Source organism: Duganella sp. Dugasp56 (assembly GCF_047304105.1).
In the GTDB taxonomy this organism is placed as follows: Bacteria; Pseudomonadota; Gammaproteobacteria; order Burkholderiales; family Burkholderiaceae_D; genus Rugamonas; species Rugamonas hordei.
Genome location: NZ_JBGLYQ010000001.1, coordinates 112744 through 228086 on the forward strand (window position 1 = coordinate 112744; position 115343 = coordinate 228086).

At 65.3% G+C, this 115343-nt stretch carries 97 protein-coding genes and 3 pseudogenes (1 of these 100 running past the window's edge); 60 read left to right on the forward strand and 40 right to left on the reverse strand.

Annotated elements, in window-relative coordinates; translation table 11 throughout:
- Window positions 1-42 precede the first annotated feature (42 nt).
- The 3 genes from ACCD07_RS00520 to ACCD07_RS00530 are packed head-to-tail and all read left to right on the forward strand — an operon-like array spanning window position 43 to window position 2965.
- Window positions 43-936 carry a TorF family putative porin gene (locus ACCD07_RS00520; protein ID WP_413446177.1) on the forward strand — a complete coding sequence of 298 codons (894 nt, stop codon included), beginning with the start codon at window positions 43-45 and terminating at the stop codon, window positions 934-936.
- Between the two features lie 37 nt (window positions 937-973).
- The gene (gene atzF, locus ACCD07_RS00525) at window positions 974-2791 is read left to right on the forward strand and encodes an allophanate hydrolase (RefSeq protein ID WP_413446178.1); all 1818 of its coding nucleotides are present in this window, start codon (window positions 974-976) and stop codon (window positions 2789-2791) included.
- 27 nt (window positions 2792-2818) lie between these two features.
- Window positions 2819-2965, forward strand: coding sequence for a hypothetical protein (locus ACCD07_RS00530; RefSeq protein ID WP_413446179.1), 147 nt, complete (start codon window positions 2819-2821; stop codon window positions 2963-2965).
- Here ACCD07_RS00530 and ACCD07_RS00535 read toward each other — a convergent pair.
- The 5 genes and pseudogenes from ACCD07_RS00535 to ACCD07_RS00555 all read right to left on the reverse strand — a co-directional run bounded on the left by ACCD07_RS00535 (window position 2962) and on the right by ACCD07_RS00555 (window position 6946).
- Window positions 2962-3615 carry an AAA family ATPase gene (locus ACCD07_RS00535; protein ID WP_413446180.1) on the reverse strand — a complete coding sequence of 218 codons (654 nt, stop codon included), beginning with the start codon at window positions 3613-3615 and terminating at the stop codon, window positions 2962-2964. The two genes, ACCD07_RS00530 and ACCD07_RS00535, sit on opposite strands and share 4 nt — an antisense overlap.
- A gap of 113 nt (window positions 3616-3728) precedes the next feature.
- Window positions 3729-4574: pseudogene (locus tag ACCD07_RS00540) on the reverse strand (phosphotransferase); the annotation flags it as partial.
- Window positions 4564-5565: a zinc-dependent alcohol dehydrogenase family protein gene (locus tag ACCD07_RS00545; protein WP_413446246.1), complete on the reverse strand. Its 1002-nt coding sequence runs from the start codon at window positions 5563-5565 to the stop codon at window positions 4564-4566. The pseudogene ACCD07_RS00540 and the gene ACCD07_RS00545, both read right to left, overlap by 11 nt.
- Before the next feature lie 50 nt (window positions 5566-5615).
- Window positions 5616-6053 (reverse strand): universal stress protein, encoded by a 438-nt coding sequence (locus tag ACCD07_RS00550; RefSeq protein ID WP_176651011.1) that lies wholly within the window; start codon window positions 6051-6053, stop codon window positions 5616-5618.
- 149 nt (window positions 6054-6202) lie between these two features.
- A complete protein-coding gene (locus ACCD07_RS00555) occupies window positions 6203-6946 on the reverse strand; it encodes a lipid-binding SYLF domain-containing protein (protein WP_413446181.1) in 744 nt (247 codons plus the stop codon).
- Between the two features lie 199 nt (window positions 6947-7145).
- On the opposite strand from ACCD07_RS00555, the gene ACCD07_RS00560 reads away from it, so the two are divergent.
- The 8 genes from ACCD07_RS00560 to ACCD07_RS00595 all read left to right on the forward strand — a co-directional run bounded on the left by ACCD07_RS00560 (window position 7146) and on the right by ACCD07_RS00595 (window position 16310).
- The gene (locus ACCD07_RS00560) at window positions 7146-7484 is read left to right on the forward strand and encodes a DUF5335 domain-containing protein (protein WP_413446182.1); all 339 of its coding nucleotides are present in this window, start codon (window positions 7146-7148) and stop codon (window positions 7482-7484) included.
- A 107-nt stretch (window positions 7485-7591) separates the two neighbouring features.
- Window positions 7592-8293 (forward strand): phosphoribosyltransferase, encoded by a 702-nt coding sequence (locus ACCD07_RS00565; RefSeq protein WP_176651015.1) that lies wholly within the window; start codon window positions 7592-7594, stop codon window positions 8291-8293.
- 47 nt (window positions 8294-8340) lie between these two features.
- On the forward strand, window positions 8341-10239 hold the full coding sequence (gene dnaK, locus ACCD07_RS00570; RefSeq protein WP_413446183.1) for a molecular chaperone DnaK: 1899 nt from the start codon (window positions 8341-8343) through the stop codon (window positions 10237-10239).
- On the forward strand, window positions 10211-10660 hold the full coding sequence (locus ACCD07_RS00575) for a bis(5'-nucleosyl)-tetraphosphatase (RefSeq protein ID WP_413446184.1): 450 nt from the start codon (window positions 10211-10213) through the stop codon (window positions 10658-10660). The genes dnaK and ACCD07_RS00575 overlap by 29 nt, the downstream gene beginning before the upstream one ends.
- 80 nt (window positions 10661-10740) lie before the next feature.
- Complete coding sequence (locus ACCD07_RS00580) at window positions 10741-11730, forward strand: PaaX family transcriptional regulator C-terminal domain-containing protein (RefSeq protein WP_413446185.1); 990 nt, start codon at window positions 10741-10743, stop codon at window positions 11728-11730.
- A gap of 104 nt (window positions 11731-11834) precedes the next feature.
- Window positions 11835-12134: a DUF1540 domain-containing protein gene (locus ACCD07_RS00585; RefSeq protein WP_176651018.1), complete on the forward strand. Its 300-nt coding sequence runs from the start codon at window positions 11835-11837 to the stop codon at window positions 12132-12134.
- 75 nt (window positions 12135-12209) lie between these two features.
- Window positions 12210-14222 (forward strand): hypothetical protein, encoded by a 2013-nt coding sequence (locus tag ACCD07_RS00590; protein ID WP_413446186.1) that lies wholly within the window; start codon window positions 12210-12212, stop codon window positions 14220-14222.
- 153 nt (window positions 14223-14375) lie between these two features.
- The gene (locus tag ACCD07_RS00595; protein ID WP_413446187.1) at window positions 14376-16310 is read left to right on the forward strand and encodes a hypothetical protein; all 1935 of its coding nucleotides are present in this window, start codon (window positions 14376-14378) and stop codon (window positions 16308-16310) included.
- 4 nt (window positions 16311-16314) lie between these two features.
- Here ACCD07_RS00595 and ACCD07_RS00600 read toward each other — a convergent pair whose 3' ends face one another.
- From ACCD07_RS00600 to copC, 3 genes are all read right to left on the reverse strand, one after another.
- A complete protein-coding gene (locus ACCD07_RS00600) occupies window positions 16315-17163 on the reverse strand; it encodes a MipA/OmpV family protein (RefSeq protein WP_353403536.1) in 849 nt (282 codons plus the stop codon).
- A 72-nt stretch (window positions 17164-17235) separates the two neighbouring features.
- Entirely contained in the window at window positions 17236-18111 is an 876-nt protein-coding gene (locus ACCD07_RS00605) for a CopD family protein (protein WP_413446188.1), read from the reverse strand.
- Window positions 18112-18480, reverse strand: coding sequence for a copper homeostasis periplasmic binding protein CopC (gene copC, locus ACCD07_RS00610; RefSeq protein ID WP_176651023.1), 369 nt, complete (start codon window positions 18478-18480; stop codon window positions 18112-18114).
- Between the two features lie 264 nt (window positions 18481-18744).
- Between copC and ACCD07_RS00615 the strand changes: the two genes are divergently transcribed.
- The 8 genes from ACCD07_RS00615 to ACCD07_RS00650 all read left to right on the forward strand — a co-directional run bounded on the left by ACCD07_RS00615 (window position 18745) and on the right by ACCD07_RS00650 (window position 26770).
- Window positions 18745-19605, forward strand: coding sequence for a GNAT family N-acetyltransferase (locus ACCD07_RS00615; RefSeq protein WP_413446189.1), 861 nt, complete (start codon window positions 18745-18747; stop codon window positions 19603-19605).
- A gap of 2 nt (window positions 19606-19607) precedes the next feature.
- Window positions 19608-20555, forward strand: coding sequence for a 2-hydroxyacid dehydrogenase (locus tag ACCD07_RS00620; protein ID WP_413446190.1), 948 nt, complete (start codon window positions 19608-19610; stop codon window positions 20553-20555).
- A gap of 127 nt (window positions 20556-20682) precedes the next feature.
- Window positions 20683-22062, forward strand: coding sequence for an aspartate aminotransferase family protein (locus tag ACCD07_RS00625; RefSeq protein ID WP_413446191.1), 1380 nt, complete (start codon window positions 20683-20685; stop codon window positions 22060-22062).
- Between the two features lie 102 nt (window positions 22063-22164).
- On the forward strand, window positions 22165-22662 hold the full coding sequence (locus tag ACCD07_RS00630) for an Lrp/AsnC family transcriptional regulator (protein WP_176651026.1): 498 nt from the start codon (window positions 22165-22167) through the stop codon (window positions 22660-22662).
- Between the two features lie 170 nt (window positions 22663-22832).
- The gene (locus ACCD07_RS00635; protein WP_413446192.1) at window positions 22833-23939 is read left to right on the forward strand and encodes a tartrate dehydrogenase; all 1107 of its coding nucleotides are present in this window, start codon (window positions 22833-22835) and stop codon (window positions 23937-23939) included.
- Window positions 23930-25414 (forward strand): NAD-dependent succinate-semialdehyde dehydrogenase, encoded by a 1485-nt coding sequence (locus ACCD07_RS00640; RefSeq protein ID WP_413446193.1) that lies wholly within the window; start codon window positions 23930-23932, stop codon window positions 25412-25414. The genes ACCD07_RS00635 and ACCD07_RS00640 overlap by 10 nt, the downstream gene beginning before the upstream one ends.
- On the forward strand, window positions 25411-26370 hold the full coding sequence (locus ACCD07_RS00645; RefSeq protein WP_176651029.1) for a M14 family metallopeptidase: 960 nt from the start codon (window positions 25411-25413) through the stop codon (window positions 26368-26370). Before ACCD07_RS00640 ends, ACCD07_RS00645 begins: the two co-directional genes overlap by 4 nt.
- Window positions 26371-26395: 25 nt before the next feature.
- Entirely contained in the window at window positions 26396-26770 is a 375-nt protein-coding gene (locus tag ACCD07_RS00650) for a cupin domain-containing protein (protein ID WP_176651030.1), read from the forward strand.
- Here the strand turns inward: ACCD07_RS00650 and ACCD07_RS00655 are convergent.
- Together ACCD07_RS00655 and ACCD07_RS00660 are read right to left on the reverse strand one after the other, a co-directional pair.
- The gene (locus tag ACCD07_RS00655) at window positions 26767-27486 is read right to left on the reverse strand and encodes a hypothetical protein (protein WP_413446194.1); all 720 of its coding nucleotides are present in this window, start codon (window positions 27484-27486) and stop codon (window positions 26767-26769) included. The genes ACCD07_RS00650 and ACCD07_RS00655 overlap by 4 nt on opposite strands.
- Window positions 27468-28685, reverse strand: a complete 1218-nt coding sequence (locus ACCD07_RS00660) for a DUF1624 domain-containing protein (RefSeq protein WP_413446247.1) — start codon at window positions 28683-28685, stop codon at window positions 27468-27470. The genes ACCD07_RS00655 and ACCD07_RS00660 overlap by 19 nt, the downstream gene beginning before the upstream one ends.
- A 308-nt stretch (window positions 28686-28993) precedes the next feature.
- On the opposite strand from ACCD07_RS00660, the gene ACCD07_RS00665 reads away from it, so the two are divergent.
- From ACCD07_RS00665 to ACCD07_RS00680, 4 genes are read left to right on the forward strand one after another with little or no spacing between them, the layout of a single operon-like run.
- On the forward strand, window positions 28994-30556 hold the full coding sequence (locus tag ACCD07_RS00665; RefSeq protein ID WP_413446195.1) for an ABC transporter substrate-binding protein: 1563 nt from the start codon (window positions 28994-28996) through the stop codon (window positions 30554-30556).
- A gap of 19 nt (window positions 30557-30575) precedes the next feature.
- Entirely contained in the window at window positions 30576-31292 is a 717-nt protein-coding gene (locus ACCD07_RS00670) for a HupE/UreJ family protein (RefSeq protein ID WP_218087718.1), read from the forward strand.
- A 14-nt stretch (window positions 31293-31306) separates the two neighbouring features.
- Window positions 31307-31906 (forward strand): transmembrane anchor protein, encoded by a 600-nt coding sequence (locus tag ACCD07_RS00675; RefSeq protein WP_413446196.1) that lies wholly within the window; start codon window positions 31307-31309, stop codon window positions 31904-31906.
- Window positions 31907-31910: 4 nt separating this feature from the next.
- On the forward strand, window positions 31911-33890 hold the full coding sequence (locus ACCD07_RS00680; protein WP_413446197.1) for a PepSY domain-containing protein: 1980 nt from the start codon (window positions 31911-31913) through the stop codon (window positions 33888-33890).
- 68 nt (window positions 33891-33958) lie between these two features.
- Here the strand turns inward: ACCD07_RS00680 and ACCD07_RS00685 are convergent, their stop codons facing one another.
- From ACCD07_RS00685 to ACCD07_RS00700, 4 genes are all read right to left on the reverse strand, one after another.
- Window positions 33959-34336, reverse strand: coding sequence for a hypothetical protein (locus ACCD07_RS00685; RefSeq protein ID WP_353403523.1), 378 nt, complete (start codon window positions 34334-34336; stop codon window positions 33959-33961).
- A gap of 57 nt (window positions 34337-34393) precedes the next feature.
- Window positions 34394-35131 (reverse strand): DUF4198 domain-containing protein, encoded by a 738-nt coding sequence (locus tag ACCD07_RS00690; protein ID WP_413446198.1) that lies wholly within the window; start codon window positions 35129-35131, stop codon window positions 34394-34396.
- Window positions 35132-35142: 11 nt separating this feature from the next.
- Window positions 35143-37323 (reverse strand): TonB-dependent siderophore receptor, encoded by a 2181-nt coding sequence (locus ACCD07_RS00695; RefSeq protein WP_413446199.1) that lies wholly within the window; start codon window positions 37321-37323, stop codon window positions 35143-35145.
- Window positions 37324-37533: 210 nt separating this feature from the next.
- Window positions 37534-39021 (reverse strand): aldehyde dehydrogenase family protein, encoded by a 1488-nt coding sequence (locus tag ACCD07_RS00700; RefSeq protein WP_413446200.1) that lies wholly within the window; start codon window positions 39019-39021, stop codon window positions 37534-37536.
- A 426-nt stretch (window positions 39022-39447) separates the two neighbouring features.
- On the opposite strand from ACCD07_RS00700, the gene ACCD07_RS00705 reads away from it, so the two are divergent.
- From ACCD07_RS00705 to ACCD07_RS00740, 8 genes are read left to right on the forward strand one after another with little or no spacing between them, the layout of a single operon-like run.
- The gene (locus ACCD07_RS00705) at window positions 39448-40116 is read left to right on the forward strand and encodes a haloacid dehalogenase type II (RefSeq protein WP_353403520.1); all 669 of its coding nucleotides are present in this window, start codon (window positions 39448-39450) and stop codon (window positions 40114-40116) included.
- 23 nt (window positions 40117-40139) lie between these two features.
- On the forward strand, window positions 40140-41414 hold the full coding sequence (locus ACCD07_RS00710) for an NAD(P)/FAD-dependent oxidoreductase (protein ID WP_413446201.1): 1275 nt from the start codon (window positions 40140-40142) through the stop codon (window positions 41412-41414).
- A gap of 7 nt (window positions 41415-41421) precedes the next feature.
- Window positions 41422-42378, forward strand: a complete 957-nt coding sequence (locus tag ACCD07_RS00715) for an ABC transporter permease (protein WP_413446202.1) — start codon at window positions 41422-41424, stop codon at window positions 42376-42378.
- The gene (locus ACCD07_RS00720) at window positions 42375-43253 is read left to right on the forward strand and encodes an ABC transporter permease (RefSeq protein ID WP_413446203.1); all 879 of its coding nucleotides are present in this window, start codon (window positions 42375-42377) and stop codon (window positions 43251-43253) included. The genes ACCD07_RS00715 and ACCD07_RS00720 overlap by 4 nt, the downstream gene beginning before the upstream one ends.
- Window positions 43250-45106, forward strand: a complete 1857-nt coding sequence (locus ACCD07_RS00725) for an ABC transporter ATP-binding protein (protein WP_413446204.1) — start codon at window positions 43250-43252, stop codon at window positions 45104-45106. The genes ACCD07_RS00720 and ACCD07_RS00725 overlap by 4 nt, the downstream gene beginning before the upstream one ends.
- Complete coding sequence (locus ACCD07_RS00730) at window positions 45103-45411, forward strand: (2Fe-2S)-binding protein (protein WP_176651043.1); 309 nt, start codon at window positions 45103-45105, stop codon at window positions 45409-45411. The genes ACCD07_RS00725 and ACCD07_RS00730 overlap by 4 nt, the downstream gene beginning before the upstream one ends.
- Window positions 45393-46775: an FAD-dependent oxidoreductase gene (locus tag ACCD07_RS00735; protein ID WP_413446205.1), complete on the forward strand. Its 1383-nt coding sequence runs from the start codon at window positions 45393-45395 to the stop codon at window positions 46773-46775. Before ACCD07_RS00730 ends, ACCD07_RS00735 begins: the two co-directional genes overlap by 19 nt.
- Window positions 46772-47911, forward strand: coding sequence for an NAD(P)/FAD-dependent oxidoreductase (locus ACCD07_RS00740; RefSeq protein ID WP_176651045.1), 1140 nt, complete (start codon window positions 46772-46774; stop codon window positions 47909-47911). The genes ACCD07_RS00735 and ACCD07_RS00740 overlap by 4 nt, the downstream gene beginning before the upstream one ends.
- A 10-nt stretch (window positions 47912-47921) precedes the next feature.
- Here the strand turns inward: ACCD07_RS00740 and ACCD07_RS00745 are convergent, their stop codons facing one another.
- From ACCD07_RS00745 to ACCD07_RS00755, 3 genes are all read right to left on the reverse strand, one after another.
- Window positions 47922-49871: a TonB-dependent receptor plug domain-containing protein gene (locus ACCD07_RS00745; protein WP_413446206.1), complete on the reverse strand. Its 1950-nt coding sequence runs from the start codon at window positions 49869-49871 to the stop codon at window positions 47922-47924.
- A 235-nt stretch (window positions 49872-50106) separates the two neighbouring features.
- Complete coding sequence (locus ACCD07_RS00750) at window positions 50107-52305, reverse strand: LamG-like jellyroll fold domain-containing protein (RefSeq protein ID WP_413446207.1); 2199 nt, start codon at window positions 52303-52305, stop codon at window positions 50107-50109.
- A 26-nt stretch (window positions 52306-52331) separates the two neighbouring features.
- Window positions 52332-53399: a hypothetical protein gene (locus tag ACCD07_RS00755; protein WP_218087719.1), complete on the reverse strand. Its 1068-nt coding sequence runs from the start codon at window positions 53397-53399 to the stop codon at window positions 52332-52334.
- Between the two features lie 458 nt (window positions 53400-53857).
- Between ACCD07_RS00755 and ACCD07_RS00760 the strand changes: the two genes are divergently transcribed.
- Together ACCD07_RS00760 and ACCD07_RS00765 are read left to right on the forward strand one after the other, a co-directional pair.
- The gene (locus tag ACCD07_RS00760; protein ID WP_413446208.1) at window positions 53858-59839 is read left to right on the forward strand and encodes a beta strand repeat-containing protein; all 5982 of its coding nucleotides are present in this window, start codon (window positions 53858-53860) and stop codon (window positions 59837-59839) included.
- A gap of 21 nt (window positions 59840-59860) precedes the next feature.
- Window positions 59861-60424 carry a hypothetical protein gene (locus ACCD07_RS00765; protein WP_413446209.1) on the forward strand — a complete coding sequence of 188 codons (564 nt, stop codon included), beginning with the start codon at window positions 59861-59863 and terminating at the stop codon, window positions 60422-60424.
- 11 nt (window positions 60425-60435) lie between these two features.
- Here ACCD07_RS00765 and ACCD07_RS00770 read toward each other — a convergent pair whose 3' ends face one another.
- The 3 genes from ACCD07_RS00770 to arr all read right to left on the reverse strand — a co-directional run bounded on the left by ACCD07_RS00770 (window position 60436) and on the right by arr (window position 61791).
- Window positions 60436-60783 carry a hypothetical protein gene (locus ACCD07_RS00770; protein WP_413446210.1) on the reverse strand — a complete coding sequence of 116 codons (348 nt, stop codon included), beginning with the start codon at window positions 60781-60783 and terminating at the stop codon, window positions 60436-60438.
- Window positions 60776-61306 carry a GNAT family N-acetyltransferase gene (locus tag ACCD07_RS00775; protein WP_353403506.1) on the reverse strand — a complete coding sequence of 177 codons (531 nt, stop codon included), beginning with the start codon at window positions 61304-61306 and terminating at the stop codon, window positions 60776-60778. Before ACCD07_RS00775 ends, ACCD07_RS00770 begins: the two co-directional genes overlap by 8 nt.
- An 89-nt stretch (window positions 61307-61395) precedes the next feature.
- On the reverse strand, window positions 61396-61791 hold the full coding sequence (gene arr / locus ACCD07_RS00780; RefSeq protein ID WP_176651052.1) for an NAD(+)--rifampin ADP-ribosyltransferase: 396 nt from the start codon (window positions 61789-61791) through the stop codon (window positions 61396-61398).
- Between the two features lie 240 nt (window positions 61792-62031).
- Here arr and ACCD07_RS00785 point away from each other — a divergent pair, with 240 nt between their 5' ends.
- From ACCD07_RS00785 to ACCD07_RS00795, 3 genes are all read left to right on the forward strand, one after another.
- Window positions 62032-64002: a sialate O-acetylesterase gene (locus ACCD07_RS00785; protein WP_413446211.1), complete on the forward strand. Its 1971-nt coding sequence runs from the start codon at window positions 62032-62034 to the stop codon at window positions 64000-64002.
- A gap of 163 nt (window positions 64003-64165) precedes the next feature.
- On the forward strand, window positions 64166-65947 hold the full coding sequence (locus ACCD07_RS00790; protein ID WP_413446212.1) for an NPCBM/NEW2 domain-containing protein: 1782 nt from the start codon (window positions 64166-64168) through the stop codon (window positions 65945-65947).
- Between the two features lie 64 nt (window positions 65948-66011).
- Window positions 66012-66875, forward strand: a complete 864-nt coding sequence (locus ACCD07_RS00795; protein WP_413446213.1) for a helix-turn-helix domain-containing protein — start codon at window positions 66012-66014, stop codon at window positions 66873-66875.
- Here the strand turns inward: ACCD07_RS00795 and ACCD07_RS00800 are convergent.
- A complete protein-coding gene (locus ACCD07_RS00800) occupies window positions 66860-67360 on the reverse strand; it encodes a RidA family protein (RefSeq protein ID WP_413446214.1) in 501 nt (166 codons plus the stop codon). The two genes, ACCD07_RS00795 and ACCD07_RS00800, sit on opposite strands and share 16 nt — an antisense overlap.
- Before the next feature lie 85 nt (window positions 67361-67445).
- Here ACCD07_RS00800 and ACCD07_RS00805 point away from each other — a divergent pair, with 85 nt between their 5' ends.
- On the forward strand, window positions 67446-67874 hold the full coding sequence (locus ACCD07_RS00805; RefSeq protein WP_413446215.1) for a RidA family protein: 429 nt from the start codon (window positions 67446-67448) through the stop codon (window positions 67872-67874).
- Window positions 67875-67925: 51 nt separating this feature from the next.
- Here ACCD07_RS00805 and ACCD07_RS00810 read toward each other — a convergent pair whose 3' ends face one another.
- The 3 genes from ACCD07_RS00810 to ACCD07_RS00820 are packed head-to-tail and all read right to left on the reverse strand — an operon-like array spanning window position 67926 to window position 72244.
- The gene (locus ACCD07_RS00810) at window positions 67926-68717 is read right to left on the reverse strand and encodes an SDR family NAD(P)-dependent oxidoreductase (protein WP_413446216.1); all 792 of its coding nucleotides are present in this window, start codon (window positions 68715-68717) and stop codon (window positions 67926-67928) included.
- A 35-nt stretch (window positions 68718-68752) separates the two neighbouring features.
- Window positions 68753-69388: a response regulator transcription factor gene (locus ACCD07_RS00815; protein ID WP_353403498.1), complete on the reverse strand. Its 636-nt coding sequence runs from the start codon at window positions 69386-69388 to the stop codon at window positions 68753-68755.
- A gap of 60 nt (window positions 69389-69448) precedes the next feature.
- On the reverse strand, window positions 69449-72244 hold the full coding sequence (locus ACCD07_RS00820) for a triple tyrosine motif-containing protein (RefSeq protein WP_413446217.1): 2796 nt from the start codon (window positions 72242-72244) through the stop codon (window positions 69449-69451).
- Here ACCD07_RS00820 and ACCD07_RS00825 point away from each other — a divergent pair.
- Entirely contained in the window at window positions 72243-72422 is a 180-nt protein-coding gene (locus ACCD07_RS00825; RefSeq protein ID WP_413446218.1) for a hypothetical protein, read from the forward strand. The genes ACCD07_RS00820 and ACCD07_RS00825 overlap by 2 nt on opposite strands.
- A gap of 116 nt (window positions 72423-72538) precedes the next feature.
- Window positions 72539-73450: an alpha/beta fold hydrolase gene (locus ACCD07_RS00830; protein WP_413446219.1), complete on the forward strand. Its 912-nt coding sequence runs from the start codon at window positions 72539-72541 to the stop codon at window positions 73448-73450.
- On the opposite strand, the gene ACCD07_RS00835 is transcribed toward ACCD07_RS00830, so the two are convergent.
- Both ACCD07_RS00835 and ACCD07_RS00840 read right to left on the reverse strand, forming a co-directional pair.
- Window positions 73368-73913: a group II truncated hemoglobin gene (locus ACCD07_RS00835; protein ID WP_413446220.1), complete on the reverse strand. Its 546-nt coding sequence runs from the start codon at window positions 73911-73913 to the stop codon at window positions 73368-73370. The genes ACCD07_RS00830 and ACCD07_RS00835 overlap by 83 nt on opposite strands.
- A gap of 43 nt (window positions 73914-73956) precedes the next feature.
- A complete protein-coding gene (locus tag ACCD07_RS00840) occupies window positions 73957-74169 on the reverse strand; it encodes a hypothetical protein (RefSeq protein ID WP_413446221.1) in 213 nt (70 codons plus the stop codon).
- A 244-nt stretch (window positions 74170-74413) separates the two neighbouring features.
- Here ACCD07_RS00840 and ACCD07_RS00845 point away from each other — a divergent pair, with 244 nt between their 5' ends.
- Both ACCD07_RS00845 and ACCD07_RS00850 read left to right on the forward strand, forming a co-directional pair.
- On the forward strand, window positions 74414-75691 hold the full coding sequence (locus tag ACCD07_RS00845) for an efflux RND transporter periplasmic adaptor subunit (RefSeq protein WP_413446222.1): 1278 nt from the start codon (window positions 74414-74416) through the stop codon (window positions 75689-75691).
- Between the two features lie 10 nt (window positions 75692-75701).
- On the forward strand, window positions 75702-77090 hold the full coding sequence (locus ACCD07_RS00850; RefSeq protein ID WP_413446223.1) for an efflux transporter outer membrane subunit: 1389 nt from the start codon (window positions 75702-75704) through the stop codon (window positions 77088-77090).
- A gap of 176 nt (window positions 77091-77266) precedes the next feature.
- Here the strand turns inward: ACCD07_RS00850 and ACCD07_RS00855 are convergent, their stop codons facing one another.
- Window positions 77267-79630 carry a S53 family peptidase gene (locus ACCD07_RS00855; RefSeq protein ID WP_413446224.1) on the reverse strand — a complete coding sequence of 788 codons (2364 nt, stop codon included), beginning with the start codon at window positions 79628-79630 and terminating at the stop codon, window positions 77267-77269.
- A 62-nt stretch (window positions 79631-79692) separates the two neighbouring features.
- On the opposite strand from ACCD07_RS00855, the pseudogene ACCD07_RS00860 reads away from it, so the two are divergent.
- Window positions 79693-80068: pseudogene (locus tag ACCD07_RS00860) on the forward strand (ketopantoate reductase C-terminal domain-containing protein); the annotation flags it as partial.
- 4 nt (window positions 80069-80072) lie between these two features.
- On the opposite strand, the gene ACCD07_RS00865 reads toward ACCD07_RS00860, so the two are convergent.
- Both ACCD07_RS00865 and ACCD07_RS00870 read right to left on the reverse strand, forming a co-directional pair.
- A complete protein-coding gene (locus ACCD07_RS00865; RefSeq protein ID WP_413446225.1) occupies window positions 80073-81764 on the reverse strand; it encodes a methyl-accepting chemotaxis protein in 1692 nt (563 codons plus the stop codon).
- Window positions 81765-82034: 270 nt separating this feature from the next.
- Window positions 82035-82235, reverse strand: a complete 201-nt coding sequence (locus ACCD07_RS00870) for a hypothetical protein (RefSeq protein ID WP_176650959.1) — start codon at window positions 82233-82235, stop codon at window positions 82035-82037.
- A gap of 312 nt (window positions 82236-82547) precedes the next feature.
- Here ACCD07_RS00870 and ACCD07_RS00875 point away from each other — a divergent pair, with 312 nt between their 5' ends.
- Window positions 82548-84098 carry an SDR family oxidoreductase gene (locus ACCD07_RS00875; RefSeq protein WP_413446226.1) on the forward strand — a complete coding sequence of 517 codons (1551 nt, stop codon included), beginning with the start codon at window positions 82548-82550 and terminating at the stop codon, window positions 84096-84098.
- A 46-nt stretch (window positions 84099-84144) separates the two neighbouring features.
- Window positions 84145-85521, forward strand: a complete 1377-nt coding sequence (locus tag ACCD07_RS00880; protein WP_413446227.1) for a wax ester/triacylglycerol synthase family O-acyltransferase — start codon at window positions 84145-84147, stop codon at window positions 85519-85521.
- Here the strand turns inward: ACCD07_RS00880 and ACCD07_RS00885 are convergent.
- The 8 genes from ACCD07_RS00885 to ACCD07_RS00920 all read right to left on the reverse strand — a co-directional run bounded on the left by ACCD07_RS00885 (window position 85518) and on the right by ACCD07_RS00920 (window position 92654).
- The gene (locus ACCD07_RS00885; protein WP_413446248.1) at window positions 85518-85760 is read right to left on the reverse strand and encodes an SRPBCC domain-containing protein; all 243 of its coding nucleotides are present in this window, start codon (window positions 85758-85760) and stop codon (window positions 85518-85520) included. The genes ACCD07_RS00880 and ACCD07_RS00885 overlap by 4 nt on opposite strands.
- A gap of 68 nt (window positions 85761-85828) precedes the next feature.
- On the reverse strand, window positions 85829-86266 hold the full coding sequence (locus ACCD07_RS00890; protein WP_413446249.1) for a GNAT family N-acetyltransferase: 438 nt from the start codon (window positions 86264-86266) through the stop codon (window positions 85829-85831).
- A 276-nt stretch (window positions 86267-86542) separates the two neighbouring features.
- Entirely contained in the window at window positions 86543-87448 is a 906-nt protein-coding gene (locus ACCD07_RS00895; protein WP_413446228.1) for an SDR family oxidoreductase, read from the reverse strand.
- Between the two features lie 2 nt (window positions 87449-87450).
- Entirely contained in the window at window positions 87451-88449 is a 999-nt protein-coding gene (locus tag ACCD07_RS00900; RefSeq protein WP_413446250.1) for an NADP-dependent oxidoreductase, read from the reverse strand.
- Window positions 88450-88460: 11 nt separating this feature from the next.
- Window positions 88461-89243, reverse strand: coding sequence for an SDR family oxidoreductase (locus ACCD07_RS00905; protein WP_413446229.1), 783 nt, complete (start codon window positions 89241-89243; stop codon window positions 88461-88463).
- 12 nt (window positions 89244-89255) lie between these two features.
- A complete protein-coding gene (locus ACCD07_RS00910) occupies window positions 89256-89558 on the reverse strand; it encodes a Dabb family protein (RefSeq protein ID WP_176650644.1) in 303 nt (100 codons plus the stop codon).
- A gap of 13 nt (window positions 89559-89571) precedes the next feature.
- Window positions 89572-91470, reverse strand: a complete 1899-nt coding sequence (locus tag ACCD07_RS00915) for an acyl-CoA dehydrogenase (protein ID WP_413446251.1) — start codon at window positions 91468-91470, stop codon at window positions 89572-89574.
- A 5-nt stretch (window positions 91471-91475) separates the two neighbouring features.
- Complete coding sequence (locus ACCD07_RS00920) at window positions 91476-92654, reverse strand: acetyl-CoA C-acyltransferase (protein ID WP_176650642.1); 1179 nt, start codon at window positions 92652-92654, stop codon at window positions 91476-91478.
- A 208-nt stretch (window positions 92655-92862) separates the two neighbouring features.
- Here ACCD07_RS00920 and ACCD07_RS00925 point away from each other — a divergent pair, with 208 nt between their 5' ends.
- Window positions 92863-94560, forward strand: a complete 1698-nt coding sequence (locus ACCD07_RS00925) for an MFS transporter (RefSeq protein ID WP_176650641.1) — start codon at window positions 92863-92865, stop codon at window positions 94558-94560.
- Between the two features lie 115 nt (window positions 94561-94675).
- Here ACCD07_RS00925 and ACCD07_RS00930 read toward each other — a convergent pair whose 3' ends face one another.
- Window positions 94676-96763, reverse strand: coding sequence for a 3-hydroxyacyl-CoA dehydrogenase NAD-binding domain-containing protein (locus tag ACCD07_RS00930; RefSeq protein WP_413446230.1), 2088 nt, complete (start codon window positions 96761-96763; stop codon window positions 94676-94678).
- 353 nt (window positions 96764-97116) lie between these two features.
- Between ACCD07_RS00930 and ACCD07_RS00935 the strand changes: the two genes are divergently transcribed.
- The 8 genes and pseudogenes from ACCD07_RS00935 to ACCD07_RS00970 all read left to right on the forward strand — a co-directional run bounded on the left by ACCD07_RS00935 (window position 97117) and on the right by ACCD07_RS00970 (window position 104442).
- Window positions 97117-98814 carry a methyl-accepting chemotaxis protein gene (locus ACCD07_RS00935; RefSeq protein WP_413446231.1) on the forward strand — a complete coding sequence of 566 codons (1698 nt, stop codon included), beginning with the start codon at window positions 97117-97119 and terminating at the stop codon, window positions 98812-98814.
- A 2-nt stretch (window positions 98815-98816) separates the two neighbouring features.
- Entirely contained in the window at window positions 98817-99650 is an 834-nt protein-coding gene (locus ACCD07_RS00940) for a CheR family methyltransferase (RefSeq protein ID WP_413446232.1), read from the forward strand.
- Complete coding sequence (locus tag ACCD07_RS00945; RefSeq protein WP_353398497.1) at window positions 99647-100198, forward strand: chemotaxis protein CheD; 552 nt, start codon at window positions 99647-99649, stop codon at window positions 100196-100198. Before ACCD07_RS00940 ends, ACCD07_RS00945 begins: the two co-directional genes overlap by 4 nt.
- Window positions 100185-101099: pseudogene (locus ACCD07_RS00950) on the forward strand (chemotaxis protein CheW); the annotation flags it as partial. The gene ACCD07_RS00945 and the pseudogene ACCD07_RS00950, both read left to right, overlap by 14 nt.
- A 138-nt stretch (window positions 101100-101237) precedes the next feature.
- Window positions 101238-101690: a chemotaxis protein CheW gene (locus ACCD07_RS00955; protein ID WP_413446252.1), complete on the forward strand. Its 453-nt coding sequence runs from the start codon at window positions 101238-101240 to the stop codon at window positions 101688-101690.
- Between the two features lie 66 nt (window positions 101691-101756).
- The gene (locus tag ACCD07_RS00960; RefSeq protein WP_353398492.1) at window positions 101757-102449 is read left to right on the forward strand and encodes a DUF4197 domain-containing protein; all 693 of its coding nucleotides are present in this window, start codon (window positions 101757-101759) and stop codon (window positions 102447-102449) included.
- A gap of 116 nt (window positions 102450-102565) precedes the next feature.
- A complete protein-coding gene (locus tag ACCD07_RS00965; RefSeq protein ID WP_176650635.1) occupies window positions 102566-103009 on the forward strand; it encodes a MarR family transcriptional regulator in 444 nt (147 codons plus the stop codon).
- Window positions 103006-104442: an MDR family MFS transporter gene (locus ACCD07_RS00970; protein WP_413446233.1), complete on the forward strand. Its 1437-nt coding sequence runs from the start codon at window positions 103006-103008 to the stop codon at window positions 104440-104442. Before ACCD07_RS00965 ends, ACCD07_RS00970 begins: the two co-directional genes overlap by 4 nt.
- Window positions 104443-104448: 6 nt before the next feature.
- Here the strand turns inward: ACCD07_RS00970 and ACCD07_RS00975 are convergent, their stop codons facing one another.
- A complete protein-coding gene (locus ACCD07_RS00975) occupies window positions 104449-106095 on the reverse strand; it encodes a 3-(methylthio)propionyl-CoA ligase (protein ID WP_413446234.1) in 1647 nt (548 codons plus the stop codon).
- 228 nt (window positions 106096-106323) lie between these two features.
- Between ACCD07_RS00975 and ACCD07_RS00980 the strand changes: the two genes are divergently transcribed.
- From ACCD07_RS00980 to ACCD07_RS01010, 7 genes are all read left to right on the forward strand, one after another.
- Window positions 106324-107721, forward strand: coding sequence for a protein adenylyltransferase SelO (locus ACCD07_RS00980; protein WP_413446235.1), 1398 nt, complete (start codon window positions 106324-106326; stop codon window positions 107719-107721).
- Between the two features lie 14 nt (window positions 107722-107735).
- The gene (gene msrB, locus ACCD07_RS00985; protein WP_176650632.1) at window positions 107736-108134 is read left to right on the forward strand and encodes a peptide-methionine (R)-S-oxide reductase MsrB; all 399 of its coding nucleotides are present in this window, start codon (window positions 107736-107738) and stop codon (window positions 108132-108134) included.
- A gap of 9 nt (window positions 108135-108143) precedes the next feature.
- Window positions 108144-108773: a septation protein A gene (locus ACCD07_RS00990; protein ID WP_176650631.1), complete on the forward strand. Its 630-nt coding sequence runs from the start codon at window positions 108144-108146 to the stop codon at window positions 108771-108773.
- Window positions 108770-109054: a BolA family protein gene (locus ACCD07_RS00995; RefSeq protein WP_176650630.1), complete on the forward strand. Its 285-nt coding sequence runs from the start codon at window positions 108770-108772 to the stop codon at window positions 109052-109054. The genes ACCD07_RS00990 and ACCD07_RS00995 overlap by 4 nt, the downstream gene beginning before the upstream one ends.
- Window positions 109055-109176: 122 nt before the next feature.
- Window positions 109177-109956, forward strand: coding sequence for a peptidyl-prolyl cis-trans isomerase (locus tag ACCD07_RS01000; protein ID WP_176650629.1), 780 nt, complete (start codon window positions 109177-109179; stop codon window positions 109954-109956).
- Between the two features lie 100 nt (window positions 109957-110056).
- A complete protein-coding gene (locus tag ACCD07_RS01005) occupies window positions 110057-110833 on the forward strand; it encodes a peptidylprolyl isomerase (RefSeq protein WP_176650628.1) in 777 nt (258 codons plus the stop codon).
- 136 nt (window positions 110834-110969) lie between these two features.
- Window positions 110970-111635, forward strand: a complete 666-nt coding sequence (locus ACCD07_RS01010; protein ID WP_413446236.1) for a DNA alkylation repair protein — start codon at window positions 110970-110972, stop codon at window positions 111633-111635.
- 43 nt (window positions 111636-111678) lie between these two features.
- On the opposite strand, the gene purL is transcribed toward ACCD07_RS01010, so the two are convergent.
- Window positions 111679-115343 carry the 3' portion of a phosphoribosylformylglycinamidine synthase gene (purL, locus tag ACCD07_RS01015; protein ID WP_413446237.1) on the reverse strand. It continues 409 nt past the right edge of the window, so 3665 of the gene's 4074 nt are visible here — the last part of the coding sequence; its start codon lies off the right edge, out of view — the gene reads right to left on this strand; it ends in the stop codon at window positions 111679-111681.

Sequence of the window (115343 nt, forward strand, 5' to 3'; positions counted from 1 at the left end):
TAAAAAACCTGTTCAATGTTTTCCCACTCAAGGAGCCCAACCATGTCATTTTGCCGCCGCAGCACCCTCGCCCTCGCAGTCAGCATTGCCCTGTCCAGCACCGCCGCCATGGCCGAAGAAGCTCCCGCGCCGGTGGCGCCCAGCCTGACCGCTCACGTCGACCTGGTCAGCCGCTACGTCCTGCGCGGCATCACCTCCACCTACGGCCCGGCCGCGCCGCTGGGCAACGCCGGCGCCGATGCGCCGGAATCGGACCGCCCGGCCTTGCAATGGGGCGCCGACTGGTCGCATCCGGACGGCTGGTACCTGGGCTATTTCGGATCGACCATCAATTACTCGTACCAGCAACTGGGCGACTCGTATGCGAACCGCGCCATCAGCGACTTCCAGAAGAAGAAGTCGATCGAGAACGACCTCTATGGCGGCTACAGCGGCAAGGCCGGCGACATCGGCTACACGGCCGGCCTGACGGCCTACGTGTACCTGAACGGCAGCCACGCGAACGCGCTGGAAACCAAGCTGGGCGCCACCATCGGCGACTTCACGCTGACCGCGCAAACGCTGCTGCAGGACGTCGTCTGGGGCAACAAGGGCGATACCTATTGGGCGCTCAACTATGCCCACCCGCTGCCGTATGAGCTGACCCTGACCACCTCGCTCGGCTACTACACCTACAGCAAGCAGGGTCGCTACCTCGGCAGCACCGACACCGCCGCCGGCACCCGCTGCGCCGCCGGCGAGAGTTTCTTCACCAACGGCTGCCTGGCCGGCGGCCAGCCCAGTTCCGGCGGCTTCCGCCACCTGATCGTCGGCGTCACGCAGCCGATCGGCCAGACCGGCCTGACCTGGGGCCTGCAAGGCATCCTCGGCGGCGACAACCGCTTTGGCGTCAAGCAGAAGAACCAGCTGATCGCCACGCTCAGCTACGCCATGTAAGCGGCGCCCGGCGACATCACACACAGAAAGGACAGCCATGCCCCATTTTGATCATTCCCTGGACCTGCGTCTGGACACACTGCGCGCGCAGTACGGCGGCGGCACGCTGTGCCCGACCGAATGCATCCGGCGCGTGCTGGCCGCCATCGCCGCCGAGCGGCCGGAAATCTGGATCACGCGCGTGCCGGACGATCGCCTGCTGACCCAGGCGGCGGCGCTGGACCGGCTGCTGTCGCAGCGCGGCGCGGCGGTCTTCGACAGCATGCCGCTGTTCGGCGTGCCGTTCGCGGTCAAGGACAATATCGACGTGGCCGGCATGGCGACCACCGCCGCCTGCCCGGAGTTCGCCTATGTGCCGGCGGTCTCGGCGACCGTGGTGGGCAAATTGCTGGAGGCCGGCGCCATCCTGGTCGGCAAGACCAACCTGGATCAGTTTGCGACAGGACTGGTCGGTACCCGCTCGCCGTACGGCGTGGTGCGCAACGCGCTGCATCCGGATTACGTCTCCGGCGGTTCCAGCGCCGGCTCGGCGGTCGCGGTGGCGCTCAGCCTGGTGAGCTTCGCGCTGGGCACCGATACGGCCGGTTCGGGCCGGGTGCCGGCTGGATTGAACAACATCGTCGGCTTGAAACCGAGCCGTGGCCTGCTCAGCACGCGCGGCGTGGTGCCGGCCTGCCGTACGCTCGATTGCGTCTCGATCTTCGCCGCCACCGTCGGCGACGCCTGGACGGCAACGCAGGCGGCGGCCGGCTACGACGAAGGCGAGCCGTATTCGCGCACGCTGCCGATGGCCGGCGTCAAGCGGCGCGGCTATCGGATCGCCGTGCCGGCACAGCCGGAGTTCTATGGCAACCAGGCCGCGCAGCACGCCTACGAAGCCAGCCTGGAACGACTGCAGCAGCTGCCGGACTGCCACCTCGCCAGCATCGATTTCACTCCCTTCCGCGAGGCGGCCCAGCTGTTGTACCAGGGGCCATGGGTGGCGGAGCGCATGGCCGCCGTCGGCGACTTCTTTACCGACCACCGGCAGGCGATGAATCCCGTCGTTGCCGGCATCATCAGCCAGGCCGACCGGTACAGCGCGGTCGATGCCTTCAACGGCCAGTACCGCCTGGCGGCGCTGCGGCGCCAGGCCGAGCGGCAATTGCAGGGCTATGACTTCATGCTGGTGCCGACCGCGCCGACCATGCCGACCATCGCCGAGGTCGAAGCGGAGCCGGTATTGCGCAATTCGGAGCTGGGCTACTACACCAACTTCGTCAATTTCTTCGATATGGCCGCGCTGGCTATCCCAGCCGTCGGACGGGCCGACGGCCTGCCGTTCGGTGTCACCCTGATCGGCGCGGCGGGATCGGACCACATGCTGGCCGCAGCCGCCGAAGGCTTCGTACCGCTGTGGCAGCCAGCCAATGCGCCGGCCGTTCCCGTTGTGGGCCGGCCCCTGCCGTTTGCCGAGGCCAGCATCCAGCTGGCGGTGGTCGGCGCCCATCTGGAAGGACAGCCGCTCAACTGGCAACTGCTGGAACGGGGCGCGCGCAAGATAGAAAGCCCCCGCACCAGCGCACGCTACCGGCTGCACGCGCTGGCCGGCACCATCCCGCCCAAGCCGGGTCTGGAGCGCGTAGTCGAAGGCGGCGCGGCGATTGAGGTGGAGTTGTGGGAGCTGCCGTTGCGAAATTTCGGCGCGGTGGTGGCCGAGGTGCCGGCGCCGCTGGGCATAGGCTCGTTGGAGCTGGCTGACGGCCGCTGGGTCAAGGGATTTGTCTGCGAGCCGTATGCGCTGGCCTCCGCACGCGACATCACGCACTTCGGCGGCTGGCGCGCTTATCTGGAACATGGCATGGAAAATGCTTAGGTATTTCGGGTCATTTGGAGAGCAACCATGAAAAAATATTTCAGCAAAACGACGCTGCGCGGCATGGTCGGCGGAACCTTCCGGCTCTGCCGCGCGGTCTTGAAAATGCTGGCCAGCCGGCCTGCGGTCGTCTATCCGTCGATCGCGGCGGCCATGCAGCGCAAATCGATTTAGGGCGCCGGCGCGCCGGACTGATTATCCAGGTCTTGCAGCCTCGCGCGTATCGCCACCGTCAATGCGGCGGCCCGCACGGCGTCCCAGCCGCCGCCGGTATCGACCACCAGCGCATGCGCCTGCTCCTGCGCCTGCAGCGGCTCGCGCGTCTGCTGCTGATAGGCCAGCAGCTCGACGCCGGCGTCGGAGGCCTGCTCCGACTCGCCGCCACGCGCGGACAGGCGTGTCGCCAGCGTCGCCGCAGGAGTGACGATATCGAGCAATAGCCAGCGAGCGCGGAGCCGGCGCGCCAGCCGGACCAGGCGCCGGCGCTGCCATCGCTGCAGAAAGGCCGCATCCAGCAGTACCGGCTGGCCGGCCGCCGCCGCGCGACAGGCCAGACGCAGCAGCCAGCCGTAGGTTAGACGGCTGGCTTGCCCGGTATAGATGCCGACTCCTGGCGCGGCGGCGGCGCGCTGGCTGGCGGCCATCCCGTGCAGACGCTTGCGCTCGACGTCCGAACGCACGCGCACGGCGGCAAGCGGCTCGACCAGACTGTCGCACAAGGTCGACTTGCCGCTGCCGGACAGCCCATGCGTCGCCAGCAGCAACGGTGGAGCCGGCAAGCTGGCTTGCAGCGCCCAGTCCAGATAGCGTTCCGCCTCGGCCATGGCTTGCCCCCTGGCCGCGCCATCGCCGCCGCGCAGCAGCGCCACCTTGGCCCTCGCACCAGCGCACGCTGGCAGCGGTAATACGGCAGCAGCACCGCGCCGTCATAGTCCCCGCCGCGCTGCAGATAGGCATCCAGCAGCCGCGCGGCCAGGTCGGCGCGGCCGCGGCACTGCAAATCCATGCAGACAAAGGCCAGGTCCTGCTGCACGTCGGTCCAGCGCAGGCTGGCGTTGAATTCGATGCCGTCGAACACCAACACCTGGTCCGCCAAGGTCAGGATATTGCCGCAGTGCAGATCACCGTGGCATTCGCGCACCCAGCCGCCGGCCCGGCGCCGCGCGTAGCGGCTGGCCAGCCGGCGCTGCTGCGCGTCCAGCCAGTCCGCCAGCCGCGCCAGCGTCGCGCGCGCCGGTAAGGCCGGTGGCAGCAGCGCGTCCACTTCGGCCAGATCGGCGCCGGTCCGCTCGCAGATGGCCGTCGGCGTGCCCCACGGCGCGTCGGCCGATGCGCGCGCGGCGCCGGCATGAAAGTCGGCCAGCAGCCGGCCTAGGTCCCGCGCCTCGCCGGCATCAAGACTGCCGTGCGCCAGTCGTGCCGTCCACAACGCCTGCTGGTCGAAGCGCAGCATCCGTACGGCGTAGTCCAGCACCGGGCCGGTGCCGCCGAACCGTGGCTGGCGCGCGCTGCCGGTGACCGCTTCCACGCCAAGGTACAGGCTGGGCGCCAGCCGCCGGTTCAGCCGCAGTTCCTCCTCGCAGCAGCGGCGCCGCGCCTCGACGTCGCTGTAGTCGAGCCAGTCGAGCCGGAGCGCCTTCTTGAATTTGTAGGCGTGCTCGCCGGCCAGCAGCACCCATGAGATATGGGTTTCGATCAGCTGGCCGTCGAGCCGCCGCGCCAGCGCATGGATCAGCTGCCGCTGGCGTGCGGCGGCCTGCGCCAGCGGCGCGTCAGCGCCCATGGTCCGGCACCAGCACGGCCGCGCCGTCAAATGCGCCGGCCCTCAGGTCGGCCAGCGCTTCGTTCGCCTGCAGCAGCGGATACGTCACCGGCGCGGTGCGCAGGTCGATCTGCGCGGCCAGCCGCATGAACGCGGCGCCGTCGGACCGCGTCAGATTGGCCACCGAGCGCAGGCTGCGTTCGCCCCACAGCAGCGCATACGGCATGGCCGGCAAGTCGCTCATGTGGATGCCGGCGCAGACCACCGTCGCACCCTTGGCGCAGGCGGCCAGCGCCAGGGGCACCAGCCGGCCGTCGGCGGCGAACAGGATGGCCGCGTCCAGCGGCACCGGCGCCGGGCCGCTCGATGGGCCGGCCCACACCGCCCCCAGCGACCGGGCGAACTGCTGCGAGCGCGTGTCGCAGTCACGTGTGAACGCGTACACTTCGCGCCCGTGCGCCACCGCCAGCTGGGCCACGATGTGGGCGGCGGCGCCGAAGCCGTACAAGCCCAGCCGCCTGGCGGCGCCGGTCATCGCATAGGCGCGATAGCCGATCAGGCCGGCGCACAGCAGCGGCGCCGCATGCACATCGTCGTAGCGGTCCGGCAGCGGCAGGCAATAGCGGCTGTCGGCCAGCGCGTAGCCGGCATAGCCGCCGTGCCGGTCGCAACCGGTGAAGCGGGCGCGGTCGCACAGGTTTTCCCGGCCGGCACGGCAAAACGCGCACACGCCGCAACTGTGGGCCAGCCACGGAACCCCGACCCGCTGCCCCACCTGCCACTGTCGTACGCGCCCACCGACGGCGCTCACCACGCCGACGATCTCATGCCCGGGCACCAGCGGCAGCCGGCGCGGCGCCAGCTCGCCGTCCAGCAGATGCAGGTCGGTACGGCAGACGCCGCAGGCCGACACCCGCAGTAGCACGTCGTGGCCGCGCGGACGCGGCACGCCGCACTCGCGCTCACGCAACCGCGCACCGGCGCCGCTGTGTTCCAGCACCATGGCCCGCATGACGGCGCCCGCCGCCGGCCCGACCCTTCCCGTCGCAGGCAGATCGGCACTCAACGAAACACCAGCACCGGCAAATGGCAGTGGGTCAGCACTTTCTGGGTTTCGCTGCCCAGCAGCAGCGCCTGCACGCCCCTGCGGCCGTGCGACGCCATCGCCACCAGGTCGCAATGATGCTGGAGCGCGGCGTCGATGATGGCTGCATACGGATGCTCATGCTCCATCGTCAGCGTGTCGCACGCCACGCCTCTCGAGCGGGCGGCGGTTGCCACCCGCTCCACGCAAGCGCGGGCCCGCTCCTGGCTATGGACCGCGTAGCCTTCCGGGGTATCGGCCAGCACCTCGGCGCGCGTGCTCAGCACGTGGAATGGCTCGGTCACGTGCAGTACCGTCAGCCGGGCGCCCGTCTCTTTGGCGAAGCTCAGGCACGGCGTCATGGCGGCGATGGACGGCGCCTCGCCGTCGGTGGGAAACAGGATGTGTTTGAACATGGAAGGCCCCCGGCGCCGTCAGCGCGTCAGCGTGGCATCGATGGTGATCAGGTTGTTGACGTGGGTCACGCCGGGGGCCAGGCCAGCTCGTGCTCGACGTTCTTCTTGATGTCGCTATCGGTCATCATGACTTCCTCCTTGCGTCGCCGCTACTTGGTGATGGTCGACGCCTCGCCCAGCGCCTGTTGCAGCGGCTGCGCCTGCGGATTGCTGACGGTGCCGGCGGCGATGTCCTTCGGCGACAATGTGCGGCCGTAGTAGGCGTTGGTCAGGTTTTGATTGAAGCGGATGTCGTTCAGTCCGATCGCCACGGCGTCGCCGAACAAGCCCTTGGTGCCGCTCCAGGCGACCACATCACCGGTGCCCGCCGTGCCCTGGGCCAGCTTGGACCAGTTGACCACGGTCAGGCCGGCCTCGGCGCTGAGGGCGAAGTTGTTTTTCTTCATGAACTCGGCGACCGCCTTGTCGTTGTTGAGGACCATGGCGATCGCCCCGCCCTCGGCGCCGACCTGCAGGCCCACCGTCAGCCCGCCGAGGTCGTAGAACGCCGGTCCGCTCCAGCTGCCGTCGGTGCGCTTGAGCAGCAGCAGGCCGGCGCCGCCGTGGGCACCGACGCCGAGCGCCGCGCGCCCGTACGACGGCACGATCAGCACGCCCTTGGCCTGCTGCAGCAATTGCTTCACGCGCGGCTCGGCCTCGAGCTGGCGTACCACGGCCAGCGCGTCGCTGACGCGCCGCGTCGCGCTTTGCGCCGGCTTGGAACTGGTGTCGGCCTGGCTGGACTGGTTCGATTGATCAGCCTGGCCCGCCGCCTGCGCCACCGTTGCGCCGCAGATGGCCAATGCCACCAGACTAGCCAGTACGCTTTTCCGCTTGGTATGTTCAATAGGCATAGCGTTCCCTCCTGGGTTGATGTTCTTGCACACCCCTCGTGTACCGGATCATGCTAGTCCCGCCACACGCGTGACATCCTTGATCTCGGTCAAATGCGCACTGGATTGGCCCATTGGCGCTGGAGGGAATCCTCGGCCGCCGCGATGGTCAAAAACTGGAAGGCGGAGCTACCCGCCGCCATACCTTGGGAGACCAGCCATGACCACCACCAGCAAGCTCGAGAAAGCAGCATGGAAGCCGTACTTCGATCACGTCTCCACTCTTCTGGAGGGAATGAACGTCGGCATCGAAGTCGCATCGCTGCAGATCGGCAGTCAGTTTGCGGCCGAATGGCTGCCGCTGACCGGCGTCGTCTACGATCCGAAAGACGACCTCATCGCGATCATGGCGGAGGGACTCGACCACATGATACGGCGCCCGCGCGAAGTGTTTATCGAGACCAAGGGCGTCAACCTGCTGAGCATGGAGGTGGTCGACGCCGACGGCGTCAGCCAGGTCATCCGGTTCAGGGAACCGCTGAAGCTGCCGGCACCGTAGGCGCCGGCCGGGCCGGGAACCAAACCGGTGGCCGCGCGTCCAATGCAAACGATGTCCCTCAAGCGTACGGAGGAAGAACGACGGCGCTGAATTTTCGAGGACGGCTCATGCGCAGACTGTTCAACAATCGACTGCACGCGGGCAAGCTGCTGGCCGGCAGGCTGCACAGCTACGCCGGGCGCGACGACGTCATCGTGCTGGGTCTGCCGCGTGGCGGCGTGCCCACCGCCTTCGCCGTGGCCGAGGATCTGGCGGCGCCGCTGGACGTGCTCCTGGTGCGCAAGCTGGGCCTGCCTGGCTATCCGGAATATGCGATCGGCGCAGTCGCAGGCGAAGGGCCGTGCCTGCTCAACCTCGAGGAGCTCAGGCTGCTCGGCATGCCGGCGGCCGCACTGAACGAAGAGGTCGACCGCGAACGCGAGGAAATCGCCCGCCGGGAAGTACGCTATCGCGGTGGCCGTCCGCCACCGCAATTGCGCGACCGGATCGTGCTTCTGGTCGACGACGGCATGGCCACCGGCGCCACCATGCGCATGGCGATCCTGGTGGCGCGCCAGGCGCGGCCGGCGAAAATCATCGTTGCCGTGCCCGTCGCCCCGCAGGAAGTCTACCGGGCGCTGGCCGGCGAGGTCGATGCGCTGGTCTGCCTGCACACGCCCCATCCGTTCCATTCGGTCGGCGAGTGGTATCGGGACTTCGAGCAAGTCGGCGACGAGGAAGTGGCCAGCCTGCTCGCGCGGGCGTGGCGCGGGGTCCCCGGCGCCACTATTTCCACGCGTATCTGTCGCAACAATTCGACGGCCGGTTGAACTCCGGCAGTCGGCGGCAGGTCCAACCACAAAAGGCGGAGGCTATCATGGGCAAGATGATCGGTATCGATCTCGGCACGACCAATTCCTGCGTGGCGATCATGGAGGGCGGCCAGGCCAAGGTCATCGAGAACGCGGAAGGCGCGCGCACCACGCCGTCGATCGTGGCGTATCAGGACGGCGGCGAAATCCTGGTGGGGGCGCCGGCCAAGCGGCAGGCGGTGACCAATCCGCTGAACACGCTGTTCGCGGTCAAGCGCCTGATCGGCCGCAAGTACGACGAGCAGGAGGTGCAAAAAGACATACACCTGATGCCGTTCAAGATCACCAAGGCCGACAACGGCGACGCCTGGATCGACGTGCGCGGCAAGAAGCTGGCGCCGCAGCAGGTGTCGGCCGAGGTGCTGCGCAAGATGAAGAAGACCGCCGAGGACTACCTGGGCGGCCCGGTGACGGAGGCGGTCATCACCGTGCCCGCCTACTTCAACGACGCGCAGCGCCAGGCCACCAAGGACGCGGGGCGCATCGCCGGCCTGGACGTCAAGCGCATCATCAACGAGCCGACGGCGGCGGCGCTGGCCTTCGGCCTGGACAAGACCGGCAAGGCCGACCGCAAGATCGCCGTCTACGACCTGGGCGGCGGCACCTTCGATATCTCGATCATCGAAATCGCCCAGGTCGAGGGCGAGAAGCAGTTCGAAGTGCTGTCGACCAACGGCGACACCTTCCTCGGCGGCGAGGACTTCGACCAGCGCATCATCGACTACATCATCGACGAGTTCAAGAAGATCAACGGTCTGGACCTGAAGAAGGACCCGATCGCCCTGCAGCGCATCAAGGCCTCGGCCGAGCGCGCGAAGATCGAGCTGTCGTCGTCGCAGCAGACCGAGATCAACGAGCCGTACATCGCCATGGCGAACGGCGCGCCGGTCCACCTGACGCTGAAGATGACCCGCGCCAAGCTGGAATCGCTGGTGGAACAGCTGATCGACGCCACCATCGCGCCCTGCCGCATCGCGCTCAAGGACGCGGGGCTGGAGATCGACAAGATCGACGACGTGATCCTGGTCGGCGGCATGACGCGCATGCCCAAGGTGCAGGAGGCGGTCAAGGCGCTGTTCGGCAAGGAGGCGCGCAAGGACGTCAATCCCGACGAGGCGGTTGCTGTCGGCGCCGCGATCCAGGGCTCGGTGCTGTCGGGCGAACGCAGCGACGTGCTGCTGATGGACGTGACGCCGCTGTCGCTCGGCATCGAAACGCTGGGCGGTGTGATGTCCAAGATGATCGGCAAGAACACCACGATCCCGGCCCGGTTCAGCGAAGTGTTCTCAACCGCCGACGACAACCAGCCCGCCGTGACCATCAAGGTCTACCAGGGCGAACGGGAGATGGTCAGCGGCAACAAGCTGCTGGGGGAATTCAACCTGGTCGGCATCGCGCCGGCGCCGCGCGGCATGCCGCAGATCGAGGTCGCCTTCGACATCGACGCCAACGGCATCCTGCATGTGAGCGCCAAGGACAAGGCCACCGGCAAGGAAAGCAAGATCACCATCAAGGCCAACTCCGGCCTGACCGAGGCGGAGATACAGAAAATGGTGCGCGACGCCGCCGCCCATGCCGAGGACGACCGGCGCCTGAAGACGCTGGCTGAGCGCCGCAACGCGGGCGAGGCGCTGGCGCACGCGACACGCAAGTCGCTGGCCGAATACGGCGCGCGGCTCGACGCCGCCGAGCGCGCGGCGATCGAGCAGGCCATCGGCGCGCTCGACACCGCGCTCAAGGGCAACGACCAGGCCGACATCGACGCCCGCATCGAGGCGCTGTCCGCCACCGCGCAAAAGCTGGGCGCCAAGATGTACGCCGGCACGCCGGAGGCCGAGACCGGCAATGTTCCGCCACAACAGGACGACGTCGTCGATGCCGACTTCAGGGAAGCCAAACACTGACGGCTTGAAACCACGTATTCTTTCCGCCGGTGTCGTGGTTCAACATCGCGGAGCGCAGGGTTGCCGCTATCTGCTGCTGCGCAGCTACCAGTACTGGGATTTCCCCAAGGGCATAGTCGAAGCCGGGGAAAGCCCGCTGTCGGCCGCCTGCCGGGAGGTGCGTGAGGAAACCTCGCTGGACGCGCTGGCGTTTCCATGGGGGTATGCGTTCCGCGAAACGCCGCCTTACGGCCAGGGCAAGGTGGCGCGCTATTACCTGGCCCAGAGCCACAGCGACGACGTGTGCCTGCCGGTCAATCCGCAACTGGGGCGCCCCGAGCACCATGCCTTCCGCTGGCTGCCCTACGCCGCCGCGCGCGACCTGCTGCCGCTCCGGCTGATCCCGGTGCTGGACTGGGCGCATGCGTTGACCGGAAGTTAACACGGCCGGGACTGCCGGTCTATTACGCGGTGTCAAGGCCGCAGTTTTTGATATGCATCAAAGAAATGCGGTTTGGGCGAATGGGACAATCCATCCAGCCCATCACCGAGGACGACTATGATGCAGTACGACCTGGCCGCGGCGGCGCGATCATGAACGCCGCCGTCGAACACTATCTCAACCTGTACCTGGGTCAAGCCCGGCCCCGGCTGCGCACCATGCTGCGGCTGATGTTCAGCAGCGCCCAGGAATACGGGCACAAGAGCCTGTGGCTTGGCAGCGCCATCGAATTGATGCGGCCGCTGGGATTCCAGCAGCCCGCCGTGCGCGCCGCGCTGTTCCGGCTCGGCGTGCATCAGCAACTGCGCGTCGAGCGGCACGGCCGCCACAGCCTGTGCACGCTGACGCCGGCCGCCAACGCCGCGATCCTGACGGCGCGCCAGCGCCTCAACACGCCGCCGGAGCGCAGCTTCGCCGAGGACTGGACCATGCTGATCAACAGCGGCGGCATCAGCTCCGCGCGTTATGCCCGCGTCCGCCGGCAGTTGCTGGGGCTGGACTACTGCCTGCTGGCGCCGAATGTGCTGGCCCGTCCCGCCGGCTACGCCAACGCCATGCCGTCGGCCGAAGACCATGGCCTGGCGCTGTTCCATGTCTGCGGCAGCCAGTTGGCGGCCGCGGTACGCCAGCCGCTGTTCGGACTGCCGGAATGGGACTTCGACGGCGCGGCGGCGCTGTATCAGCAGTTTGAAGAGCGCTTCGCGCCGCTGCTGCCGATGATGGGCCGGCACGATGCCATCGACGACGAGCAGGCCTACCTGATCCAGCTGCTGGTCAGCCACGGCTACCAGCACTGCCGCCAGGCCGATCCGCTGCTGCCGCAGGAGTTGCTGCCGGACGCCTGGCCGGCGACGACGGCCTACCGGACCTACGCGGCGCTCTACAACGGCTGCGCCGAGCAGGCGCGACGCCACCTGTTGAGCGTGACGGCGGCGCCGGACCGGCCGGCGGCCGCAGGCGCAGCCAGCCGCGCCTGCGACGAGCGGCTTGAAATGAGCCGGACTGCTTGATATAACGCAAACCCGCGATACGCGTGGGGACGCGCCTCCTCCCTCTCTCCGTATACTCCTTCAATGGGCGCGCTTCAATGCGCGCTCATTAGCCGGAGGTCATCATGAAACAAGTTTCCATCGAAATGCCGCTAGTCGCACAGTGCTCGGTTGTCGAGTGCGCCTACAACACAGACAGCTGCTGCCACGCCCGCGCCATCACGGTGGGCAGCGGGGTCCACCCCGGGTGCGACACCTTCCTCGACTCCGCACCGCACTCCAAGGCGGAACAACGCACCGCCGGCGTCGGCGCCTGCAAGGTCTCGGCTTGCCGGCATAACGACGATTACGAGTGCATGACCGATCACATCACCATCGGCCGCGACAGCAACTCCGTTCGCTGCCTGACCTATCAGCAGCGCTGAACCGCCATCGTCGCGACCATCATCGGCGCCACGCAAGCGCCTGCTTGCGCCAACTTTCTTGCAAGGGGAACCATCATGCAGCAACCATGGAGCAGCAATGCTGGATTACGCACGCACCTCATCGCCGGCGCTGTCGCCGGCGCCTTGGCCGCACTTGCCGCGCCCGTTGCGGTCTGGGCCGGCGAGCAGGCCGCGCCCGCCGCTGCCGACGCCTTGGTCAGCAGCCCCGGCGACACCGAAGCCAGCCGGGCGCGCACCTGCATCTACAGCGTCATCAACCTGGGACCGGAGGCTGGCGCCGCGGCCCTGCTCAACGAACGCGGCCAGGCCGCGTTCGGCTCCTTCATTGGCGGGGGCATCACCAACGGCTTCTTCGACGGCGACCGCGTGCACGATATCGGCTCGCTGGGCGGCAGCTATACCCTGATACACGGGCTGAACAAGCAAGGCGTGGTGGTGGGCGAATCGGAAGACGCCGAACAATTCAGCAACATCCTGGCGTTTGCGTGGACCGTGGGCGGCGGCATGCACGCGCTGCCCGGCACGACGGTCTCGAGCGCACGCGCCATCAACGACCGCAACCAGATTGTCGGACAACGGCCAGCGCCCGGCATCACCGCGCGCGCCGTGCGCTGGAATCCGGGCGGCGCCGTCACGCCGTTGGGACCGCTCCCGCTGTCGCTGTCGGAGGCCGATGCCATCAACCAGCAAGGCTTTTCGGCCGGCTATGCCGATGTCGCCGGCGGCGCGATCCACGCCATGCTGTGGGACCGCGCGGGCAACCAGACCGACCTCGGCACCTTGGGCGGCACCCTCGCGTTCGGCGAGCACATCAACGAGCGCAACGAGGTGGCCGGCGAGTCCGACAACGCCGCCAACGACAAGGTACTGGGCTTTTTCTGGAGCCGCGACAGCGGCATGGTGCAGATCAACGTCGAAGGCGGCGGCTCGCGCCTGGTCGCCGGCCTGAACAACCGCGGCGAGGTGGTCGGCGACACCGTCATCGGCGAGCGCAGCGTGGCCTACCAGTGGGCCATGGGGCGCGGCGTGGTGCAGCTGCCGTCCGGCTCGGCCGTGAGCAGCGACGTGTTCGATATCAACAACCGCAGCGAGATGGTGGGCATGATCGAGCGGCCCGCCGGCGACGGCGGCGGCCGGCGCGCGGTGCGCTGGCCGGCGCTGACCGAGCCGATCGACCTGAACGCGCATCTGTACCGTCCGCCTGCCGGGCTGGTGCTGGAGGCCGGCGCGGCCATCAACGACGACGGCGTGATCCTGGCCCATTCAAATGCCGGCCTGGTCATGCTGCGCCCCGGCACCCGCGGCACCGACGCGCCGGTGCTCGGCCCCCTGCTCGGCCTGCCGGACGTGATCGAGGTCGGACAGGACCTGGCGCTGACGGTCGGCTTTGTCGACAACGCCGCGGCGCAGACCCACACGGCCAGCGTCGCCTGGACCGACCAGTGCGCTTCGCCGGCGCCGACGGTAAGCGAAGCGCGCGGAGTCGGCCAGGTCCGCTTGCGGCACCAGTTCTGCGCCGCCGGCTATTACACGGTCAAGGCGCAGGTCACCGATTCGGGCGGCCGGTCCACAGCGGTCCAGCGGGACATCGTGGTTGATGCGTCCGGGCTTGCCTCGCTCAGCGGCAAGGGCACGCTGGCCGGCGGCGGCGCAGCGGCCGCGCGCGGCTACCGGGACCTGCCGCTGCACTTTGCGCTGTGGGCGCCGCTGGCCAGCGGCACGCAGAGCAAGTCTGCCGCCGGCAGTCCTGTCGTCATGTTGTCCGGCCCCTTCCATTTCCGCAGCGATCAGGTCAGCACCGCCGCATCGTCCGGCCAGCAGGCGCGCATCGAAGGCACCGGACTGCTCAATGGCCGCGCCGGCTACCGCTTTGTGCTGGAAGCCTGGGATGGCGGCGGCAAGCAAGGCGCCAGCCCGGACCGCTTGCACGTGCGGGTGACGCATGCGGACGCGGCCACCGGCGTCGAAGCGGTCGACTACGACAATGCCGCGCCGGCCAAGGCCAGGACGGCGCTCGCGCTGGACCGTACCGCCGTGGCGGAGGGCGGGCTCAGGCTGCGGAATTAGCGATATGAATGGCCCTGCCGGCCAAAAAACGTCCGCCGATTGGTGAATTTCGCAATTGCACACTCGGCATGTTCATTGCACAATACGGGGATGAGACACTCGACACTTGTTCGCCATGCGGTTTTGCTGACTTGCGCGCTAGCCGCCGCAGGGATGGCCGACGCCGCAGACGGGACTGTGCCGCAGTCCTACACCCCGGATTACTTCACCCAGTTTCAGGCCGGGACAGCGATGGACATGGTGACCCGCCTGCCCGGCTTCGTCTTCGACGGCGGCAATGCGGCGCGCGGTTCGGCCGGCAACGTGCTCATCAACGGAAAGCGCCCCGCTTCCAAGACGGATCCGCTCGGCGACGCGCTGGCGCGCATCCCGGCGGCGGGCGTTCAGCGCATCGACGTCATCAACGGCGGCGCGGGCGGCATCGATATGCAGGGCTACGCCACCGTGGCCAACATCGTGCTCAAACAGATGGACCTGGTTTCCGCCGCCACCAGCGTATCGGGCTACCTGATGCCTGACGGCAGCCTGCAGCCCTCGATGGATGGCAATTACAGCCTGAAGCGCGGGGACCGCAGCATCAACGTCACGCTGGGCTGGACCCGGACGCCGGATACCACGCAAGGACACAAGACCACGACGTATGCCGGCGCCGCCGGTGCCGCCGAGGCGACGATGGAGAACGCGGGCATTGCCGACAACAAGGCGATCAAGCTCAATTACGGGCAAGACCTGCTGGACGGCCAACTGAGCTTGAACGGCGCGCTCAGTCCGTGGACCTACCAGTCGCAGGGCCGCTACGACGCCGGGACACCGTCCCTGAACAGCAACGACAACGCCGGGCGCACGCGGGAACAGGGCCTGGCTTATACGCGGGACCTGGCGCACGGCGCCAGCATGGACCTGAAGGCACTGCATCGGACAGCCGACATTGCCGCCGAATCGACATCCACCACCAGCGGCAACAGCTCGTATTCGCTGTCGAACAGCACGGCCAGCGAACAGATTCTCGCGGGACAACTGAGTTGGCAGGCGCTGGATGGCGTCGTGATACGCGGCGGCTTTGAACGGGCCGTCAACACCAATGACAGCAGCAACAGCTATCAGGCCAACCCCAACGCCGCGGCGGCGCCCACCGCCAGCGCCTGGGTGCAGGAATCGCGCTTCGAGGGCCAGCTGTCCTCGGCATGGCAGGTCGACAGCTCGATCAGCGCCGAAGCGGGCCTGAAGGTGGAGCAATCCAGCCTGAGCATCGGCGCCGACCAGCCGGAGGCCAAGGCTCACGTCTATCCCAAGCCGCGGCTGCGCCTGTCGTTGTCGCCCTCGCCGTCGCTGCAGCTGCGCTTGCGCATGGAGCGCGAGACCAGCCAGCTGAACTTTGGCGATGCCGCGGCGTATTTCGCCATCGCCGACAAGACGCTGCGGGCCGGCTACCCCGATCTGGTGCCGGCCAAGACCTGGCTGTGCGAAGGCGCGCTCGAATACCGCTTCTGGGAACGGGGCGCTGCCATGCTGAGCTACACGCAGTCGCACATCAGCGACGTCATCGACCGCATGCCGATCCGCACCCCGTCCGCCACCATCGACACCGCCGGCAATATCGGCGACGCCAGCGCCGACAGCGTGACCGGCATGCTGAACCTGCCCACCGACAGCTGGTCGCTGCCGCAGGGGCTGATCAAGTTGTCGACGACCTGGAAGTCCTCGTCGGTCACCGATCCCGTCACGCTGGCGACGCGCCGGCTGTCCGGCGAACAGCCGCTGTCGTGGCGGGTCGAGTTCTCGCAGGACTTGCCGCGCCAGAGAACGGCCTGGGGCTTTTCGGTCGACAACGGCTGGACCAACGACAACTGGCAGCTTGCCGAACGCGATACCAGCAGCGGCACGGGCTGGGCCAGGGCCTTCGTCAACTACCGCCCCGTGTCGAACATGATGGTCACGCTGGAACTGAACAATCTCGCCGGGCGCGCCGTCACCTATGACCGGACGCACTATGCCGGCGACAGGCTGGCCGGCGGCGTCGACTTTGTCGAGCACAACATCACCCGCACCCAGCCGTTCGCCATGCTGCGCGTCCGCAGGGACTGGTAGGCGCTCATTCCCAGGCCCGCGCCAGCGAGCGGTAGGCCGTCCAGGTAAAGCCGACGCCGAGCGACAGTCCGCTGTTCTGGCGAAACAGCGGACTGTCGCGGTTGGCGGCGTGCGTGTAATTGTCGTAGCGGGCGAAACCGAATACGCGCCAATCGGGCGACACCCGGCGCGACAGGCTCAGGCCGAGCCGCGTCATCATCCAACCGCCCGTCGCGTGGTAGGCCGGGCGCGCGGCGTTGGCGTATTGCGGTGCGACTTCATAAAAATACCGGTTCAGGCGGGCGTTGCCAAACACCGCGCCCAGGTTGGCGTCGGCCTGCCATCCGCCGGCCTTGTCGCCGGCCTCGAACACCACGCGCGGCTCAAACACCAGGCCCTGGCGCTGAAAACCATTTCCAAGCTCGAGCGGCACCCGCAGCGGCAGCTCCAGCCGCACGCGGCTGGCGGCCGTGGGCTCGGCCAGCAATACTTTCAGGCGCGGGCCGAACTCCAGCAGCGACTTCAAGTCCGGCATGCCGGCGCGGGCCGCCACGTCGCCGGAGCGGGCCGGCAGCGACAACGCGAACCCAAGATCGAGCTCGACCCGCTCGGTGTTGAGCAGGCGCGCGGCCACGCCGGAACGGTCGGCGCGCAGCACCTTGCCGCGATAGATCAGCAGCGGCAGCAACAGCGCGCGCGTGGAGCGGTCCTCGGCGCCCGGGTAGGCCGGCGTGGTGGCGGCGCCGCCGAACAGGCCCACTTCCCACAGCGGCAGATCCGCTGCCGGCGTTGGCTCCGCCTGCTGAGCGGCGGCTGGCGCCATCAGCGCCAGCGTTGCCAGCGGTGCCATCCCAGCCCACATGCGCTGCTTCATGGTTGCGTCCTCGCCGATCTTGCAAAGACAGACATCTTATCAGCTTGCCATCCCCGCCCACAACACGCTTGATCAACCGAAAGCCGGCGGCGCCTGGCTGGTCAGCACAGCAGCCGCCAGCACCGCTCCCGCCAGCAGCACCGACTCGATCCGAAGCACCAGCACCACCACGGGCCGGGCGCCGGCTTGGCCCGCAACGATGGCGGGAAAGCCTCGCAGTTTGTTGTAGCCACCCAGTGCCACGGCCAGCGCAACCAGCACCAGCTTGACAGTCAATGCCACGCCGTATGGGGTGGCGGCCAGGTTGTCCAACTTGCCCAGCCCGCGCCATGCGTTGAAGATGCCGGTGGCGACAATGCCGGCCAGAGCCAGCGTCGCCGCGTCCGACAGCTTGCGCAGATAGGCGTCCGGTGCCGCGCCGCCCCCGGCGGCGCTGGCGGGCAGCACCACCCAGGCGGCAACTGCAACGCCACCCACCCACAGCGCGATCAGCAGCAAGTGCAACCATTCAACCAGGAGCGGCAAGGTGAGCAAGCCCTGCTCAGCCGCGTGGCTGTTGGCGACGCGACTGAAGGCAAATGCAACCAGCACCGCCAGCGAGCGGCCCGGGCTCAGCGGCCAGAACGCCAGCGCCGCCAGGCAGGCGGCAGCGGCCCATGCGGCTTTGCCATAGTCGCTCTGCGCCAGCAGCATCCACAATGCCGCGCCGGCTTCGGACAGCGGCACATCGGCCATCGCCGCCGCCACCGCCCACAGCACCAGCAAATACGCCGCCAGGCAGACCAGCGCCGCCGCGCGACAGGACTGCTGCAACCACAACCGGCAGCGCAGTGTCCAGCCAGTGCCTTCGTTGCGCAGCCAGAATGCCGCCGTACACGCGCCCACCATCCAGGCCAAAGCCAGGTTCGACGCCCACACGGCGCCAACCTGCAGCAACATCGTCGTCATTTACTTGACCGAGAAGCCATACTGGCCGGTGCGGCGATGACCATCCGGTCCCACCGCCACCCAGCGCACGATGTAACGGCCGGATTTCAATGCCGGCAGCGCCAGCGTCATTTGTGCCGGATGGGCGGCATCGGTCTGCGCCTTGTCGGTGGGGACGACTTTGCCGGTCTCGTCCTGCAGCGCGATGGAACTGAAAGCGGGTTCGACTTTTTCGTTAAAGGTCAGCTGGACCTGCTGCGGCGCCTGCGGCAGCACGGCGTCCGCCGCCGGCAAGGAGGCCTGCAAGGTGGCGTGAGCCGATGCCGGCAAACTGGCCAGCGTGGAGACGGCCAGCAAGGCGCCCAGCGCCAGGGAGTGCAATCGTTGCATGTTGATTCCAATTCAAAAGTCGAGGGAGAGAGTGCGCTCCACTGTAAACGTTGCCCCCCTGGTAAGGTCAAGCGCTTTTTCGCGTCGCGATGCTACTCGACAGGGATGCGAAAAAAGCGATGCCCCGACAGCACTTTGTGCCGAAACGGCTGGCGCGCTTGCGACTTCCTTGCGTTCTTACTTCGGTGCTGGCGCGCCCCGCCGCGGCTGGGTTAGCATGGCTGCACGCTGCAACCACCAACACTGCTGAAGCACGGAGGAAATGTGAGTGATCCACAAACCGGAACCGCGGTGCGCTACCGCCGCATGACCGAGCAAGACCTCGACGCGGCGCACCGCCTGTCGCTGTCGGTGCGCTGGCCGCACCGGCTGGAGGACTGGGCCTTCATTCAACGCCTGGGGGCCGGCTATGTGGCTGAAAACGACGAAGGTCTGATCGGCACGGCCCTGTGCTGGAGCCACGGCACCGAATTCGCCTCGATCGGCATGGTCATCGTTGCCGGCGCGTGGCAAGGAAAAGGCATAGGCCGCAAGCTGATGGCAATGGTGATGGCGGAACTGGGCAGCCGCAACGTGCTGCTGCACGCCACCGCCGCCGGCAGGGACCTGTATGCCCGCATTGGCTTCCAGCAGATCGGCGAGATTCATCAGCACCAGGGCACCGTGTTCAAGTCGCCGCTGATGCCGTTGCAGCCTGGGGAGCGCATCCGTCCACTCGGCTCGCGCGATGCCGCCAAGCTGGCGGCGCTGGGCGCCCGCGCCACGGGCATGCCGCGCGCCACGGTCATGGCCGCGCTGCAGGACGTGGCCGAGGGCGTGGTGATCGACCGCTATGACGAAGTGATCGGCTGCGCCATGCTGCGCCGCTTCGGCCACGGCTACGCCATCGGCCCGGTGATCGCGCCCGACATCGAACGGGCCAAGGCGCTGATCAGCCACTGGACCGGCACCTACGGCGGCGCCTTCCTGCGCATCGACGTCAGCGGCAGCAGCGGCCTCGGCCCGTGGTTGACCGAACTGGGGCTGGTGCAGGTCGACAGCGTGGTGGCCATGGTGCGCGGCGACGCGCCGCTGCCCGATCACGGCTTGCGCCAGTTCGCCATCATCAACCAGGCGCTGGGTTGAGCATGCGCTGGTCCGAACTGCCGGCGGGCACCTTCCTGTACAAGGCCGATCCGCAGCGCGGCGCCGAGTGGGCGCGCCTGTTCGCCCGCCACGCGCCGCAGCTGGACTTCCGTATCTGGCCCGACGTCGGCGATCCGGCCAAGGTACGCTACCTGGCGGCCTGGCTGCCGCCCGACGACCTTGGCGCCTTTCCCCGGCTGGAGCTGATCTTTTCGGTCGGCGCAGGCATCGACCAGTTCGACCTGGCCGCGCTGCCGCCGGAGCTGCCGCTGGTGCGCATGGTCGAACCTGGCATCGCCGCCGGCATGGCCGAGTATGTGACGCTGGCGGTGCTGGCCATCCATCGCCAATGGGCCACGTATGCGGCGCAGCAGCGCAAGCACGCGTGGCGCGCGTTGCGGGTGCGTCCCGCGTCGGCCTGCCGCGTGGGCGTGCTGGGACTGGGCGTGCTGGCGCAGGCCGCGCTGGCGCAGCTGGTGCGGCTGGGCTTTGACTGCGCCGGCTGGAGCCGCTCGGCGCGCGCGCTCGACGGCGTGGCCTGCCACGCCGGCGCCGCCGCGCTGCGGGACTTCCTGGCCCGCTGCGACATCCTGGTCTGCCTGCTGCCGCTGACGGCCGACACCCGCAACATCCTGAACCGGGCCCTGTTCGATGCGCTGCCGCGCGGCGCCGCGCTGGTGCACGTGGGCCGCGGCGGCCACCTGGTGCAGCAGGATCTGCTGGACGCGCTGAACGACGGCCAACTGGCGCAGGCGGTGCTGGACGTGTGCGAGCCGGAGCCGCCGCCTGCCGACCATCCCTTCTGGGAGCATCCCGCCATCGTGCTGACGCCGCACATCGCCAGCATGACGCAGCCGGAAACGGCGGTGACGGTGGTGCTGGACAATCTGCTGCGCCATCATCGCGGTCAAGCGCTGGAAGGCCTGGTCGAGCGCTCGCGCGGCTACTGAGGCGCAGCACAATCTGCCGCCGTCGCCGGAAATTCGCAATTTCGATGCGCTGCGCCGACGACAATCGCCAGCACTGGCTGCGGCAACGGTCCTAAGATGGTGACAGACCATTACACGGATCGTCATCATGCCCAACACCTCCCTCGTCGACCTCGATCGACAATTCCTGATTCACCCCGTCAGCAACTTCCGTCAACATGAACAGCGCGGCGCCGCCGTGCTGGCGGCCGCCCATGGCGTCTACCTGCGCGACGACGCCGGCCGGGAACTGCTGGACGCCTTCTCCGGCTTGTGGTGCGTCAACACCGGATACGGCCACGAAAGCATCGTCCAGGCAGCCAATGAACAGATGCGGCGCCTGCCCTACGCCACCGGCTACTTCGGCTACAGCTCCGAGCCGGCCATCCGCCTGGCCGCCCGGCTGGTCGAACTGGCGCCGGCCTCGCTGCGCCACGTCTACTTCACGCTGGGCGGATCGGACGCCGTCGACAGCGCGCTGCGCTACATCAGCTATTACTACAACGCGCTGGGCCAGGAGCGGCGCACCCAGTTCATCTCGCTGCAGCGCGGCTATCACGGCTCGTCCTCGGTGGGCGCCGGACTGACCGCGCTGCCGGTGTTTCATCGCCATTTCAACCTGCCGCAGGCGAACCAGCACTACCTGCCCTCGCCCTATGCCTACCGTAGTCCGCTGGGCGACGACCCGCAGGCCTTGATCGCGGCCTCCGTCGCGGCGCTGCGCGCCAAGGTGGCGGAACTGGGCGCCGAGCGCGTCGCCGCCTTCTTCTGCGAGCCGATCCAGGGTTCCGGCGGCGTCATCGTGCCGCCGCGCGGCTGGCTCAAGGCCATGGCCGATACCTGCCGCGAACTGGGCATCCTGTTCGTGGTCGACGAAGTGATCACCGGCTTTGGCCGCACCGGACCGCTGTTCGCCTGCGAAGCCGAGGGCGTGCAGCCCGACATGATGACGCTGGCCAAAGGCCTGACCGCCGGCTATGCGCCGATGGGCGCGTTGATGATGTCGGACCGGATCTACCAGGCCATCGCCGACGGCGCCGGACCGGAGCTGGCGGTCGGCCATGGCCAGACCTATTCAGGCCATCCGGTCAGCGCCGCCATCGGGCTGGAGGTGCTGCGCCTGTACCACGAAGGCGGCCTGCTGGCCAACGGCGTGGCGCGCGCGCCGCAATTCGAACAGGGCCTGCGCGACCTGCTGGCGCATCCGCTGGTGGGCGACGCCCGCAGCCGCGGCCTGCTGGGCGCGCTGGAACTGGTGGCCGACAAGCACAGCAAGCGCCAGTTCGCGGCGGAGCTGAAGCTGCACGAGCGGGTGGCGCGCGCGGCCTACGATCAGCAGCTGGTGTTCCGCGCCTTCGGCGACAACATCCTCGGCTTTGCCCCCGCGCTGTGCTACACCGCCGATGAATTCACGCTGCTGTTCGCACGCTTGCGCGCCACGCTGGACCAGGTGCTGGCCCAGCCCGAGGTGCGCCAGGCGTTGTCGTAAGCGCGCCACCGCGGCGCCGCGCAGGGGCCTTGTAAGGCATTACCACCATGCTACAATCACCCCGGGCGCCGCATCATTGTGGCGCATCGGGCAAGGGAGCTTATGTTAGAAGGTGCTTTCAAACTGGACAGGATCGATATCCGCATCCTGTCTCACCTGCAGCAAAGCGGCAGGATCGCGAACGTCGACCTGGCCGATGCGGTCGGCTTGTCGCCCAGTCCCTGCCTGATCCGCGTCAAGCGGCTGGAAAAAGCCGGCTACGTGACCGGCTATGGCGCCCACATCGAACTGGAAAAGATCGGCAACGTGCAGCTGGTGTTCACCCAGGTCACGCTGTCGGACCACCGCCGCGAAGACTTCGTCAAGTTCGAGGCCGCGGTGCGCAAGATCGATGAGGTGGTCGAATGCCATCTGGTCAGCGGCGGCTTCGACTACCTGCTGAAGTTCGTCACCACCGGCGTGGTGCACTACCAGACCATCATCGAGGGCTTGCTGGACCAGCACATCGGCATCGAAAAATACTTCAGCTACATCGTCATCAAGTCGCCCTTCACCAAGGGTTATTACCCGGTCGAAAAGCTGTTCACCCAGAACAGCTGACCAGCATCCCGGCGGCGCGGCACAATCTGCCGCCGCCGCGCGAAATTCGCAATTTCCCACCCGTCGTCCCGCCCCAATTCCGCGTCACCCGCCAGCCTTCCTCCACTACCATGGTCTCAGCAGTTCCCGGCCGGCGTCCGCCGCCCGGCAATCACTGACCGACCACACACATGAGCCAAACTTTTCATATCGCCGTCATCGCGGGTGACGGCATCGGCAAGGAAGTCATGCCCGAGGGCCTGCGCGCGCTGAACGCGGCGGCCGCCCGTTTCGGCATCGCCCTGCGCTACACCCATATCGAATGGGCCAGCTGCGACTACTACGCCCGCACCGGCCAGATGATGCCGGACGACTGGAAGCAGCAACTGTCCGCCATGGACGCGATCTACTTCGGCGCGGCCGGCTGGCCGGACGCGGTGCCCGACCACATATCGCTGTGGGGATCGCTGCTGAAGTTCCGGCGCGAATTCGACCAGTACATCAACCTGCGCCCGGCGCGCCTGTTCGAGGGCGTGCCCTGCCCGCTGGCCGGACGCCGGGCCGGCGACATCGACTTCGTCATCGTGCGCGAAAACACCGAAGGCGAATACTCGTCGGTCGGCGGCATCAGTTTCGAAGGCACGCCGCGCGAAGTGGTGATGCAGCAGGCGGTGTTCTCGCGCCACGGCACCGACCGGGTGCTGCGCTTCGCCTTCGACCTGGCCCAACGACGCAAGCGCAAGCACGTCACCGTCGCCACCAAGAGCAACGGCATCTCGATCAGCATGCCGTGGTGGGATGGGCGCGCCGCCGACATGGCCGGACACTATCCGGACGTGGCCTGGGACAAGCAGCACATCGACATCCTGTGCGCCCGTTTCGTGCTGCAGCCGCAGCGCTTCGACGTGGTGGTGGCCTCCAACCTGTTCGGCGACATCCTGTCCGACCTCGGTCCGGCCTGCACCGGCACCATCGGCCTGGCGCCGTCGGCCAACCTGAATCCCGAACGCAGCTTTCCCTCGCTGTTCGAGCCGGTACACGGCTCGGCGCCCGACATCTACGGCAAGAACATCGCCAACCCGATCGCCATGATCTGGTCCGGCGCGCTGATGCTGGACTTCCTCGGCCAGGGCGACGCCGCCTGCCGCGCCGCGCACGACGCCATCGTCGCCGCGATCGAAACCGTGCTGCTGAACGGCCCGCACACGCCCGACCTGGGCGGCCAGGCCTCGACCACGGAGCTGGGCCAGGCCGTGGCCGCCGTGATCGCATCGATGCCGGAGGCGCCATGCCACTGACCCTGACCCGCGCCGCCCTGCTTTGCGGCGCCAACTACATTGCCGGCGTCTGGTGCGCCGGCAGCGACGCCCTCGCCTATGAGGTCTGCGACCCGGCCGACGGCATCGCCTTTACCACAGTGCCGGACAGCGGCGAGGCCGATGCCGCCGCCGCCGTCGATGCCGCCGTGGCGGCCTTCGAGGGCTGGCGCGCCCGCAGCGCGCGCGATCGCGCCCAGCTGCTCAAGCGCTGGCACGCGCTGATCATCGCCAATGCCGACGACCTGGCGCGCCTCATCTCGCGCGAACAGGGCAAGCCGCTGGCCGAGGCACGCGGCGAAGTGCTGTACGGCGCTTCCTACGTCGAATGGTTTGCCGAAGAGGCGGTGCGCTGCTACGGCGACGTGATCCCGGAACCGGTGCGCGGCAAGAAGCTGATCGTGGTCAAGGAAGCGGTCGGCGTGGTGGCCGCCATCACGCCCTGGAACTTCCCGCTGGCGATGATCGCCCGCAAGATCGCGCCGGCCCTCGCGGCCGGCTGCACGGTGGTCGCCAAGCCGGCGGAGGACACGCCGTTGACCGCGCTGGCACTGGTCAGCCTGGCCCACGAGGCGGGCATTCCGCCGGGAGTGCTGAACATCGTGACGGCCTCGCGCGCGCGCACCCCGGCCGTGGTCGGGGTCTGGCTGGCCGACGCGCGCGTGCGCAAGATCACCTTCACCGGCTCCACCGCGGTCGGCAAAAGCCTGGCGCGCGATTCGGCCGCCACGCTGAAAAAACTGTCGCTGGAACTGGGCGGCAACGCGCCCTTCATCGTGTTCGACGACGCCGACCTGGATGCCGCCGTCGACGGCCTGATGGCGGCCAAGTTCCGCAACGGCGGCCAGACCTGCGTCAGCCCGAACCGGGTCTACGTGCAGGACGCCGTCTACCAGCGCTTTGCCGAGCGGCTCACCGCCCGCGTGGCGGCGCTGAAGGTCGGCCCCGCCGCCGATCCCTCGTCGCAGATCGGCCCCATGATCAACCGCCGCGCGCTGGACAAGATCCAGGCCCACGTCGCCGACGCCCTGTCGCACGGCGCGGTGCTGATGTGCGGCGGCGAACAGTTGCATCCGCCCGGCGCGGACGGCCCCACCTACTACGCGCCCACCGTGCTGGGCGAGGCCAGCCCGCGCATGCAGCTGGCGCAGGAAGAGACCTTCGGCCCGGTGGTGCCGCTGTTCCGCTTCCACACCGAGGCCGACGTGGTGGCGCAGGCCAACCACACGCCTTTCGGGCTGGCGGCCTATTTCTACGCACGCGACATCGCCCGCGTGTGGCGCGTGGCCGACCGGCTGGAAACCGGCATCGTCGGCATCAACGAGGGCGCGCTGGCGGCGGAGGCGGCGCCGTTCGGCGGCGTCAAGGAATCCGGCTATGGCCGGGAAGGCTCGCGCTACGGCCTGGAAGACTATATGCACACCAAATATCTCTGCATGGGCGGACTGCAAGCATGACACTGGAAACCTATCCGATCGAAGTCGAATTCCCCGATTTGTCGGCCTACGCCAAAGGCAACACCGGCATCCCCTACGTCTACACCTTCGACAGCGGCAAGCCCGGTTGCCATACCATGATCAACGCCCTCACCCACGGCAACGAGGTGTGCGGCGCGATCGCGGTCAAGGCCCTGCTGGACGGCGGGCTGCGCCCGCGCCGTGGCCGCATCACGCTGTCTTTCGCCAACGTGGACGCCTACCGGCGCTGGGACCCCGAGCGGCCCGACGCCTCGCGCTTCGTCGACCAGGATCTCAACCGCGTCTGGCAGCCCGCCATCCTGGACAACCTGGAACTGGACAGCGTTGAACTGCGCCGCGCGCGCGCGATGCGGCCGCTGGTCGACACGGTGGACTTCCTGCTGGACCTGCACTCGATGCACGAACGCTGCGCGCCGCTGAACGTGTGCGGGCCGCTGGACAAAGGCATCGCCATGGCCCAGCGCCTGGGCGTGCCGTCCTACATCATCAGCGACGCCGGCCACCAGGAAGGCTGCCGCCTGCGCGACTATGGCGCCTTCGGCCAAGCGGGAAGCCCGCGCAATGCGCTGCTGATCGAATGCGGCCAGCATTGGGAAGCGCAGGCCGTCACCGTGGCCAAAAACAGCTGCGCGCGCTTCCTGCTCTTGTGCGGCAATATCGACCTCGGCGATGTCCCGCACGGCTGGCTCAAGCCGCATCCCGAGCAGCGCCACGTGGTGCGCGTTACGGACGCGGTGGTGGCCAGCGGCTCCGACTTCCGCTTCGCCGCCCACTACACCGGCCTGGAGACCTTCCCCGAGGCCGGCACCGTCATCGGCTGGAACCAGGGCGAGACGGTGCGAACGCCCTATCCCAATTGCGTGCTGGTGATGCCGTCGCTACGCCAGCTGCGCGCCGGCGTGACCGTGGTGCGCCTCGGCCGCCTGCTGACCTGACTCTCCATCAACCAAAGGAAAACCCATGACCCATCCCACCATCGTGCACTTCCACGACATCGCGCCCGAGACCACGGTCCAGTATCCGGACCCCGAACGCCGCATCAAAGGCAATCCGAAACGCACCGCGCGGGAATATTTCGCCAACCAGCTGCACGGCGTGCGTGCCGGCACCTGGCAGGCCGAGACCGGCTCCTACCGTATCGCACTGGCGGCCGACAAGCATGAATTCTTCCACATCATCAGCGGCCACGTGATCGTCTCGGCGCCGGACGGCAGCCAGTCCCGCCATTTCGGGCCCGGCGACAGCGGCGTCATCACGCCGGGATTCGAGGGAATTTTCGAGATCGTGGAAGCGGCCAGCAAGTTCTGGGTCGTGACCGAGCACGCACCCGCTTAACGCTGCAGCTGCACTCCCAGATACAACACCAGCCGGCGCCGCGCTTCGCGCTCGCCGGCGATATCGCGTCCGGCGCTGGCCTGCAACAGCAGGTCCGCACCCAGGCTCCACTTGCCGCCGGCGCTCAGCAGGGTCTGACCGCGCGTGCCGGCGGCCCGCGAGTGATCGAGTTCGATGCGGCACTCCAGTTGCGGCAGGCACTGCCGCATCACCTTGACGCCCGCGCGCCATTCGTCCGGACCGCGCTGCACCAGGTTGCGGCCCACTTCGGCGAACAGGCCGGCGTCGCCGCTGCGAAAACCCGCCAGCAGCGGAAGCAGCAGGCTGTGTCCCTGTGGCGCCACGCCGCGCGCGGCCGACGTGCCGGATGGCGTCCAGGTGAAGCGCGGATACCAGCCCAGGGCGTAGCCCGCCTCGGGCGCATCCAGCCAGCGCCATTTCACGCCGGCGGTGGCGGCGCCCAGGCCCGATTTTGCGCTCTCCCCGCCCTGGCTGGCATTGATGAAGGGCTGGGCCAGCAGCAGCTGCAGATGGTCGGACAGGCCATGGCTGACATCGATCGCCGGCAGCGCGCGTTCGCGGCTGCCGGCGTGCAGTTCCTGCGCCGCGCCGAGATTGATCTCCCAGCGTCCGGCGCCGACCATGTCGGTGTCCTCCGTCGCGGCCGCCGGCAGCACGGCGCCCAGCAGCAGCACCCTTAGAAATAACGTACCCATGCCTGATTCGAAGTCCGCTTGAAATTGGCGAAGGCGCGGCAAGGCACATACAACACCGGCATCAAGGCCAGCGCCACCACCCACACCGGCCATAGCTGGTCGACACCGAAGCGCGCGCCATGGTTGGCGCCGAACAGCGCCACCAGCACATGCTGCAGCGCCAGCAGCAGGTACAGGTGCAGCAGGTAGTAGAACATCGGCGCGCCGCCGAAGGTCGCGCAGGCGCGCGTGAACCAGTTTTCCAGCGGTTCCATCACGGCCAGGGCCAGCATGCCGGTGCCGATCGTCATCAGCAGGAAGTCCAGCGACGGCGGGTATTTGGTGAAGTTAAAGAAGGACATGACCGTCTGTACGGCGGTCGCGCCATGCACCCAGGGCAGTTCCTCGCCATAGATGTTAAAGCCGCGCAGCACCGCCAGCAACAGCAGCGACGCCGCGCCCAGCATCAGCAACAACTGCCGGCGGCGCTGCGGATCCATCGCCTTCGCGTACAGCGGGCCGGCGGCGTAGCCGAGCAGGATCACGCCCACCCACGGCAGCAGCGGATACGTCACCTTCAGCTTGACCGCGCCGTCGGCCACCAGGAAGCCGCGATGCAGCAGGATGGTCCAGGCATCGTAGGCGATGCTGCCCGGTTCAAAACTGATCCAGGTCAGCGCATTGTGGCCGAACACGATCAGCAGGCCGGCCGCCCCCAGCAACTGGAGCGGCAACCGGTGCAGCAGCGCCAAAACGATCATCGCCAGCCCGATCACCCAGATCACCTGCAAATACAGCACCGGCGGCGGGAACTGGCCGGCCCAGGCGAAGTTGACCACCACCAGTTCCAAGCCCACCAGCAGCAGGCCGCGCTTGACCAGGAAGCCGGTCGCATTGCGCGGACCGGCCGCCGGATGGGCGTACAACCAGGCCGACAGGCCGGTGACGAAGACGAACATCGGCGCGCAGAAGTGCGCCGCCATGCGGGTGAAGAACAAGGCCGGCTCGGTGGCGGCGACCGTCATCGGGTCGGTGACCTGCATGTGCAGGTACAGCGTCTCGCGCACATGATCGAACAACATGATCAACATGACCAGGCCGCGCAGCACATCGATGACCGCGATGCGCGAGCGGATCGCCTGGCCGGCCGGATTGGCGGCCGCCGGTGCGGCCTGCTTGTGCGCCCACAGGGCGGGATTGTGAATACTGGTGTGGTCCATCATGCGTGTCCTGCCCATTTATCTGGTTATAGAATACTCCCCGAGGGCCGCCCGTCGCCTTGCGGGAGCGGGTTGGCCACCAGGTCATTGTAAGGACGGAGACTGGTTTTTTCTGCTTAGTTGGGCCCCGCAGGCGATGTTTGGGCAGTAAAGTTCGCCGTAGCTCAGCATATTCTACGGTCGGCAAACTATGCTGAAGCGGGCCGGAAAAACCGCCATTTGTGCGCTGCATGGCGCCGCAAACGCCACAACCGCCATGGCTGTTTATGATGTAATGAAGTTATTGAAACAGGCTGGAGGCATATCTGATGAAATCCGAGTATCCCGCGCCAGCGGCCGCTTGCCCGTCCCCGCAGCGCCGTACGTTGTTGCGCGGCGCCGCCGGTGCTCTGCTGTTGCCGGCCAGCGGCGTGCTGCAGGCGGGCCAGCAGCCGCGCCGGGGCGGCATGCTGACCATCGCCACCCAGTCCAGCTCCAATGCCGACACACTGGACCCGGCCAAGGGCGCGCTGTCGACCGACTACCTGCGCGCCCACATGTTCTACAACGGCCTGACATCGCTCGATAGCCAGCTGGCGGCGCAGATGGTGCTGGCCGAGGAGATCGTCACCGACGACGCCATCACCTGGACCGTCCGCCTGCGCAAGGGCATCCATTTCCACGACGGCAGAGAGTTGACCTCGGCCGACGTGGTGTATTCGCTGAACCGCCACAGCGATCCGGCGGTCGCGTCCAAAGTGCGCGGCGTGGCACAGCAATTCGACAGCGTGCGCGCGACAGGGCCGTTGACGGTGGAGATCACGCTCAAGGGCGCCAATGCCGACCTGCCGGTGATGCTGGCGACCTCCCACTTCGTCATCATCCCGGACGGCACCACCAACTTCGCCACGGCCAACGGCACCGGCGCCTTCAAGTGCAAGGAGTTCACGCCGGGCGTACGCACCATCGGCATCCGCAACGAACATTACTGGAAGCCCGGCCTGCCCTACCTGGACCAGGTATCGCTGTTCGGCATCCCGGACGAATCGGCGCGCATCAACGCGTTGCTGTCGGGTGACGTGCACTGGGTGAACGAAGTCAATCCACGCTCGACCAAACGTATCAAGGGCGAGCCCGGATACGCGGTGCTGGACAGCCAGGGCGGCCTGTACACGGACCTGATCATCCGCCAGACCGCAGGCCTGGGCCGCAGTCCCGATTTCACGCTGGGCATGAAGTACCTGATCGACCGCGAACAGATGAAGCGCGCCGCCTTCCGCGGCTACGCCGTGATCGGCAACGACCAGCCGATCGCGCCGTCCCACCGCTTTTACTTCGCCGGCCTGCCGCAACGCCCCTACGATCCGGAACGGGCCAAATTCCACCTGCGGCGCGCCGGTGCGCTGGGCTTGACCTTGCCGGTGGTGGCCTCGGTGGCCGCCTCCGGCTCGGTGGACATGGCCATGCTGCTGCAGCAGTCGGCGCAAAAGGCCGGTTTGAACCTGGCCGTCAAACGGGTGTCCGCCGACGGCTACTGGTCCAATCACTGGATGAAATCGCCCATCGGCTTCGGCAACACCAATGCCCGCCCCAGCGCCGACATGTTGTTTACGCAGTTCTTCAAGTCGGACGCGCTATGGAACGAGTCGGGCTGGAAGAACGAGCAGTTCGACCAGCTGCTGATCCTGGCGCGGGCCGAAACCGACGACACCAAACGCCGTCAGTTCTACGCCGACATGCAGGTGCTGGTGCATGAAAAATGCGGCGTCGGCATCCCGCTGTTCATCAACAACCTGGAAGGGATCAGCACCGCCGTGCGCGGCGCCACCTCCCATCCACTGGGCGCCTTCATGGGCTATACCTGCGCCGAGCAGGTCTGGCTGGACGCCTGACACCTCTTCAAGGACCATCATGCGACATCACCTTTCCGCGGCGCTGATGCGCTGCCGCCCGGCCCTGCTGCCGGCCCTGACCATCCTGATGGCGCTGGCGGCCGGCGACGGCATGGCGCATGGCGTGGCCGAGGACGACAAGGCTTACCTGGAGCAGACCAGCGGGATGCAGATCCTGCCCTTCATCTACCTGGGCGCCAAGCACATGGTGACCGGCTACGACCACCTGCTGTTCCTGGTCGGCGTGATCTTCTTCCTGTATCGGCTCAAGGATGTCGGCGCCTACGTCACGCTGTTCGCGCTGGGCCACAGCATCACGCTGCTGTCGGGCGTATTGAGCGGCACCCACATCAACCCCTATCTGGTGGACGCCATCATCGGCTTTTCGGTGGTGTACAAGGCGCTCGACAACATGGGGGCGCTGGAACGGCTGCTGGGATTCCAGCCCAACACCAAGGCCGCGGTGCTGATCTTCGGCCTGTTCCACGGCTTTGGCCTGGCCACCAAATTGCAGGAGCTGACGCTGTCGCAGGAGGGGCTGGTGCCCAACATCCTGTCGTTCAATATCGGCGTCGAGATCGGGCAGATGCTGGCGCTGAGCAGCATCCTGATCGCGATGGGATATTGGCGCCGCAGCGCGTCCTTCCGGCGCCAGGCCTTCAACGCCAACGTGGTGCTGATGATCGCCGGCTTCGTCCTGATGGGCTATCAACTGACCGGTTACGCGACCGTATGAACAAGGAGACCAGCATGATCACCACCTATGAAACCGCATCCCTGCCCACGCTGCAGCAACTGGGCAAGGCAACCGGCGTCGCGCTCGCCGTCGCCGCCCTGATCCTGACCGTGGCGGTACTGCCGGCCGAATACGGCATCGATCCATTGGGCGCCGGCGGCGCGCTGGGACTGACCAAGCTGTATGGCGGCGCCCGCAAGACGGCCGAGGTGCTGCCGGTTCCCGCGTCCGGCGCCACGCAGGCTGCGGCCACGCAGGCAGGCCCGGTAAGCGGCAGCGCCATGCCGCTGCGTTCCGACGAGATGCGCGTGACGCTGCAGCCGGGCCAGGGGGCCGAAGTCAAGGCGCTGATGCGCAAGGGCGAGCACTTCGTGTTCAGCTGGTCCAGCGACGGCGGCCCGGTCAAATCCGACATGCACGGCGAACCGGAACATGCGAAGCCGGGGGAGTTCACCACCTACTGGAAGGTGGCGCAGCAGAGTGCCGCGCAAGGCGCATTCACCGCCGGCTTCGACGGCATCCACGGCTGGTTCTGGCGCAACAAGGGAGCGCAGCCGGTGACCATCACCGTCAAGGTCACCGGCTTCCACGAAAAGCTGTTCCGGCCGTCGTGATGCCATGAAGCGCGGACTGCTGCCACTGCACCGCTGGAGCGGGTTGACCTTCGGTGCGCTGTTCGTGATGGTGGGCGTGACCGGAGCCGGCATGGTATTCCGGCCGCAACTCGAACCGCTGGTCAGTGCCGATCTGCTGCGGGTCGCACCCTGCGCCGCGTCGTTGCCGCTGGATGCGCTGTTGGCGGCCGCGCGGCAGGCCAACCCGCATGGCGGCGCGCCCGGAACGATCCGCATCGCCGGCGACGGACGCACCAGCGTCAAAGTGCGGCTCGGCGACGACCGCTGGATCTATGTCGATCCATGCAACGCCCGGGTGCTGGGCAGCCAGCAAATGTATGGCGGCCTGTTTGGCACTTTGGCGCGCCTGCATATCTTCGGATACCTGCCTGGCGGCGAGCTGGCGGCAGGCGGCATGGCGCTGCTGCTGGGCGGTGCGATGGCGTTGGGCGGTCTGTGGCTGTGGCGGCCCGCCAGCCTGCGGCAGCTGAAGCGCGGCTGGCGCATGGACTCCGGCTTGCGGGGACGCGCCTGGCAGTTGCAGCTGCATCGCACCGCCGGCATGTACGCCGCGCCAGTGCTGCTGGTCTGCGCGCTGACCGGCGTGCCGCAAGCCTTTGGCTGGGCGGCTCGCGCGATCGATATCTCCAGCGTATCGCCGCCCCGTGCCGCGGCCCCCACCGCAAGCGCGCCCTCGATCGACGCCATGTGGCGGAACGCGCTGCGGCTGTCGCCGCCATTGCAAAAGGCCCAGCTGCGGTTGCCGCAGGCGCCGGGCCAGCCGGTGGTGATGGAGCTGGTGGCGCGCGACGCCCCCCATCCCAACGCCAACAGCTATCTGTATTTCGACCCCGCCAGCGGCGCGCTAATCAAGCAGATCCCCTACAACGCCAACCCGGCCGGCCACACGATTTATCTGTGGGCGCTGGCCATACACTACGGCTGGGTGGGTGGCCTGGCCGGCCAGCTGCTGCTGTTCCTGGGCGCCATGTCCATCCCGCTGCTGGCCTGGGCCGGCACGCTAAGCTATCTGCACAGCCGCCGCACGCCGTCCCGATTGCAGCTGCGGGTGGATCGGAAGGCGGCGGAAGCGGCAGGCATACGCAGTTTTCAACTCAGCGCCCCGGATGGCGGGCGACTGCCGGAATTCACTCCCGGCGCCCACATCGACGTCTTTCTTCCCGGCGGCTTGGTGCGTCAATACTCGCTGTGCGGCGATCCGTCCGACCGCTATCGCTACCGGATCGCCGTACTGCGCTGCGCGGACTCCCTCGGCGGCTCGCTGGCCATGCACGCGCTGGACCAAGGCGACATGCTGACCGTCGGCCCGCCACGCAATCACTTTCCCCTGGCCGCCGACGCCGCCCATTCGATCCTGATCGCCGGCGGCATCGGCATCACGCCCATCCTGTGCATGGCGCGCCACCTCGCGGCGCAAGGCGCCAGCTTCGAGCTGCACTATTGCTGCCGCGCCGAGGACCATGCGGCATTCCGCACGGAGTTGCGCGGTTCCGGCTTCCGCCAGCGCGTGCACTGGCATTTCCCTCCCGGCCGCCTGGACCTGGATGCGCTGCTGGCCAGCAGCACTCCCGGCAGCCACGTCTACGTCTGCGGACCGGAGCGGCTGATGGACGCGGTCTGCGCGACCGCGGTCGTTCATGGCTGGCCAGCCGCGCAGGTACACCGAGAATATTTCAAGACCGGAGCCGCCGACACCTCCGCCGACAGACCGTTCGACCTGAAGATCGCCAGTTCCGGACGCGTGGTCAGGGTCGATGCGGGAGTCACCGCGCTGGCGGCGCTGGCCGATGCCGGCATCGTCATTCCGTCGTCTTGCGGCCAGGGCGTCTGCGGCACCTGCGTCACGGGCGTGCTGGAAGGCGAGCCTGAACAACGCGACCGCTGTCTGCCGCCGTTCTGCATCGACCGCTTCACGCCGTGCTGTTCACGCGCGCGCGGCGCGCTGCTGGTGCTGGACCTGTGATCCGGCGCTTCAATACAGCATTAAGACAAAAAAAATGCGCCATCGCTGGCGCACAAACCATCCTATTCCTATTTGATCTCGAAGGTGGTGCTGACCTTGGTCTTCTTGTCATCCAGCGTCAGCACGGCCAGTACCTTGCTGCCCTTGACCGCACCCGGCGCCTTGGCCTCCAGCAGATTGCCGCCGGCCGGCTTCAGCGTGAACTCCGATCTGGCGGCGCCCTTCACCAAGGTCAGTTTGCCGCTGATGCCGGCGGTCGGCATATCGTCGCCATCGTCCTGCAGATACAGCTGCAGGGTATCGCCCTTCACCACAAGCTCCAGCCAGGTCTCGCCCGAGGTCTGGACGATGCCCCCGTGGTTGGCCGTCGCCGAACCGTGCGCGCCGGCCAGGCCGCCGGCCAGCGCGGCGGCACTCAATACCAGCCAGCCCAGAATTTTCTGCATGATGCTGCTCCTTAAGGAATGCGGCGCTCTTGATCAGGCGGCGCCGCCTGGCCCCTTTTACTCCGGTGCGTGCGGCAGCACGAACGACAGCGAGGCCAGATGCTCGATGCGGTTGTACTTGGCCGGCTGATCGGACGACGACTCAAAGATCGCAACGATCACGTTCAAACCCTGGTTGCGCACATTCAGCGTGACGGTGCCGTCGGCGCCACTCAGCACCGGCGCGCCATCGGGGTCGTTCAGCCAGTCCTGCAGTACCTTGGCGCCGGCCACCGGTTTGCCTTGATACAGCACGCGCAGCTTGATCGGCTGACCCAGCAAGGCCGGCAATCTGGACTCGACCGGAACGATCTCCAGTGTCTGGTGCGGCAGCGCTCCGATCGGCGCGTTGACGGCGGTGCGCAGGTGCACCGCGTATTTGATGGTGCGCTCGGCAACGACGGCGTTCGGTACTTCGTCCTTGCCCTTCTTGTGCCACTTGCCGTCCGGGGTCTTGCTCCAGGTGCCGTTGTCGAGCACCGCCGCCACCACCGCCGGCTGGTTTTCCAGGTTGACCAGCACCAGCCGGCCATCCGGTTCGAGCTTGGTGGCGACCGGCTTGCCGTCGGCGTCGTAACCGTCGACCGAGGTCACCTGCGGCAGGCGCTTGAGCGAATCCAGGTCGTCGGCGCCGACGCCGTACAGGAAAGCCAGCTGGGTGGCGCGCTGCGCGAACCAGATGCCGTGCGCCTGCACGCCGCCGGCGACGCCCGCGGCCAGCGCGCAGGCAACCATCAATTTTCCGATTTTTTTCATGTCAGCTCCGCTTAGAATTTGTACTGCAGATTCAAGGTGATGGTGCGCTCGATGCCGGGCGAAACCCAGACCTGGCTGTACGAGCTGGCGTAGTACTTCTTGTTGAACAGGTTGTCGACGTTCAGCGAGACGCGTACTTTCTTGTTGGGCGACCAGGAGGAAATCAGCTTGGCCGTGGTATAGGCGGGCAGCATGAAGTTGCTGGAGACCGCGACATCGCCCAGCCGCTCGCCGACATAATTCAAGCCGCCGCCCAGCGACGCCGTGCCGCCGGCCAGCGCGAAGGAACGGGTCAGCACCACGGTGGCGCTTTGCTTCGGCACATTGGGGAAGCGGCTGCCGGTGACGATGGTGTTGTCGCCCTTGGTGACGGTGGCATCGGTGTAGGCATAGGCGGCCGACAGGCGCGTGGCAGTGGCGATCTCGCCCGACAGGTCCAGCTCCACGCCCTTGCTGCCTACCTCGCCGGCGGACACCGAGAAATCGGTGTTGAGCGGATTGGTGGTCAGCACATTGGACTTCTTGATGTGGTACAGCGCCAGCGTGCCGGTGATCTTGCCGTCGGCCGTTTCCAGCTTGGAGCCGACCTCGTACGAGCGGCTGTCCTCCGCCGGGAAGGCCTTGTTGTCGATGCTGATGCCGCTGTTCGGGCGGAAGCCCTTGGCCGCCGTGGCATACAGCGATATCGTCGATATCGGTTGATACACCAGGCCGGCGCGCGGACTGGTGGCGGTCAGCGACTGGCTGTTCGACACGTTCAGGCGGTAGTTGGTCACCGTCTGGTCATAGGTGTCGGAGCGTACCCCCAGCAAGGCTTTCCACTGGTCGCTCAGGTCGATCTGGTCCTGCGCATAGAAGGCGTGGGCGCGCTGCTCTTCCTTGGTGTTGATCGACTGGGTCAAAGGATCGGCCACGCCGCCGTAGACCGGGTTGTAGATGTCGATCGCATAGGCGTTGGTGGCGCTCGGGTTGCGCCGCAGCTGGATGCGGCGGTCGTTGAAGCGGTAGGCGTCGGCGCCGACCAGGATGTTGTTGACCAGCGACCCGGTGCTGAATTTCCCCACCAATTCCACCCGGCCGGAAACGTCGATCGCCGAGAAGTCGCGGTAGCGGCGCTGGCGGCGCAAAGTGCGGCCGTCGGCCAACAGGTTGTTGGCCTCGGTCGAGTAACCGTCGAGCGAACTGTCGCGGTACGACAGGCCCGATTGCAGTTTCCAGTCCCCGTTGAACTCATGCTGCAGGAAGACCTGGTGGCCCAGCGACTTCACCGTGATCGGGCCGTCGGCCGGTTCGCCCAGGAAGCGCGAGTTGGGCACCAGTCCCAGTACGCCTTTGACCGCCGCCACGCCGCGGTCGAACGGCACCCGCTGCTCGCTGGCCTCCACCTCGTACGACAGGGTGGTGCTGTCGCCGATCAGCCAGATGAAGGACGGCGACAGGAACGACCGCTCGGTTTTTACCGTGTCGCGGAAGCTGTCGCCCTTTTCGTAGGCGCCGTTCAGGCGGTAAGCCACGGTCTCGCTGATGGGGCCGGTCAGGTCGACCGCCGTGCGCCAGGTATTGAAACTGCCGAGCGACAATTCCAGCATATAGGCCGGCTCGAAGCGCGGCTTCTTGGTGGTGATGTTGACGGTACCGCCGGGCTCGCCACGGCCGTACAGCGCCGAGGCCGGCCCTTTCAGCACTTCGACGCTGTTGGTGCTGGCCGAATCGCGCAGGCCGTTGTAGCCGCGGCTGGAGCTGAAGCCGTTGACCAGGTAGTCGGAGCCGAAGTTGGGGTCGCCGGTAAAGCCGCGCATCGCATAGCTGTCCCACAGGCCGCCCAGGTTGCTCTGGCGGGAAATGCCGCTGGTCAGATCGAGGGCGCTGGCCAGGTTGGTCACGCCGACGTCCTTGAGCAGGTCGGCGGTGAGCACGCGCACGCTTTGCGGCAGGTCCTTGAGCAGCGTGTCGGTCTTGGTGGCGCCGGTGGCCGACAGCGCGCGATAGTTCTGGCGCGCGCCTCTGACCTCGACCACGTCCGGTTTTCTGGGCTCGGTCTGCGTTTCCGCGGAGGCCGCCGCGCCGGCGTCACCGGCTGCGGCGGCTGCGACAGCCAGCGGTGCGGCGGGATCGGCCTCGCCGGCAAGCGCCGCCAGCGGGTAGGTGGCAGCCAAGAACAGGGCCAAGGTGCGGTGACGGGTGGGATACATGACAAACTCCTGGTTAGGTGTGAATGTACTAGATGAAACGTCTACTGAGACTGATTACAACATGGGCAGATCTCTCGTTTATCCTGTAATCGCCCTGTCACAAAACAGAAATAATTGTTTTCCGAATCAGAATCAGCACGCCTTGCTGCATGCCAGCCGCCCGCACCAGCCCAGTGCCGAATCGGGCCCGCCGCCCCAGGCAAGAGCGCCCTACGCCCCGCTTTCGGGCGCGAAATCGATCAGCACCGTCTTGTGCCGCAGGTTCGCCTCGTAAGCCTGGCGGCCCAGGTCCTTGCCCATGCCGGAGCGCTTGAAGCCGCCGGTGGGCAGCACGAAATCGTCGCTGCGGCCGTAGCGGTTGACCCACACCGTGCCGGCCTCCAGCTGCCGCACGCAGCGCAGCACGCGGCCGATATCGGCGGTGTGGACGCCGGCCGCCAGCCCGTACGCTGGATGGTCGGCCAACGCCAGCGCCTCGTCGTCGTCGTCGAAGGTCTGCACCGTCAGCACCGGGCCGAAGATCTCGTCGCGCACCGCTTCCATGTCGGCGCCGACGCCGGTGAGGATGGTCGGCTGGTAAAACGCGCCCTCGCCGCCGAACGGCGCCAGCGCGCCGCCGGCGGCGATGCGCGCCCCCGCCTGCACGCTGCGCTGGACCATGCCGTCGATGCGCTGGGCGTCGGCCGGACTGATGATGGGCGAGAGCGTGCTGTCCTGGTCCCAGGTGTGGCCAGGACGCAACGCCTGGAAGGCCTGGGCGATGCCTGCGACCACGAGATCGGCCACGCTGCGCTGCACGATCAGGCGCGAGCCGGCCACGCAGACCTGCCCGGCGTTGCCGGCGATGGCGCCGGCCACCATGCGCGCCACCTTGTCCAGGTCCGGCGCGTCGGCAAATACCAGCTGCGGGCTTTTGCCGCCCAGTTCCAGGGTCACCGGCTTGGTGCCGCTGTGCGCGCAGGCGGCCATGATGGCGCTGCCGGTGCGGGTCGAGCCGGTGAAGGTCACCTTGGCGATGCGCGGATGGCGCACCAGGGCGTCGCCGGTGACGCGGCCGTCGCCCTGGATCACATTGAAGATCCCCGGCGGCATGCCGGCCGCAATGGCCAGCTCCGCCAGCCGCAGCACGGAAAACGGCGTCAGTTCCGACGGCTTCAGCACCACGGCGTTGCCCGCGGCCAGGGCCGGCGCGATCTTCCAGGAGGCCATCACCAGCGGGAAATTCCACGGCGCGATGGCGCCGATCACGCCATACGGCTCGGCCACCGTCATGCCGAACTGGTCGCTGCGGGTGGCCGCCACGTCGCCGCCCTCCTTATCGGCGAATTCGGCGAAGAAGCGGATGCCTTCGGCCGTAAACGGAATATCCCATGCGGCGGCGTTGGCGATCGGACGGGTCGACCCCACCGCCTCCAGCGGCGCCAGTTGCGCCGCGTCGGCCTCGATCAGGTCGGCCCAGCGGCGCAGCACGCGCGCCCGGTCGCGCGGCGCCTGGCGCGCCCAATTGCTGGTCTTGAAAGCCTGCCACGCGTTCTCCACCGCGCGGTCGACCAGTTCCGCGTCGGCTACCGGCAGGGAGGCGTAGGCGCGGTTGTCGGATGGCCGGCGCACTTCCAGCGCGGCGCTGGCGGCGACATACTGGCCACCGATGAAGTGGGCGCTATGGACCTGGACCTGGTCGGGATGAAAGCTGGGCATCGCGGAATTCCTTAGTAGACTGATTGGTGAGCCGGGAGACGGCTGGAATGAAAGCTGCATGGCTTATGCTAAGCGCGAACGCGCAGCATTTAATGCGGTCGTCATGGCCGCGGGAGGCGCAAGCTTGTGTAGTTCGGGCCTCAGCCGTAGATCGTGCTTAGCCGGCCAAAACCGCCGCCGGGTGCCGTTTTCCCTCTGGCGGACGGCTGTTACCGCATGACCGCGACAACCGGCGTCGCGCCGGCCGCGCCGCGCAGGGGCCGCAGCAAGGTATGCTGTCGGAGTCGGGAAAAACCGTTGTTTCTGTTTCAAGGAGGCGGCAATACGGAATAAAGCGCAGCAGGGGCTATGGTGTAATGAATGTCAGCGGAACACAACGCCAACGCAAGCTGTGCAACCTGCTTCACTAACCTTCAAGGACCAACGATGAGCATCTTACGCCCCAAATACATCACCTTCGACTGCTACGGCACCCTGACCCGCTTCCGCATGGCCGACATGACGCGAGAAATCTTCGCCGACCGCGTCCCGGCCGAGCGCATGGACGAATTCGTGATGCTGTTCGCCGACTACCGCCTGGATGAAGTGCTCGACGCATGGAAGCCATATGAGCAGGTGGTCAAGAACGCGCTGTTCCGCGCCTGCAAGCGCTGGAACGTGCCGGTCACCGAGGCAGAGGCGCAAAGCTACTACAACGCGGTGCCGACCTGGGGTCCGCATGCCGACGTACCGGAGCCGCTGGCCAAGCTGGCCAAGGAATTCCCGCTGGTGATCTATTCGAACGCCGCCAACGCGCAAATCATGCAGAACGTCGAGAAGCTGGGCGCCCCGTTCCATCAGGTGTTCACCGCCGAAAACGCCAAGGCCTACAAGCCGCGCCTGGCCGCCTTCGAATATATGATCGACAACCTGAATTGCAGCCCCGACGACATCCTGCACGTGTCGTCCAGCCTGCGCTACGACCTGATGCCCGCGCGCAGCCTGGGCATCAAGAACAAGGTCTTCGTCAACCGTGGCCACGAACCGTCGACGCCCCACTACGGCTACAACGAGATCAAGGACCTGTCCGGCCTGCCGGCCCTGCTCGGACTGTAATCGCCCGCCCACTGGGAGCAAACATGAAGCTTGAATCGTACTGGCTCGATACCGCCCCGCCCTTTACCGGCGCCGCGCAGGGACAGGTGCCCGTGCGCGCCGACGTGGTGGTAGTCGGCGGCGGCTTTACCGGCTTGTCGGCGGCGCTGGCGCTGGCACGGCGCGGCGCCTCGGTAGTGCTGCTGGAGGCGGGCCGGATTGCCGGCGAAGCCTCCGGCCGCAACGGCGGCCAGTGCAACACCGGGCTGGCGCACGATTACGCCGACCTGTGCGCCCGCATCGGCGAACCGCAGGCGCGCAGCTTCTACCAGGCCTACGACGCGGCGGTCGACACGGTCGAGCGATTGATCAGGGAGGAAAACATCGATTGCGACTTCCAGCGCTGCGGCAAGCTGAAACTGGCCGCCAAGCCGGAGCACTACGCCAAGCTGCAACGGGTGTATGAGCAGTTGCGCGCCAGCGTAGATCCCGGCATCGAGCTGGTGCCGCCGGAGCAACTGGCCAGCGAGGTAGGATCGTCCGGCTTTTACGGCGGCCTGCTGCAGCGCCAGGGCGCTCAGATGCACATGGGGAAATTCGCGGTCGGCCTGGGCGAGGCGGCGGTGCGCGCCGGCGCGCAGCTGTACCAGGATGCGCCGGTCGACGACATCGTACGCATCGCCGGCGGCTTCCGCGTCCGCAGCGCGCGCGGCCCGGTGGACGCGGCCCAGGTGTTTCTGGCCACCGGCAACTCCAGCCTCGGTCCGTTCGCCTACTTCCGCCGCAGGCTGGTTTCAGTGGGCAGCTTCATCATCGCCACCGCGCCGCTGGACAAGGAGCAGCTGGACCGCATCGCGCCCGGCCGCCGCAACTACGTCACCACCAAGAACATCGGCAACTACTTCCGCATCACCCCGGACCAGCGCCTGCTGTTCGGCGGGCGCGCCCGCTTCGCGCTGTCCAATCCCAAATCGGACGCCAAGAGCGGCGCCATCCTGGCAGACACCATGACCCGGCTGTTCCCGCAACTGCAAGGCACACCCATCGACTACTGCTGGGGGGGCCTGGTGGACATGACGGCCGACCGCCTTCCGCGCGCCGGCCAGCATGAGGGCATGTTCTATTCGCTGGGCTACAGCGGCCACGGCGTGCAGATGTCGGTCCACATGGGCCAGCAGATGGCCGAGGTGATGGCCGGCCGCGGCGATTGCAATCCGTGGCGCGGCCTGGAATGGCCGGCGATTCCGGGCTACTTCGGCAAGGCCTGGTTCCTGCCGCTGGTCGGCGCCTACTACAAACTGCAAGACCGTCTGCACTGAGGCCCGGATGAACCGCACCATAGCCAAACTGCTGATCAACCGCCTGGCGCTGGCGGCGCTGACGCTCTTGATCGTGTCGGTGGTGGTCTTCACCATCACCAACCTGCTGCCGGGCGACGCCGCCGAGGAATCGCTGGGCCAGGCCGCCACGCCGGAAACGGTGGCCGCACTGCGCCTGCAATTCGGCCTCGACGACCCGGCCCCGCTGCGCTACGGCCGCTGGCTGCTGCACCTGCTGCGGGGCGACGCCGGCAACTCGCTGGTCAACGGCCAGCCGGTCGGCACGCTGATCGCGACCCGCCTGCCGTCTTCCCTGGTGCTGGCCGGCGCCACCGCCACCGTCTCGGTGCCGCTGGCGCTGCTGCTTGGCATCGTCTCGGCGATGTACCGCGGCTCGCTGTTCGACCGCGGCATGAACATGCTGGCGGTGTCGCTGGTGTCGGTGCCGGAATTCCTGATCGCCACGCTGGCCGTGCTGCTGTTCGCGGTCAAGCTGCGCTGGCTGTCGGCGCTGTCGCACACCGCCGACATCGCGACGCTGGGCCAGTTCCTCGCGGCCTATGCGATGCCGGTGTTCACGCTGTGCTGCGTGATCGTGGCGCAGATGGCGCGCATGACACGCGCAGCCGTCATCGATCAGCTGCGCGCGCCTTACGTCGAGATGGCGCGATTGAAAGGCGCGCGGCCGGTGCGCATCGTGCTGGCGCACGCGCTGCCGAACGCGATCGGCCCGATCGCCAACGCGGTCGCCCTCAGCCTGTCGTATCTGCTGGGCGGGGTGCTGATCGTCGAGAGCATCTTCAACTATCCCGGCATCGCCAACCTGATGATCGACGCCGTCACCACCCGCGACATCCCGCTGGTGCAGGCCTGCGCCATGATCTTCTGCGGCGCTTACCTGCTGCTGGTGATGCTGGCCGATATCTGTGCAATCGTCTCCAACCCGAGGTTACGCAATCTATGAAGCGCCCTGTTCCCCCATCCCCGGCCCGCCTTGCGCGCGTGTTCCGTCCGCGCCTGCCCGCATTGGCTTCGCTGCCGCCGCTGGCCTGGACCGGCCTGGCCATCGTGCTGTTCTGGCTGGCGGTGACGCTGTGCGGTCCATCCATTTCGCCGCACGACGCGGCGGAGATCGTCGACCCCGACGTCTTCGGCGGCATCAGCTGGCAGTATCCGCTGGGGACCGACTACCTGGGCCGCGACATGCTGAGCCGCGTCCTGTACGGCGCCCGCTACACGGTGGCGCTGGCGCTGGCCGCCTCGGTGCTGGCCAGCGCCACCGGCACCCTGCTGGGCCTGTACGCGGCGGTCGCCGGCGGCTGGGCCGACGCCACGCTGAGCCGCGCGCTCGACGCGCTCATTTCCATCCCCAGCAAGATGTTCGCGCTGATGATGGTGGCCTCGTTCGGCTCCTCGGTGCCGCTGCTGATCGTTACCGCGGCGGTGGGCTTCATGCCGGGCGCCTACCGCATCGCGCGGGCGCTGGCCGTCAACGTGCAGGCGATGGAGTTCGTCCAGGCCGCCCGCGCCCGCGGCGAGGGAAGGTCTTACATCGCCTGCGTCGAAGTGCTGCCCAATATGATACGGCCGGTGCTGGCCGACTTCGGCCTGCGCTTCGTGTTCACGGTGCTGCTGCTGAGCGGCCTGTCCTTCCTCAGCCTGGGCGTGCAACCGCCCGACGCCGACTGGGGTTCGCTGGTGCGCGAGAACATCGGCGGCCTGAGCGAAGGCGCGCCGGCGGTGCTGATGCCGGCGCTGGCGATCGCCACGCTGACCATCGGCGTCAACCTGCTGATCGATAACCTGCGCAACACGCGCCACGCCAAGGAATCCCGATGACACCATTGGTACAAGTGAGCGGCCTGCGCGTGGTCGCGCGCAACGACGCCGGCCTCGACGTCCCCATCGTCAAGGACGTGGACTTCGCGCTGAATCCGGGCGAGGTGCTGGCCCTGATCGGAGAGTCCGGCTCCGGCAAGACCACGATCGCGCTGTCGCTGATGGGCTATGCCCGCAGCGGCTGCCGCATCGCCGGCGGTTCGATACGGGTCGGCGAGCAGCAGGTGCTGGAACTGGACGCGCGCCAGCTGGCCGGTCTGCGCGGCCGCACCGTCGCCTACATCGCGCAAAGCGCCTCGTCGGCCTTCAATCCCGCGCGCACGCTGATGGACCAGGTGGTGGAAAGCGCCTGCATCCACGGCACGCTGGCACGCGCCCAGGCCGAGGCCAAGGCGGTCGACCTGTTCCGCGCGCTGGCGCTGCCGGATCCGGACACCATCGGCAAACGCTATCCGCACCAGGTTTCGGGCGGCCAGCTGCAGCGCGTGATGGCCGCCATGGCGTTCATTACCGACCCGGCGCTGGTGATCCTGGACGAACCGACCACCGCGCTGGACGTCACCACCCAGATCGAAGTGCTGCGCGCCTTCAAGGACGTGGTGCGCCAGCTCGGCACCACGGCGGTCTACGTCTCGCACGACCTGGCCGTGGTGGCGCAGATGGCCGACCGCATCGTCGTGCTGCGCGACGGCGAGGTGCGCGAGAACGGCGCCACGCCGCAGGTGCTGAAAGCGCCGGCCCATCCCTACACCCAAAGCCTGCTGGCCGCCGCCGCGCCGGCCGAACGCGATATCGGCGTCGCGGCGCCCGCGCTGACCCGGCTGGCGCCGCCGCTGCTGGAAATCCGCAACCTGGTGGCCGGCTACGGCGCGCCGGACGCCAGCGGCCTGCCGTCCAGGCGCATCATCAACGACGTCAGCCTGACCATCGCGCGCGGCGCCACGCTGGGCGTGATCGGCGAATCGGGCTGCGGCAAGACCACGCTGGCGCGGGTGGTGGCCGGCATGGTGCCGGGCGCGCGCGGCGAAGTGCTGCTCGACGGCGGCGCGCTGCCCGCCTGCGGGCACGGACGCACCCGCGAGCAGCACCAGCGGGTGCAGTTCGTATTCCAGAATGCCGACACGGCGCTCAATCCGGCCCACACCATCGGCGGCATCCTGGCGCGGCCGCTGACCTTCTATCACAACCTGCGCGGTGAGCAGCGCCGCCGCCGCGTGCTGCAGTTGCTCGATCTGGTCAAGCTGCCGGCGGCGATCGCCGACCGCCTGCCGGGCGAGCTGTCCGGCGGCCAGAAGCAGCGCATCAACCTGGCGCGCGCGCTGGCGGCCGAGCCGGACCTGATCCTGTGCGACGAGATCACGTCGGCGCTGGACACGGTGGTGGCAGCCGCCATCCTCGACCTGATGGCCGAGCTGCGGCGCGAATTGAAAGTATCGTATATGTTCATCAGTCATGACATCAACACCGTGCGCGCCATCTGCGACGACATCGTGGTGCTGTACGCCGGCCAGAAGGTCGAGTCGCGGCCGCGCGCGGCGCCCGCCGACGCACCCTTCCATCCGTATTCGCAGCTGCTGATTTCATCGGTGCCGCAACTGCGCCAGGGCTGGCTGGACCAGGTCTGCGCGCGCGGCGCCGACCCGCTGCCGCCGCTGGCGCCGGACACCGCTGCCGACAGCGGCGCCCTGTGCGCCTTCCGGCCGCGTTGCGCGGTGCGCGTCGACGGTCTCTGCAACCGCCTGCCGCCGCCACAGCAGCACCTGGAGCACGGCGGCACCATCCTGTGCCATCACAGCGGCGCCGACCTGGCGCTGTTTGAGCATGCAGCGCCCTGCGCCGAGGCGGTGGCATGAGCGCGCGCTTCGTGCGGCTGGCCGAGCAGGATCGCGCCCCGGTCCACTTCTTCATCGACGGCGAACCGGCCAGGGCGCTGCAGGGCGACACGCTGCTGGTGGCCATGCTGGGCGCCGCCAATTCCCTGCGCAGCTCTGAATTCGGAGACGGCCGCCGCGCCGGTTTCTGCCTGATGGGCGCCTGCCAGGATTGCTGGGTATGGACCGCCGACGGCGCGCGCCTGCGCGCCTGCTCCACCGAAATCGCCGAAGGCATGCGCATCATCACCAGGAATACGGAGGCGGCATGGCTGAACCCCGCGTAATCGTGGTCGGCGCCGGACCTGCCGGCGTGCGCGCGGCCGAGGCCTTGTGCGCGGCGGGCATTCGGCCCATCGTCATCGACGAAGGCCGGCGCGACGGCGGCCAGATCTATCGCCGCCAGCCCGAAAACTTCACCCGCTCGTACGCCACGCTGTACGGCAGCGAAGCCACGCGCGCGCAGTCCCTGCACCGCTGCTTCGACGCGCTGCGCGAGCGGATCGACTATCGGCCCGACACGCTGGCCTGGAACGTCAGCGAAGGCCATCTGCACGTCGCCAGCCGACACGGCACCAGCCGCCTGCAGTACGACGCGCTGCTGATCTGCGCCGGCGCCACCGACCGCCTGATGCCGCTCAAGGGCTGGCAATACGCCGGCACCTACAGCCTCGGCGCGGCACAGATCGCGCTCAAGTCGCAGGCTTGCGCCATCGGCGGCAAGGTGGTTTTCGTGGGCACCGGTCCGCTGCTCTACCTGGTCGCGATGCAGTACCTGAAGGCCGGCGCGAATATCGCGGCCGTGCTCGACACCTCCCGGCTGCGCGACCAGATCGCCGCATTGCCGCAGCTGCTGGCCCGTCCCGCGCTGCTGTGGAACGGCCTGCGGTTCATCGCCATGCTGCGGCGCGCCGGCGTTCCCGTGCTGTCCGGCGTGACGCCGCTGGAAATCGAAGGCAGCGCGGACGACGGCGTGCAGGCGCTGCGCATCCGCGACCGGCGCGGCGTCGAACGCCGCTATGCCGGCGACGCCGTCGCCATGGGCTACCACCTGCGGCCGGAGACCCAGCTGGCCGACCTGGCGCGCTGCGAATTCCGCTTCGACGCCGCCGGCCGCCAGTGGTTTCCGCAAGTGAGCGAGGATGGCCGCAGTTCGGTGCCCGGCGTGTACCTGGCGGGAGACGGCGCCCGCATCCTGGGCGCGGACGGCGCCGAGAACGCGGGCCGGCTGGCAGCGCTGGCGATCCTGCAAGACCTGGGGCGTCCGGTGCCGGACCATGAACAACGACGTAGCGCCCTGCTCGGCATCCGCTACACGATGGAGCGCTTCCGCCAAGGCCTGGTGCGCGCCTTCCCGTGGCCGAAGCAGCAGGCCGCGGACTTGCCGGACGAGGCGCTGGTATGCCGCTGCGAATGCATCAGCGCCGGCGAACTGCGCCGCGTCGCCACCGAATTCGGCGCCAGCGAAGCCAATCGCGCCAAAGCCTTCAGCCGGGTCGGCATGGGCCGCTGCCAGGGCCGCTACTGCGCCCAGGCCGGCGCCGAGGTCATCGCCCATGCCTGCGGCGTGCCGTTGGAGCAGGTTGGCCGCCTGCGCGGCCAGGCCCCCGTCAAACCCCTATCGATCCAGACCCGCGAGGAACCGCAATGAGCGTGCCGCAACAAGCCGATGTCCTGATAGTCGGAGGTGGCCTGATGGGCGCGTCGACCGCGTTTTTCCTGCGCCGGCGCGGCCTGTCGGTGATCTTGCTTGAACGAGGGCTGGTGGGGCAGCAAGCCAGCGGCGTCAACTTCGGCAATGTGCGGCGGCAGGCGCGCTTCCTGCCGCAGCTGCCGCTGGCCAATCGCGCCTTCGATATCTGGTGCAAGCTGCCGCAACTGATCGGCGAAGACATCGAATTCCTGCAATCCGGTCATCTACGCGTGGCCTACCGCCCGGAGCAAGCGGCGGTGCTGGAGGACTACGCGCGCGAAGCCCGCCACTACGGGCTGGATCTGGAGCTGATCGCCGGCGAGGCGATGCGCAAGCGCTATCCCTTCCTCGGCCCGGAGGTGCAGGCCGCCTCGCTGTCGCCGCGCGACGGCCACGCCAATCCGCGCCTGGCCGCTCCGGCCTTCGCACGCGCCGCGGTACGCGCGGGAGCCACGATCGTCGAACAGTGCGAGGTACTGGAACTGGAGAAGGACGGGGTGGATTTCCGCGCCAGTTGCGCCGACGGCCGCAGCTTCCGTGCCCCGACGCTGCTGATCGCCAGCGGAGCATGGGCCGGGCGCATGGCGGCCGCCTTTGACGAAGCCGCGCCGATGACGGTACGCGGCCCGCAGATGGCGGTGACCGAACCGATGCCCTATGCCATCGCGCCGGCGGTCGGCGTCGCCACCAAACTGCTGGAGGAAAGCTTGTACTTCCGCCAGGTCAAGCGCGGCAACATCGTGTTCGGCGGCTGCGGGCGGGGTCCCGCCGACATCGACACCAGGCGCGCCTATGTCCAACCCGAGCACACGCTGACGCAGTTCCGCCAGCTGGCCCGCTTGGCGCCCGCGCTGTCACGCCTGAACATCATCCGGGTCTGGAGCGGCATCGAAGGTTACATGAGCGACGACCTGCCGGTGATGGGGCCCAGCACGCGCGTTCCCGGACTGTATTACGCTTTCGGCTTCAGTGGCCACGGCTTCCAGCTCGGTCCGGGAGTTGGCGACGTGATGGCGGAACTGATCGACACCGGAAGCACGTCGACGCCGATCGCCCCGTTTTCGATTCAGCGCTTCGCCGCGGTGCCGGCCTGACAGGCGCGTTTCAGAATCTCCAGTTCGCGCGCACGGTGGCGTTGATGCGGTCGTCGGGAATGCCGCCCACCGAGCCGAGGGGAGATGGCAGGCGGCTGTCGCGATCGAACAGGTTCCGCACCACGGCGGTGAGCGTCAGCGACTTCGAGATCACGTGGCTGTACGACAGGTCCGTGCGCGCGTACGAAGGCAGGCGGCTGGGCGCAAACACGTCGCCCCTGGGGATGTCGTCAAAGCCGTCCATCCAGCGCTGGGCCACGCCGATACGGCCGGCGCCGTCGAACAGGCTGCGGGCGACCGAGACGCTGACCGAGCGCCGGGGATAGATATTGTAGGACGCGCCGGTGCGGGCATTCCGGCTTGCCACCCAGGCGCCGCCGGCTTCGCATTGCCAGCCTTCGCTTTGCCAGGTGACGCTGGCTGTGGCGCCGTGCGCCCGGTTGCGCTCGACGTTCTGGAACTGGTTGATGCGGAGGTCCGGGCGGAAGACGATGGCAATGCCATCGCGCCAGGTGGTCTCGAAGACACTGGCCTGCCACAGCAGCTTCGCCTGCCGCCGGATGGCCACCAGCTCGAGGCTGTCGATCACCTCCGGTTTCAGGCCCGGGTTGCCCAGCACCGTGTTGACCGTGCCGTTTCGTTCCGCTGCGGACGGGGCGCGGAAGGCTTGCCCGTACAGCAGCTTCAGCGCCCCAGTATCGCTCGGCTGGTAGATCAGCCCAAGCCGGGGCGACGCGTGTCGGCCGAAGTCGGAATAATCGTCCAGCCGGCCGCCCCACACTGCCCGCCAGTCCCGGCCGAAGCGGGAATTCAACTCCAGCGTCGCGCTGTTGACACGGCGGCGCGCGTCCGACGCCGCATTCGGTGTATCGCTCAGGAAGTCCCCCGCCACCGTATGTATCGCCACGTGCACATCGCGCACGTTCAGCTTTTCGGTGGCCAGCGCCAGCGCCCAGTCGGTGCGCCACTGCGGCAATGAATCGCGATAGATCGCCTGCAGGCCGAGACGGTCCTGGCGGCTGTACAGGTCGCGCTGGACAACCCCGGCCGGCAGTTGCAGGCGGCCGCCCACGTCGTTATCCACCCACCAGCCATAGGCTTTCAGTTCAAGCGATCCGCTGTCGCCGACTTGCCTCTTCGCGCCTGCCTGCAGCATCGCCAAGCGCGTATCGAGGCCACCCAGGTCTTGCGCGCGGGCCAGGCGCGAGCCCAGTCCCTGGAAGTCATCCGCGCCGTAGCGATGCAGGTACAGTCCGCCGTTGAATTTCCATCCGCCACCGGTGCCGCTGGATGCCTTCAGCACGGCGGTCTGGGCGAGGAAGCGATTCTCGCGCACCACCGAAATCGGCGGACCGCCGGCCGGAGCAGGACGGGTGGCGATGCGTTCCTGGTCGCCCTGGCCGTTCGCCGCGAACGCCATGCTCCAGTGGCCGCCCTCGCCCAACGCCTGCGCGTAGCGCGCGGCAGCTTCGTAGTAGCCTTCGCCGCCCGCCGTCACGGAGGCTTGCTGGCCGGCGTCCTCGCCATCGTGGGTACGCAGCGCCAGCACGCCATGAAAGGCGTCGCTGCCATACAGCGCGGAGCCCGGCCCCTGGATCAACTGCATTTGCGCCATCACGCCCAGGTTCAGGCCGGGAAAGTTGTATTGCGGGGACGAGCGATAGAGGTCGGTCAGCGGCACGCCGTCGAGCGTGACCGCAACGCCGGTGAACGACGTGAGGCGCGCATAACCGCGGATCGCCAGCACCTGGTTGCCGTTTGTATGCGGCATCACGAATACACCGGGCGTGCCATCCAGGGCGTCCAAGGTGCGCCGCGCGCCGCTGCGCTCCCATTCCTGCGGAGTGACCGAGGAGATGGACGAAGCGGCGGACAACAAGGTCGACGGCAGCAGCGAACTCGCGCTGACGTCGATGCGCCCGAGGTCCTCGATCGACATCGAGAATAGCTCTTCAGGCACCACAGCTCCCTCTGCCCGCCCGAACGGTGCAAAAACAGCCAGGATGGCGACAGCGATCGGCAACGCACGCATGGATGCCTTCGTAACAAAATGATATCCGTTACGGTATCTCAATTTAGCCGTTGAGAATCTATCCAAACATCACACGATTGCGCCAATTTCACCCAGCCTGCCCGGGCACAGGCGGAGCGGCTACCTTCGCCTGTCCTGCCACGGCGCATTATTGCCTGGGCTGTCAGGCCGTCATCAATGCCGCCACCTCGGTTGCGCTGAGCGCGCCGCGATAGATGCGGAACTCATCCACCTTGCCGTTGAAGTACGGGTCGCTGGCAAACTGCGAGCGGCCGATCCAGTTCCTGGTGGTGTTCTGCAGCCGGAACGGCGCCAGGAACATGCCGGTGTTGATGCCGACCTGCACGCCGTTGACGTACAGCGTGCCGGTGCTGCCCGACAGCGTCACCGCCACGTGCACCCATTGCCCTGTGGGCAGCGGAGCGTTGCTGGCGATGTTCTGCTCATTGCTCCCGCCGTTGACCGTGATGGCGAAGCGTGCCGGGCCATTGCCGGCGCGCGCGGTCAGCATCATGTAGTGGCCGGTACCGGAACCGAAGTCGAACACGCGCGCCCAGTTCTGGCTGGCGTTCCAGTACACCCAGCACGCGATGGTGGCGTCGGCCACATCGGACATGATGCCCGCCGGCAGGCTGACATAGCCGCTGCCGCCGTCCAGCGATACGGCGTTACCCTTCTTGCCCGCCACCCAGCTGGCGCCGCCGGTCAGCGTGCCCGTGTGGCCCAGGCCGCTGGTATCGGCGGCGGTCGTGCCGCTGAGCTCGTTGAACGCCAGGTAGGTGTGCAGTTGAGTACCGACCACCGCCTTGGCCTCGTTGGATTTGGCCGTGACGCCCGAGGGCGTGGACGCCGTCACAACGTAGTAGTAAGTGCCGGCCGCCAGGCCGCTGTCGCTATAGGCGAGCAGGTCGCCGATGCCGCTGGCCACCGTGGAATACGGCCCGCCCGGCGTGGTGGCGCGCATCAGCCTATAGCTGGTGGCGTAGGCGCTGCCCCACCACGACAGCTGCACCGCGCCCGCCACGGTATAGGCGGTCAGCCCGCTGGGCGGGACGCCGCCGGCGATGGGATCGCGCGTGCAGGTCAAGGTGCCATAGCCGAGCTGGTCGTAACCGCCGCTGTTCGGTCCGTAGTTGCCGCCGCCGCCCTCGGGCTGGACCAGTTGCGCGAACTGTTTCGAATACGGCGCCGCCAGCCCCTTGCGGTTGACATAATGGTTGTAGACCAGCGCCCAGCAGGGCCGTGCCGTACCCTGGCCGCCGGTGCCCAGCACGGTCTGGTTGACATTGTCGACGTTGTCATAGGTGACGTAAGGCACGGTGTAATAGCTGGTGCCGGATTCGATCAGATTGCTCTTGGCGACATATTCCGCGCCGGCCAGGAAGCGGTTGTTGTCGTAGCCGTACAAGTCCTCGCCCTGGTTCCACGCCATTTCGCAGATCGCGCCCAGCAGCGCGATGCCCAGCGTGGCGTGGCCCTGGTCGCGCCCCGTCTCCTGCCACTGGCCCAGATAGCCGGGATGCAGGAAATACACGGCCTGGCCGATGCCGCCGTTGCCGGACTCGCCCTTGAGGTAGTTGATGGCCTCGTCCCATTTGGCCTGGTCGTCGCACAACACGCCGATGGCCAGGATCGAGGCCAGGTTGCACAAGTCCCAGTTGGCCCAGTAGTGGGTGATCTCGGTGCCGTTGTGGCGTATCAGGAAGTCATGGTTGATCGGATAGAAGACGGTGAGCATCATGTTCTGGAAACGGGCGAAATCGGCCGCGGCCCAGCCGCTGTAGCCGCGCATGATCTCGGCGGCGTTGGCGAACTCGTAGCCATAGATGCCGGCCGCCAGCGCGGCGTTGGTGTCGCCGCCGATGCCGGTCAGGACGCCGGACCAGGCGTTCATGATCGCCACCGCCTTGTCGGCGTAGTCGGGGTTGCCCGAGACCTTCCAGCGCAGCGCGCAGGCATAAGCCGCCGCCACGTCGTTGTACAGCAGCGTGTAATTCTCGCTATGGACGCCATCGCTGCCGCGATAGACGACGGGAACCGGACGCGGCGTGTAGCCCAGGCTGGCATGGCTGTTGTTGATCAGCAGGTTCCAGCTGGCGTTCCAGGGGCTGGTGGTGTACTTCGCCGCCATGCGCGTGAAATCGGCATCCGTGTGCAGCAGGCCGGGGTGAACAAACCCGCCCAGCGGCGCCCCGCCCTGCAGGACCCTGCCGCCCAGGCGGGGAGATGCGCCGCCCTGCCCGTCGCCTCCCAGCCCACCGCCGCAGCCGGCCAACGCCAGCGCCCCGAGGCTGTACAGGAAGGTGCGGCGCGAGAGATCCGCATCCATGTCTTCGATAACATTTTCCACCGTTTCAGTCATGTTCTTCGCTCCGTTTTGTACTGCGGTTAAAAACTTGATCCGGCAATCAGCCGGATCCGGGTCGGCGCATCGCGCCTGGCTTCGAGCCAGCCGCCCTCATGCGAGAGTTCGACCACCTGGATCACGCTGCGACGCTGCTCGGGGCCATCGTCCTCGGCGTGCGCGCCGCGCCGCCCGGGATGGGTGAAGTAAAACAGGAAGGCGCGTTCGCCGCTGACCACCACGTCGGCGTGGCCGCCTTTCACCTGGTCGTCGGCGCCCAGGCCCGGCGTCTCCAGCAGATTGGACGGCTGGCGTTCCCAGTGCACGGTGTCGCTGGAGCGGTACACCGCCAGGCCGCGCCAGACGTCGGTGATCATCCACCACGTCCCGCGCCAGAAGAATACTTTCGGCCCTTCCCCACGGTCGTCCATGGCCCGGCCGCGGTCGGTCCAGTGTTCGAGGTCGGCGCTGTCGGCGTAGTAGATCGTCTTCTGGTCGGCCTCGTTGTTGTACCACATGCGCCAGGCGCCGCCGGGCAGGTGCACCAGCGCCGCGTCGATCACCTTGTCGGAAGCCAGCTTGACGACGCGCGCATTGCGCCAGCTGCGCAGGTCGCGGCTGGTCAGGTGGACTATCAGGCGCGGGTGCGCCCAGTCCTCGAACACGCCGGGCACCACCGTCAGGAACATGTGATAGATGCCGTCGTCGCCGCGCACGATGTCTGGCGCCCAATGCGTCGATTCGGCACCGCCCAGATCCGGCGGGAGTTCGATGTCGGCGGTGCCGAGATAGTGCCAGCTGGCGCCCTCGTCGCCCGACTCGGCGATGCCGATGCGGGTGCCGTGCACCCAGCTCGCGCCAGGCAGGCCGGGCGTGTCGGCGCGGCGGTTGGTGTAGAACATCCACCAGCGTCCCAGCTCGACGTTGCGCACCACCACCGGGTCGGCCGCGCCGTCGCCGGCCGGGTCGCGAAACAGCGGCTTGGCGGCCACCGGCTCGGCGGAAGCCGCCTCCGCCGGCAACGGCATCAGCGTCCAGGCCAACAGACCGGACATTGCACCGACGATCACAACACGTTTGAGTGCCGCGCTCAGAGAATCAGAAAAAGTCATCTCGGGTCTCCACCGGATTTGTATGCTTTATATTTGAAGCAGTTGCTTGTTATCGATATCAGATACTAGTGCATCGCCACACGCATGTCGATGGATTTTTGGGCCATCCGTGGCATATCAGGCACCCGCGACGACGATTTTTGTCGTCGAGAACACGAAACCTCAAAGAAAAACATTAAAACAAAGTTATCGATATCAATTTTGACATCCGGCAACGGCAGCTATGTCAAAAAATCAGCCAGACCCATCAAAAAAATCATACGTAAAGCCCGTCATTGCTGATTACAATCCGGTAGTCGCTCATGAAACGTGCGCAGGCGGAGCAGCAATCCGCCTTATTTTTCACCCAAGAGTGTTATCGATCACACAGCATTCAGCCTTTCCCGAATTCCAACATCAGCGCCGGCGCCGCCGTGGGCTGGGAATACCACCGACGTATAAAAAACAGGAGGAATATAATGAGGAGACTGAGACCACGAGATACGCTGCTGCGTATCTGGTCCATGGTTGTTGCATGCGGCTTGATCGCCGCCACGGCGGGCGCGGCGGACATCACCACGATCGCCACCAGCTACCAGCCGACGATCAACGAAACCATCGATGCCAGCGGCTTCAGGCATCCCGGCGTCGGCCTGACCAAGGATGTGCTGGAGAATATGCGCACCCAGGTGCGCGCGCAAAAAGAACCCTGGAACACCTACTTCAACCAGATGCTCCTGTCCGGCGCCGCCTCGACCACGCCGTCGATCAAGAACGTCAGCGGCTCCGACCCCACGCAGCCGCGCTACTACGGCCTGAACAGCCAGGGCGTGGAGTCGCTGTTCGTCACCGACGCGCTGACCGCCTACACCCAGGCCATCCTGTACTACGTGACGGGTAACGAAACCTATCGCGCCAACGCGCTGCGCATCATCCGCCTGTACTCACTGATGGACCCGAGCCAGTTCGCCTACTACACGGACGCCCACATCCACACCGGCATTCCTCTGCAACGCATGGTGGGAGCGGCCGAAATCCTGCGCTACACCAGCTACCAAACCGCCTCGCTGGCGTGGACGGACGACGACACCAACAACTTCGTGAACAACTTCATGCTGCCGACCATCAATACCGATGACAGCAGCAACGAGCACTTCATGAACCAGCACCTGTACACGACGATCGGCGCCATGTCGGGCTGGATCTTCACCGGCAACCGCGACAAGTACAACGAGGCTGTCGAATGGTACACGGTGAACAAGACCGCCGCCGACCAGGGCCAGAACGGCGCCATCAAGGCCCTGTTCCGCCTGGTGACCAGGAACGACGACACGGGCGAGCAGGTCACGCCCGCCGTGCAGCACGTCGAGATGGGCCGCGACCAGGCCCACGGCGCCGGCGACATCACCAACACGCAAATCCTGGCGCGCTTCCTGATGGCCCAGGGGACCAAGATCGATCCGGTCGACGGTACGCCGTCCACGGCGCCGGAAGCCGTCGGCCCGTACGAATTCCTGGGCGACCGCATCCTGCAGGCGGCCGAGCAGTTCGGCGCCTACATGCAGGGCTACGAGATTCCCTGGATCCCGACCGCTTCACACACCGACGCCTACGGCAGCCCGACCGTCGTGTACCACAAGGTGGCCGGCGCCTACCGCGGGCGCCTGACCCAGAACACCTGGGAGATGTATTACTACTACAAGTACACCCGCGGCGTGAATCTGGAGCAGGTCGCGCCCAATTTCACCCGCATCTTCGCCAACCGCACCGTCTATAACTGGGATGGCGGCGATGGCGGCGGCGACTTCTGGCTCTTCATCCCGGCCGCCGCAGCCGCCGAGGGCAGCAATTACCTGGTGAAGAAGATCACCGATCCGTATCGCGAAGTCGAAGTGCGCTTCACGCCGCTCGACGCCAATTCCGTGCTCAAAACGGACACCACCGCATCCTACATCGAGACCACCGCCACCGAGGCGGGCAGCAATTTCGCCGTCTATGGTTATGGCTACGGCACCACCAGCCTCGCGTTCAAGGTCCGCACCAATGGCACCGCCACCATGCAGTTCTACGGCACCTCGGTCCAGCTGCCCAACACCAATGGCCAGTGGATGTATGTCAATTACGCCGGAGGGCTGGGTGACTTCCTGGCGGTCACGATCAAGGGCTCCGGCACGACGGTCGACATCGACCACATCAACATCAACGGCAGCAGCCTCAGCCTGCCCAGCTTCACCATCGGCAACGCCGACCTGAGCGTCTACACCTACGCCGGATCCAGCCAGGCCGTGAGCGCCAATTTCGCGGCGACCGATTCCAACGCGAGCGCGACGTTGACCTACCAGATCGACAACCTGCCCTTCGGCGCCAGCTTCAACAGCAGCACGGGCGCGTTCTCGTGGCAGCCGACCCAGGCCGGCAGCTACAGCTTCGTCGTCTCGGCCAAGGATGGCACCACCGTCACCAGCAAGCGCGTCACCGTGGTGGTGGGCGCCGATCGCCAGGCGGCGGTCAATGCGGTGATTGCCGCCTATAACCCGAACCTGCTGTACGTCAGTTCGACCCTGGCCACTTACACCGCCGCTTACAACGACATCGCCGGCGTGATCTCGAGCGCGACCGATACGGTGTTTTTCCAGAAGCTGGCAACCCTGCAATCGGCCGTGACCGGCCTGCAGCTGCTGACGCCGGTGATCAGCGACGGCAGCATGAACTACACCAACATGCTGGCCTCCTCCACCTTCGGCACGCAGGTAGCGAATGCGCTGGACAACAATCCGGACAGCTTCGTCGGCTACTACCTGGCGCAGAACCAGACCCACACGCTGGACTTCGGCCCCGGCTTCAAGATCGCGGCAACCTCCTTCGGCCTGCAAGTGCGCACCAGCTTTCCCGAGCGTGTCGGCGGCACCACCGTGTACGGTTCCAACGACAACACCAACTGGACCCGCCTGACCCCGGGCCTGACCTCGGTGACGGAAGACATGCAGAACCTGCCGGTCGAGGATGACCTGCAGAACCAGCGCTTCCGCTTCATCAAGATCGCCATGATCCAGCCTTCGAGTTCAATGCTGGAACTGGGCGAGTTCCATATTTTCGGCACCCGCTACGAGACGGTGAACCTGCTGTCGGCGGTGACCTTGAGCTCGGATCAGGCGCTGCGCAACCGCATCGTCCTGGGCAACACGGTCAAGCTGAAATTCGTGTCCACCGCGCCGATCAACAGCGTCGGCGTCACCATCCAGGGCCAGCCCGCGACGGTCACCACGACGGACAACCTGAACTGGATGGCGACCTGGGTGGCCAACGCCACGGCGCCGTACGGCAAGGTGAGCTTCCAGCTGAACTACAAGACCGCCGCCGGCGCCGACGCTGAACCGACCTTCTTCACGACGGACGGCAGCGGCGTGTTCGTGGCCGACCAGACCGATCTGATCAACAACGTCACGACACTTGCCACGGTGACCGATTCGAGCGGCCGCGACGCGGCCAGTGCGATCGCGACCGCCAACCTGCTGTTCGACAGCAACCTGAGCACGATCACCGACTACCGCGTCAACGGCAGCGGCAACGGCAGCTGGGTGGAATTCGACTTCCGCGGCGGCGGCACCGTGAACCTGTCGCGCGCCGAGATGATCGTCCGCCAGGACAGCAACACGGGCCGCCTCAACGGAGCCGTCGTGCAGGGCTCCAACGACAACACGACGTGGGAGACGATCACCAATGTGGCGAGCAGCAGCGCGGACTGGCAAACGCTGACGGTCAACAACACCACGCCATATCGCTACCTGCGTGTCTTCAACGGCAACGCGTGGTTCGGCAACATGGCGGAACTGCGGCTGTACGGCACCTACAGGTCGACCGCACAGATCGCGACAGCGTCGATCACATCCGCGCAATCGCTCAGCCCCGCCGCGACCTTGAACAAGCGCATCGTTCCAGGCAACACCGTGACGCTGAAGTTCAGCTCGAAGGTCGCCATCAGCAACGCCACGGCCACCATCCAGGGCGTGGCGGCGACCGTCGGCACCACCGACAACATCAACTTCACGGCCACCGCGACCCTGCCGCAAGGCGTGCCCGCGGGCAATGTGGGCTTCACCATCAACTACCAGCAGCAGGACGGCACGGCCGGCTATCCGGCCAACGCCACCACCGACGGCAGCGCCGTCTACGTGGTGGACGAATCGGACGTGATCCGCAACATCTCCACCATCGCGACGCTGATCGATTCGTCTCAACTGTCCTACCACAACGCCGCGGCCACCAAGGCCAACGTTGACGTGCTGTTCGACAGCAATATCAGCACCACCTCGGACTTTCGCATCGGCAGCACCAACAGCGGGACCGGCAGCTACATCATCTTCGACTTCAAGTCCGGCAACCAGGTCAACCTGACCAGTGTCGAGATGCTGGCGCGCCAGGACCAGACCGGCCGTGCGAAAGGCGTGGTGTTCCAGGGATCCAACGACAACACCAGTTGGACCACCATCGCCGGCACCGGCGCGCAGACCGCCGATTGGCAAACCTTTACGGTGTCCAGCGCCGTGCCGTATCGCTACCTCCGCATCATCAACGGGGCCAGCTGGTTCGGCAACCTGGCGGAAGTGCGCCTGCACGGCTCGCTGCACGCCAGCGACACCACCGCGCCGGTGACCCAGGCCAACGTCCCCGGCGTCACCGTCGGCACGGTCACCACCGTGACCTTGAGCGCGACCGATGTGGGCTCGGGCGTGCAAGCGACCTACTACACCATCGACGGCGGCGCCAAGCAGACCGGCACCACCATCGCCGTCCCGGCCGACGGCGCCCATACCCTGGCCTACTGGAGCGTGGACTGGGCCGGCAACGTGGAGCAGCAACACACGGCGACGGTCTCGCTCGACAAGACCCCGCCGGTGATCGCCGGGCTGTACGCGGACGTGACCACGCCCACCAACCAGAACGTCACGGTAACGATCTACTACCCGACGGACGCGGCGGTGAAGGAGTACAAGCTGGGCGACAGCGGCGCCTGGAGCGCCTACAGCGCCCCGGTCGTCGTGACGGACAACACCACGGTCTACGCCCGCAGCGCGGACGCGGCCGGTAACGTGTCGGCCGTCGCCAGCCTGGCCGTCGCCAACATCAACAAGGTCCCGCCGGCGGGCGCCAGCTTCGCGCCCAGCATCACGGACCCGACCCAAGGCAGCGTCACCCTCAGCATCGCCTATCCGGCCAGCGTGGTGCTGCGCCAGTACCGGATCGACGGCGGCGCGTGGACTGCCTACGCCGGGCCGGTGACCGTGAACGACAACGCCACGATCTACGCGCAGAGCGTGGACTCCGTCGGCAACGTATCGCCGGTGACCAGCTACGCCGTCACCAACATCGACCGCGTCGCGCCGGTGGATGCGCAGTTCTCGGCGGACATCACCGATCCGACCAACAAGGACGTGACGGTCACCGTCATCTTCCCGACCGACGCCGCCACCCGGGAGTACAAGCTCGGCGCCGACGGCCCGTGGACGGCCTACGGCGCGCCGGTGCTGATGTCCGGCAACGGCACCGTGTTCGCCCGTGCCGCCGATGCGGCGGGCAACGTCTCCAACGTGACGCAGTATGTGGTGGCGAACATCGACCGCATCCCGCCGGTCGGCGCCGCGATGGCGGTCGACACCACCAGCCCGACCAACCAGGGCGTTACCGTGACCATCACCTATCCGGATGATGCCGCGGTCAGGGAGTTCAAGGTCGGCGACGGCGAATGGACGCCGTACACCGCCGCGGTCCTGGTGGCAGACGACAACACGGTGTATGCCCGCGGCAGCGACGCCGTCGGCAACGTATCGAACGTGACCAGCATTGTGGTCAGCAACATCTACAAGGTGGTGCCGATCACCAATGTCGCCCTGAACCCTGCTTCGCCGAACGGCAAGAACAGCTGGTACACGAGCGACGTCTCGGTGACTTTGGCGGCGAACCCGGGCGCCTACGGCGGCGCGGTGACCACGGAGTACCAGGTCAACGGCGGCGCCTGGACGGCCAGCACGGGGGATGCGATCGCCTTCGGCGAGGGCAGCTACAAGCTGGGCTACCGCACCCGCGACCAGGCCGGCAATGTGGAACAGGTCAAGACCATCGAGTTCAAGATCGACAAGACCGCGCCGACGCTGTCGGTGCTGTTGGATAAGAACGCGATCTGGCCGCCGAACCACATGATGGTCCCGATCAACGCGGCCCTGACCGCGGCGGACGCGGGTTCCAGCGTCGAATCCGTGATCCTGACCAACATCACCAGCAGCAAGCCGGACAGCGGCAAGGGTGACATCGAGGCCGATTTCGGCACCCCGGCCACGACCTTCAGCGTGCGCGCGGAGAAGGATCGCGTCTACACCGTCACCTACACCGCGACCGACAAGGCCGGCAATGTGACACCGAAGACGGCGACCATCACCGTTCCGCACGACCAGTCGGGCCAGTAAGGCCGGCGACCCGGCGCCATCATGCCGTCTTTGTACGACGGCATGATGGCGCGCACCGCGAAGCTAAGCCGCGCGCGGCACACGAACCGCCCTGCAAAACTGTGGCTGCCCCAGCGGGCTGGCCATCTGCGCATTGCCCATGTCGTCGCGCCCTCTTTTCTTCGAGATCTCGCAATCAAGCGCAACACTCGCCGGTTTATCGACAAACATTGGCAACAGCGCCCCGATCTGGGCGGTACCATCCGCGCGTCGAATGCAGACCGCCGTGAGTTGCATAGTCCGATCCGGCGGATTGAGCAACGATTGCATCAACAGCGTGTTCGAGTGCTCTGCAATCTGGAAGCTTCCATCGACGGGAGAAACATCCACCCGGTCGCCGGCTTCGCCGCATGGATCATTCGTTCCCGGCTTGGCGCCCAGGAAGACCCCAGCGCCGGGAGTAGGCTTTCCATCCTCCAGCAAGCGCCCTGCGATGCTCGGGCGGCTGTGCTCAACATGTGGCCAGGGCGCGCAAGCAGTCAGCGACGCAAGCCCCGCGACAAGAACTGTGCAAGCAATGATTTTTTGCATTGGATGATTCCTTAACTGTTAGCTCATCATGGTTCAAGCTTCGCGCCGCACTTGGAGCAAAACCGGGACCGAAAGAATGGATTTCGACTCATGTTCGTCTTGCCGCAGGCATCGCAGAACTTCGCCGATCGCAGGTTAAGGAAAACGATGAGGGCGACGACCGGAATCATGAAGAGGAAGGTCTGCGATGGCGAGTCCATTGCCCAGACAAATCCAACGAACAAAATGGCTGTCCCAATTGTGAAAGGAGGCCATACCTTGCGCTTCAGCTTGGCGTTCTTACTGAAGGAAAAGAACGCCGCGGAGAACAGGCAGAGAACCATCCAGACGCCGAAGAAGATTGGAAAGATGTCACTGTGGGAGTTTTTAAGCACCGGGCTTCTCCTTTGATGTTCGCGTATGGCCGCCACTAGCCAACTCGCTGAGATGTGGCTCGAATAGCCTGTAGCTGAGCCTGTCGGCAACTGGCTTTGCCCCCAAACTTTCGTAGAAAGCGATGCCCCTGGCGTTGCTTGCCTTGACCGGCCAATCGATGCGCCCGCATCCATTCTCCAGCGCGTACTGCGCTACCCACGACATGAGCGCCCTGCCGATGCCCAGTCCTCTCCTGGAAGACAGGACATACAGCTCCTTCAGCCAACATTGCCGACGCTTTTCTGGAGTGAACTCGACAAGCGAATAGGTTAGCGTGATGGCTGCAAGGCCAAGCACCTGGCCGTCGTCCTGGAAGGCCACGGCTAAACGCAGCGGCGATTCGGCGGCGAGCAACTCCTCTACAAGGTATGAACGCACCATCTCACGAGGCAGTGACGAACCTTCGTTGTAATACGCGTGCAATTCCTCCAGCAGCTCTACCAGAGACTCGTACTGTGGTTGGGAGATGAGTTCGACTCGCACCTATTGCCCTCGTATAAGCGAAAACTCGCCTGAGCGAAGATTTTCAGCGGTTTTTCGGGGGTGTTTTTTATTCATGCCAACAGTTTGCACTAATTGATAATTTCACCCATGCCCGTTGCCACGCTGCGTCTGAGGTTTTGGATGAATTCAGCATCGAAGGGCTCCCAGCTGGCGAGTTCGCCGATGATTTTCAAAGGTAATTTACATCGGTACGACCGCGTTGGATTGCCGGGGAATTTTCTGTCCGTGACGTTGGGGTCGTTCTCAAATTCTCCCGTCGGTTCAACGATGTACACTCGCGGTTTGCCGTCGCCCTGGGCCATTTCCGCAGCCAGCCCCGCCCCTTTTGACAGGGCCGTGAAATAGATGTGGTTCATCACGACGCTGTCGTCGTAGTTTGATCTGAAACCTGCTGTCAGCAAATCGCCGACCTGCAGATCAGCTTTCGTACCATGGTAAAAAGGTCCGGTATCTAAAAGGGTCATAAATATTCCGTCCAACGTTGTTGAATTATGGAAACTAATCCGGCTGAAGCACTACAACATCCGCACTGTACAACGCCACGCCCGCTGAGGGGAAATCGTACAGACTTCTTTTTCCCAAGCTTCATGTTTTTCATCAATTACATTCGGCATTTGGTCATTTTCATAATTGCTTCGAGACATACAACAGCGCACAATCCCGGGCGAGCACCGCCCCATCCACGACTACAACGATAAAGAATCATGATGGAGACAACACGTATTGCTGCCCCCCTGTTGGCGCTTGCCTTCGGCTGCGCCAGCCTGCCCGCCCACGCGGCCGAACTCGGCTTGGCGCGCCTCTTTTCCGACCACGCGGTCCTGCAGCGCGACCAGCCCATCGCTCTCTGGGGCACGGCGGGCGCCGGGCGCAAGCTGACGGTCAAGCTCGCTGGACACACGGTGAACGGCAGCGCGAACGCGCACGGCAAATGGCGGATCGAGCTGCCGCCGCAACCTGCCGGCGGACCGTACGCGTTGACGGTGACGTCGGACGGGCAGACGGTCAGTCGCGCCGACATCCTCGTCGGCGACGTCTATCTGTGCTCGGGCCAGTCCAACATGGAATTCGCCGTGCGCTCGTCGACCAATGCCATCGGCGCCACATACGGTGCGGGCAACGACAGGATGCGCTACCTGAACATCCAGAAGAACAACGCGGCCACGCCACAGGACGAGCTCAAGGGCCCGGCCGAGTGGACGCCCCTGACGCCGGAAACGGTTGGCGATGCGTCCGCCGTCTGCTACTACATGGCGCGCTCGCTGCAGGCCAGCTACAAGATACCCGTGGGTTTCATCAACGCCAGCTGGGGCGGGACAACAATTCAGAGCTGGATCGGGGCCGAGTCGCTGCGCACCTTCGGCGACTACAAGGCAGGCGTCGCCGCCGTCGCGCAGTACGGCGCCGATGCGGCTGCGGCCATGCGCGCCGAGGACGCGCGTAACGAAGCATGGTGGCGTGCGCACGACCCGGCCGCGGCCGCCCAGCGCGCATGGGCCGCGCCGGACTTCGACGACACCGCGTGGCAGACCGTCACGCCGGCCGGATCGTGGAAGGACTGCGGCCTGGCCGGCTTCAAGGACTTCGACGGCGTGGTCTGGTACCGCACGACCGTCACCCTGACGGAAGCGCAGGCCAAGGCGGCGAACGTGCTGCACCTGGGCCCCGTCGACACCTATGACACCACCTGGGTCAACGGCGTGCGCGTGGGCGGTACCAGCACATCCTGGATAGGGCGCGATTATTCCGTGCCGGCCGGCGTGTTCAGGCCGGGACGCAACCTGATCGCCATGCGCGTGCTGAACGCCGGCCAGGGCGGCGGCCCGTCGGGGCAGCCGGCCAGCCGCAACATCGGCACGGCGGACGGCCAAGTGATCCCCCTGCCCGGCGCCTGGAAAGTCCAGCGCGGCAGCGCGTTGACCGGCCTGTCCGTGCCGCCGGCGCCGTGGGACGTGCCGACCAGCCTCACCACCCTGTACAACGGCATGATCGCCCCACTGGTCGGCTATAAATTCAAGCTAGCGGCGTGGTACCAGGGTGAATCGAACACCGGCGCGGCGCAGGAATACCGCACGCTGCTGCCCATGTTGATGCGCGACTGGCGCCAGCGCTTCGACCAGCCGGCGCTGCCTTTCCTGGTCGCGCAGCTGACGTCGTTCAGCTCGACGGCAAAGACACCCGGCCAGTCCAACTGGGCCGAGCTGCGCGCCGCGCAGGCCGAATCCGTGGCGCACGACGACCATGCGGGACTCGCCGTCACGCTTGACGTGGGCGACCGCTTCGACATCCATCCGACCCAGAAGACGATCGTCGGCGAGCGCCTCGCGCGCGCCGCGCGCGCCGTTGCGTACGGCGAGAAGACGGCGCCCGGCAGCCCTTACCCGCTGTCCGCGCGGCGCAGCGGCAACGACATCGTCATCGCCTTCCGCGACACGGGCGGCGGCCTGGCGACGTATTCATCCGATCGCGCCATCGGCTTCGAAGTGTGCGCGGGTACGGCCTGCCGCTATGCCGACGCGCGCGTGGCCGGCGATACCGTCGTCCTGCCCGGCGCCGGCACGGCCGGCGTCACACGCGTGCGCTATGCCTGGGCCGATGCACCGTTCGTGAATCTGTTCAGCGGCGACGATCAGCCGGTCTCGACGTTCCAGCTCGACATAACTGCCTCAAATTAAATTGGACTACCCAATGCAAGCGCAAACGACTGTACGCCGGCGGCCCGGCCTGGCATTGCTAGCCCTTTGGTTCGCCACAGGTGGATTGCACGCGGCGACCGATCCACTTGCGCCAACAGCGCACTGGAGTGCCTACACCGCCGGTCGAGCGACGACACCCCCGATGGGATGGAGCAGCTGGAACGCGTTCGGTACCGATATCGACGAGACAAAGATACTCGGCTCGGCCCAACGCATCGTCGACAGCGGACTGGCCGCCGCCGGCTATCGTTACATCAACATCGACGACGGCTGGTGGGCGCGCCGCCAGATACCCGATGGCCGCCTGGTGATACGGGCCGACCGCTTCCCTTCGTCGGTCAAGGGCAGCACCAGCAGCTTCCGCCCTTTCACCGACAAGCTGCATGCGATGGGGCTCAAGGCCGGCATTTACTCGGACCTCGGCCGCAACACCTGTTCCCAGGCCTATTCCGGCGATGACACCGACCTCCCCAAGGGCAGCGTGCTCGAGCGCGAAGTCGGCCTTTACGGCCATATCGATCAGGATATCGCGCTCTATTTCGCCGACTGGGGTTTCGACTTCATCAAGGTCGACGGCTGCGGCCTGCGCGCCTACGGCGCCGCGAGTCCGAAAGTCCGCTCAGGCCAGTATCGCGCGCTGGCGCCTGTGCTGGACCTGCAATCGGTCACCCGCTCCAACATTCCAGCGGTGCAGGCGGAATTTACCCAGATTAATGCGGCGCTCGTGCGCAACAATCCCGATGGCGACTTCCTGTTGTCGCTGTGCGTATGGGGCGCCGCCGATGTGCGCGCATGGGGTAAAAACTTCGGCAACCTCTCCCGCACCAGCGACGATATCACGCCGTCGTGGGCCCGCTTGCTGACCAATTTCGACAGCGCGGCAAGGCGCGAGCTGTACGCGCATCCGGGCAGCTGGAACGACCCGGACATGCTGTACATCGGCAAGGGCGACTTCGACGCCAATCACCTGGTGGAAGCCAGATCGCATTTCGCACTCTGGGCCATGTTGAACGCGCCGCTGATGATAGGCGCCGACCTCAGGACCATGCCGCAGCCGCTGATGGACATCGTCGGCAATACCGACATCATCGCGGTCAATCAGGATCCTGCCGGCAACCAGGCGACGCTCGCTTATGACGCCGACGATCTCGAGATCCTGGTCAAGCCGCTGGCATCGGGCCAGAAGGCGGTCGCCATCTTCAACCGCGGCCTCGCGCCGATGGACGTCGACCTGACCGCCGAGCAGCTGAAGTTCCGCAACGACGCCCCGATCACGCTGACCGATCTCTGGACCAAGGCGGACACCACGTTTACGAACGAGACCAAGCTGCGTGTCGCGCCGCGCGAGACGCGGATCTTTCGCGTCCAGGGTACGCGCGTGCTGGCACAGGGCATCTACCTTTCCGAACGCCCTGGCAGCGTGAATCCGGCCGTCGATGGCGTGACCAGGCCGCAGGCCGATCCCTCGATCTTCCGCTCGTCGGCCGGTTGGACCGGGACCAAGGGCGCGGGCGAACGGCCCATGTATGCCGGCTGGGGCGGCGCGCGCGCCGACAGCACGCCCTACGGCCAGACGATGCAGATTGCCGGCACGCCCTACGCCGCCGGCATCGGCATCCTGGCCAATTCCCGGCTGGAAGTACGCAACAATGGTTACCGCAGCCTGAGCGCCCAGGTGGGCGTGGACGATTCCGCACAGGACCGCACGCACGGCGTCACATTCATGATCTACGGCGACGGCAAGTTGCTGGCAAAGAGCAAGCCCTTGCGCTGGGGGCAGCCGGCACAGGCGTTGAGCGCCGATGTCGCGGGCGTCAGCCTGATTGAACTGGTGGCCCGCAGCACGGCGCAAGTCAACGAGCAGTTGCCGGTAAGCTGGGGCAACGCCGCGCTGTTGTCGCCGGCTCGACCAGACTCCCGGTAGTCGTCAGCGCGGTATTGGGCGGTCAGTTATACTCAGACCCGTTCCCGATCCTTCGCGAGGCCCCATGCACCTGCCAGCTCCACAGCCGCCGTCCGGCGCCATATCGCGCGTTGTGGTGCGCTCCAGCGAGGGCCGGGCGTGGGACGGTTTCGGCGCGGAGTTGTTCACGGTCTCCGCCGGGCTGCATGCGATAGCGGCGCGGCCGCATCACCGCGTCGCCGTGCATGTCGGCGCGGCGGTCAAGGCACACTGCGCCTGCGACGGACGACCCAGCGCCCGCATCCAGACACAGGGCGACGTCGACGTGGTGCCTGCGGGCGTCGACGGCCGCTGGAACGACGATGCGGGCTGCACCATTTTCGGGGTCTGGATGACCGAAGACTTCGTGCGCGCCGCCACGGAACAGATGTCCGGCGCCGCAGGCCGGCGCCGGCTGCATCCGCAATTGCAGTTGCGCGATCCGCGTTTTGTGCACCTGGCGTGGGCGCTGCGGGCTGAACTCGAAGCGGAAGCCGCTTCCGATCCGCTGTACGCGGAAAGCCTGTGCACGGCGATGGTGGTACGCCTGGTCTGCGGCGAAGCGCCCGCCGATGTCAAACAACAAAAGCTGGGAACGGTACCGGCTGCGCGCGTTCTCGACTATATCGAAAGCAATCTGGCCAAGCGTCTTTCTCTGTCCGAACTGGCCACCGTGGCCGGCCTGAGCGTACCGCACTTCAGCGCGCTGTTCCGCCAAACATTGAACATGCCGGCACATCAGTACGTGGTCCGGCGGCGCGTTGAGCGCGCCCGTACCCTGCTACTGCATACCAAACTCAGCATGAGCCAGGTGGCGCTCGACGTCGGTTTCGCCCATCAAAGCCACCTGGCCCACTGGATGAATCGCATCCTGGGCATGACGCCCAGGGACGTTCAGAAGGCTGCCTGAGGCCCTGCCCACGCGGCGATGACGTCGACCACAATCTTCGCTCCAGGCACGTGGAGCGCGCTCACTTCGACCATCGATTCGGCCGGGTAAGGCGGCGCAAACCATAGACGGCGCAGCGCCAGCATCTTGGGCGCATCGTTCATCGAGGTCAGGAATAGCGTCACCTTGATGACACGGTTCATCGTCGTCCCGTTTGCCAGCAACACCCTTTCCACATTCTCGAACGCCTGCCGGGCCTGGAGATCGAAATCGTCGGCGCCGACCAGGCAACCGTCACCGCCGACGGCCGCCTGGCCCGACGCGTAGATGATGTCGCCGACGCGGATCGCCGCCGACCGGCCGCTAATTTTTTCCAACTTCATATGGTGTGTCCCGGGTTCCGTTAAGCAGGGCTCATCATAGGCCGCCTGCCCCTGCGCGGTACGCGGGAAACGCGTGAATTGCGCGGATTTGAAGGGTGCGCCGATATCGCGGCAGGCCGCCATCGAAACCTGCGCCGCGTCCGCGTTTGCTGCGCGCCGGCCGCGCCGGTGGCCGGTAGCATCCGTTATTCCCTACCGCGAGCATGCCATGAAACTTGAACAAATTCATACCATCCCCGACCCTTATGCGCCATTCCTGCTGTCCCAGGCGATCAGGGCGGGTGACCTCCTCTACCTGTCCGGCCAGGCCGGCGCCGGCGCCGGCGACGACGGCGGCATCGTCGGCGATGGCGATTTCGACAGTCAGGCCAATCAGGCATTCCTGAATCTGGAACGGGCGCTGCGGGCCGGCGGCTCGGACCTGGAACATGTGATCAAGGTCACCATCTTCCTGACCTCGATGAGCAATTACGCCAACGTCGTCAAGCTGCGCCGCAAATGGTTCTCGCCGCCCTACCCGGCCGATACGATCGTGGAAGTATCGGCCCTGTACACGCCGGAGGCCCACATCGAAATCGAGGCCATCGCCGTCGTGCGCGAAACCGGCCAGGGAGCAAGCCGCATGGATTCATGGTGAGCCTTTCCGGCGTGCAGATCGGCCACCAGCCGCCGGCCAGCGCCGATGGATTCAGAAGGCGCTCTTGATCACACCGCCGTCGACACGCAGCGCCGCGCCGGTGGTCGCAGATGCCAGCGGGCTTGCCACATAGGCCACGAGCGAGGCAACTTCTTGCGGCGTGCCGAAGCGCTTGATCAACGACGTCGGCCGCACATGTTCGAAGAACTCCGCTTCGACCTGCTCGAAGCTCTTGCCGGCCGATCGCGCCAGGTCCTCAACAAAGTCGCCGACGCCACGCGATTTGGTCGGGCCGGGCAGTACGCTGTTGACCGTGATACCGGTGCCGGCAACCGACTCCGCCAGTCCGCGCGACACCGCAAGCTGTGCTGTCTTGGTCATGCCGTAGTGGATCATTTCGGTGGGGATCTGCACCGCGCTTTCGCTGGAGATGAAGATGATACGCCCCCAATTCGCGCGCTTCATCTCCGGCAGCACCAGGCGCGCGAGGCGGACACCGCTCAGCACATTGACGTCGAAGAAGCGCCGCCAGTCCTCGTCGGGAATGTCTTCAAAGGCCTTGGGCTCAAAAATGCCGAGGTTGTTGACCAGAATGCCGATGCCCGCATGGCGTCGAACCACCTCTTGCGCGGCCTCGGGCAGGCTAAGGTCGCCGGCATAGCCCAGAACCGTACCGCCCGTCTCAGAACGTATGCGATCGACCGCCTCATCCACGCTTGCCTGCATCCTGCCGTTGACGATGACGCTTGCGCCTTCCTGGGCCAGCTGGTGCGCAATGGCATAGCCGATACCGGCCGTGCTGCCGCTGACTAAGGCGGTCTTGCCGCCGAGTTGCAAATCCATGTCGATACTCCTTGGTTGTCTGCGAAAAGTGAAATCTAATTGTCCCAATACCCGCGGTGCATGGCGATCGTCACGGCATGGGTGCGATCGCGCGCGTCGAGCTTGTGCAGGATGGTTTTCATGTGTGCCTTGATGGTGTCTTCGCTCAAGCCCAACCGGTCGGCCACACGCCGGTTGGAATTGCCATCCGCGACATAGCGGAGTACTTCCAGCTCGCGCTTGCTCAGCGTATCCTGCTGGAAGTTGTTGGCCAGGCTGCTGGCGACTTGTCGCGATAGCTGCCACTGTCCTGCGTGCACGGCAACGATATAGCTGCTTAATTCGGTACGCGCCAGGTTTTTCAGGAGATAGCCGCTGGCCCCGGCCTTCAAACCGCGCGCCACGCGTTCATCGCCGGCGTAGGTGGTCAGGATAATGATACGCGCCTGCGGATTGAGGCTGCGGATGGCCGTGGTCGCCTCGATGCCGTTGCGCCCCGGCATTTGCACATCCATCAGCGTGATGTCGGGACGGAAGCGTTTGTATTGCTCGATGGCGCCGTCGCCATCCCCGGCCTCCGCCACCACCGAGAACTTCGGATCGGCCGACAGCACGGCAGCGATCCCGCTGCGCAGCAAGGGATGATCGTCCGCGATCATCACCCTGATCATTCCGCCGCCCCTGCTTTCCATAACAGCGCTCCTTTATCGTCTTGGACTAGCGTATCACCGGAAAGTCCTGCCGACATCACCCTATTGGGTATAAGCCAGGGCTGCCGGCAGCGTCAGCTGCCACTCGGTGCCGGTTTCGGCGCTACTGCGCAACACGAGTTTGGCGTTAATCCTGGCCGCGCGCTCCGCCATGCCGCGCATTCCCCAGTGATTCCGGCGCCCGCCGTCACCCAGGATTTCCGCAGGAATGCCGACACCGTCATCACGTACGATACACCGGAATTCCCGCATGCCGTATTGAAGTTCCACCTCTATGCGCTGCGCCCTGGCGTGACTGCAGGCGTTGGCGATCGCCTCGATGGCGATTGCCATGGCTTCCTGATAAATCGCGCCATCCAGCTGGCGCAACGCGCCGCTCATCTTCAACTGGATGGCGCTTGCCTCGCAAAGCTGCAAGCGGTTCGCGGCGGCCAGCAGCGCGTCCGGGAAGCTGAGCTTGTCGTCTTCGCCCCGCAATTCGCGTATGCGGCCGCGGCCTTCATCCACCACGTCGTCAGCCTGCTGCAGCACATTCTCCAGCTGCATGCGCATCGCGTCTTTGGGCGGCATTTTCATGACGGCGGCGTGAATATGCAGGATCAGGCTTTGCACCGATTGCAGCAGGGTGTCGTGCAGCTCCCTCGCAATGCGCTCGCGCTCGCTTACCCGTTCCTGCAGGCGATGCGCCATTTGCCTGGACATACGGTTGATGTGCCAGCGGTATGCCAGATAGGCCGCCGACAGCAGCAGCGCGCCGCATAGCGCCTTGAACCACCAGGTTTCCGTCATGGCCGGGGCGATCGTAAAGTGCGCCATGGCGTGTTGACCGGCCCATTTGCCGTTGTAATCGGAGGCCGCAACGCGAAAGTGATAATCGCCGGGCGCGAGATTGCTGTAGTACGCGTTGCGGCGGGCGCCTACCTCCTGCCAATCCGCATCGACTTCCTCCAGTCGATAGCGAAACCGTACCCGCTCCGGCATCGCCAGCGAGGGAATGGTGTAATCGATCTGCAATGCGGAGACGCCGGGAGCAAATTGCGCATGCTCCTGCGCCGCCTTGCCTTCTCCCGGCGGTCCGATCGTCTTGATGATGGCGGGCTGTGCCGGCGAAAGCGGTAATTGCTCCCTGGGATTCAATCGAAACACGCCGGTCGTCCGGACTATCCACAGGCGCGAGTCGGACGACAGCACCAGCGAAGGCGATGGAACGAGGCGCGGCGCACTTCCTTCCAACCCGTCAAGCTGATCCAGGCGCTCGTACTGCACGCGGTAATCCGGGACGCGTTTGAATTTGGCGATCTCTTCGCTGGCAATGCGGAACAGGCCTGCCGTGGCATTCAGCCACAGATCGCCGTTATCCAGTTCGACGATGCCGGAGATGCCGTCGAAGGTTTCGCCATTCAAGCCGCCGACCTGTTGGAACCGGCCGGCTTCAAACAGCGCGAGTCCGTTGTCCCCGCCCGCCCACACGTGCCGGCCATGCAGGTGCAGCGCCATCACCAGACCCACGGTGAGGCCGTCGGCCGGACCATAGTTGCGCCATCCGGCGCCCTCGGCGTGCGCCACGCGGCCGGGAAAGTAGCCCAGCCACAGGCCCGAAGCATCCGAGCGGGCCATCACGCTGACTTCGCCTTCGTTTCCGGTTTTCTCCCACTCGCCGTTGGACCTCCGACGATACAAGCCCAGGTGTTGTACCGCCGCCAGCAGGTCGCCGTTCTGCTCCGCCAGCACGCTTTTGACGACCCTGTTGCCTATGGTGGCGGGCAATGCAATTCTCCGGCTGTCCTTGCCCTGGATGCGGCGCAGCGCGCCGTAGGATGAGCCCCATAGTACGCCGTCGCTGGTGCGGGTGAAGCCGGTCAGCATATCCGCCCAGCCCTCCTGGTTGGCTGGCCACAACGGCGTGATCCTGGCCTGGCCGGCATCGCTGACGGAAACATGAAAGCCGCCTATCCAGGCGCCGCCGCTGTCATCGGCCAGGATCGCGGCGCCTATGGCCGACTCGGGGACCTCGATTCTTGCCAGGCGCCGGCTGCGAAAACGATCTATCCCGGAGGACGTGGCGGCCCACACACTCCCTTCCCTATCCTCGAAAATAGCGCCGACGGAGGGGCCGCTCAAACCTTGCGGCGGCGTGGTCCGGCCGGATACGCCGTTCGCGGTGCGGTATTCAAGCCCCCCTTTAAGCCCTATCCAGAGATCGCCGCGGTGGTCGAACAGCAGGCTGGCGGGGTCGCCCAGGTGCTCCCAATGCTGCGGATAGCCGCCCTGCGCCGGCCCGGCAAGCTGATTGAAACGGGCATGCCCGGCATCCCAGCTCACCACGCGGCCATCGGGCAGGTTAAACAGCACGCCGGTGCCGCTGCTGACCGGCGCCTTGGCGAACTGTTTACTGCCCGGCCGGAGGAAATAGACGCCGGTATCGCACTGCGCCCACAGCACACCCTGGCGGTCACGCATCAGTGTCTTGTACTGTCCGCCGGGTACCTCCCACGAACCGGCGGGCGCTTGCCAGCGTTCGTTTTCAAGGTAATACATTCCCTGCGCCGTCGCCGCCCAGACGCGGCCGTCGCCGTCTTGCTCCACGCCCCAGACCGAGCGGCCAGGCAAGCCTTCCCGCTCGCTGTAGTTGCGGATGCGTCCATGCCGCAGCTGCGCGGCGCCGCCGGTGCGGTAACCTATCCACAAGGAGCCATCGGCAAACGCGTTGACCACGCTGACATTCCTGGTCAACAAAGGCGCGTTGGACGGCGCGAACTGTTCGAACTGGATACCGTCAAAGCGATACAGGCCGGTCGGACCGCCCAGCCACAGCCAGCCGTCCTGGGCCTGGGTCATGGACAAAATCATGGCCGGGGCGCCATCGCGAACGGTCCAGCTGGTGTGGTGCAGATTGATCGGCGCGGCCGAAATGCTACGGGCATGCGACGTCAGGCAGCAGGAAAGAATTACCAACAAGGAAAATATTCTGCCGCAACTCATCAATGGACTTTTCATGGAAGAAACCGGCGATTAATTGTAATTCTGAAATTTTTGCTACCGCGAATATTGTATAGAAATAAACCACCCGATAGTGTGTATGTCCGCGCCGATCAGTTGGATATTCTGTTGGTTTAACCACGGGAGATCATCATGTTACGAACTGTCACCAGGTTGCTATGCGCGGGCTTACTGATGTTGTACGCCTTCATCGGACCAGCTCATGCGCAAGCCCCGAAGAGCAATTTTGCGGAAATAAATGGCGTGCGGATCCACTACCTGTCCGCCGGCAAGGGCGATCCTGTGATCCTGCTGCATGGCTACACCGAGTCCAGCCACATGTGGCTGCCGCTGATCGCCCAGCTGTCGAAGGACCATCTGGTCATCGCCCCCGATTTGCGCGGCTTCGGACAATCCGGCCTGCCGCAGGGGCCCTACACCAAATCGGTGATGGCACAGGATGTCCACGCGCTGGCAGCCAGCCTTGGCATCAAGTCAGCCAAGGTTGTCGGTCACGACATCGGCCTCATGGTCGCTTACGCCTATGCCGCCCAGTATCCGCAGGAGGTCAACAAGATTGTCTTGATGGATGCGTTCCTGCCGGGTGTGGGCAATTGGAAGGATGTCTGGCTGCTGCGCGACTTGTGGCATTTCCATTTCTATGGCGAGACGCCGCTTGCGCTGGTTAAAGGACGCGAACGCACTTATTTCGAACATTTCTGGAACGACTTCGCCGCCGACAAAACGAAATCGCTGAGCGAAGCGGATCGTAAATTCTATACCGCCGAATACGCCCAACCGGGCCATATGCGCGCAGGTTTCGAAGTCTTCCGCGCCTTCAGTACGGATGCGGAGGAGTTCGCCCAGTACATGAAAACGCCGCTGACCATGCCGATGCTCGTCCTCGCCGGCGAGAAGGCATCGGGTGAATTCCTGATACAGCAGGCGCGCCTGGTCGATACCAACGTCGAAGGCGTGGTGGTCAAGAACAGCGGACACTGGCTGATGGAAGAAGCGACGGCGGAAGTGGTGCCCAAGCTGGTTCAGTTTCTGAGTGGTCGCTAGCCGCGATATGGTCCCTTGACTTCACCCCCCCCCACTTGGGCATGGGCGCATCCTGATCGGCTTGCGCCTCCGGCTGCGAATTGATGACGGCCAGACGCGATCCCCACTCGAGATAGCCAACCAGCGCCGAGCGGAATTCCGGATCGTCGGGCATGCCCAACTCATCGGCTGTTTCAAGCAGCAGAGCAACCCAGCGGCGCCGCTGCTCCTGGGCGAGATGCCGGTTGAGATGCTGCTGAATCATATGTGGGTGCCCGCCGTGCTGCTCGGAGTAGGTGGTGGGCCCGCCCAGCACCTCGGCAAGAAAGGCGGCGACATGCGCTGGATGATCGTCGCCCATATGGGCAAACACGGGGCCCAGCAAGGCATCGCGCTTGACATGCTCGTAGAAGCGCGCGGTCAGACGACGCAGGGCATCGATGCCGCCCAGCCATTCGTACAGCGTAGGAATGTTTTCGGACATGCGGAACCTTTCAAATGCGGTCTAAGGCATCCAGAGGAGCAGGTCAATCAATGCGCGCGGCGCATTTTGCGCATTTCACGAGTCCCGTGCGGCCGATCGTCCAACCACACGCCCTCGCCGCCACCGCCGCCTTGCTGGCCCACTCCTCCATCGGATGATTGGCAGCTTCTTCGAATTCAAAGAACGCGCGGCAGTCATGGGACTCGCACACGAGCATGAATTCACAGAATAGCATTTCTTCGAGCAGGTTATTCATCACTGCGATGGCCTCTTAAATATGGAACAACCCCTATCGCCAGCGACGCGATGCCCAGGACGCTGATGCCCGCGCTGAAATTCCGGCTCGAAGCGCTGGTCGTCGAATGGTTTCATTAAGTAGTCGAGCGCGACTACCTCGAAAGCGCGCAAGGCGAATTGGTGATGATGCGCTAGAATACCCGCAGTTTCTAACGATGCGAGGGGCCTTACTTGTCGCGTCACGACCTGGTTGGACCCACCGCATGCACCTGCTTTATCCCGATGTAAAACTGATGACCGATGGACGCGCTCCTCGCCCTGTTCCTGCCGGCCCGTCCCGGCCCCGATGGCATGGCGGCCTGACGGCCGGCGCGCTGGCAATGGCGCTCAACGCCGGCGTTGTGCTGGCGCAAGTGCCGCAACAGCCGAAGGCGCCGCCGTTGGCTGCCACGTCAGAGCTGCCGCACCCGCCCGCAGACACCGTGACGGTGCAGCGCGGTGATCTGCAGCAAACGGTCGACGCCATCGGGAAATTGCAATTCCATCAATTCGCGGACGTGGATATCCCGGTGGCGGGCCAGGTAAAAGAGGTCCTGGTTGCCGTCGGAGATACTGTGCAAAAAGGCAAAGTGGTGATGGAAATGTCGCCTGCGGTCCAGGCAAACCAGATGGCAAGCAATCGCGCGCAAATGGCGCGCCTGCAGGCCGAACTGGCAGACCAGCAGGCACAGACGGACTTTGCCGAGCTGCAGTTCAAGCGCCAGACCCAGCTCAAGGCGCAAAATGCCACGCGCGAAGAAAGCTTCGAGTCGAGCCGCATGAGTCTGTCTTCGGCCCGCGCCCGGGTGGATTCCATCAACGCCCAGATCCGCCAGCTCGAGGCGACGCTGAAATCCGATGAGGAGAGCCGCCAGCACACGCAGGTGCTGGCGCCGATTTCCGGAACCGTCGTTGCCGTGAATGCGCGGCCCGGACAAACGGCGGGCGTTGGGCAAGCCGCCGTGCCCTTGATGCGCATCGCGGATCTTTCGCAAATGACGGTGCAGGCACGCGTGGCGGAGATCGATGTGACACTCCTGCGACGCGGCATGCCGGCCAATTTCAAGACGCCCGGTTATCCTGGCCGCATCTGGTCGGGCAAGCTGCGGCAGGTACTTCCGGTGCCTGCCGAAGGCACGGGCGAACAGGGCAAGCAGACTTTTTACAACGTCCTGTTCGAGGTCAACAATCCGGAGCAGGAGCTGATGAGCGGCATGACGACCCAGGTGCAGTTCATCGTCGCGCAGGCCAGGGATGCGGTGCTGTTGCCGCTCAATTTGCTGGGCAAGTGCGATGCGGAGAAATTATGCGAGGTCAACGTGTTGACCGCCAACGGCCAAGTCGATGCGCGCAAGCTGAAACTTGGCGTGCGCAATCAGCAGCAGGCACAAGTGCTGTCCGGCCTGGAAGCCGGCGAGCAATTGCTGGTCGGCCCGGCGCCGGCCGTCGCGCTGCGGCCCAAGCCGGCCGCTCCAGGCGCCGGTGGCGCCGCGCTGCGCTGATGGGAACGCCATGAAGCGCCGCGCTCTGTTCTCCTCGCTGTGTCTGGCCGGCGCCTTGCTGGCGGGCTGTGCGCACACGATTCCCGTGGCGGAAGCGCCGCCGGCACTCGACTTGCCGGCCGGCTGGTCGCAGGCGGATAAAGCGAGCGCCCAGGAATGGCCCGATGCCCAGTGGTGGCAACATTTTGGCAGCGCCGAGCTGTGCCAGCTGGTAGGCGAGGGACAAGAAGGCAATCTGGAACTGGCCGCCGCGCTGTCGCGTGTGCGCCAGGCAGAGGCTCAGGCCCGCATTGCGGGGGTCGCCCTGCTGCCATCGGTCGATGTGTCCGCAGGCGCCAGCCGGGATCTGCCGCTCGGCAGCCATCGCAACGCCAATGTGTCGTCCAGCGGCCTGTTGCAAGTGTCTTACGAAATTGATTTCTGGGGCAAGAGCAAGGCCGGCATCGCCGCGGCCGAGGCATCGCTAAGGGCCAATTTCTATGATCGGCAAACCGTCGCCTTGACGGTGACGAGCGGCATTGTGTCGACCTATCTGCAAGTGCTGTCCCTCCACGACCGCCTCGACTTGGCGCGCGAGAACGTCGGCAATGCCGAACGTGTGCTGTCGCTGGTCGAGGCGCAGCGCAGCGTGGGGGCCGCCACTTCGGTCGACCTGGCCCGCCAGCGTTCCGCCGTTGCCAGCCAACATGCCACGATCCCCGATTTGCAGCAACAGGAACGCGAAGCGCAATCGGCATTGGCCATCTTGCTTGGTCGCCCGCCGCAAACCTTCCGGATCGGGCATGGCGGACTCGATACCATCAGCTTACCCGAGGTGACGCCGGGCCTGCCATCCGAACTGCTGTCGCGGCGGCCGGATATTCGCCGTTCAGAAGCGACTTTGGCGGCGGCCAGCGCCAACGTGGACGCGGCGCGCGCGGCACTGTTTCCCAGCATACGCCTGACCGGATCGACGGGCACGCAAAGCAGTGCCCTGCTCTCGCTGCTCAATGGCCAGAATTTGTTCGCCAATGTCGGCGCCTCGCTGATGGCGCCAATTTTCGACGGCGGACGTCTGCGGACCGAACGTGATCTGGCCATCGAACAAAAACAGGAACTGGTGAAGGCGTATCGCTCGACCGTGCTCGCGGCGCTGGCGGAAGTAGACACCGTGCTAGGCCAGATCAGGAGCATCGATGAGCAGCGTCAGCTGAAACAGGTCGAACTGGAACAGACGCGTCTTGCCTTCAATTTGTCGGAGATCCGCTACAAGGCGGGGGCGGAAGACTTGATGACCGTGCTCGATACCCAGCGCAACCTGTCGGACGTGCAAAATGAGTTGGGAATACTGAAGCTGAAGCGCCTGCAGGCCACCGTGTCGCTGTATAAAGCCCTGGGCGGTGGCTGGACGGCCGGCTGACTTGCCTTGCTTGCCGTTCCCATGGAACGTAATGACGGCCTGATAGTCGCCAAGCCTGCAAAATACCGCATTCTGTTGGCACGCCCCATTCGATTCCAGCCCGAGCACCAACGAACCAAACAAAAAACCCGCTGGTCCTTTCGGAGCAGCGGGTTTTTTGTTGTCTTAAATTTCGATCAGCGCGCAGTCACCGTCACCGGGATCGTCAGCTGGGCGCTGCCTCCGGCATTATCGGTCACCGCCACCTTCAATTGATAGCTGCCGGCCACCGGCGCGCTCCAGTACGGCATGACGCTCAGGCCGTTGGACTGGAACATCATGCCCAGTGGCACCCCGGAGATCGTGATCGACACCGAACTGGCGCCATTGTCCACGATGGTGATCAAGCCCGTCATCGGCTTGCCCGCCACGCCCGTCATGGCCGCGGCCGTGATCACCGGGCCACCGGCGGTGATTTGCACCGTGTACCTGGCCTGGCCGCTCAAGCCGGTCTTGCTATCCTTGGCGGTGACGGTGACGGTGTAGATACCGGCCACCGGCTTGGCCCAGCTGACCAGGCCCGCAGTGCTAATCGCCATGCCGGACGGCGCGCCGCTCAGCGCGTAGGTGACCGGATTGGCATTGCTGGCCGCCGCCGAGAACGACAACGCCACGCCCACCTTACCGCTGATGGTGCCGGAAGTCAGCACCGGCGCCGACAACGGCGCGATGACGACGGTGTACACGCCCTGCCCGCTGAGGCCGGTCTTGCTGTCCTTGGCGGTCACGGTGACGGCGTAGGTCCCGGTCACCGGCGTTGCCCAACTGACCACGCCGGCGCTGCTGATGCTCATGCCGGACGGCGCCCCGCTCAGGGTATAGCCGACCGTATTAGCCGCAACGGTGGAAACCGTGAACGTCAACGCTGTCCCGACCGTGCCCTTGATGCTGGCCGAGCCCACCTGCGGCGCGGCGGTGACGGTCAGGCCCGACAGCGTCGACAACAGGCTGGACACGTTCGGCGTGCCCAGGCCGGTCAACTGATCGTAGCCGGTCTTGGCGGTGCAAGCAGCGCAGCTGCCGTCGCTGCCGGAGGTGACATCGGCAAAGGCGGACGCGTAGGTGCCCGGCACGGCGGCGATCCCGCCATACAAGGCCGCATGCGGCGCACCCATTGCCGCCTTGCCGCTCAGCGCGCGGGTGGCGTTGGCCACCGCGATCAGGCCGGCCCACTGCGGCGTCGACAAGCTGGTGCCGCCCACGCTGCCCCAGCGCACCGTAGTGCTACCGGGCGCGATCATCGCCACGTACTGGCCGGACGATGGATCGGCATTGAAGGCGACATCGGCCACCGTGCGGCGCGCGGGCGTGCCCATGCCCGGCACGGAGCTGGTCTGGTAGCTCGGCGTGGCCGTGTACAGGCTGACGCCGCCGCCGGTGCCGGACCAGGCCACTTCGGAACGCAGTCCGCTGCCACTATAGCTGAGCGTGGTGCCACCGACCGCCAGCACATGCGGCGCGACCGCCGGCCACGACACGCCTGCGCCGGAGTCGCCGGTGGCGGCCAGATAGGTCATGCCGGCGGCGGCGAATACGCTGTCGGAGGAGACGGTACCGCTGCTTTCAGAACCGCCAAAACTCATCGAGACGATGCCCGGCCCCATCGCGTTGGCCAGCTTGGCGCCGCCCAGCAGATTGTTGTAGCTTGCGTCGGCGGTTTCGATCAGCACGATGCGGGCCAGTGGCGCGGTGGCGTGCGCCCACTGCACGTCGAGGGTGATTTCGCTGGCCCAGCCGGAGTCGTACGCGGGCTGGGTCGCGGTCATGGCGCCACTGGCGGTGCTGTACACCACGGCCAGTTCGCAGCCGCTGGTGGAGGCGGCGGCCAGCGGCAGGCTGGCCGTGGGAGCGATGGTCTTGGTGATGCAGGCCGGCAGGCTGAATTTGGTGTTGAACGCGGCCAGTTCGGCGACCACGTTCGGGTCATGCTGGGCGTCGAGGATGTAGATGGTCTGGCCGGCGCCCAGCTGTGCCGCTTGGGCGGCCGTCAATGCGCTGCCGGCCGCCGGCAGCGCCGGCAAGCCATAGGCGGCGCGGATCTGGGCCGGAGTGTAGGTCGCCACCACGCTGCCGGAGGCTGCCGGCGCCGCGGCCGCTTCCGGGCTCAGGTTGCGCATGGCTTCCAGGTGACGGCCGCGCAGCGCCTGCATGGTCAGGCGGCGAGTCGAAAGGTGCTGGAATTCAGTCGGGACGGCCTGTGCGTGCACCGGCGCGGTGGCGCTGTCGGCATGATCGTCCGGCGCCGCCAGTTCGACCGGCGCCATGTGGAACGACGGCAGCGCCATGCGCTGGGCATCTTCGGCCGGCAGCGTGCCGGCATCCAGTACCAGCGTGGTCGAGCCGGTTGCGAGCGGAGCTGCGCCCTGTACCAGACGCGTTTCAGCGGAGTTGTCAGTGCCGCCAGCGCCGCATGCGCTCAGCAGGGCAGTCGCGCACAGTGCGAGCGCCAGCAGCGCCACCGCAGATACGTTATATTTTGTTAAATATTGATTTTTCATCATCCGCCTTGGCGCTGCCATTTTGTATCCACGCGGAAATTATCGCACATTATTTATGCATTACCGACGTCCGCTACGACATCTGGTACAAGCTGTGGGGGGAACATGACGCTCAATCCGGTATCGGCCATCACCGGCGCGACTGCGGACTGCATCCCGGACGACCAGCTGGTGGCCGAATTCTGCCGCGCCGCGATGCGCGAGGCGGCCGTCATCGGCGAACGCATCGCCTAAACGCCCGAGCAGCGCCACCTGATCACGCGCAAGCTGGGCGCCTTCCAAAGCTCGCTGCTGCGGGACGCCGAAGCCTGCCGCATGCTGGAACTCGACGCGCTGGTGGCGGCCGTGCGCAAGATCGGCCAGCGCCTGCAACTGGCCACGCCGCACATCGACGCCCTGTTCGGCCGCGTGCACGGCCTGAATCCGCCGGCGGCAGGCTAAACAGTCAGAACGCTTCCCAATCGACGCCGACAACCGCGGCGACCCTGGCCGGCCGCGCCGCCTGCGCGCGTGGGCTCGCGGCGATTTTCGCCACCGCCTTGACCACCTTCAGCGGCCGGCGGACAGCGGGCTTGCCGGCGGCCGAAGCGCCCCGATGCGCGCCCAGCTTGAAGGCGCCGACCACCTGCGCCAGTTTGACCGCCTGGTCCTGCATCGATTCGGCCGCCGCCGCGGCCTCCTCCACCAATGCGGCATTTTGCTGGGTCACCTGGTCCATCTGCGTGACGGCCTGGTTGATCTGCTCGATGCCGGCGTTCTGCTCCTGGCTGGCGAAGGCGATTTCGGACATGATGTCCGTCACCCGCTTGACGCTGTCGACGATCTCGCCCATGGTCGCGCCGGCCTGGTCGACCAGCTTCGCGCCCAGTTCCACTTTCTCCACCGAATCGCCGATCAGTTCCTTGATTTCCTTCGCGGCCGACGCCGAGCGCTGCGCCAGGTTGCGCACTTCCGACGCCACCACCGCGAAGCCGCGCCCCTGTTCGCCGGCGCGCGCCGCCTCGACCGCCGCGTTCAGCGCCAGGATATTGGTCTGGAAAGCGATGCCGTCGATCACGCCGATGATGTCGACGATTTTCTTCGACGAGTCGTTGATCGACCCCATCGTCTGCACCACCTCGGACACCACCGCGCCACCGCGCAGCGCCACCTCGGACGCGGAGTTGGCCAGCACATTGGCCTGGCGCGCGTTGTCGGCATTCTGCTTGACGGTGGAAGTCAGTTCCTCCATCGACGACGCGGTCTCCTCCAATGAACTGGCCTGCTCCTCGGTGCGCGACGACAGGTCCTGGTTGCCGACCGCGATCTGGCGCGACGCGGTTCCTATGGTCTCGGTACCGGAACGCACTTCGCCAACGATGGCGGCCAGGCTGTCGGTCATGCCCTTCAACGCCGTCAGCAACTTGCTGACCTCGTCCTTGCCTTCGACGTCGATGTGGCGGGTCAGGTCGCCGGCGGCGACGGTTTGCGCGATCGACACGGCCTCATTGATGGGGTGCGTGATCGAGCGCGTGATCGACCATGCCAGTCCGGTCGCCGCAACGCAGGCCAGCACGGCGGTAATCAGCAGGAATCTGACCGCGAACACGTATTCGACGTGCATTTCCTCGATCAGATCCTTGTTCTGTTTTTCCTGCAGATCGATCATCGCGTTGATCAGCGCGAAGCTGCCATCCTGCTGCGCCTGGACGGAGTTCAGCAGGAAGCTCGGCGCCTCGTCCCGCTTGCCGTCATTGACCAAGGCCAGCACGGTGCGTAGCAGCTTCAGCGTCTCGGGCGCCTTCGTCTTGATGTCGGCGTGCAGTTGCCTGGCCTTGACGCTGCGGACCAGCGTTCCCAGTTGTTCGACGCTGGCGTTAAAACTCTTTTCGGCACCGTCTATGCGCGTCACCATTTTGGCCTGCACGTCCTTGTCCGTGTAGAGGATGAAGTTGCGGGCCGAACGCGCGATCAGGTTCAGGTCCATCAGCATGCGGTTCGACAGCGCGATCTTGGCGTTGTTCTCGTTGACGACCGTATCCATGCGCGCCTTGGTGGTCGACAGCGACGACCAGCCGATGTAGGCGATGATAACCAACAGCGCCAACATGGCGCCAAAGGCGATATTCAGGCGGGTGCCGATTTTCAGATTGTTCATAGCAGTCGCTCCACCGGGTAAGGGTTTGACGGAAAAAGTAGATTTTCCGGCGGGGCTGGGCCGAAGAGGCGTTCTGATGAGAGCGGCTGCGCGTGGTGGCACAGCGCGAAATTCTGCTTACAAGTGTAGGGTTATAATTTCCCATTTGCAAGCAATGTGTGGCGCAAACCACGCATCCGCCGCGCCCTGCCTGGGGCGCCCGGACGCGTGGACATCGTTGCCGCGGCGATCAAGGAGACCTGTGGCGGTCTGTTGCCGGGCAAACCTTAATCAATCGTCCCGGTTGCCGCGCTCGTCGCGGCTGCCGGACTGGCGCTGGCCAGGATTGCTGTTTTCCTTGTTCTTGCTATCGCGGCTGGTGTCGACGCTCTGCTGCTGGCTGCCGCCGCGCGTGCCGCTTTGCTGCGAGCCTGGAGTGCCCGATTGTTTGGAATTTTCCGATGGCGATGGATTGTTTTTACCTTGGTTCATGGTGGTCTCCTGTTCAGGTGGTTAAATTGCCGGCCGCAGCCGGTAACAAATCATCTGCCCACGCGATACGGCACGATATAGGAGCACCGCCCACTCCGCTGTAGGACTGGACTGAGTTCCGCAAGAACATAGTTCGTTGCGCAAATGCCTCAATGTTGTAAACGCTGCCACACCGCTTCCCCCGGCACCACAGCCGCATGACTCGCGCCGCCATGCGTTTGGCTTCCAAAGCCACTGCAAAGTCGCCAGTCACTCCCGGGTTTCGCTCTAAGATCGGATCATTGTAGTAATGACACCGTTTCTGAGAACCCTATGAAACCAGCATTGAATGTGCAAGCGGCGCTGTCGGGCAAGCGCATCCTGATTACCGGCAGCACCGGCTTCCTGGCCAAGGTGGTGCTGGAAAAGCTCATCCGCAGCGTGCCGGACATCGGCGGCATCGTGCTGCTGATACGCGGCGGCAAGCATGGCGCCGACGCGCGCCATCGCTTCGACCGCGACATCGCCACCTCGTCGGTGTTCGACCGCCTGCGCGCCGAGCGGCCCGCGTTCCTGGCCGAATTTTTCGCCGAGAAGATCGAATGCGTGACCGGCGAAGTAACCGAGCCCTGCTTCGGCCTGCTGCTGCCGGACTTCACCGCGCTGGCGCGCCGCGTCGACGTGGTGATCAACGCCGCCGCCAGCGTCAACTTCCGCGAGGCGCTGGACGAGGCGCTGGCCATCAACGCGCTCAGCGTGCAGAACATCTGCGAACTGGCTCGCACCGGCAACGCGCCGCTGATCCAGGTCTCGACCTGCTACGTCAACGGCTACAACCGCGGCGACATGCTCGAACAGAACGTCACGCCGGCGCGCGCCGCCATCCCGCGCCATGCCGACGGCCACTTTGATTTATACGGTTTGCTCAAGCACCTGCAGCACCGCATCGCGGTGGTGGAGGCAGAGACCATCGGCTCGGAGCAGCTGGAACGCCGCCTGACGGAACTGGGCATCGCCGAGGCCAACTACCACGGCTGGAACGACACCTACACCTTCACCAAGTGGATGGGGGAACAGCTGGCGATGCAGGCCATGCGCGGCAAGACGCTGACCATCGTGCGGCCGTCCATCATCGAAAGCACGCTGCAGGAACCGGCGCCCGGCTGGCTCGAAGGCGTCAAGGTGGCGGACGCCATCATCCTGGCCTACGCGCGCGGCAAGACCAGCTTCTTCCCGGCCAAGCCGAATGAAATCGTCGACATCGTGCCGGCCGACCTGGTCGCCAACAGCATCGTGCTGGCCGCCGCCGAAGCGCTGGCCGATCCGGGCGCCACCCGCATCTACCAGGCCTGCACCGGATCGGCCAACCCGATCACCGTCGGCCGCGTGATCGACCTGATACAAACCGAATCGAAGCGCAACTGGCGCAGCTACGAGCGCCTGTTCTACCAAGAGCCGAAACACGACTTCCGGGTTGTCAGCCGTCCCGCGTTCCTGCTGATGCTGCGGGCGATGCGCATCGGCGCCACGACTTGGAGCGGCGTGCGGCGGCTGCTGGGCGCCGGCGAATCGCCGAAGCTCGAGGCGCTGCGCACCACGCAACTGCTGGCCCTGACGTTCTCGTTCTACACCGCGCCGCGCTACGTGTTCCACAACACATCGCTGATGGCGCTGACGCAGCGCTTCGGCAGCGAAGACCGGGCGCGCTACATGGTGGACCCGGGCGCCATCGACTGGAAGGAATACCTGTGCCGCATCCACATGGCGGGCCTGAACCGCTATGCGCTGCGGCCGCGCTCACCCAAATCGGTGGAGGCGGCAGCCGCAGCTGCGCCATCGCCGTCAACGGAAGCACGGGCAAAAGCGACACCTGTAAAAATATAAGCGGACGCCGGCAAAGATCCGGCGCCGCACGAGGAGACGGCATCACATGAGCAAACCAACCGCAGCACCGGCGGCGATGACGCGTCGCGACTATGCATGGCACCGCATGGACACCGACAAGAACCTGATGGTCATCAACAGCATCCTGCTGTTCGAAGGCGCGGTCGACATGGAGCGGCTGACGTCCACCATCGCGCATCGCCTGCCCAACTATCCGCGCTTTACGCAGAAGGTGGTGCAGCGGCGCGGCCGCCCGCACTGGGTGGAGGACGAGCGGTTCGACATCACCCAGCACATCAAGCTGGAACAGCTGTCGCAGGAAGTGAGCCGCGAACAGCTGCAGGCCCACATGACGCGCATCGCCCACCTGCCGCTGGAACGCGACCGGCCGATGTGGCACATGACGGTGCTGGACCGCGTCAACGGCGGCCACGGCATCGTGTTCCGCGTCCACCACTGCATCACCGACGGCCTGGGCCTGGTGCATGTGCTCAACCACCTGACCGACGACAACGGCGTGCATGGCCGCACGCCCTCGCCGGTCGGCCATCCGCACCGCGCCACGGTCGCGCACAACGCCGTGTGCTCGGCGGTGGCTCGCAGCGTGTCGTGGCTGAAGATCGCCGCCCACGTGGCGCGGCTGTCGGTACTGTGGCCGGACGCGCACAGCCGCTTCAAGGCGCCGATGACCGGCGCCAAGCAGCTGGTCTGGCTGCCGCCGCTGGAGATGGAGCGGGTGCGCGCCATGTCCAAGCGCATGGGTGTGACCTTGAACGATGTGTGGGTGGCGGCCGTCTCCGGCGCGCTGCGGCGCTACCTGGACGAGCATGGCCAGCGTCCCGACGGTCGCGCGCTGCGCGCCGCCGTCACCTTCAACCTGCGCGAGAAGGCCAACGCCTTCCAGCTGGGGAACGAGTTCGGTCTGGTGGCGGTGGACCTGCCGACCAATGTCGACGACCCGCGCGTGCGGCTGCGCCAGTCCAGCGACCGCATGACGGCCATCAAGCGCTCACACCAGCCGCGCGCCACGATGGCCTTCCTGTCGATCGCCGGCTGCCTGCCGACGGCGCTGCAGCACTTCGCGCTGAATCTGTTCACGTCCAAGGGCTCGGTGGTGCTGACCAATATCGAAGGTCCCGGCAGCCGCCGCTACCTGGCCGGCTCGCGCATGACGGACCTGATCTGCTGGGTGCCGCAGGCGGGCAAGCTGGGAGTGGGCCTGGCGTTCATCTCCTACGCCGGCCAGATCCAGCTGGCCCTGTTCGTCGACACCGACCTGGTGCCCGATCCCGACCGCCTGATGGCGCTGACCTACGACGCTTTCGAAGAGCTGGAACTGGCCACCCGCCCGGTGCCGGGGGAACTGCCCCAGGAAACCACCGACGCCGGCCTTGCGGGCCGGCCGTTGGCGCCCGCAGCCTAACCCAGCTGCTTCATGTGGGCGATCAGTTGGTCGAGCGCCTTGCCCCAGCCATCGTGAAAGCCCATCTGCTTGTGCGCTTCCAGGGTGGCCGACGGGCCGGCCATCACCGAGCGGAACTGGCCGACCGGACGCAGGTCGCATTCTGCTTCCAGCGTCTTCCACGGCGCCGGCGTAAACCAGTGCACCAGATGCTCGGGTTTGGTCCATCTAGCCCAGACTTGCTCCGGCGAGATGTCGATGTCGCGCTAGAACACCAGGTCCAGCTCAGGATCGAAATTCTCAACGATGTTGGTCATGACGGCGTTCCTTAAAAGGTGTACTGCATGTTGATGTGCGAGATGCCGGCCTCGAAGAATTCGTCGCCGTCGATGGCGAAACCATGGCGCTCGTAAAATGGCGCGGCATGGGTTTGCGCGCTCAGCACCACCTGCTTGTCGCCGCGGGCGCGCGCTTGCTCCATCAGCGCTTGCAGCAAGGCGCCGCCGGTGCCGGTGCCGCGCGCGCCCTGGCGCACGGCCATGCGGCCGATGTGGCCGTCCGGCAGCAAGCGGCCGGTGCCGATCGGCGTGCCGGCGCTGTCGTAGGCCACGGCGTGCAGGCAGACCGCGTCCATGTGATCCATCTCCAGTTCGGCGGGAACTTGCTGTTCTTCGACGAAGACTTCAAAACGAATGAGCCTGGCGTCCGCGTTGAGCGGGGCGTTCCAGTCTCCGAAACGGATATCGTGCTTGGCGGTGTCGGTCATCGGCGTGCAATCAAGTTGGCGGAACACGATTGTCGCACGCAAGATGCCTTTCAGGGCGCCGCGCCGCCACTACGACGACGTTTTCGTATCCACCGCGTCAGCGCGGCCACCACGAGCACTATGCTGGCTATTCCGAACACCCACGACGACAGGACCGTGGGATACAGGTTATAGAAAATCGCCAATGAAAACCAGCACGCGTACAACCATTCGCGCGACCATGCGTTGCCGATGGCGAGCACTGCGAGGATGATCAGGCAAGCGTATGCATTCGTCTCAACCCAGTTTCATTTTGGCGCGCAAGGCTTCGCGCACGTGCGGCGTGGCGGCATACGGGTCGCCGGGATTGGTGGCGGCGACGATGTGCTCCATGCGCTCCTGCACGCCGGCCAGCGCGCCCGGATGCGAGTAGATGTAGAACTGGCCGTCGGCGATGGCCTTGAAGGTGATCTCGGCCACGTCCACGGCGGTGACCTTGCCAGACGAGACCGCCTTGTCCGTCATCGCCTGCGCGGCCAGCTGGCTGGCGGTCGGTCCCTGCGTCATGCGCACGTCTTCCGGCCGGTTGCGGTGCGACTGGCTGATGCCGGTCGGCACAAAGTAAGGACACAGCACCGAGGCGCCGATCGGCGCGCCGACCAGTTGCAAATCCTGGTACAGCGTTTCCGACAGCGACACCACCGCATGCTTGGAGACGTTGTACACGCCCATCGCCGGCGCGTTCAGCAGCCCCGCCATCGACGCCGTGTTGACGATATGGCCTTCGAACGACGGATCGCGCGACGCCGCATCGAGCATCAGTTTGGTGAAGATGCGCACGCCATGGATCACGCCCCACACGTTCACGCCCATCACCCATTCCCAGTCGGCTTCCGTGTTTTCCCAGATCAGCCCGCCCGAACCGACGCCGGCGTTGTTGAACAGCAGGTGCACGGCGCCGAATTCGGCCACGGCCGCGTCGGCCAGCGCCTGCACCTGCTCGCCTTTGCGCACGTCGCAGATCATGGCGATCACGCTGGCGCCCTGTCCCCTGAGCTCCGCGGCCGCGCGGTCCAGCGCGTCGCGTTGCACATCGGCCAGCACCAGCTTCATGCCCTCGCGCGCCGCCACGTTGGCGAATTCGCGGCCCAAACCACTTGCACCGCCGGTAATGACGACGACTTTGTCTCTGAATGTTTTCATTATTAGATTAGCTTCACCAGTTGTTTGCCGAAGTTGTGGCCCTGAAGCAGGCCGATAAACGCTTGCGGGGCGGCAGCCAGGCCGTCCGCCACCGATTCGCGGTATTTGATTTGGTGATTGGCCACCAGCACGGCCAGTTCCTGCAAGCCCTGCTGCCAGAATTCCATGTGTTCGGTGATGATGAAGCCGCGCACCGTCAGCCTGTTGATCAGCAACAGCCGCGAATTCTTGATCGGCATTTCCTGGCCGTTGTAGCCCGCGATCATGCCGCACAGCGCCACGCGGGCGAAGGCGTTGGTGCGCGCCAGCGAGGCATCCAGACAGGCGCCGCCGACGTTTTCAAAGATCGCGTCGACGCCGTCCGGCGTGGCGGCGGCCAGGTCGGCCTCGAGGTTGCCGGCCTTGTAGTCGACGCAGGCGTGGAAGCCCAGTTCCTTGACAACGTAATCGCACTTCTCCGCTCCGCCGGCAATGCCGACCACGCGGCAGCCGCGCAGCCTGGCCAGTTGGCCGACCACGCTGCCGACCGCGCCGCTGGCGGCCGACACCACCACCGTATCGCCGCTGCCCGCTTCCATGATCTGGTTGAAACCGTACCAAGCGGCCATGCCCGGCATGCCGACCACGCCAAGGAAGGCCGATAGCGGTATGCGCGTGGTGTCCAGCTTGCGCAGCAACAGGCCGTCGGATACGCCCATTTCGGACCAGCCCAGCATGCCGCCGACGAACTCGCCGACCTTGTAATACTCGTTGCGCGAGGCGACCACCTGCCCGACCGTGCCGCCTATCATGGTCTCGTCCAGCTGCTGCGACGTGGCGTAGCTCTTGGCCGCGCTCATGCGTCCGCGCATGTACGGATCCAGCGACAGGTAGTGGTTACGGATCAGCAGTTCGCCATCGGCCAGCGCCGGCACCGGCACTGTCTCCAGCCGGAAATTCTCCGGCGCCACCGGGCCGCGCGGACGCGCCGCCAGCACCATGCGCTGGTAAGTCTGAGGAATCTCGGCCATCGTCAGACTGCCGAGACGCCGCCGTCCACCGCCAGGATCTGGCCGGTGATATGCTTGCCCGCATCGGACGCGAACAGCACCGCCGCGCCTTTCAGGTCTTCGTCGTCGCCGAGTCGGCCCAGCGGGGCGTCCTTGGAGATCTCGTCCGGGCCCAGCTTTTCCAGCAAGCCCTTGGTCATCTTCGATGGGAAGAAGCCCGGCGCCAGCGCGTTGACGGTGATGCCGTGACGGCCCCACTCGCCCGCCAGGGTGCGGGTGAAGTTGACCAGCGCGCCTTTCGAGGTGTTGTAGGCGATGGTCTGCATGGTGCCCGGCGGATTGCCGGCCAGGCCGGCGATCGAGGCGATGTTGATGATGCGGCCGTACTTGCGCGGGATCATCGAGCGCTTGCCGACCAGCTGCGACACCACGAAGATGCTGCGGATGTTCAGGTTCATCACCTTGTCCCACGCTTCGACCGGATGGTCTTCGGCGGGCGCGCCCCAGCTGGCGCCGGCGTTGTTGATCAGGATGTCGATATGGCCCAGCTGTTCCAGCGCGGCGCTGACCAGCGCCTCCGCATGCGCGTCCTGCGACAGGTCGGCGGCGATGGCGTGGGCGGCGACGCCGTGGCCGGTCAGGAAGGCGACCGCCTCATCCAGGTCGGCCTGCTTGCGCGACGAGATGACGACCTTGGCGCCCTGCTCGCCCAGCGCCAGCGCCATCTGCAGGCCCAGTCCGCGCGAGCCGCCGGTGATCAGCGCGGTCTTGCCGGCCAGTGAAAACAGTTCTTGAGTTGTACGCATTGGGGTGGGTCCTTAGATTTCGTAGTCCATGCACTGGCGCTGGTCGCGCACGGCGCCGAAGAATGGCTTGATGGCCACGTGGTCCGGGTGTTCCTGGTAGGCGTCGAGCGCGGCCTTGTCGGTGAATTCGGAATACAGGATCACGTCGTAGGTCGCTTCCAGTCCGGGCTGGGCCACGGCCGCTTCGAATTTCAGGATGCCGGGCACCAGCTTGGCGCAGCCGTCCAGCATGGATTTCATCTTGGCGGCGTTGGTGGCGCGGTCGCCACCCTCGGCGTGTTCCTTCAGTTTCCACATCACGATGTGCTTGAGCATTGTTCTCTCCAGGTTAAAACCACGCGTCGCGCATGTCGAGCGTGGTGGTGTCTATGCTGGCCAGCAGTTCCAGCTGCTGTTCGACTTTCGGCAGTTCCCAGCGGAAGAAGTAGCGGCAGGCCTGCAGCTTGCCGCGGTAGAAATCGGCGTCGGCGCTGTCCAGGTCCAGCGAGGCTGCGGCCACCAAGGCCTGCTGCAGCCAGATCCACGCGACCACCACGTGGCCGACGGCTTCCAGATAGGTGCTGGCGTTGGCCAGGGTCTTGTTCATGTCGCCGGCAGCATACAGCTTTTGCGTCACTTGTTCCACTGCCTGCCAGGCGGCGTCCAGCGCATCGGCGTGCGCCAGCAGTTCGCTGCTGATGTCGCTCAGGTGAGCGCCGACCGCATCCGGCGCGCCGACGCTGCCGCGCACCTTGCGCACCGTCTTGCGCAGCTCGGCGCCGAAGGCCCTGAACAAGGCGCCATCCTGCGCCGCCACCTTGCGGCCCAGCAGGTCGAGGCCGTGAATGCCGTGCGTACCTTCATGGATGGCGTTCAGGCGGTTGTCGCGGTAGAACTGCTCGACGTTATATTCGCGCGTGTAGCCGTAGCCGCCGTGCACCTGGATCGCCAGGCTGTTGGCTTCGACACACCATTGTGACGGCCACGACTTGGTGATCGGCGTCAGGAAATCCAGCAGGCGCGCCGCGTGTTCGCGCGCTTCCGGCGTTTCCGCCGTCTGCTGTTCGTCGACCAGGCGGGCGCTGTACAGCACCAGGCCGAGGCCGCCTTCAACGTAAGCCTTTTGCGCCAGCAGCATGCGCCGCACGTCGGTGTGTTCGATGATGGGCAGCTGCGGCTGGGCCGGGTCCTTCTGCGCCGGATGGCGGCCTTGCGGACGGCTGCGGGCGTAGTCGAGCGCATGCAGGTAGCCGGTGTAGCCCAGCACCGCCGCGCCCAGGCCGACGGCGATGCGCGCGTCGTTCATCATGTGGAACATATTGGCCAGGCCCTGGTGCGGATTGCCGACCAGGTAGCCGATGGCGCCGCCCTTGCCTTGCGGCTTGAACTTGCCTTCGCCAAAATTGAGCAGGCAGTTGGTGGTGCCGCGATTGCCCATCTTGTGGTTCAGGCCGGCCAGCACGACGTCGTTGCGCTCGCCCAGGCTGCCGTCTTCATTGACCAGGTATTTCGGCACGATGAACAGCGAGATGCCCTTGACGCCGGGAATCAGCTTGCCGTCAGGCCCGGGAATCTTGGCCAGCACCAGGTGCACGATATTGTCCGACAGTTCGTGCTCGCCGGCGGAGATCCACATCTTGTTGCCGCTCAGGCGGAACTGGCGCTCGCCTTCCACGCCGCCGACCGGATCGGGCACGGCGCGGCTGGTGATGTCGGACAGGCTGGAGCCGGCCTGCGGTTCGCTCAGACACATGGTGCCGAAGAAACGTCCGGCAAACATCGGCTCGACATAGCGCCGCACCTGCGCCGGCGTGCCGGCCTTGAGCAGGGTTTTGGCGCCGCTCATCGTCAGAAAGGTGTAGGCGCTGGTGGCGACGTTGGCGGCCGTAAAGTACGACGCCAGCACCTTTTCCACCACCAGCGGCAGCTGCATGCCGCCGCGCGCGAAGTCCTGCCCGGCCGCCATCAGCCCGGCGGTGGAGAAAGCGTCCAGCGCGGTCTTCACTTCCGGAATGATCCTGACGTTCAGGCAGTGCTCGCCGGCCACCGCATGCGGCTCCTCGCCGTCGCTCTTTTTATTGTGCGGCGCGAACAGCTCGGTCGCCATCTGCTCGGCGGTATCGATGGCGGCGTCGAAGCTCTCGCGGTTGTGATCCTGGAAACGGGCGCGCTTGTTCAGCGCCTCCGCGTCCAGCCATTCGTACAGCATGAAGGCGATGTCGCGGCGCGACAGGATTTTCGACTGCATCACGCTTACACCACTTCGAACAGGCCTGCGGCTCCCTGGCCGCCACCGATACACATGGTGACGACCACATATTTGACGCCACGGCGCTTACCTTCCAGCAGCGCATGGCCGGTCAGGCGCGCGCCCGACACGCCGTACGGGTGGCCGACGGCGATCGCGCCGCCGTTGACGTTGAGGCGGTCCATCGGAATGCCCAGCTTGTCGGCGCAGTACAGCACCTGCACGGCAAAGGCTTCGTTCAATTCCCACAGGCCGATGTCCTCGACCTTGAGGCCGGCTTTCTTCAGCAGCTTGGGAATCGCAAACACCGGGCCGATGCCCATTTCATCGGGCTCGCAGCCGGCCACCGCGAAGCCGCGGAAGATGCCCAGCGGCGTCAAGCCCTTGGCGGCGGCGGTCTGCGCGCTCATCAGGATGGACATCGAGCCGCCGTCCGAGAACTGGCTGGCGTTGCCGGCGCTGATGACGCCGCCCGGCACCGCGCTGCGGATCTTGGACACGCCCTCATAGGTGGTGTCGGCGCGGATGCCTTCGTCGGCCGAGATCGTCACTTCCTTCGACAGCAGCATGCCGCTGGCCTTGTCGGCCACGCCCATGACGGTGGTCATCGGCACGATTTCCGCGTCGAACAGGCCGGCGGCCTGGGCGGCGGCGGCGCGCTGCTGGCTCTGCACGCCGTATTCGTCCTGGCGCTCGCGGCTGATGTTGTAGCGCCTGGCGACGGTCTCGGCCGTCTGCAGCATCGGCCAGTAGATTTCCGGCTTGTGCTCGGACAGCCAGACTTCCTTGTACATATGCATGTTCATTTCCTGCTGCACGCAGGAGATCGACTCGACGCCGCCGGCGGCGTAGATGTCGCCTTCGCCGGCGATGATGCGCTGGGCGGCGGTGGCGATGGTCTGCAGGCCGGACGAGCAGAAACGGTTGATGGTCATGCCGGCGGTGGTCACCGGGCAGCCGCCGCGGATGGCGATCTGGCGCGCGATGTTGCCGCCGGTGGCGCCCTCGGGATTGGCGCAGCCGACCAGCACGTCTTCCACTTCACCGGACTCGATGCCGGCGCGGCTGATGGCGGCGGCCAGCGCATGGCCACCCAGCGTGGCGCCGTGCGTCATGTTGAACGCGCCTTTCCACGATTTGGCAAGTGCGGTACGGGCGGTTGAAACAATGACGGCGTCGATCATGGAAGTCTCCTATGTGGATGATGTTTTGATGAACCCAGAATAGCATATTTTAGTACGGTCGTTCGCAAATATTTATGTCAGTTTCGTGTAAGTTTCGAGCAAGTATTGTGTAAGGTTCAACGGCCACACTGCATCCATGCTGACGAAGGAGTAACGAAGCAACGTGCACCTCTCGGCTGGGGAAATCCAAAAATTACAGGAGACAGACATGGCATCAACATCAGGCACCGCAGACCCGCGTAACCTGCCGAAGTCCGGCGCGATCACGCCGGAAGAACGCAAGGTCATCTTTGCGTCGTCGCTCGGTACCGTCTTTGAATGGTACGACTTTTATCTGTACGGCTCGCTCGCCGCCATCATCGCCAAGCAGTTCTTCATCGGCGATCCGACCACCACCTTCATTTTCGCACTGATGGCGTTTGCCGCCGGCTTTATCGTGCGTCCGTTCGGCGCGCTGGTGTTCGGCCGCCTGGGCGACATGATCGGCCGTAAATACACCTTCCTGATCACCATCCTGATCATGGGCGGCTCCACCTTCATCGTCGGCCTGCTGCCGGGCTATGCGGCGATCGGCATTGCCGCGCCGATTATCCTGGTCACGCTGCGCATCCTGCAGGGCCTGGCGCTGGGCGGCGAATACGGCGGCGCAGCCACCTACGTGGCCGAGCACGCACCGAACGGCAAGCGCGGCGCCTTCACCTCGTGGATCCAGACCACGGCGACCCTGGGCCTGTTCCTGTCGCTGCTGGTGATCCTGGGCACCCGCACCGCCATCGGCGAAGACGCGTTCAACGCCTGGGGCTGGCGCGTGCCGTTCCTGGTGTCGGTGCTGCTGCTGGGCATTTCGGTGTGGATCCGCCTGTCGATGAATGAATCGCCGGCCTTCGCCAAGATGAAAGCCGAAGGCAAGACCTCGAAAGCACCGCTGAGCGAAGCATTCGGCCAGTGGAAAAACCTCAAAGTCGTGATCCTGGCGCTGATCGGCCTGACCATGGGCCAGGCGGTGGTCTGGTACACCGGCCAGTTCTACGCGCTGTTCTTCATGACCCAGGTGCTGAAGGTCGACGGCCCCAACGCCAACATCATGACCGCGATCTCGCTGGCGCTTGCCACCCCGTTCTTCATCTTCTTCGGCACGCTGTCGGACAAGATCGGCCGCAAGTGGATCATCCTGGGCGGCTGCGTGCTGGCTGCGGCGACCTACTTCCCGCTGTTTGGCGCGCTGACCCACTACGGCAACCCGGCGCTGGAAACCGCGCTGAAAAATTCGCCGGTGGTGGTCGTGGCCGATCCTGCTTCGTGCAACTTCCAGTTCAACCCGACCGGCACCAAGAAGTTCCCTTCGTCGTGCGATATCGCGACCGGCATCCTGTCCAACGCTTCGGTGGCCTACACCAAGCAGGACGCGCCGGCCGGCAGCCTGGCCAAGGTCAAAGTGGGCGACAAGGAAATCACCTCGTTCAACGCGGTGATGACGCCTGACGGCCTGAACTTCGACGCAGACAGCAAGAAGGCCGAAGCGGCGCTGAAGAAGGAAGTCGGCGGCACCATCAAGGCTGCGGGCTATCCTGCCAAGGCTGAAGAAGCGCAGATGAACAAGCCGATGATGGTACTGATCCTGTTCATCCTGGTGCTGTATGTGACCATGGTGTACGGCCCGGTCGCCGCGATGCTGGTGGAAATGTTCCCGACCCGCATACGCTACACCTCGATGTCCCTGCCTTACCACATCGGCAACGGCTGGTTCGGCGGCCTGCTGCCGACGATCTCGTTCGCGCTGGTGGCGTTCAAGGGCGACATCTACTACGGCCTGTGGTATCCGATCATCATCGCCCTGATCACTGCCGTGATCGGCGCGCTGTTCGTCAGCGAAACCAAGGACAACAACATCTACGCCGCCGACTAACCGTCGCCGCGTAACGAAAATAGCCGCCAGCGATGGCGGCTATTTTTTTGCCCGGATAAACCCGAATACGCACATGCCATGTTAATCCCACACGGCATGTGAGATTTTGCCGACCTCAGCTGCTGAAGCCCTTGCCTTCTTCGACCAGCTTGACCAGCAGCGGCGCCGGCTTCCAGGCCTCGCCGTGGTGGCCGCGGGCATATTTGTTGATCGCTGCCAGCACATTCGGCAAGCCCACGGTGTCGGCATAGAACATCGGGCCGCCGCGGAACAGCGGGAAGCCGTAGCCGGTCAGGTAGACCATGTCGATGTCCGAGGCGCGCAGGGCGATGCCCTCTTCCAGGATGCGCGCCGCCTCATTGACCATCGAATACACCAGGCGCTCGACGATTTCCTGGTCGCTGATCTTGCGCCGCTCGACGCCGATGTCGGCCGAGTGCTGGACGATCATCGCGTTGACCTGCTCGTTCGGATAGGCCTTGCGGTCGCCGGCCTTGTAGTCGTACCAGCCGGCGCCGGTCTTCTGGCCGAAGCGGCCCATTTCGCACAGCAGGTCGGCGGTCTTCGAGTAGCTGATTTCCGGCTTCTCGACGTAGCGGCGCTTGCGGATGGCCCAGCCGATGTCGTTGCCGGCCAGGTCGCCCATGCGGAACGGGCCCATGGCAAAGCCGAATTTCTCGGCGGCCTTGTCGACCTGCTCCGGCAGCGCGCCCTCCTCCAGCAGGAAGCCGGCCTGGCGGCTGTATTGCTCGATCATGCGGTTGCCGATGAAGCCGTCGCACACGCCCGACACGACGCCGGTCTTCTTCAGCTTTTTCGACAGTGCCAGCGCGGTGGCCAGCACGTCCTTGCCGGTCCGCGCGCCGCGCACGATTTCCAGCAGCTTCATGACGTTGGCCGGCGAGAAGAAGTGGGTGCCGATGACGTCCTGCGGACGCCTGGTGAAGGCGGCGATCTGGTCGACGTCCAGCGTGGAGGTGTTGGTGGCCAGGATAGCGCCCGGCTTCATCACCTCGTCCAGCTTGCGGAACACGGTTTCCTTGACGCTCATTTCCTCGAACACGGCTTCGACCACGATGTCGGCCTGGGCGATCTCTTCATACGCCAGGGTGCCGCTCAGCAGCGCCATGCGCTGGTCGAACTTCTCCTGCGTCAGCTTGCCCTTCTTCAGCGTGTTTTCATAGTTCTTGCGGATCGTGGCGATGCCCTTGTCCAGCGCTTCCTGGCGGGTTTCCAGCATGACCACCGGAATGCCGGCGTTGAGGAAGTTCATCGCGATGCCGCCGCCCATGGTGCCGGCGCCGATCACGGCCGCCTGTTTGATCGCGCGCACCGGGGTGTCGGCCGGCACGTCCGGCACCTTGCTGGCCACGCGCTCGGCGAAGAAGGCGTGGCGCAGCGCTTTCGACTCGGTGGTCTGGATCAGGTGCAGGAAGCGTTCGCGCTCGAACTTCATGCCGTCTTCGAATTTCATGGTGACCGAGGCGGCCACCGTTTCCACGCATTCCAGCGGTGCCGGGAACGGGCCGGACATGGCCTTGACCGTGTTGCGCGAGAATTGCAGGAAGGCTTCGTGGTTCGGGTAGTCCACCTTGCGGTCGCGCACTTTCGGCAGCGGACGCGCGTCGGCGATCGTTCCGGCGAAGGCGACGGCGGACTGCACCAGGTCGGCATCGGCGGCGAACACCTGGTCGAACAAGGCGGTGCCGGCCAGCTTTTCGGACGCCACCGGCGTGCCGGAGACGATCATGTTCAGCGCCATTTCCAGGCCCAGTACGCGCGGCAGGCGCTGCGTGCCGCCTGCGCCCGGCAGCAGACCCAGCTTGACTTCCGGCAGCGCGATCTGCGCGCCCGGCAGCGCCACGCGGTAGTGGCAGCCCAGCGCCAGTTCCAGGCCGCCACCCATGCATACGGTGTGGATGGCGGCCACCACCGGCTTGGTCGAGCCCTCGGCGGTGGCGATCAGCGTGTGGAGGCTGGGCTCGGTCAGCGCCTTGGGCGAATTGAATTCCTTGATGTCGGCGCCGCCGGAAAACGCCTTGCCGGCGCCGGTGATGACGATGGCCTTGACGGCGTCGTCGGCCAGCGCCTGCTGGATGCCCTGCACGGCCGCCGTGCGGGTGGCCAGGCCCAGGCCGTTGACCGGCGGATTGTTCAGCGTGATGACGGCGACGGCGCCGTGGACTTGATATTCAGCAGTCATGTCTCTTCCTTATGTTTTAGTGGGAACCTCAGCCCGCTCACTATACCGCATAAAAGAACGATCGTATTATTTTTTTTGTTGGCGTTCTTGCATGGTACAGGATGGCCCGCCAGCCAGCCATGCAAACTTGTCTTTCCGGCCACCGCTTTTGAATGCGGCGATAGCGCTTTGTGAATAAGAGAAAACACTGCTTAAAACATAAGCCACCGTTAATTCCACGTGGCAAATAAAGTACACGGCCAATTAAAACTTTCGGCAAGCTCTTGTGTTTTATGGGAATTCGGCTGAATATTAATGCGGAAAATCCAATAACTTCTTGGATTAAATTCTCTCCAAATATAACAGGACTCCATATGGACGCGCATAGCCAGGTAATCAAATCGCAGGATCTGGATATTCAAGCTATTAACACCGCGCTGAACCGCGTGCAAGCGCTGATCGAGTTCGGACTGGACGGCACCATCCTGCATGCCAACGACAATTTCCTCGCCACTGTCGGCTACACGCTGGAGGAAGTCCAGGGCAAGCATCACTCGATCTTCTGCGATCCCGAGTACGTCAAGACGGCGGAGTACAAGGACCTGTGGGCCCGCCTGGGGCGTGGCGAGTTCGACCGCGGCGACTACAAGCGCTTCGCCAAGGGCGGCCGCGAGGTGTGGATCAACGCATCCTACAACCCGATCATCGACGCCGATGGCAAGGCCTACAAGGTCATCAAGTTCGCCACGGTGATCACCGACAGCAAGCTCAAGAGCTCCGAATACGAAGGCAAGGTCGACGCCATCTCCAAGGCGCAGGCGGTGATCGAGTTCGACATGGGCGGGCATGTGCTGAATGCCAACGATAATTTCCTGAATGTCATGAGTTATACGCTGGAGGATATTAAGGGCGAGCACCATCGCATGTTCTGCGAGCCCGAATATATTAATAGTTCAGAATATAAACGGTTCTGGCAAAAATTGAATCGTGGCGAATTCGACAGCGGCCGATATAAACGAATCGGCAATAATGGCAAAACCATATGGATACAGGCGACTTATAATCCGATACTCGATTTGAATGGCAAGCCTTATAAGATTGTCAAATTCGCGACCGATATCACGGCCCAGGTCAACCTGGAAGTCTCGGTGGCGGCCAAGGCCGACTCGGACGGCGCCAAGATCAAGCGTTTGCTGGAGTCGGTCGAGCGCGCCGCGCAGGGCGACCTGACCAGCAAGATCGCCGTCGATGGCGATGAGCCGCTGGACCATCTGGCCGAAGGCATCAGCAAGATGATCGCCGACCTGCGCAAGGTGATCGGCGACGTGGTGGCCTCGGCCGGCGGCCTGTCCGAGGCCTCGACCACCATCGCCGAGCGTTGCAACGGCGTCGCCGTCGGCACCCAGGCGCTGGGCGCCACGGTCGAGGAGATGAACGCTTCCATCGACGGCCTGACCAACTCCATCAATTCGATCGCCAACAGCACCACCGGCGCCGACACCCTGGCCAAGACCACCCAGCGCGAGGCCGAGGCCGGCGCCAAGGCGGTGGCCAAGTCGATCGAGGCGATGGACCTGATCAACCGCTCGTCGGAAGACATCGGCGAGATCGTCAAGGTGATCAGCGAGATCGCCAACCAGACCAATATGCTGGCCTTCAACGCGGCCATCGAGGCGGCGCGCGCCGGCGAGCACGGGCTGGGCTTCTCGGTGGTCGCCGACGAGGTGCGCAAGCTGGCCGAGCGCTCGTCGCAGGCGACCAAGGAAATCTCCAAGCTGATCAACGAGTCGGTCAAGCGGGTCTCGGCCGGCAGCGAAATCTCGCGCCAGGCCAGCGACGCGTTCGACAAGATCGTGGCCGGCGTCGCCCAGACCACGGTGGCCATTTCCGACATCTCCAAAGCCACCAACGAGCAGCTGTTGACGGCGCGCGAAGTGAGCACGGCGGTGCAATACATCGCCGAGGAAGCGGAAAAATCGGCGGCCGCCTGCGACAGCATCGCCCGCTCGACCGAGGGACTCAACCAACGCGCCGGGGACCTGAATAAAACCGTCGCCGGCTTCGTGGTCTAACCGTGGACAGCAGCGCCGGACTGAACCCGGCGACGCTGAGCGCGCTGATCGCGCTGGTGCGCAAACACACCGGCATCGCGATGACGGAGCGCAAAAGCGTGCTGCTGGAGGGGCGCCTGCGGCCAAGGATGCAGGCGCTGGCGATAGGCAGCTACCAGGCCTACCTGGACAAGGTGGAACAGGACCGTTCGGAGATCCCGCACTTTATCGACCTGGTCACCACCAACGACACGCTGTTCTTCCGCACGCCGCAGGTGTGGGACTACGTGGAGCAGGAGTTCCTGCCGCAATGGTGGCAGGCGCATCCGGGCGGATGCCTGAAGGTCTGGTCGGCGGCGGCGTCCAGCGGCGAGGAACTGTATTCGATGGCCATGCTGTGCGAGGAATTCCAGGCGGCCCACCCCGGCTTCACCTACCGCATCCATGCGACCGACATTTCGCGGCAGGTGCTGGAGCAGGCGCGCGCCGGCGACTACGCCGGGCGTTCCGTCGAACGCATCCTCAGCACGCATCCGGACTGGGTGAAAAAATATTTCAAGCCCGGCAGCAAAGGCCTGCAAGTGGTGGATGCATTGAAAAGGAACGTCGAGCTGGCGCAGCACAACCTGCTGGCGCCGCTCAAGCCGCACAAGAAATTCGACCTGGTGTTCTTGCGCAACGTGCTGATCTACTTTGACCAGGAGCACCAGGAAGCGGTGTTGCAGCAGGTCCGCCACAGCATGACGCCCGATTCCCGCCTGATCCTGGGCGAGTCCGAGTCGATCCGCGGCCTCAACCTGCCCTACCACTGCGAGCGGCCGATGGTCTATACGATGGATAAGCGAGCAACCCCGTGATCACACACCACATCATTCCCAATCCGCGCGCCGGAGCGCTGGGCCCCGGCCCGGCGGTGCCGCCGCAATGCCTGCAGGTGACCATGGGCAAACTGAAGATAGGCGCCCGCACCGGCCAGCTGCAAGCCCTGCTGGGCTCCTGCATCGGCATCGGCTTCATCTGGAGAAAGCGCGGCCGCTGCGGACTGGCCCATTGCCTGCTGCCGGAAGCGCCGGAATTGCAGGCTGAACTGGGCGCGCGCTACGTCAGCCAGGCGGTGCCGTCGCTGCTGATGATGATGGGCGCCACCGAAGCCGACTATCCCGATATCGAGGTGATCGTGGCGGGCGGCGCCAACATGCTCGGCAACTACACCAGCCGCTTGCAGATTGGCACGCAAAACGCCGCCGCCGCCCACAAATACCTGAGCCTGCACGGCTTGACCGTGCGCTATTGCCGCGTCGGCGGCGAGTGCGGCCGCACCATGACCATCGATTGCGCCACCCACAGCTACGCCATCTGCGAGATCGGCAACCATCCACAGGACCTCCGCCATGCAAGCAACTGACAGCGCCACCGAATTGTTCGGCTCCTTTGTGCTCGGCGCGGATGAATTCGCGCTGCCCGCCAGCTGCATCCGCGAGGTGGTCAATTTCCCGGACAAGGTCAGCGCGCTGCCGCTGTCGCCGAAGTTCCTCGAAGGCGTGTTCACCCTGCGCGGCGCGGTGATCCCGGTGGTCAACCTGGGCCGCGTGTTCAGCGCTGACGCGCGCGGCGCCGAAGCCAGCGACAAGATCGCCATCCTCGACTTCCAGGGCGTGCTGGTCGGCATCCTGTTCCATGCCACCGGCGAGATCCTGCGCGTGCGGCGCGAGCAGCGCAGCACGCTGAGCTACGCCAACGGCGACGCCCACGGCGTGGTGGCCGGCACCATCCTGCTCAGCGACGGCGCCCGCCTGGTGCAGGTGCTGGATCCGGCCGCGCTGGTGCGCATCGAGAACGTGCCGCAGGTGTTGGCGCTGCGGGGAGCCGGCAGGCAGGCGGCGCAGCGCAGCCAGGGCGAGCGGCGCCAGTGCGTCAGCTTCCGCGTCGGCGCGTCGTCGTTCGCGTTCGAGATGAGCGCGATCCAGGAGATCATCCGCGTGCCGGAACTGCAGGCGTCGATATTGAACAGCGCGTTGTGCCTGGGCCGCATCAATTTTCGCGGCAGCCAGGTGGCGGTGGTCGATTTCACCGCCCTGCTGAGCGCAGCGCCAACCACGCGCGAGCTCCATGCCGACCAGCGCATCGTCATCGCCCGCATCGACGACGCAACCATCGGCTTCCTGGTCGACTCGGTCGACAGCATCGTCAACTTCTACAGCGAAGAGCTGATGGCGATACCGCTGCTGAGCAAGGCGCGCGCCGGCATGTTCGGCGGCTGCATCGCCAAGCCGGGGCTGGGCGACATCATCTTCCTCAACCACCGTGAAATCTTCAGCAGCACCGAGATCCAGGAAATGCGCACCGGCCACGCCAACCTGTATCCCAAGGACCAAACCGGCGCGGCGCCGGCCGGGCAGCAGGCGGCCAAGCGCAGCCAGCGCCAGGTCTACATCACCTTCGCGCTGGAGAACACCTACGCGGTGGAGATCAAGCAGGTGCGCGAGATTATCGATTTTTCCGACGACATCACGCGGCCGCCGGGCATGCCGGACTTCATGCGTGGCATGCTGAACCTGCGCCAGCAAATGATCAGCGTGATCGACTTGCGCAGCCTGTACCGGATGCCCGCGCTGGAGCACCGCGGCCAGGCCAAGATCCTGGTCATCGAGCGCGGCGAAGAACTCTACGGCCTGATGGTGGACGCCGTCGAGAACATCATGACGGTCAACGACAGCCGGCGCTTCACGGCGCCCAAGATGATGCGCAACACCAGCGCGCAAGGCGATCCGCGCAGCGAGATGGAGGAAGTCATCGATATCGAGGGCGACGGCGACAACCACCAGACGCTCAGCGTGTTCGAGTGCGACCGCCTGCTGCAACGATTGGCACGCGAGATTCCGGCGCTGGCGGCATGAGCGCCGCTGGAGTAAAGTGGGACCGTGCCGGCAGCCGCCGGCGGCTTACTTTTTCCGAGGTTGACTATGTCCATGCCACGCCGCGCCATCGCCGTGTTGATTCCCCTGAGCCTGCTGGCCGCCAGCGCCTATGCGCTGTCGCTGGCCGATTTGACCAACCAGGACGCATCCGGCGGCTTGAAGGCGGCGCTGGAACAGGGCTCTTCGATGGCGGTCTCCAAGCTCGGTACGGACGGGGGCTTTCTGAACAACGCCAAGGTGCGCATTCCGCTGCCGAAGATCCTGGAGCAGGCGCGCCCGCTGCTGAAGATGACCGGCAAGGGGCAGCAGCTCGACGACCTGGTGGTGCAGATGAACCACGCGGCCGAGGCGGCCGTGCCGATGGCCAAGCCGCTGCTGCTGGATGCCGTCAAGTCGATGACGGTCACCGACGCCAAGAACATCCTGACCGGCGGCGACACCTCGGTGACCGACTTCTTCCGCGAGAAGACCTCGCCCAAGCTGGCGGTGCAGTTCCTGCCGATCGTGAAAAAGGTCACCGACCGCTCCGACCTGGCGAACAAGTACAACGCCACGATGGCGCTGGCGCCGAAGATGGGCATGCTGGCCAAGGACCAGAGCACGGTCGAAGGCTACGTCACCCAGCGCGCGCTGGACGGTCTGTACACGATGATAGGTGAAGAAGAAAAAGCCATCCGCGCCGATCCTCTCGGACAGGGCAGCAAGCTCATAGGAAAAGTGTTCGGCGCCCTCAAATGAAGCAGTAAAGAACGTCTCCTCCCCTCGCCCGGCCGCCGCCGGGCTTTTTTTGCCTTGAAATCCGGCGGCGTCAGCGTTAAGATAGATAGGTAACCTACCTATCTTTACTTTATCCCATGGAAAAACCTGTTCCGCAGGAAGCCATCGCGCTGGCCGACGAGTTGCGCAACGTCCTGCATCACGTATTTCGCCGCATCCGCCATGAGGGCGACAGCGATCCATCCGGCCTGTCGCTGCAGCACAGGATGCTGCTGTCGACCATCAGCCAGACGCCGGGCATCGGCGTGGCCGAACTGGCGCGCATGGAAAAGCTGCGCGGACCGACCATGAGCGGCCATATCAAGTCGCTGGAAGCGGCCGGTCTGATACGGCGCGACACGCCCGATCCGGAAGACCGCCGCCGCAGCGGCCTGCTGCTGAGCGAGCACGGCGCCGCCGTGCTGGAAGACATCCGCAACCGCCGCCGCGACTGGCTGGCGCGCAAGCTGGCGCAGCTGCCGCCGGAAGGCGCGCAGGCGCTACGCAACGCACTTATTTACCTCAACGAGATCGGCGAATGACCATTCCTTCCGCAGCCCCCACCCGGCTTGAAATCCGCGCCATTTACCGCGGGCTGGTCATCATGATCGCCCTGTCCGCGCTGGACCAGAGCATCGTCGCCACCGCGTTGCCGCGCATCGTATCGGACCTGGGCGGCATGACCCATCTGTCGTGGGTGGTGACGGCCTATGTGCTGGCCTCGACCGCCACCATGCCGCTGTACGGCAAGCTCAGCGACCAGTACGGCCGCAAGCCGCTGCTGTACACCGCCATCATCACTTTCCTGGCCGGCTCGATGCTGTGCGGCCTGGCGCAGAACATGTTCCAGCTGATCGCCTTCCGCGCCATACAGGGTCTGGGCGCGGGCGGCTTCCTGCCGCTGGCGCAGATCGTCATCGGCGATTTGATACCGCCGGCCGAACGCGGCAAGCGCCAGGGCAGCATCGCCGCCGTGTACGCGGTGACCAGCGTGCTGGGACCTGTGATCGGCGGCCTGCTGACGGACTGGCTGTCGTGGCACTGGATCTTCTACGTCAACCTGCCGGTCGGCGCGCTGGCGCTGTACGCGATCGCCAAGTCCATGCACGGCGACCGTCCGCACCACGCGCACAAGATCGACTACCTGGGATCGGCGCTGATGACCGGCGCCGTGACGGCTGCGCTGCTGGTGCTGGCGCTGGGCGGCACCGAATGGCCGTGGGATTCGCATGAGGTGAAGTTCCTGAGCCTGCTGTCGGCGGCACTGGCGGCCGCGTTGCTGGCCCACGTGCGCCGCGTGCCCGAGCCGGTGCTGCCGCCAGACCTGTTCCAGAACCGCGTGTTCAACGTGGCCAGCATCGTGCTGGCGCTGACCTTCGTCGGCATGATGGGCTCCAGCGTGTTCTTCCCGCTGCTGTTCCAGATGGTGATGGGCGTCAGCCCCGCCAACTCGGGCCTGCTGACGATGCCGATGATGGTCGGCCTGGTGATCTCGTCCACGCTGAACGGCCGCGTGCTGGCCAAGTCGGGCGGCCGCTACAAGCCGGCGCAAATCATCGGCCTGAGCCTGGCGACGCTGTCGTTCGGCGTGCTGGCCTGGTCCATCTCGACCTCGGCCGGCTACATGGTGCTGGAGCCGGCCATTTTCGTGCTCGGCGCCGGCCTGGGGCTGGTGATGCCTAACATGACGATGGCGGTGCAGAACGCCCTGCCCGCCACGCGGCGCGGCGTCGGCACGGCGATGCTGGCCTTCTTCCGTTCGTTGGGCGGCCTGGTCGGCGTGACGGGGTCCGGCGCGATCCTGGCGCAGCGACTGCACGGACAGGCCGCGACCGCCGACGTCTATCGCCACGCGATCGCCAGCATCTTCACCGCCGGCACCGTGCTGGTCGGGCTGGGCTTGCTGATGCTGTACTTCCTGCCCGAGCTGCCGCTGGCGACCCACACCGCGGAGCACGCCAGGATGGCGAAATAAAGTTGTTCAGGCGCCGGGCAGCTTGTGGTCGCGGTACTGCTCGCGCAGCTTGTTTTTCTGGATCTTGCCGGTGCCGCCGACCGGCAACGCATCGGCGAACACCACGTCGTCCGGCAGCCACCACTTGGCCACCTTGCCGGTGAAATGGGCCAGCAACTCCTCGCGCGTGACTTCCTGCCCGGGCCGGCGCACCACCACCAGCAGCGGCCGCTCGTCCCACTTCGGATGGGCCACGCCGATGCAGGCCGCCTGCATCACCGCCGGGTGCGACATGGCGACGTTTTCCAGGTCGATGGTGCCTATCCATTCGCCGCCGGACTTGATGACGTCCTTGCTGCGGTCGGTGATCTGCATGAAGCCGTCGACATCGATGGTGGCCACGTCGCCAGTCGGGAACCAGCCATCCTCCAGCACGTCGCCGCCCTCGTCCTTGAAGTAGCGCGCCGCCACCCACGGCCCCTTGACCAGCAGGTGGCCGTAGCTGACGCCGTCCCACGGCAGTTCCTTGCCGTCGTCGTCGACGATCTTCATGTCGACGCCGTAGATCGCGTGCCCCTGCTTTTGCAGGATCTTGCGCTGCTCCGCCTTGGGCAGTTCCAGGTGCTTGCACAGCAGGCCGCCGGTGGTGCCCAGCGGCGACATCTCGGTCATACCCCAGCCATGGATGACCTCGACGCCGAACTCGTCGATCAGCGTGTTCATCATCGCCGGCGGACAGGCCGAACCGCCGATCACCGTGCGGCGGAAGGTCGAGAACTTGAGCTTGTTCTGGATCGCGTAGTTGAGCAGGCCCAGCCACACGGTCGGCACGCCGGCCGAGAACGTGACCTTTTCGCTTTCCATCAGGTCGTAGACCGACTTGCCATCCAGCGCGCCGCCGGGAAACACCATCTTGGCGCCCGACAGCGGCACCGAGTACGGCAGGCCCCAGGCGTTGACGTGGAACATGGGCACCACCGGCATCACGGTGTCGCGCGACGACACGTTGAGCACGTTGGGCAGCGCCGACGCGTAGGCATGCAGCACCGTGGAGCGGTGCGAGTACAGCACGCCCTTCGGATTGCCGGTGGTGCCGGAGGTGTAGCACAGCGTGCTGGCGGAGTTCTCGTCGAACAGCGGCCACCGGTAATCGTCCGAGTGGGCGTTGATCAATTCCTCGTAGGACATCAGGTTGGGGATCTTGGTGTCGGCCGGCAGGCGGTCGGCCTCGCCCATAAGAATGAAGCCCTTGATGGTCTTGCAGTGCGGCGCGAACGCTTCCACCAGCGGCAGGAAGCAGAAGTCGAACAGCAGATATTGGTCTTCGGCGTGGTTGCAAATGTAGGCCAGCTGTTCGGGATGCAGGCGCGGATTGATCGTATGCAGCACGGCGCCGGAACCGGACACGCCGTAGTAGGCCTCCAGGTGGCGGTAGCCGTTCCACGCCAGCGTGCCGACGCGCTCGCCCATGCGCACGCCCAGGCCCTGCAGCGCGTTGGCCAGGCGCTTGGCGCGCTGGTGGCAGTCGCGGAAGGTGTAGCGGTGCAGGTCGCCCTCGACGCGCCGCGAGACGATCTCGCTGTTGGCGTAGTGGCGGGCGGCGAATTCGAGGATGCCGGACACCAGCAGTGGCTGGTTCATCATCTGGCCCATCAATGGACTCTGGGGATACATGGCTGCCTCGGGAAAAGTTGATGCGGAAAAGTTAATCTTATATGAACAAGTTTGTGGCGCGGCCGCGCTCAGCGTCAATGGTTTTCGATGCTGCATTGCAGCAGCCATGGCGTGCGGTAAAATTGACGGCTTACGCCCTTACACAGAACGGGAACCGCCATTACTGCCTCAAAACTGCCGCTGGACAATTCCTTCGCGTCCCTGCCGCCCGCCTTCTACACCCGCCTGATGCCGACGCCGCTGCCGGCGCCGTATCTGGTCGCCGTCAGCGCGCCCGCCGCCGACTTGATCGGACTCACGCCGGCCCAGGTCGCCGACGGCCTCGACGTCCTGATCGGCAACGCCGCGCCGGAGCGCGCGCTGCCGCTGGCTGCCGTGTATTCCGGCCACCAGTTCGGCGTCTGGGCCGGCCAGCTGGGCGACGGCCGCGCCATGCTGTTTGGCGACGTCGCCACCAACGATGGGCCGATGGAGCTGCAATGGAAAGGCGCCGGCCTGACGCCCTACTCACGCATGGGCGACGGCCGTGCCGTGCTGCGCTCGTCGATCCGCGAATTCCTGTGCTCCGAGGCGATGCATGCGCTGGGCATTCCCACCTCGCGCGCGTTGTCGGTGGCAGGTTCCGACCAGGGCGTGATGCGCGAGACGGTCGAGACGTCGGCCGTGGTAGTGCGCATGGCGCCGACCTTCGTGCGCTTCGGCTCGTTCGAGCACTGGTTTTACCGCAAGAAGCCGGAAGAATTGAAGATACTGGCCGATTACGTCATCGACCGCTTCTATCCCGAGCTACGCGACGCGGAAAATCCGTACCAGGCCTTGCTGGCCGAAGTCTCGCGCCGCACCGCGCACATGATCGCGCAATGGCAGGCGGTCGGCTTCATGCATGGCGTGATGAACACCGATAACATGTCCATCCTCGGCCTGACGCTGGACTACGGCCCGTTCGGCTTCATGGAAGCCTTCGATTCCGACCACATCTGCAACCACACCGACCAGCAGGGGCGCTATTCGTACTCGAACCAGCCGCAGGTCGGCCACTGGAATTGCTACGCGCTGGGCCAGGCACTGCTGCCGCTGATCGGCGAAGTGGAAGCGGCGCAGGCCGCGCTGGACGTTTACCAGCCCGAGTTCGCCGCAAAAATGGACGAACTGCTGCACGCCAAGCTGGGCTTGGCCACGCTGGAGCAGCACGCCGACGCCGACCGCGCGCTATTCGACGCCATGTTCTCGCTTATGCATGCCAACAGCGTCGATTTCACCCTCTTCTTCCGTCGCTTGAGCGGCATCAAGGCTACCGACGCCAGCGGCGACGAACCGCTGCGCGACCTGTTCATCGACCGGCCGGCCTTCGATGCCTGGGCGCTGCAATACCGTGCCCGCCTGCAGGCCGAGTCCAGCGACGATGCTAGCCGCAAGCTTGCGATGGACCGGGTCAACCCCAAATACGTGCTGCGCAACTACCTGGCCCAAGTGGCTATTGAAAAAGCGCAAAATAAGGACTTTACTGAGGTTGAGCGCCTGCTGTCAGTTTTGCAGCGCCCATACGACGAACAGCCCGAGCACGAACAATACGCAGCCTTGCCGCCGGACTGGGCAAGTCATTTAGAAGTCAGCTGTTCCTCTTAAGCGAGCACTAAGCCATGACAAATAAAGTCACCAAATCCGACGCCGAATGGCGCGCCATGCTGGATCCGATGGAATATCAAGTCACGCGCCACGCGGCTACCGAACGCGCTTTCACCGGCAAGTTCTGGGATCATCACGAACACGGCATCTACACCTGCGTATGCTGCAATACGCCGTTGTTCCGTTCCGACGCCAAATTCGACTCGGGCTGCGGCTGGCCCAGCTACTTCGAGGCGCTCGATCCGGCCAATGTCATTGAAAAAACCGACCGTACGCATGGTATGCTGCGCACCGAAATCATTTGCGCGGTCTGCGATGCGCACTTGGGTCACGTGTTCCCGGACGGCCCGCCGCCGACCGGGCTGCGTTATTGCATCAATTCCGCCTCTTTACGCTTTGATCCACAAGACTAATAAGACATTATGAAATTTCTGTTCGACCTGATCCCGCTGCTGCTGTTCTTTGTCGCCTACAAGCTGTCGGGCTGGAACGCGGACGCCGCCCAGCACTTCATCAACACCTACCTGAGCGGCATCGTCTCCGGCGGCACGGTCACCACCGAGCAGTCGCCGATCGTCATCGCCACGCTGGTCGGCATCGTGGCGACGATGGGCCAGATCGGCTACGTCAAGGCGCGCGGCCGCAAGGTCGACTTCGTGCTGTGGTTTTCGCTGGCCATGTTTGTATTCTTCGGCGGCCTGACGATATACCTGCACGACGAGGATTTCATCAAATGGAAATTGAGTATCGTGTATTGGTTCTTTGCCTCGGGCCTGCTGGTGAGCGAGTTCGTCTTTAAAAAGAACCTGATGCGCAAATCGATGGAAGAAATCATCCAATTGCCGGACCTGATCTGGGCCCGCCTGAATCTGGCCTGGATATGTTTCTTTATCGCAATGGGCTTCCTGAATTGGTATGTCGCCTTCGTCTTGTTTAAAGGCGACACCAGTTCATGGGTCAGCTTTAAAGCCTTCGGCTCGACCGCCCTGATGTTTGTGTTTATTGTTGCGCAAACGATTTATCTGTCGCGCCACATGAAGGATGAAGCATGAGCGACCTGACCAAGGACACGCGCATGGAGCGCATGCGCAGCCGCTTCGAGGCCGCTTTGACGCCGCTGGAACTGACGCTGGAAGACGATTCCGCCCTGCACGCCGGCCATGCCGGGGCCGCCTCCGGCGGGGGGCATTACAACGTCAGAATTGTTTCGTTACAATTCGAGGGCCTCAAACTCGTCACAAGACATCGACTCGTGTATGATTCCGTGCACGATATGATGCATAAAGAAATTCATGCATTGGCCATTACCGCATTGGCTCCGTCCGAAGTATGATGTAACGCTTGGTGTGGGAACGGTTGGCGTCGTCGAAAATAATTGAGCACAAAGACAGATAGCTGATCCAACTCCTACCGCCCGGCAATTTCGCTAAAACTTTCCCCTTACAGGAATTAATAATGACTTTCAAGCCAGCCAGTTTGCTGATTGCACTTCTCGCCGTTATCGCCGTACCTGCTTTCGCACAAAACGTTGCCGTAGTTAATGGCAAAGCCATCCCAACGTCGCGCGTCGACGCCGTGGTCAAGCAAGTCGTTGCTCAAGGCCAGCAGCCTGATTCGCCACAACTGCGCGAACTGATCAAGAAAGACCTGATCGGCCGCGAAGTGATGATGCAGGAAGCGGAAAAACAAGGTTTCGGCAAGGACGCAGCGGTCAAGGCGCAAATCGAAAACGCCCGTCAAGCCATCATCATCAACTCGCTGATCGGCGACTACGTCAAGAAAAACCCGGTGTCGGACGCCGACATCAAGGCTGAATACGACCGCTTCACCGCTCAGGCCGGCGACAAGGAATACCACGTCCGCCACATCCTGCTGGGCACCGAAGCCGAAGCCAACGACGTGATCGCCAAGATCAAGGGCGGCGCCAAGTTTGAAGACCTGGCAAAAACCTCGAAAGACACCGGTTCTGCAGCCAATGGCGGCGATCTGGACTGGGCCTCGCCTTCGTCCTTCCCACCAGCGTTCTCGGCCGCCTTCGTGGCCCTGCAAAAAGGCCAGGTCACCGAGAAGCCAGTGCAGACCCAGAACGGCTTCCACGTCATCAAAGTGGACGACATCCGTCCAGCCAAGCTGCCTACCCTGGAAGAAGTGAAGCCGCAAATCGCGGAAGCGCTGACCCAGAAGAAACTGCAGGCTTACCAGGAAGAACTGGTCAAGAAAGCAAAAGTGCAGTAATGTTACAAAAGGCGGCGCCCTGCGGGGCGCCGTTTTTGATTTTGCGTTGGTACAATGCACCGCCCGAGTGCGATTTCTTGATTTTTTATAGGATTTAATAATGATGTTGAAGCCAGCCCGCCTGTTGTTAGCACTGATCGCTGTCGTTGCAGCTCCGGTATTCGCGCAAAACGTCGCGACCGTCAATGGCAAGGCTATTCCTGCCTCCAAGGTAGACCAGATGGTCAAGCAAGTCGTCGCCCAAGGCCAGCAGCCTGACAGCCCGCAACTGCGTGAAATGGTCAAGAAAGAACTGATCGGCCGCGAAGTGATGATCCAGGAAGCGGACAAGCAAGGTTTCGGCACCAAGCCGGAAGTCAAGGCCGCGATTGAAAACGCCCGTCAAAGCATTATCATCAATGCGATGCTGGCTGATTACGTAAAGAAAAACCCAGTCAAAGATACTGAAATCAAAGCTGAATACGACAAGTATAAAGCAGCGATGGGCGACAAAGAATATCACTCGCGTCATATCCTGGTCGCCACCGAACAGGAAGCCAAGGATATTATCGCCAAGTTGAAAGCCGGCGGTAAATTCGAAGAATTGGCTAAAGTATCGAAAGACGGTTCGGCCAATAACGGCGGCGACCTGGGCTGGATGACTCCAGGCAAACTGGTCAAGCCTTTCGCTGATGCGATGGTCGCGCTGAAAAACGGCGAGATTACCCAAACCCCGGTTAAAACCGAATTCGGCTATCACGTGATCAAGCTGGAAGAATCCCGCGCGACCAAACTGCCGGCACTGGAAGAAGTCAAAGGCCAGGTTGCAGAGGCCCTGCAACAGCGCAAAATCGCCGCTTATCGCGACGAGCTGAGCAAGAAAGCCAAGATCCAGTAATACTGGTTTCGCGGTTATAAAAGGCGCCTCTTGAGGCGCCTTTTTTTACACCTCGAATATGCCAGTTTTTAGCTTACTCATGCCAGGAACCGGCTTATCTACGGGGCAAAACGTGGAGTCGGCTATAATCTGCAGCATGAATCCACAGTTCCAGGCCGACCTTGAAGCGGCCCTCGCCACCGTCACCGATGCCGCCCGCGCACCTGCCATGCGCGCCTACATGCGCGATCAATTCGATTATCTGGGCGTCGGCACGCCGCTACGCCGGCTGGCGGCCAAGCCGCTTTTAAAGACTTTAAAAGGCTCAGGTGCGGATAACCTTCTGAATTATGCGCACGCATTATGGGAGTTGCCGCAGCGTGAATATCAATATGTGGCGATCGATTTACTGGCGATGCACTGGAAAGAAATGGATATCTCGCACATTTCACGACTGCTTGCATTGGCGCAGAATAAATCGTGGTGGGATACCGTGGACGCGCTGGCCGCGGTAATCAGCGACGTGCTGCGACATAAACATGATGAAATGGACGCTGCGCTCACCCACGATAATATGTGGGTGCGGCGCATCGCCTTGCTTCATCAATTAGGCTGGCGTGACAAAGTCGACACGAATCGATTATTCAATTACGCGCTGACGTTATCGCACGAAAAAGAATTCTTCATACAAAAGGCAATTGGCTGGGCGTTGAGGGATTATGCACGCCACGATCCGGACGCAGTCCGGGAATTTATCTTAAAAGAAAAACCGCGCTTATCCGCACTAAGCTTCCGCGAGGCCAATAAACATTTATCCAAATAAAAAGCCGGATCGCTCCGGCTTTTTTATTTGGCACGCCGTTAAATTAACCGACGAATTTACGGGCATTGCGGAACATGCGCATCCACGGCGAATCCTCACCCCACGATTCAGGATGCCACGATTGCTGCACCGTGCGGAATACGCGTTCGGCGTGCGGCATCATAACCGTGAAGCGGCCGTCGGCCGTGGTCACCGACGTCAAGCCTTGCGGCGAGCCGTTCGGATTGTACGGATAGGCTTCCGTGGCGGCGCCACGGTTGTCGACGAAGCGCATCGCTGCCACGGCTTCGCTGATGTTGCCCGTCTGCGTGAAGTCGGCATAGCCTTCGCCGTGGGCGATGGCGATCGCGGTTTGCGTGCCGGCCATGCCGCTGAAGAAGATCGACGGCGAATCCAGCACTTCCACCATCGCGAAGCGGGCTTCGAACTTCTCCGACTTGTTGGTGGTGAACTTGGGCCACGCATGCGCGCCAGGGATGATGGATTTCAGGTTGCTCATCATCTGGCAGCCGTTGCAGACACCCAGGCCGAAGCTGTCGGTGCGCGCGAAGAAGCGGGCGAACTGCTCGGACAGCGCGGCGTTGAACAGAATGGTCTTGGCCCAGCCCTCGCCGGCGCCCAGCACGTCGCCGTACGAGAAGCCGCCGACGGCGATGATGCCCTGGAAGTCGTCCAGCTTGACGCGGCCGGCAATCAGGTCGCTCATGTGCACGTCGACGGCGTTGAAGCCCGCCTGGTGCATCACGTATGCGGTCTCGATGTGCGAGTTGACGCCCTGCTCACGCAGGATGGCGACGCGCGGACGCACGCCGGTGGCCAGGAACGGCGCGGCCACGTTTTCCGCCAGGTCGAAGGTGATCTTGGGCGTGATGCCGGGATCGGTGACGTCCAGGATGCGGTCGTATTCGGCGTCGGCACAGGCCGGGTTGTCGCGCAGGCGGGCGATGCGCCAGCTGGTCTCGCTCCACAGGCGGTGCAGTTCGGCGCGCGGCTTGGCGTAGATGATCTTGGCGTCGCGGGTGAACTCGATCACGCCACGGTCGTTCGGCTTGCCGATGATGTGGCTGCAGGCGCCGAGGTTGAAGGTGCGCAGCACGTCCATCACCAGCGACTTCTCTTCAGCGCGCACCTGGATCACGGCGCCCAGCTCTTCGGAGAACAGCGCGCGCAGCGTTTGCTCGTTGCGGCGTTCGGCGATCTGGCCGGCCCAGTTCTTGGCGTCGCCCTGGTCGGCGCCATGGCCCTCTTCCAGCGTCAGGATGTCGAGGTTGATCGACAGGCCCGCGCGGCCGGCGAAGGCCATCTCGGTCAGCGTGCCATACAGGCCGCCGTCGGAGCGGTCGTGGTAGGCCAGCAGCTTGCCGTCGTTGTTCAGTTGCTGGATCGCGGTGAAGAAGGCTTTCAGGTCTTCAGCGCTGTCGACGTCCGGCGTCTCGTTGCCCAGCTGGCCCATGACCAGCGACAGCGCCGAGGCGCCCAGGCGGTTCTTGCCGCGACCGAGGTCGATCAGGATGATGGCGGTGTCGCCGGCATCGGTCTTGATCTGCGGCGTCAGCGACTTGCGCACGTCGTGCACCGGCGCGAAGGCCGAGACGATCAGCGATACCGGCGAAGTGACGGCTTTGGCAATGCCAAAGCTGTCAGCCTTCTCGTCACTTTCGTCTTTCCACGTGGTGCGCATCGACAGCGAATCCTTGCCGACCGGGATGCTGATGCCCAGCGCCGGGCACAGCTCCATGCCGACCGCCTTGACGGTGTCGAACAGCGCGGCGTCCTGGCCCGGCTGGCCGCAGGCGGCCATCCAGTTGGCGGACAGCTTGATGTCGGAGATATCCTTGATCGGCGCGGCGGCGATGTTGGTGATCGCCTCGGCGACCGCCATGCGGCCCGACGCTGCGGCGTCGATGACGGCCAGCGGGGTACGCTCGCCCATCGCCATCGCTTCGCCCAGGTAGCCCTCGAAGCTCATCGCGGTGACGGCGCAATCGGCCACCGGCACCTGCCATGGGCCGACCATCTGGTCGCGCACGGACATACCGCCCACGGTGCGGTCGCCAATGGTGATCAGGAAGGACTTGTCGCCGACGGTAGGCAGCAGCAGCACGCGCTTGGCCACTTCTTCCAGGTCCATGCCGGTCAGGTCGATGGCCGGCAGCTCGTTATGCACGTGGTGTACGTCGCGCTGCATCTTCGGCGGTTTGCCCAGCAGGACATCCATCGGCATGTCGACCGGCTCGTTGCCCAGCTCAGGATCGATCAGTTTCAGTTGACGCTCTTCGGTCGCGGTGCCGACCACGGCGTACAGGCAGCGTTCACGCTCGCACAGTGCCTTGAACATCGGCAGGTTGTCCGGCGCGATCGCCAGCACATAGCGCTCCTGCGATTCATTGGACCAGATTTCCTTCGGCGCCATGCCGCTTTCTTCCAGCGGGATCTTGCGCAGGTCGAAGATCGCGCCGCGCTTGGCGTCGTTGGTGATTTCCGGGAAGGCGTTCGACAAGCCGCCGGCGCCGACGTCGTGGATCGAGATGATCGGATTCTTGGCGCCCAGCTGCCAGCAGCCGTTGATCACTTCCTGGGCGCGGCGCTCCATTTCCGGGTTGCCGCGCTGGACCGAGTCGAAGTCCAGGTCGGCGGTGTTGGTGCCGGTGGCCATCGACGACGCGGCCGAGCCGCCCATGCCGATGCGCATGCCGGGACCGCCCAGCTGCACCAGCAGGCTGCCGACCGGGATGTCGTTCTTGTGCGTGTGCTGGCCGGAGATGTTGCCGATGCCGCCGGCGATCATGATCGGCTTGTGGTAGCCGAACACGGTGTCCTGCGCGCCGGCGAACTGCTTGCCGATGTTCTGTTCATAGGTACGGAAGTAACCGCCCAGCACCGGACGGCCGAATTCATTGCTGAACGCGGCGCCGCCCAGCGGGCCTTCGATCATGATCTGCAAGGCCGAGGCGATGCGGTCAGGCTTGCCGTAGGCCTTGGTGCTGTCGCGGTAATCGCTGACCGGCGCGGTGACGTCGGCATCGTTTTCCCAGGCCTGCACGGCGCCCGGCAGCATCAGGTTCGATACGGTGAAGCCGGTCAGGCCGGCCTTGGGCTTGGCGCCGCGGCCGGTCGCGCCCTCGTCGCGGATCTCGCCGCCGGCGCCGGTGGAGGCGCCGGGGAACGGGGAGATCGCGGTCGGGTGATTGTGGGTTTCCACTTTCATCAGCGTGTGCGTCAACTCGGTGGTCGGCGCGTACTGGTGCGCGTCGCCCTGCGGGAAGAAGCGCATCACTTCGGCGCCTTCCATGATCGACGAGTTGTCGCTGTAGGCGACGATGGTGCCTTTCGGCTGCAACTGGTGGGTGTTCTTGATCATGCCGAACAGCGACTTGGTTTGCGCCACGCCGTCGATGGTCCAGTCGGCGTTGAAGATCTTGTGGCGGCAGTGCTCCGAGTTCGCCTGCGCGAACATCATCAGTTCGACGTCGGTCGGATTGCGGCCGGCCTTGGTGAAGGCGGCGTCCAGGTACTCGATCTCGTCGTCGGACATGGCCAGGCCCAGGTCCGTGTTGGCCTTCTCCAGCGCGGCCTTGCCCATGCCGATCACGTCCACCGATTCCAGCGGCTTGGCGTCCAGCGTGCGGAACAAACCGGCCGCGTCGTCCGGCGAGCGCAGCACCGATTCGGTCATGCGGTCGTGCAGCAGCGCGGCGACAGCCTGCA

Bases quoted from the DNA above. Each gene is read 5' to 3' on its own strand.
- ACCD07_RS00715 (WP_413446202.1), top strand. From the start codon at position 41,422: ATGAACCGCACCATAGCCAAACTGCTGATCAACCGCCTGGCGCTGGCG.
- ACCD07_RS00930 (WP_413446230.1), bottom strand. From the start codon at position 96,763: ATGACTGCTGAATATCAAGTCCACGGCGCCGTCGCCGTCATCACGCTG.
- ACCD07_RS00855 (WP_413446224.1), bottom strand. From the start codon at position 79,630: ATGATGAAAAATCAATATTTAACAAAATATAACGTATCTGCGGTGGCG.
- ACCD07_RS00750 (WP_413446207.1), bottom strand. From the start codon at position 52,305: ATGACTGAAACGGTGGAAAATGTTATCGAAGACATGGATGCGGATCTC.
- ACCD07_RS00960 (WP_353398492.1), top strand. From the start codon at position 101,757: ATGTCCATGCCACGCCGCGCCATCGCCGTGTTGATTCCCCTGAGCCTG.
- ACCD07_RS00720 (WP_413446203.1), top strand. From the start codon at position 42,375: ATGAAGCGCCCTGTTCCCCCATCCCCGGCCCGCCTTGCGCGCGTGTTC.
- ACCD07_RS00895 (WP_413446228.1), bottom strand. From the start codon at position 87,448: ATGAAAACATTCAGAGACAAAGTCGTCGTCATTACCGGCGGTGCAAGT.
- ACCD07_RS00800 (WP_413446214.1), bottom strand. From the start codon at position 67,360: ATGGCGGCCTGCCGCGATATCGGCGCACCCTTCAAATCCGCGCAATTC.
- msrB (WP_176650632.1), top strand. From the start codon at position 107,736: ATGACAAATAAAGTCACCAAATCCGACGCCGAATGGCGCGCCATGCTG.
- ACCD07_RS00575 (WP_413446184.1), top strand. From the start codon at position 10,211: ATGCCGACTTCAGGGAAGCCAAACACTGACGGCTTGAAACCACGTATT.
- ACCD07_RS00890 (WP_413446249.1), bottom strand. From the start codon at position 86,266: ATGACCGACACCGCCAAGCACGATATCCGTTTCGGAGACTGGAACGCC.
- ACCD07_RS00630 (WP_176651026.1), top strand. From the start codon at position 22,165: ATGTTAGAAGGTGCTTTCAAACTGGACAGGATCGATATCCGCATCCTG.
- ACCD07_RS00635 (WP_413446192.1), top strand. From the start codon at position 22,833: ATGAGCCAAACTTTTCATATCGCCGTCATCGCGGGTGACGGCATCGGC.
- ACCD07_RS00710 (WP_413446201.1), top strand. From the start codon at position 40,140: ATGAAGCTTGAATCGTACTGGCTCGATACCGCCCCGCCCTTTACCGGC.
- ACCD07_RS00880 (WP_413446227.1), top strand. From the start codon at position 84,145: ATGAGCAAACCAACCGCAGCACCGGCGGCGATGACGCGTCGCGACTAT.
- ACCD07_RS01005 (WP_176650628.1), top strand. From the start codon at position 110,057: ATGATGTTGAAGCCAGCCCGCCTGTTGTTAGCACTGATCGCTGTCGTT.
- copC (WP_176651023.1), bottom strand. From the start codon at position 18,480: ATGCAACGATTGCACTCCCTGGCGCTGGGCGCCTTGCTGGCCGTCTCC.
- ACCD07_RS00695 (WP_413446199.1), bottom strand. From the start codon at position 37,323: ATGTATCCCACCCGTCACCGCACCTTGGCCCTGTTCTTGGCTGCCACC.
- ACCD07_RS00740 (WP_176651045.1), top strand. From the start codon at position 46,772: ATGAGCGTGCCGCAACAAGCCGATGTCCTGATAGTCGGAGGTGGCCTG.
- ACCD07_RS00910 (WP_176650644.1), bottom strand. From the start codon at position 89,558: ATGCTCAAGCACATCGTGATGTGGAAACTGAAGGAACACGCCGAGGGT.
- ACCD07_RS00990 (WP_176650631.1), top strand. From the start codon at position 108,144: ATGAAATTTCTGTTCGACCTGATCCCGCTGCTGCTGTTCTTTGTCGCC.
- ACCD07_RS00925 (WP_176650641.1), top strand. From the start codon at position 92,863: ATGGCATCAACATCAGGCACCGCAGACCCGCGTAACCTGCCGAAGTCC.
- ACCD07_RS00730 (WP_176651043.1), top strand. From the start codon at position 45,103: ATGAGCGCGCGCTTCGTGCGGCTGGCCGAGCAGGATCGCGCCCCGGTC.
- ACCD07_RS00590 (WP_413446186.1), top strand. From the start codon at position 12,210: ATGCAGCAACCATGGAGCAGCAATGCTGGATTACGCACGCACCTCATC.
- ACCD07_RS00705 (WP_353403520.1), top strand. From the start codon at position 39,448: ATGAGCATCTTACGCCCCAAATACATCACCTTCGACTGCTACGGCACC.
- ACCD07_RS00690 (WP_413446198.1), bottom strand. From the start codon at position 35,131: ATGAAAAAAATCGGAAAATTGATGGTTGCCTGCGCGCTGGCCGCGGGC.
- ACCD07_RS00725 (WP_413446204.1), top strand. From the start codon at position 43,250: ATGACACCATTGGTACAAGTGAGCGGCCTGCGCGTGGTCGCGCGCAAC.
- ACCD07_RS00550 (WP_176651011.1), bottom strand. From the start codon at position 6,053: ATGTTCAAACACATCCTGTTTCCCACCGACGGCGAGGCGCCGTCCATC.
- ACCD07_RS00665 (WP_413446195.1), top strand. From the start codon at position 28,994: ATGAAATCCGAGTATCCCGCGCCAGCGGCCGCTTGCCCGTCCCCGCAG.
- ACCD07_RS00600 (WP_353403536.1), bottom strand. From the start codon at position 17,163: ATGAAGCAGCGCATGTGGGCTGGGATGGCACCGCTGGCAACGCTGGCG.
- ACCD07_RS00765 (WP_413446209.1), top strand. From the start codon at position 59,861: ATGCCGTCTTTGTACGACGGCATGATGGCGCGCACCGCGAAGCTAAGC.
- ACCD07_RS01010 (WP_413446236.1), top strand. From the start codon at position 110,970: ATGAATCCACAGTTCCAGGCCGACCTTGAAGCGGCCCTCGCCACCGTC.
- ACCD07_RS00560 (WP_413446182.1), top strand. From the start codon at position 7,146: ATGACCACCACCAGCAAGCTCGAGAAAGCAGCATGGAAGCCGTACTTC.
- ACCD07_RS00995 (WP_176650630.1), top strand. From the start codon at position 108,770: ATGAGCGACCTGACCAAGGACACGCGCATGGAGCGCATGCGCAGCCGC.
- ACCD07_RS00650 (WP_176651030.1), top strand. From the start codon at position 26,396: ATGACCCATCCCACCATCGTGCACTTCCACGACATCGCGCCCGAGACC.
- ACCD07_RS00965 (WP_176650635.1), top strand. From the start codon at position 102,566: ATGGAAAAACCTGTTCCGCAGGAAGCCATCGCGCTGGCCGACGAGTTG.
- ACCD07_RS00530 (WP_413446179.1), top strand. From the start codon at position 2,819: ATGAAAAAATATTTCAGCAAAACGACGCTGCGCGGCATGGTCGGCGGA.
- ACCD07_RS00535 (WP_413446180.1), bottom strand. From the start codon at position 3,615: ATGGCCGAGGCGGAACGCTATCTGGACTGGGCGCTGCAAGCCAGCTTG.
- ACCD07_RS00830 (WP_413446219.1), top strand. From the start codon at position 72,539: ATGTTACGAACTGTCACCAGGTTGCTATGCGCGGGCTTACTGATGTTG.
- ACCD07_RS00685 (WP_353403523.1), bottom strand. From the start codon at position 34,336: ATGCAGAAAATTCTGGGCTGGCTGGTATTGAGTGCCGCCGCGCTGGCC.
- atzF (WP_413446178.1), top strand. From the start codon at position 974: ATGCCCCATTTTGATCATTCCCTGGACCTGCGTCTGGACACACTGCGC.
- ACCD07_RS00755 (WP_218087719.1), bottom strand. From the start codon at position 53,399: ATGACTTTTTCTGATTCTCTGAGCGCGGCACTCAAACGTGTTGTGATC.
- ACCD07_RS00980 (WP_413446235.1), top strand. From the start codon at position 106,324: ATGCCGACGCCGCTGCCGGCGCCGTATCTGGTCGCCGTCAGCGCGCCC.
- ACCD07_RS00520 (WP_413446177.1), top strand. From the start codon at position 43: ATGTCATTTTGCCGCCGCAGCACCCTCGCCCTCGCAGTCAGCATTGCC.
- ACCD07_RS00870 (WP_176650959.1), bottom strand. From the start codon at position 82,235: ATGAACCAAGGTAAAAACAATCCATCGCCATCGGAAAATTCCAAACAA.
- ACCD07_RS00660 (WP_413446247.1), bottom strand. From the start codon at position 28,685: ATGGACCACACCAGTATTCACAATCCCGCCCTGTGGGCGCACAAGCAG.
- ACCD07_RS00640 (WP_413446193.1), top strand. From the start codon at position 23,930: ATGCCACTGACCCTGACCCGCGCCGCCCTGCTTTGCGGCGCCAACTAC.
- ACCD07_RS00625 (WP_413446191.1), top strand. From the start codon at position 20,683: ATGCCCAACACCTCCCTCGTCGACCTCGATCGACAATTCCTGATTCAC.
- ACCD07_RS00655 (WP_413446194.1), bottom strand. From the start codon at position 27,486: ATGGGTACGTTATTTCTAAGGGTGCTGCTGCTGGGCGCCGTGCTGCCG.
- ACCD07_RS00815 (WP_353403498.1), bottom strand. From the start codon at position 69,388: ATGGAAAGCAGGGGCGGCGGAATGATCAGGGTGATGATCGCGGACGAT.
- ACCD07_RS00735 (WP_413446205.1), top strand. From the start codon at position 45,393: ATGGCTGAACCCCGCGTAATCGTGGTCGGCGCCGGACCTGCCGGCGTG.
- ACCD07_RS00645 (WP_176651029.1), top strand. From the start codon at position 25,411: ATGACACTGGAAACCTATCCGATCGAAGTCGAATTCCCCGATTTGTCG.
- ACCD07_RS00555 (WP_413446181.1), bottom strand. From the start codon at position 6,946: ATGCCTATTGAACATACCAAGCGGAAAAGCGTACTGGCTAGTCTGGTG.
- ACCD07_RS01000 (WP_176650629.1), top strand. From the start codon at position 109,177: ATGACTTTCAAGCCAGCCAGTTTGCTGATTGCACTTCTCGCCGTTATC.
- ACCD07_RS00850 (WP_413446223.1), top strand. From the start codon at position 75,702: ATGAAGCGCCGCGCTCTGTTCTCCTCGCTGTGTCTGGCCGGCGCCTTG.
- ACCD07_RS00565 (WP_176651015.1), top strand. From the start codon at position 7,592: ATGCGCAGACTGTTCAACAATCGACTGCACGCGGGCAAGCTGCTGGCC.
- arr (WP_176651052.1), bottom strand. From the start codon at position 61,791: ATGACCCTTTTAGATACCGGACCTTTTTACCATGGTACGAAAGCTGAT.
- ACCD07_RS00835 (WP_413446220.1), bottom strand. From the start codon at position 73,913: ATGTCCGAAAACATTCCTACGCTGTACGAATGGCTGGGCGGCATCGAT.
- ACCD07_RS00845 (WP_413446222.1), top strand. From the start codon at position 74,414: ATGCACCTGCTTTATCCCGATGTAAAACTGATGACCGATGGACGCGCT.
- ACCD07_RS00810 (WP_413446216.1), bottom strand. From the start codon at position 68,717: ATGGATTTGCAACTCGGCGGCAAGACCGCCTTAGTCAGCGGCAGCACG.
- ACCD07_RS00585 (WP_176651018.1), top strand. From the start codon at position 11,835: ATGAAACAAGTTTCCATCGAAATGCCGCTAGTCGCACAGTGCTCGGTT.
- ACCD07_RS00825 (WP_413446218.1), top strand. From the start codon at position 72,243: ATGGACAAAATCATGGCCGGGGCGCCATCGCGAACGGTCCAGCTGGTG.
- ACCD07_RS00795 (WP_413446213.1), top strand. From the start codon at position 66,012: ATGCACCTGCCAGCTCCACAGCCGCCGTCCGGCGCCATATCGCGCGTT.
- ACCD07_RS00680 (WP_413446197.1), top strand. From the start codon at position 31,911: ATGAAGCGCGGACTGCTGCCACTGCACCGCTGGAGCGGGTTGACCTTC.
- ACCD07_RS00820 (WP_413446217.1), bottom strand. From the start codon at position 72,244: ATGACCCAGGCCCAGGACGGCTGGCTGTGGCTGGGCGGTCCGACCGGC.
- dnaK (WP_413446183.1), top strand. From the start codon at position 8,341: ATGGGCAAGATGATCGGTATCGATCTCGGCACGACCAATTCCTGCGTG.
- ACCD07_RS00595 (WP_413446187.1), top strand. From the start codon at position 14,376: ATGGCCGACGCCGCAGACGGGACTGTGCCGCAGTCCTACACCCCGGAT.
- ACCD07_RS00580 (WP_413446185.1), top strand. From the start codon at position 10,741: ATGGGACAATCCATCCAGCCCATCACCGAGGACGACTATGATGCAGTA.
- ACCD07_RS00545 (WP_413446246.1), bottom strand. From the start codon at position 5,565: ATGCGGGCCATGGTGCTGGAACACAGCGGCGCCGGTGCGCGGTTGCGT.
- ACCD07_RS00935 (WP_413446231.1), top strand. From the start codon at position 97,117: ATGGACGCGCATAGCCAGGTAATCAAATCGCAGGATCTGGATATTCAA.
- ACCD07_RS00865 (WP_413446225.1), bottom strand. From the start codon at position 81,764: ATGAACAATCTGAAAATCGGCACCCGCCTGAATATCGCCTTTGGCGCC.
- ACCD07_RS00840 (WP_413446221.1), bottom strand. From the start codon at position 74,169: ATGAATAACCTGCTCGAAGAAATGCTATTCTGTGAATTCATGCTCGTG.
- ACCD07_RS00905 (WP_413446229.1), bottom strand. From the start codon at position 89,243: ATGCGTACAACTCAAGAACTGTTTTCACTGGCCGGCAAGACCGCGCTG.
- ACCD07_RS00915 (WP_413446251.1), bottom strand. From the start codon at position 91,470: ATGCAGTCGAAAATCCTGTCGCGCCGCGACATCGCCTTCATGCTGTAC.
- ACCD07_RS00920 (WP_176650642.1), bottom strand. From the start codon at position 92,654: ATGATCGACGCCGTCATTGTTTCAACCGCCCGTACCGCACTTGCCAAA.
- ACCD07_RS00700 (WP_413446200.1), bottom strand. From the start codon at position 39,021: ATGCCCAGCTTTCATCCCGACCAGGTCCAGGTCCATAGCGCCCACTTC.
- ACCD07_RS00875 (WP_413446226.1), top strand. From the start codon at position 82,548: ATGAAACCAGCATTGAATGTGCAAGCGGCGCTGTCGGGCAAGCGCATC.
- ACCD07_RS00805 (WP_413446215.1), top strand. From the start codon at position 67,446: ATGAAACTTGAACAAATTCATACCATCCCCGACCCTTATGCGCCATTC.
- ACCD07_RS00760 (WP_413446208.1), top strand. From the start codon at position 53,858: ATGAGGAGACTGAGACCACGAGATACGCTGCTGCGTATCTGGTCCATG.
- ACCD07_RS00675 (WP_413446196.1), top strand. From the start codon at position 31,307: ATGATCACCACCTATGAAACCGCATCCCTGCCCACGCTGCAGCAACTG.
- ACCD07_RS00970 (WP_413446233.1), top strand. From the start codon at position 103,006: ATGACCATTCCTTCCGCAGCCCCCACCCGGCTTGAAATCCGCGCCATT.
- ACCD07_RS00670 (WP_218087718.1), top strand. From the start codon at position 30,576: ATGCGACATCACCTTTCCGCGGCGCTGATGCGCTGCCGCCCGGCCCTG.
- ACCD07_RS00785 (WP_413446211.1), top strand. From the start codon at position 62,032: ATGATGGAGACAACACGTATTGCTGCCCCCCTGTTGGCGCTTGCCTTC.
- ACCD07_RS00620 (WP_413446190.1), top strand. From the start codon at position 19,608: ATGCGCTGGTCCGAACTGCCGGCGGGCACCTTCCTGTACAAGGCCGAT.
- ACCD07_RS00605 (WP_413446188.1), bottom strand. From the start codon at position 18,111: ATGACGACGATGTTGCTGCAGGTTGGCGCCGTGTGGGCGTCGAACCTG.
- ACCD07_RS00975 (WP_413446234.1), bottom strand. From the start codon at position 106,095: ATGTATCCCCAGAGTCCATTGATGGGCCAGATGATGAACCAGCCACTG.
- ACCD07_RS00790 (WP_413446212.1), top strand. From the start codon at position 64,166: ATGGGATGGAGCAGCTGGAACGCGTTCGGTACCGATATCGACGAGACA.